109 protein-coding genes and 1 riboswitch (1 of these 110 cut by a window edge) are annotated in these 115,343 nt (G+C 63.4%); of the genes, 41 read left to right on the top strand and 68 right to left on the bottom strand.

Annotated elements, in window-relative coordinates; translation table 11 throughout:
- Together DBV08_RS25500 and DBV08_RS25495 are read left to right on the top strand one after the other, a co-directional pair.
- Positions 1-529, top strand: partial view of a TPM domain-containing protein gene (locus DBV08_RS25500; RefSeq protein ID WP_124569276.1) — the end only. The gene continues 1,538 nt to the left of window position 1, outside the view; only the last 529 of its 2,067 coding nucleotides appear in the window; its start codon lies beyond the left edge, outside the window; its stop codon occupies positions 527-529.
- A 99-nt stretch (positions 530-628) separates the two neighbouring features.
- Entirely contained in the window at positions 629-1,366 is a 738-nt protein-coding gene (locus DBV08_RS25495; RefSeq protein ID WP_003944487.1) for a polyprenol monophosphomannose synthase, read from the top strand.
- Here the strand turns inward: DBV08_RS25495 and DBV08_RS25490 are convergent.
- A complete protein-coding gene (locus DBV08_RS25490) occupies positions 1,341-2,147 on the bottom strand; it encodes a helix-turn-helix domain-containing protein (RefSeq protein WP_124569275.1) in 807 nt (268 codons plus the stop codon). The genes DBV08_RS25495 and DBV08_RS25490 overlap by 26 nt on opposite strands.
- Before the next feature lie 138 nt (positions 2,148-2,285).
- Between DBV08_RS25490 and DBV08_RS25485 the strand changes: the two genes are divergently transcribed.
- Together DBV08_RS25485 and DBV08_RS25480 are read left to right on the top strand one after the other, a co-directional pair.
- Positions 2,286-2,651 (top strand): nuclear transport factor 2 family protein, encoded by a 366-nt coding sequence (locus DBV08_RS25485; RefSeq protein WP_124569274.1) that lies wholly within the window; start codon positions 2,286-2,288, stop codon positions 2,649-2,651.
- Between the two features lie 48 nt (positions 2,652-2,699).
- Entirely contained in the window at positions 2,700-3,194 is a 495-nt protein-coding gene (locus tag DBV08_RS25480; protein ID WP_124569273.1) for a MepB family protein, read from the top strand.
- On the opposite strand, the gene DBV08_RS25475 is transcribed toward DBV08_RS25480, so the two are convergent.
- Both DBV08_RS25475 and DBV08_RS25470 read right to left on the bottom strand, forming a co-directional pair.
- Positions 3,157-3,750, bottom strand: a complete 594-nt coding sequence (locus tag DBV08_RS25475; RefSeq protein ID WP_124569272.1) for a dihydrofolate reductase family protein — start codon at positions 3,748-3,750, stop codon at positions 3,157-3,159. The genes DBV08_RS25480 and DBV08_RS25475 overlap by 38 nt on opposite strands.
- Positions 3,751-3,842: 92 nt before the next feature.
- Positions 3,843-5,234, bottom strand: a complete 1,392-nt coding sequence (locus tag DBV08_RS25470; RefSeq protein ID WP_095969985.1) for a glycine--tRNA ligase — start codon at positions 5,232-5,234, stop codon at positions 3,843-3,845.
- Positions 5,235-5,432: 198 nt separating this feature from the next.
- Between DBV08_RS25470 and DBV08_RS25465 the strand changes: the two genes are divergently transcribed.
- A complete protein-coding gene (locus DBV08_RS25465) occupies positions 5,433-5,816 on the top strand; it encodes a metalloregulator ArsR/SmtB family transcription factor (RefSeq protein WP_003944457.1) in 384 nt (127 codons plus the stop codon).
- A gap of 11 nt (positions 5,817-5,827) precedes the next feature.
- Positions 5,828-6,259 carry a Fur family transcriptional regulator gene (locus DBV08_RS25460; protein WP_095969984.1) on the top strand — a complete coding sequence of 144 codons (432 nt, stop codon included), beginning with the start codon at positions 5,828-5,830 and terminating at the stop codon, positions 6,257-6,259.
- Positions 6,260-6,292: 33 nt separating this feature from the next.
- On the opposite strand, the gene DBV08_RS25455 is transcribed toward DBV08_RS25460, so the two are convergent.
- From DBV08_RS25455 to recO, 3 genes are read right to left on the bottom strand one after another with little or no spacing between them, the layout of a single operon-like run.
- A complete protein-coding gene (locus tag DBV08_RS25455; protein ID WP_019749000.1) occupies positions 6,293-6,715 on the bottom strand; it encodes a YbjN domain-containing protein in 423 nt (140 codons plus the stop codon).
- A complete protein-coding gene (locus tag DBV08_RS25450; protein WP_003944543.1) occupies positions 6,712-7,530 on the bottom strand; it encodes an isoprenyl transferase in 819 nt (272 codons plus the stop codon). The genes DBV08_RS25455 and DBV08_RS25450 overlap by 4 nt, the downstream gene beginning before the upstream one ends.
- Positions 7,487-8,302 (bottom strand): DNA repair protein RecO, encoded by an 816-nt coding sequence (gene recO / locus DBV08_RS25445; RefSeq protein ID WP_029255636.1) that lies wholly within the window; start codon positions 8,300-8,302, stop codon positions 7,487-7,489. Before recO ends, DBV08_RS25450 begins: the two co-directional genes overlap by 44 nt.
- A gap of 86 nt (positions 8,303-8,388) precedes the next feature.
- On the opposite strand from recO, the gene DBV08_RS25440 reads away from it, so the two are divergent.
- Complete coding sequence (locus DBV08_RS25440; protein WP_095969778.1) at positions 8,389-9,135, top strand: TetR/AcrR family transcriptional regulator; 747 nt, start codon at positions 8,389-8,391, stop codon at positions 9,133-9,135.
- Here the strand turns inward: DBV08_RS25440 and DBV08_RS25435 are convergent.
- A complete protein-coding gene (locus DBV08_RS25435; protein ID WP_124569271.1) occupies positions 9,132-10,121 on the bottom strand; it encodes a diiron oxygenase in 990 nt (329 codons plus the stop codon). The genes DBV08_RS25440 and DBV08_RS25435 overlap by 4 nt on opposite strands.
- Before the next feature lie 104 nt (positions 10,122-10,225).
- The gene (locus DBV08_RS25430; protein WP_124569270.1) at positions 10,226-10,663 is read right to left on the bottom strand and encodes a DoxX family protein; all 438 of its coding nucleotides are present in this window, start codon (positions 10,661-10,663) and stop codon (positions 10,226-10,228) included.
- Between the two features lie 138 nt (positions 10,664-10,801).
- Positions 10,802-10,895: riboswitch (TPP riboswitch) on the top strand.
- On the opposite strand from DBV08_RS25430, the gene DBV08_RS25425 reads away from it, so the two are divergent.
- Together DBV08_RS25425 and DBV08_RS25420 are read left to right on the top strand one after the other, a co-directional pair.
- A complete protein-coding gene (locus DBV08_RS25425) occupies positions 10,886-11,677 on the top strand; it encodes a 3-oxoacyl-ACP reductase (RefSeq protein ID WP_124569269.1) in 792 nt (263 codons plus the stop codon). It overlaps the preceding riboswitch by 10 nt.
- Entirely contained in the window at positions 11,677-12,957 is a 1,281-nt protein-coding gene (locus DBV08_RS25420) for an LLM class flavin-dependent oxidoreductase (RefSeq protein WP_124569268.1), read from the top strand. Before DBV08_RS25425 ends, DBV08_RS25420 begins: the two co-directional genes overlap by 1 nt.
- Here DBV08_RS25420 and dinB read toward each other — a convergent pair.
- Positions 12,954-14,237, bottom strand: coding sequence for a DNA polymerase IV (dinB, locus tag DBV08_RS25415; RefSeq protein ID WP_095969775.1), 1,284 nt, complete (start codon positions 14,235-14,237; stop codon positions 12,954-12,956). The genes DBV08_RS25420 and dinB overlap by 4 nt on opposite strands.
- Before the next feature lie 122 nt (positions 14,238-14,359).
- Between dinB and DBV08_RS25410 the strand changes: the two genes are divergently transcribed.
- Both DBV08_RS25410 and DBV08_RS25405 read left to right on the top strand, forming a co-directional pair.
- Complete coding sequence (locus DBV08_RS25410; protein ID WP_124569267.1) at positions 14,360-14,821, top strand: MarR family winged helix-turn-helix transcriptional regulator; 462 nt, start codon at positions 14,360-14,362, stop codon at positions 14,819-14,821.
- A complete protein-coding gene (locus DBV08_RS25405; protein ID WP_124569266.1) occupies positions 14,818-15,798 on the top strand; it encodes a zinc-binding alcohol dehydrogenase family protein in 981 nt (326 codons plus the stop codon). Before DBV08_RS25410 ends, DBV08_RS25405 begins: the two co-directional genes overlap by 4 nt.
- Positions 15,799-15,819: 21 nt before the next feature.
- Here DBV08_RS25405 and DBV08_RS25400 read toward each other — a convergent pair whose 3' ends face one another.
- From DBV08_RS25400 to kdpF, 6 genes are read right to left on the bottom strand one after another with little or no spacing between them, the layout of a single operon-like run.
- Positions 15,820-16,500, bottom strand: coding sequence for a response regulator (locus DBV08_RS25400; protein WP_003944545.1), 681 nt, complete (start codon positions 16,498-16,500; stop codon positions 15,820-15,822).
- Entirely contained in the window at positions 16,497-19,037 is a 2,541-nt protein-coding gene (locus tag DBV08_RS25395) for a sensor histidine kinase KdpD (RefSeq protein ID WP_124569265.1), read from the bottom strand. The genes DBV08_RS25400 and DBV08_RS25395 overlap by 4 nt, the downstream gene beginning before the upstream one ends.
- A 7-nt stretch (positions 19,038-19,044) precedes the next feature.
- A complete protein-coding gene (locus DBV08_RS25390; protein WP_124569264.1) occupies positions 19,045-19,695 on the bottom strand; it encodes a potassium-transporting ATPase subunit C in 651 nt (216 codons plus the stop codon).
- Between the two features lie 6 nt (positions 19,696-19,701).
- A complete protein-coding gene (gene kdpB, locus DBV08_RS25385; protein ID WP_124569263.1) occupies positions 19,702-21,807 on the bottom strand; it encodes a potassium-transporting ATPase subunit KdpB in 2,106 nt (701 codons plus the stop codon).
- A complete protein-coding gene (gene kdpA, locus DBV08_RS25380) occupies positions 21,804-23,489 on the bottom strand; it encodes a potassium-transporting ATPase subunit KdpA (RefSeq protein WP_124569262.1) in 1,686 nt (561 codons plus the stop codon). Before kdpA ends, kdpB begins: the two co-directional genes overlap by 4 nt.
- The gene (gene kdpF / locus DBV08_RS25375; RefSeq protein WP_007731078.1) at positions 23,489-23,587 is read right to left on the bottom strand and encodes a K(+)-transporting ATPase subunit F; all 99 of its coding nucleotides are present in this window, start codon (positions 23,585-23,587) and stop codon (positions 23,489-23,491) included. The genes kdpA and kdpF overlap by 1 nt, the downstream gene beginning before the upstream one ends.
- Positions 23,588-23,916: 329 nt before the next feature.
- Between kdpF and DBV08_RS25370 the strand changes: the two genes are divergently transcribed.
- Both DBV08_RS25370 and DBV08_RS25365 read left to right on the top strand, forming a co-directional pair.
- Complete coding sequence (locus DBV08_RS25370) at positions 23,917-25,335, top strand: amidase (RefSeq protein WP_124569261.1); 1,419 nt, start codon at positions 23,917-23,919, stop codon at positions 25,333-25,335.
- Between the two features lie 4 nt (positions 25,336-25,339).
- Positions 25,340-25,894, top strand: a complete 555-nt coding sequence (locus DBV08_RS25365; RefSeq protein WP_019749017.1) for a TetR/AcrR family transcriptional regulator — start codon at positions 25,340-25,342, stop codon at positions 25,892-25,894.
- Positions 25,895-25,943: 49 nt separating this feature from the next.
- On the opposite strand, the gene era is transcribed toward DBV08_RS25365, so the two are convergent.
- The 5 genes from era to DBV08_RS25340 all read right to left on the bottom strand — a co-directional run bounded on the left by era (position 25,944) and on the right by DBV08_RS25340 (position 30,699).
- Entirely contained in the window at positions 25,944-26,861 is a 918-nt protein-coding gene (era, locus tag DBV08_RS25360) for a GTPase Era (protein ID WP_003944451.1), read from the bottom strand.
- 24 nt (positions 26,862-26,885) lie between these two features.
- The gene (locus tag DBV08_RS25355) at positions 26,886-28,190 is read right to left on the bottom strand and encodes a hemolysin family protein (protein WP_124569260.1); all 1,305 of its coding nucleotides are present in this window, start codon (positions 28,188-28,190) and stop codon (positions 26,886-26,888) included.
- Positions 28,191-28,211: 21 nt separating this feature from the next.
- Positions 28,212-28,754: an rRNA maturation RNase YbeY gene (gene ybeY / locus DBV08_RS25350; protein ID WP_003944525.1), complete on the bottom strand. Its 543-nt coding sequence runs from the start codon at positions 28,752-28,754 to the stop codon at positions 28,212-28,214.
- A gap of 48 nt (positions 28,755-28,802) precedes the next feature.
- Positions 28,803-29,891, bottom strand: a complete 1,089-nt coding sequence (locus DBV08_RS25345) for a PhoH family protein (RefSeq protein ID WP_003944580.1) — start codon at positions 29,889-29,891, stop codon at positions 28,803-28,805.
- A 112-nt stretch (positions 29,892-30,003) separates the two neighbouring features.
- Positions 30,004-30,699: a TetR/AcrR family transcriptional regulator gene (locus DBV08_RS25340; protein WP_124569259.1), complete on the bottom strand. Its 696-nt coding sequence runs from the start codon at positions 30,697-30,699 to the stop codon at positions 30,004-30,006.
- Positions 30,700-30,827: 128 nt separating this feature from the next.
- Here DBV08_RS25340 and DBV08_RS25335 point away from each other — a divergent pair, with 128 nt between their 5' ends.
- A complete protein-coding gene (locus tag DBV08_RS25335) occupies positions 30,828-32,432 on the top strand; it encodes an MFS transporter (protein ID WP_124569258.1) in 1,605 nt (534 codons plus the stop codon).
- Here the strand turns inward: DBV08_RS25335 and DBV08_RS25330 are convergent.
- From DBV08_RS25330 to hrcA, 5 genes are all read right to left on the bottom strand, one after another.
- Positions 32,424-33,200: a S9 family peptidase gene (locus DBV08_RS25330; protein ID WP_124569257.1), complete on the bottom strand. Its 777-nt coding sequence runs from the start codon at positions 33,198-33,200 to the stop codon at positions 32,424-32,426. The genes DBV08_RS25335 and DBV08_RS25330 overlap by 9 nt on opposite strands.
- Positions 33,201-33,214: 14 nt before the next feature.
- Positions 33,215-34,453, bottom strand: coding sequence for an Ig-like domain-containing protein (locus DBV08_RS25325; protein ID WP_124569256.1), 1,239 nt, complete (start codon positions 34,451-34,453; stop codon positions 33,215-33,217).
- Between the two features lie 123 nt (positions 34,454-34,576).
- Positions 34,577-35,338 (bottom strand): 16S rRNA (uracil(1498)-N(3))-methyltransferase, encoded by a 762-nt coding sequence (locus DBV08_RS25320; protein ID WP_124569255.1) that lies wholly within the window; start codon positions 35,336-35,338, stop codon positions 34,577-34,579.
- 2 nt (positions 35,339-35,340) lie between these two features.
- A complete protein-coding gene (dnaJ, locus tag DBV08_RS25315; RefSeq protein WP_003944460.1) occupies positions 35,341-36,492 on the bottom strand; it encodes a molecular chaperone DnaJ in 1,152 nt (383 codons plus the stop codon).
- An 80-nt stretch (positions 36,493-36,572) separates the two neighbouring features.
- Positions 36,573-37,616: a heat-inducible transcriptional repressor HrcA gene (gene hrcA / locus DBV08_RS25310; protein ID WP_003944583.1), complete on the bottom strand. Its 1,044-nt coding sequence runs from the start codon at positions 37,614-37,616 to the stop codon at positions 36,573-36,575.
- A 157-nt stretch (positions 37,617-37,773) separates the two neighbouring features.
- On the opposite strand from hrcA, the gene DBV08_RS25305 reads away from it, so the two are divergent.
- Positions 37,774-38,097 carry a type II toxin-antitoxin system VapB family antitoxin gene (locus tag DBV08_RS25305; protein ID WP_003944521.1) on the top strand — a complete coding sequence of 108 codons (324 nt, stop codon included), beginning with the start codon at positions 37,774-37,776 and terminating at the stop codon, positions 38,095-38,097.
- Between the two features lie 26 nt (positions 38,098-38,123).
- On the opposite strand, the gene DBV08_RS25300 is transcribed toward DBV08_RS25305, so the two are convergent.
- The gene (locus tag DBV08_RS25300) at positions 38,124-38,744 is read right to left on the bottom strand and encodes a CG0192-related protein (protein WP_124569254.1); all 621 of its coding nucleotides are present in this window, start codon (positions 38,742-38,744) and stop codon (positions 38,124-38,126) included.
- Positions 38,745-38,779: 35 nt separating this feature from the next.
- Positions 38,780-40,006, bottom strand: coding sequence for a radical SAM family heme chaperone HemW (gene hemW, locus DBV08_RS25295; RefSeq protein ID WP_124569253.1), 1,227 nt, complete (start codon positions 40,004-40,006; stop codon positions 38,780-38,782).
- Positions 40,007-40,524: 518 nt separating this feature from the next.
- Between hemW and DBV08_RS25285 the strand changes: the two genes are divergently transcribed.
- The 7 genes from DBV08_RS25285 (at position 40,525) to DBV08_RS25255 (ending at position 47,765) form a co-directional block, all read left to right on the top strand.
- Positions 40,525-42,255 (top strand): nitrite/sulfite reductase, encoded by a 1,731-nt coding sequence (locus DBV08_RS25285; protein WP_019749031.1) that lies wholly within the window; start codon positions 40,525-40,527, stop codon positions 42,253-42,255.
- Entirely contained in the window at positions 42,252-42,965 is a 714-nt protein-coding gene (locus DBV08_RS25280; RefSeq protein WP_042924073.1) for a phosphoadenylyl-sulfate reductase, read from the top strand. The genes DBV08_RS25285 and DBV08_RS25280 overlap by 4 nt, the downstream gene beginning before the upstream one ends.
- Positions 42,962-43,897 (top strand): sulfate adenylyltransferase subunit CysD, encoded by a 936-nt coding sequence (cysD, locus tag DBV08_RS25275; protein WP_124569252.1) that lies wholly within the window; start codon positions 42,962-42,964, stop codon positions 43,895-43,897. The genes DBV08_RS25280 and cysD overlap by 4 nt, the downstream gene beginning before the upstream one ends.
- Positions 43,897-45,183, top strand: coding sequence for a sulfate adenylyltransferase subunit 1 (locus DBV08_RS25270; RefSeq protein WP_095969758.1), 1,287 nt, complete (start codon positions 43,897-43,899; stop codon positions 45,181-45,183). Before cysD ends, DBV08_RS25270 begins: the two co-directional genes overlap by 1 nt.
- Before the next feature lie 3 nt (positions 45,184-45,186).
- Positions 45,187-45,942: a sirohydrochlorin chelatase gene (locus tag DBV08_RS25265; RefSeq protein WP_095969757.1), complete on the top strand. Its 756-nt coding sequence runs from the start codon at positions 45,187-45,189 to the stop codon at positions 45,940-45,942.
- A gap of 94 nt (positions 45,943-46,036) precedes the next feature.
- A complete protein-coding gene (locus DBV08_RS25260) occupies positions 46,037-46,813 on the top strand; it encodes a DUF998 domain-containing protein (protein WP_095969756.1) in 777 nt (258 codons plus the stop codon).
- 55 nt (positions 46,814-46,868) lie between these two features.
- Positions 46,869-47,765 (top strand): universal stress protein, encoded by an 897-nt coding sequence (locus tag DBV08_RS25255; protein ID WP_124569251.1) that lies wholly within the window; start codon positions 46,869-46,871, stop codon positions 47,763-47,765.
- A gap of 125 nt (positions 47,766-47,890) precedes the next feature.
- Here the strand turns inward: DBV08_RS25255 and DBV08_RS25250 are convergent, their stop codons facing one another.
- The 6 genes from DBV08_RS25250 to DBV08_RS25230 form a co-directional block, all read right to left on the bottom strand.
- Positions 47,891-48,940: a sulfate/molybdate ABC transporter ATP-binding protein gene (locus tag DBV08_RS25250; protein ID WP_007731046.1), complete on the bottom strand. Its 1,050-nt coding sequence runs from the start codon at positions 48,938-48,940 to the stop codon at positions 47,891-47,893.
- Positions 48,937-49,743 carry a sulfate ABC transporter permease subunit CysW gene (gene cysW, locus DBV08_RS25245; protein WP_003944503.1) on the bottom strand — a complete coding sequence of 269 codons (807 nt, stop codon included), beginning with the start codon at positions 49,741-49,743 and terminating at the stop codon, positions 48,937-48,939. The genes DBV08_RS25250 and cysW overlap by 4 nt, the downstream gene beginning before the upstream one ends.
- The gene (cysT, locus tag DBV08_RS25240; protein WP_124569250.1) at positions 49,740-50,588 is read right to left on the bottom strand and encodes a sulfate ABC transporter permease subunit CysT; all 849 of its coding nucleotides are present in this window, start codon (positions 50,586-50,588) and stop codon (positions 49,740-49,742) included. Before cysT ends, cysW begins: the two co-directional genes overlap by 4 nt.
- Positions 50,589-50,595: 7 nt before the next feature.
- Positions 50,596-51,627 carry a sulfate ABC transporter substrate-binding protein gene (locus tag DBV08_RS25235; RefSeq protein WP_003944569.1) on the bottom strand — a complete coding sequence of 344 codons (1,032 nt, stop codon included), beginning with the start codon at positions 51,625-51,627 and terminating at the stop codon, positions 50,596-50,598.
- 196 nt (positions 51,628-51,823) lie between these two features.
- A complete protein-coding gene (locus DBV08_RS33170) occupies positions 51,824-51,913 on the bottom strand; it encodes an Ms4533A family Cys-rich leader peptide (RefSeq protein WP_309599318.1) in 90 nt (29 codons plus the stop codon).
- A 123-nt stretch (positions 51,914-52,036) separates the two neighbouring features.
- On the bottom strand, positions 52,037-52,243 hold the full coding sequence (locus tag DBV08_RS25230; protein WP_003944489.1) for a hypothetical protein: 207 nt from the start codon (positions 52,241-52,243) through the stop codon (positions 52,037-52,039).
- Positions 52,244-52,325: 82 nt separating this feature from the next.
- Between DBV08_RS25230 and DBV08_RS25225 the strand changes: the two genes are divergently transcribed.
- Entirely contained in the window at positions 52,326-54,284 is a 1,959-nt protein-coding gene (locus tag DBV08_RS25225) for a glycoside hydrolase family 15 protein (protein WP_003944557.1), read from the top strand.
- Between the two features lie 57 nt (positions 54,285-54,341).
- Here the strand turns inward: DBV08_RS25225 and DBV08_RS33005 are convergent, their stop codons facing one another.
- The 4 genes from DBV08_RS33005 to lepA all read right to left on the bottom strand — a co-directional run bounded on the left by DBV08_RS33005 (position 54,342) and on the right by lepA (position 58,230).
- Entirely contained in the window at positions 54,342-54,971 is a 630-nt protein-coding gene (locus DBV08_RS33005; RefSeq protein WP_260395750.1) for an ABC transporter substrate-binding protein, read from the bottom strand.
- Entirely contained in the window at positions 54,956-55,330 is a 375-nt protein-coding gene (locus DBV08_RS33000) for a hypothetical protein (protein WP_260395749.1), read from the bottom strand. Before DBV08_RS33000 ends, DBV08_RS33005 begins: the two co-directional genes overlap by 16 nt.
- Before the next feature lie 71 nt (positions 55,331-55,401).
- Complete coding sequence (locus DBV08_RS25215) at positions 55,402-56,331, bottom strand: nitronate monooxygenase family protein (protein ID WP_124569249.1); 930 nt, start codon at positions 56,329-56,331, stop codon at positions 55,402-55,404.
- Positions 56,332-56,337: 6 nt separating this feature from the next.
- On the bottom strand, positions 56,338-58,230 hold the full coding sequence (gene lepA, locus DBV08_RS25210) for a translation elongation factor 4 (protein WP_124569248.1): 1,893 nt from the start codon (positions 58,228-58,230) through the stop codon (positions 56,338-56,340).
- A 72-nt stretch (positions 58,231-58,302) separates the two neighbouring features.
- On the opposite strand from lepA, the gene DBV08_RS25205 reads away from it, so the two are divergent.
- Entirely contained in the window at positions 58,303-58,836 is a 534-nt protein-coding gene (locus DBV08_RS25205) for a type II toxin-antitoxin system PemK/MazF family toxin (RefSeq protein WP_030536620.1), read from the top strand.
- Between the two features lie 30 nt (positions 58,837-58,866).
- Here the strand turns inward: DBV08_RS25205 and DBV08_RS25200 are convergent, their stop codons facing one another.
- From DBV08_RS25200 to DBV08_RS25185, 4 genes are read right to left on the bottom strand one after another with little or no spacing between them, the layout of a single operon-like run.
- The gene (locus tag DBV08_RS25200) at positions 58,867-59,640 is read right to left on the bottom strand and encodes an aquaporin (RefSeq protein ID WP_042952240.1); all 774 of its coding nucleotides are present in this window, start codon (positions 59,638-59,640) and stop codon (positions 58,867-58,869) included.
- Between the two features lie 59 nt (positions 59,641-59,699).
- The gene (locus tag DBV08_RS25195; RefSeq protein ID WP_095969749.1) at positions 59,700-60,530 is read right to left on the bottom strand and encodes a transglutaminase family protein; all 831 of its coding nucleotides are present in this window, start codon (positions 60,528-60,530) and stop codon (positions 59,700-59,702) included.
- Positions 60,531-60,538: 8 nt separating this feature from the next.
- The gene (locus tag DBV08_RS25190) at positions 60,539-61,510 is read right to left on the bottom strand and encodes an alpha-E domain-containing protein (protein ID WP_095969748.1); all 972 of its coding nucleotides are present in this window, start codon (positions 61,508-61,510) and stop codon (positions 60,539-60,541) included.
- A gap of 56 nt (positions 61,511-61,566) precedes the next feature.
- Positions 61,567-63,192, bottom strand: coding sequence for a circularly permuted type 2 ATP-grasp protein (locus tag DBV08_RS25185; RefSeq protein WP_095969747.1), 1,626 nt, complete (start codon positions 63,190-63,192; stop codon positions 61,567-61,569).
- A gap of 197 nt (positions 63,193-63,389) precedes the next feature.
- Here DBV08_RS25185 and rpsT point away from each other — a divergent pair, with 197 nt between their 5' ends.
- Complete coding sequence (rpsT, locus tag DBV08_RS25180) at positions 63,390-63,650, top strand: 30S ribosomal protein S20 (protein WP_003944567.1); 261 nt, start codon at positions 63,390-63,392, stop codon at positions 63,648-63,650.
- A gap of 179 nt (positions 63,651-63,829) precedes the next feature.
- Here rpsT and holA read toward each other — a convergent pair whose 3' ends face one another.
- From holA to DBV08_RS25125, 11 genes are all read right to left on the bottom strand, one after another.
- Positions 63,830-64,807, bottom strand: a complete 978-nt coding sequence (gene holA / locus DBV08_RS25175) for a DNA polymerase III subunit delta (protein ID WP_095969746.1) — start codon at positions 64,805-64,807, stop codon at positions 63,830-63,832.
- Positions 64,804-67,164: a ComEC/Rec2 family competence protein gene (locus tag DBV08_RS25170; protein ID WP_124569247.1), complete on the bottom strand. Its 2,361-nt coding sequence runs from the start codon at positions 67,162-67,164 to the stop codon at positions 64,804-64,806. Before DBV08_RS25170 ends, holA begins: the two co-directional genes overlap by 4 nt.
- The gene (locus DBV08_RS25165; RefSeq protein ID WP_124569246.1) at positions 67,161-68,075 is read right to left on the bottom strand and encodes a ComEA family DNA-binding protein; all 915 of its coding nucleotides are present in this window, start codon (positions 68,073-68,075) and stop codon (positions 67,161-67,163) included. Before DBV08_RS25165 ends, DBV08_RS25170 begins: the two co-directional genes overlap by 4 nt.
- An 81-nt stretch (positions 68,076-68,156) precedes the next feature.
- Positions 68,157-68,999: a DegV family protein gene (locus DBV08_RS25160; RefSeq protein WP_124569245.1), complete on the bottom strand. Its 843-nt coding sequence runs from the start codon at positions 68,997-68,999 to the stop codon at positions 68,157-68,159.
- 4 nt (positions 69,000-69,003) lie between these two features.
- The gene (gene octT, locus DBV08_RS25155) at positions 69,004-69,801 is read right to left on the bottom strand and encodes a diglucosylglycerate octanoyltransferase (RefSeq protein ID WP_124569244.1); all 798 of its coding nucleotides are present in this window, start codon (positions 69,799-69,801) and stop codon (positions 69,004-69,006) included.
- Positions 69,788-70,462: a histidine phosphatase family protein gene (locus tag DBV08_RS25150; protein ID WP_124569243.1), complete on the bottom strand. Its 675-nt coding sequence runs from the start codon at positions 70,460-70,462 to the stop codon at positions 69,788-69,790. Before DBV08_RS25150 ends, octT begins: the two co-directional genes overlap by 14 nt.
- Positions 70,459-70,905 carry a ribosome silencing factor gene (rsfS, locus tag DBV08_RS25145; RefSeq protein WP_003944502.1) on the bottom strand — a complete coding sequence of 149 codons (447 nt, stop codon included), beginning with the start codon at positions 70,903-70,905 and terminating at the stop codon, positions 70,459-70,461. Before rsfS ends, DBV08_RS25150 begins: the two co-directional genes overlap by 4 nt.
- A gap of 46 nt (positions 70,906-70,951) precedes the next feature.
- Positions 70,952-71,671, bottom strand: a complete 720-nt coding sequence (gene nadD / locus DBV08_RS25140; protein ID WP_095969742.1) for a nicotinate-nucleotide adenylyltransferase — start codon at positions 71,669-71,671, stop codon at positions 70,952-70,954.
- Between the two features lie 18 nt (positions 71,672-71,689).
- Positions 71,690-73,153: a VWA domain-containing protein gene (locus DBV08_RS25135; RefSeq protein WP_124569242.1), complete on the bottom strand. Its 1,464-nt coding sequence runs from the start codon at positions 73,151-73,153 to the stop codon at positions 71,690-71,692.
- Between the two features lie 8 nt (positions 73,154-73,161).
- Entirely contained in the window at positions 73,162-74,073 is a 912-nt protein-coding gene (locus tag DBV08_RS25130; RefSeq protein WP_124569241.1) for a MoxR family ATPase, read from the bottom strand.
- Between the two features lie 41 nt (positions 74,074-74,114).
- On the bottom strand, positions 74,115-75,401 hold the full coding sequence (locus DBV08_RS25125) for a glutamate-5-semialdehyde dehydrogenase (protein ID WP_124569240.1): 1,287 nt from the start codon (positions 75,399-75,401) through the stop codon (positions 74,115-74,117).
- A gap of 195 nt (positions 75,402-75,596) precedes the next feature.
- Between DBV08_RS25125 and DBV08_RS25120 the strand changes: the two genes are divergently transcribed.
- From DBV08_RS25120 to DBV08_RS25085, 9 genes are all read left to right on the top strand, one after another.
- Positions 75,597-76,700, top strand: coding sequence for an NADH:flavin oxidoreductase/NADH oxidase (locus tag DBV08_RS25120; protein ID WP_095969739.1), 1,104 nt, complete (start codon positions 75,597-75,599; stop codon positions 76,698-76,700).
- 243 nt (positions 76,701-76,943) lie between these two features.
- Positions 76,944-78,386 carry an MFS transporter gene (locus tag DBV08_RS25115; protein ID WP_095969738.1) on the top strand — a complete coding sequence of 481 codons (1,443 nt, stop codon included), beginning with the start codon at positions 76,944-76,946 and terminating at the stop codon, positions 78,384-78,386.
- Positions 78,383-79,273 (top strand): ribokinase, encoded by an 891-nt coding sequence (locus DBV08_RS25110; protein ID WP_124569239.1) that lies wholly within the window; start codon positions 78,383-78,385, stop codon positions 79,271-79,273. Before DBV08_RS25115 ends, DBV08_RS25110 begins: the two co-directional genes overlap by 4 nt.
- Positions 79,274-79,342: 69 nt before the next feature.
- Positions 79,343-80,164: a MerR family transcriptional regulator gene (locus tag DBV08_RS25105; protein ID WP_124569238.1), complete on the top strand. Its 822-nt coding sequence runs from the start codon at positions 79,343-79,345 to the stop codon at positions 80,162-80,164.
- 39 nt (positions 80,165-80,203) lie between these two features.
- Positions 80,204-82,303, top strand: coding sequence for a RecQ family ATP-dependent DNA helicase (locus tag DBV08_RS25100; protein WP_124569237.1), 2,100 nt, complete (start codon positions 80,204-80,206; stop codon positions 82,301-82,303).
- Between the two features lie 160 nt (positions 82,304-82,463).
- The gene (ectA, locus tag DBV08_RS32995) at positions 82,464-82,979 is read left to right on the top strand and encodes a diaminobutyrate acetyltransferase (protein ID WP_234036632.1); all 516 of its coding nucleotides are present in this window, start codon (positions 82,464-82,466) and stop codon (positions 82,977-82,979) included.
- A gap of 48 nt (positions 82,980-83,027) precedes the next feature.
- The gene (ectB, locus tag DBV08_RS25095; RefSeq protein WP_234036631.1) at positions 83,028-84,290 is read left to right on the top strand and encodes a diaminobutyrate--2-oxoglutarate transaminase; all 1,263 of its coding nucleotides are present in this window, start codon (positions 83,028-83,030) and stop codon (positions 84,288-84,290) included.
- Positions 84,291-84,305: 15 nt separating this feature from the next.
- Positions 84,306-84,704 carry an ectoine synthase gene (locus tag DBV08_RS25090; protein WP_095969734.1) on the top strand — a complete coding sequence of 133 codons (399 nt, stop codon included), beginning with the start codon at positions 84,306-84,308 and terminating at the stop codon, positions 84,702-84,704.
- Positions 84,705-84,713: 9 nt separating this feature from the next.
- A complete protein-coding gene (locus tag DBV08_RS25085; RefSeq protein WP_003944513.1) occupies positions 84,714-85,646 on the top strand; it encodes a D-isomer specific 2-hydroxyacid dehydrogenase family protein in 933 nt (310 codons plus the stop codon).
- Between the two features lie 44 nt (positions 85,647-85,690).
- On the opposite strand, the gene DBV08_RS25080 is transcribed toward DBV08_RS25085, so the two are convergent.
- Entirely contained in the window at positions 85,691-86,212 is a 522-nt protein-coding gene (locus DBV08_RS25080; RefSeq protein ID WP_124569236.1) for a VOC family protein, read from the bottom strand.
- Positions 86,213-86,262: 50 nt separating this feature from the next.
- Here DBV08_RS25080 and DBV08_RS25075 point away from each other — a divergent pair, with 50 nt between their 5' ends.
- The gene (locus DBV08_RS25075; RefSeq protein WP_124569235.1) at positions 86,263-87,120 is read left to right on the top strand and encodes an NAD-dependent protein deacetylase; all 858 of its coding nucleotides are present in this window, start codon (positions 86,263-86,265) and stop codon (positions 87,118-87,120) included.
- Here the strand turns inward: DBV08_RS25075 and proB are convergent.
- From proB to DBV08_RS25030, 9 genes are all read right to left on the bottom strand, one after another.
- Positions 87,093-88,196 (bottom strand): glutamate 5-kinase, encoded by a 1,104-nt coding sequence (gene proB / locus DBV08_RS25070; protein ID WP_021333415.1) that lies wholly within the window; start codon positions 88,194-88,196, stop codon positions 87,093-87,095. The two genes, DBV08_RS25075 and proB, sit on opposite strands and share 28 nt — an antisense overlap.
- 44 nt (positions 88,197-88,240) lie before the next feature.
- Positions 88,241-89,692, bottom strand: a complete 1,452-nt coding sequence (gene obgE, locus DBV08_RS25065; RefSeq protein WP_019749068.1) for a GTPase ObgE — start codon at positions 89,690-89,692, stop codon at positions 88,241-88,243.
- Positions 89,693-89,901: 209 nt separating this feature from the next.
- Positions 89,902-90,171: a 50S ribosomal protein L27 gene (gene rpmA / locus DBV08_RS25060; RefSeq protein ID WP_003944532.1), complete on the bottom strand. Its 270-nt coding sequence runs from the start codon at positions 90,169-90,171 to the stop codon at positions 89,902-89,904.
- Positions 90,172-90,213: 42 nt separating this feature from the next.
- The gene (gene rplU / locus DBV08_RS25055) at positions 90,214-90,525 is read right to left on the bottom strand and encodes a 50S ribosomal protein L21 (protein WP_003944533.1); all 312 of its coding nucleotides are present in this window, start codon (positions 90,523-90,525) and stop codon (positions 90,214-90,216) included.
- A 318-nt stretch (positions 90,526-90,843) separates the two neighbouring features.
- The gene (locus DBV08_RS25050) at positions 90,844-94,059 is read right to left on the bottom strand and encodes a translation initiation factor IF-2 N-terminal domain-containing protein (protein ID WP_124569234.1); all 3,216 of its coding nucleotides are present in this window, start codon (positions 94,057-94,059) and stop codon (positions 90,844-90,846) included.
- Positions 94,060-94,508: 449 nt separating this feature from the next.
- Entirely contained in the window at positions 94,509-94,928 is a 420-nt protein-coding gene (gene ndk / locus DBV08_RS25045; RefSeq protein WP_003944527.1) for a nucleoside-diphosphate kinase, read from the bottom strand.
- Between the two features lie 18 nt (positions 94,929-94,946).
- Positions 94,947-95,402, bottom strand: coding sequence for a DUF4233 domain-containing protein (locus DBV08_RS25040; RefSeq protein WP_095969728.1), 456 nt, complete (start codon positions 95,400-95,402; stop codon positions 94,947-94,949).
- A complete protein-coding gene (locus DBV08_RS25035; RefSeq protein WP_003944455.1) occupies positions 95,399-96,838 on the bottom strand; it encodes a folylpolyglutamate synthase/dihydrofolate synthase family protein in 1,440 nt (479 codons plus the stop codon). Before DBV08_RS25035 ends, DBV08_RS25040 begins: the two co-directional genes overlap by 4 nt.
- Positions 96,835-99,516 carry a valine--tRNA ligase gene (locus DBV08_RS25030; RefSeq protein ID WP_124569233.1) on the bottom strand — a complete coding sequence of 894 codons (2,682 nt, stop codon included), beginning with the start codon at positions 99,514-99,516 and terminating at the stop codon, positions 96,835-96,837. The genes DBV08_RS25035 and DBV08_RS25030 overlap by 4 nt, the downstream gene beginning before the upstream one ends.
- Positions 99,517-99,689: 173 nt before the next feature.
- On the opposite strand from DBV08_RS25030, the gene DBV08_RS25025 reads away from it, so the two are divergent.
- Positions 99,690-100,391, top strand: a complete 702-nt coding sequence (locus DBV08_RS25025; RefSeq protein ID WP_124569232.1) for a hypothetical protein — start codon at positions 99,690-99,692, stop codon at positions 100,389-100,391.
- A gap of 68 nt (positions 100,392-100,459) precedes the next feature.
- Here the strand turns inward: DBV08_RS25025 and DBV08_RS25020 are convergent, their stop codons facing one another.
- Genes DBV08_RS25020 through DBV08_RS25010 form a run of 3 tightly spaced genes read right to left on the bottom strand, consistent with a single transcriptional unit; the run spans position 100,460 to position 104,175 of the window.
- On the bottom strand, positions 100,460-102,493 hold the full coding sequence (locus DBV08_RS25020) for a S9 family peptidase (RefSeq protein WP_185564898.1): 2,034 nt from the start codon (positions 102,491-102,493) through the stop codon (positions 100,460-100,462).
- A gap of 12 nt (positions 102,494-102,505) precedes the next feature.
- Positions 102,506-103,120: a GNAT family N-acetyltransferase gene (locus tag DBV08_RS25015; protein WP_095969725.1), complete on the bottom strand. Its 615-nt coding sequence runs from the start codon at positions 103,118-103,120 to the stop codon at positions 102,506-102,508.
- A gap of 47 nt (positions 103,121-103,167) precedes the next feature.
- Positions 103,168-104,175 (bottom strand): iron-siderophore ABC transporter substrate-binding protein, encoded by a 1,008-nt coding sequence (locus DBV08_RS25010; protein ID WP_095969724.1) that lies wholly within the window; start codon positions 104,173-104,175, stop codon positions 103,168-103,170.
- A gap of 119 nt (positions 104,176-104,294) precedes the next feature.
- Between DBV08_RS25010 and DBV08_RS25005 the strand changes: the two genes are divergently transcribed.
- Both DBV08_RS25005 and fdhD read left to right on the top strand, forming a co-directional pair.
- Complete coding sequence (locus DBV08_RS25005) at positions 104,295-106,604, top strand: FdhF/YdeP family oxidoreductase (RefSeq protein ID WP_185564895.1); 2,310 nt, start codon at positions 104,295-104,297, stop codon at positions 106,602-106,604.
- 1 nt (position 106,605) lies between these two features.
- Entirely contained in the window at positions 106,606-107,472 is an 867-nt protein-coding gene (gene fdhD / locus DBV08_RS25000) for a formate dehydrogenase accessory sulfurtransferase FdhD (RefSeq protein WP_124569229.1), read from the top strand.
- Here the strand turns inward: fdhD and DBV08_RS24995 are convergent.
- Genes DBV08_RS24995 through aroQ form a run of 3 tightly spaced genes read right to left on the bottom strand, consistent with a single transcriptional unit; the run spans position 107,426 to position 110,660 of the window.
- Complete coding sequence (locus DBV08_RS24995; RefSeq protein ID WP_124569228.1) at positions 107,426-109,336, bottom strand: sugar phosphate isomerase/epimerase and 4-hydroxyphenylpyruvate domain-containing protein; 1,911 nt, start codon at positions 109,334-109,336, stop codon at positions 107,426-107,428. The two genes, fdhD and DBV08_RS24995, sit on opposite strands and share 47 nt — an antisense overlap.
- On the bottom strand, positions 109,333-110,211 hold the full coding sequence (locus tag DBV08_RS24990; protein ID WP_124569227.1) for a shikimate dehydrogenase: 879 nt from the start codon (positions 110,209-110,211) through the stop codon (positions 109,333-109,335). The genes DBV08_RS24995 and DBV08_RS24990 overlap by 4 nt, the downstream gene beginning before the upstream one ends.
- Entirely contained in the window at positions 110,211-110,660 is a 450-nt protein-coding gene (aroQ, locus tag DBV08_RS24985) for a type II 3-dehydroquinate dehydratase (RefSeq protein WP_124569226.1), read from the bottom strand. Before aroQ ends, DBV08_RS24990 begins: the two co-directional genes overlap by 1 nt.
- Positions 110,661-110,787: 127 nt before the next feature.
- On the opposite strand from aroQ, the gene DBV08_RS24980 reads away from it, so the two are divergent.
- The 3 genes from DBV08_RS24980 (at position 110,788) to DBV08_RS24970 (ending at position 115,297) form a co-directional block, all read left to right on the top strand.
- On the top strand, positions 110,788-111,462 hold the full coding sequence (locus DBV08_RS24980; RefSeq protein WP_095969718.1) for a TetR family transcriptional regulator: 675 nt from the start codon (positions 110,788-110,790) through the stop codon (positions 111,460-111,462).
- A gap of 71 nt (positions 111,463-111,533) precedes the next feature.
- A complete protein-coding gene (locus tag DBV08_RS24975; protein WP_124569225.1) occupies positions 111,534-113,756 on the top strand; it encodes a glycoside hydrolase family 3 C-terminal domain-containing protein in 2,223 nt (740 codons plus the stop codon).
- Between the two features lie 203 nt (positions 113,757-113,959).
- Positions 113,960-115,297 (top strand): MFS transporter, encoded by a 1,338-nt coding sequence (locus DBV08_RS24970; RefSeq protein ID WP_124569224.1) that lies wholly within the window; start codon positions 113,960-113,962, stop codon positions 115,295-115,297.
- Positions 115,298-115,343: the final 46 nt, after the last annotated feature.

The raw sequence follows: 115,343 nt of genomic DNA, 5'->3' as shown, positions 1-115,343 counted from the left end.
GGCCGACGCCCAACTCGACGCGCTGCTTGCCGACGCTCAGGAACAGAAGCAGCAGCTCGAACGTGCACAGCAGCGCCTCGCCCAGGACATTCTGGCCGCGCAGGCTCAGGTGACCGCTGCAGGTGACTTCCTCGGAACCCGGCGCGGCGCGATCGGGGCCGAGGCCCGCACTCGCTACGCAGAAGCTCAGCGGCACCTGCAGGCCGCCCAGCAATTGCAGGCTTCGGATCCGTCGAAAGCACTGCAACACGCCCAGGCCGCGACCACCCTGGCGACGCATTCGCTTCGCGCAGCGCAGAACGACGTCAACACGTGGGAAGCAAACCACCGACCCCGCGGTGGCGGAGGCGATGCGACAGGAGCGATCCTCGGCGGCATCCTGATCAACAGCATTCTGCGAGGTGGCGGAGGGCCCCGTTCGTACGGCGGACCGAGCAGCAGCGGACGCTCCGGTCGCGGTGGCGGCGGCGGTGGTTTCGGCGGTAGTGGCGGCGGCCGCACCAGTCGAGGCGGCGGCGGCCGGTTCTGACGGATCCCGTCGAGGTAGTAAAATCCCTACTTTGTTCACGACCGCACTCGTCGTACGCTTCATCCGGCAAGTCGGGATCACAGATCATACGAAGGTGTTATGGAAAGCGTCGCCCCGCAGATAACCGTCGTTGTACCTACATACAACGAGCGTGAGAACCTGCCAAAGCTCGTCGATCGCCTCGCCGCGTTGAAGATCCCGAACCTGCACGTCCTCGTGGTGGATGACAACTCCCCCGACGGCACAGGCGAGGTTGCCGACAAGTTGGGTATCGATGGTCCCATCCCGGTCGGAGTGCTTCACCGCACGGTCAAGGACGGACTCGGCCGTGCGTACGTCGCGGGCATGAGCCGTGCTCTGGCGGAGAACGCCGACATCGTCATTCAGATGGACGCGGATCTCTCGCATCCGTCCGAAGCGATCCCCGCCATGATCGAGATCCTCACCACGACCGATGCCGCAGTCGTTCTCGGCTCCCGTTACGTCGAAGGTGGCGCAGTGGCCGGTGACTGGCCGTGGCATCGCAAGGCTTTGTCCGCCTGGGCGAACTTCTACGTCAACGCAATTCTGCGACTGCACGTCAAGGACGCAACTGCCGGCTTCAAGGCGTGGCATGCAAAGACCTTGCGCGACATCGACGTCGAATCGGTGCAGAGCAACGGCTACGCATTCCAGGTCGAGATGAACTACCGAGTTGTTCAGCGTGGCATGAAGATCGCCGAAACTCCCATCCGCTTCGAGGAGCGCACCGAAGGTGTCTCCAAGATGAGTCTCTCGGTTCAGTTGGAGTCGGCGCTGGTGCCGTGGAAGCTCAAGTTCGGCAAGAAGTCTCTGTGACCTGTGCGGCCGATCGGAAGTAGTCGGCCGTCTGCATGTCCGACGGGTAGAACGATTCGATCGCGATCTCTGCGAGCGTGACGTCGCGCGGCGTACCGAACACGGTGGTGGTGCTGAACATCGCCAGTTCGGTGTCGCCGGCGCGGACCCGCAACGGAACCAGCAGGGAATTCGCGCGGTCGTCGTGCCACTCCCCTCCACTCGGATACGTGCGCAACTCGTCGAGCAGCGACGACAATTGTTCGTCGGCACTGACTTCCACTTCCCGAGCCAGCCGTGCGAGCAGGTGGGCACGCCACTGCGCGAGGTTCACGATCCGCGGCGCCGTGCCCTCGGGATGCAGGCTCAGTCGCAATACGTTGACCGGTGGTTCCAGGAGGAATGCAGCGACGCCCTCGGTCAGGATCCCCACGGCGCGGTTCCCGGCGACCATCTCCCACTGCTGATCGACCACCACGGCCGGATACGGATCATGAGCTTCGATGATGCGATCGATAGCCTCACTCACCGCTGACATCGGCGCTTCCGCCAACGACTTCTGCGAGTACTCCGGCGCATGACCACTTGCCAGCAGAAGCGTGTTCTGTTGTCGTAGAGGAACATCCAGACATTCGGACAGGTGAAGAATCATGTCCCGGCTGGGTTTGGAGCGGCCGGTTTCGATGAAGCTCAGATGCCTTGTCGACACTCCTGCCGCTGCCGAGAGACTTAGCTGAGTGAGCCTTCGCCGCTCCCGCCATCTTTTGAGTTCGGTGCCCACGTCCATCGTCTCGAAGGTCATTCTCTCAAGTTAGCGACCCGAGGTAGCCGAGGCCATGACCTCCGAGGTAATCGACCCGAAACAGTTTCGGAGGAACAGTGGTCTCAGCCGGCGCGACCGCCGGATCTTCACCACTGGACACTGATCAAGGGAGCGACCATGAGCGACTTCGACGCAATCGCCGACGCCTATATCGACATGTGGAACGAAACCGATACCACCGCCCGTAAAGCACGGATCGAGCAACTGTTCGCACCCGACGGTCGCTACACCGATCCGCTCGCGGACGTCACCGGACACGATCAGATCGACGCGATGATCAACGCTGTGCAGCAACAATTTCCGGGCATGCACTTCACCCTCGTCGGACCGGTGGACGCGCATCACCGACAGGCTCGATTCGGCTGGGCTCTCGGCCCGGCGGGGGCCGGGTCACTGATCGACGGGTTCGACGTACTCGAACGCGACGACGACGGCCGGGTGACGCTCGTCCTCGGGTTTCTCGACAAGGTGCCTACGGCCTGAAGCGGGACTACCACCGACAGCGTTCGTCACGAAGGTTGTCGGTGGTCCGTGGCATCATCGGCCCCGATGAACGCCGACGGATTTACCTGGTCCACAACGATTCCCGAGCCCGAGGGTGCGGAATACAGCGCTCACACGCTGACCGTCAACGGCCTCCCCACCGTCTATCGAACCGCCAAGACGACGCCGACCAAGCTCGGTCAGTTCGTCACACTGTGGCGCCGTTCCGAGGCCGGGCCCATCCGCCCCTTCGACACCGGAGACGGCGTGATGCTGTTCGTGGTGAAGGTCTACGACGAAGAGCATGTGGGGCACTTCGTCTTTCCCACCGAAACCCTCGTCGAACACGACATCGTGTCGACGAACTTCTCAGGTGGTAAGCGCGCCATCCGGGTCTATGCGCCCTGGGTTACGCCGACCAGCACGCAAGCAGTCAGAACTCAGCGCTGGCAGAGCCGGCATTTCGGCGAGTTCCCCGATGTGTTCAGCTCAGCTGCTGTTCAGCTCAACTGCTGTTCCAGCTCAACTGATACGTCGCGATGATGACGCCTGTTGTCGTAGGGGCACTTTCGGTGAGGGTGAACTGAGCGAGCGCAGCTCCGTCGGGGAACAATCTGCGCCCGGTTCCGAGAACCAGCGGATGAATCAGCAGAGTGTAGGTGTCGACGAGTCGCCGTTCGGCCAAAGACGTGATCAAGTCGCCGCTGCCCAGAATCACCAGATCCGGGCCCTCGCTTTCCTTGAGCGTGGCGACCGCGTCGGCGGCATCACCTTTCAACAAGGTCGAGTTCTTCCACGGCAGCGGTTCACCCAAAGTTCTTGACGCTACGTACTTCTGCGTGTTGTCGAGCACCTCGGTGAACGGATTGTCGGTCTGAAACGGCCAGTAGGAGGCGAAGTTCTCGTAGGTTCGACGTCCGAAGAGCAACTCCGATTTCTTCGCCATCCCCTCCCCCATTTTCTGTGCCATGACGGAATCGTTGAAGGGCGCCGCCCATCCACCGTGCTCGAATCCGCCACGACGGTCTTCGTCCGGCCCAGCAGGTGCCTGCATGACACCGTCGAGAGTCACGCTGTTGGTCACGCTGAGTTTTCTCATAGCTTCGATCCTGCGCCTGAAGATCCGTCAAGGATAGAGAAAACGGGCGGTCCTTCTCGATTGAGAAGGACCGCCCGTCAGCTTCGAACGAATCAGGAACCGATCAGCCGTGCAGCCAGGTAGCTTTCCACCTGATCGAGGGCGACGCGTTCCTGCGCCATCGAGTCACGCTCACGCACCGTCACAGCCTGATCTTCGAGAGTGTCGAAGTCGACCGTGATGCAGAACGGCGTACCGATCTCGTCCTGGCGACGGTAACGACGACCGATGGCGCCGGCGTCGTCGAACTCGACGTTCCAGTTCTGACGCAGCTGCGCTGCAAGATCTTTTGCCTTCGGCGTCAGGTCCGCGTTACGCGAGAGCGGCAGAACTGCGGCCTTGACGGGTGCGAGTCGACGATCCAGGCGCAGCACCGTGCGCTTGTCGACGCCACCCTTGGAGTTGGGTGCCTCGTCCTCGGTGTACGCGTCGACCAGGAAGGCCATCAGTGAACGCGTGAGACCGGCCGCCGGTTCGATGACGTACGGCGTGTACCGCTCGCCCGTCGTCTGGTCGTAGTAGTTCAGCTCGGTGCCCGAGTGCTTGGAGTGCGTCGAGAGATCGAAGTCGGTACGGTTCGCGATGCCTTCGAGCTCGCCCCATTCGCTGCCCTGGAAGTGGAAGCGGTACTCGATGTCGGTCGTGCCCTTCGAGTAGTGCGAAAGCTTTTCCGGGGCATGCTCGTAGAGACGCAGGTTGTCCTTGTTGATGCCGAGGCCCGTGTACCAGTCGAGGCGGTAGTCGATCCAGTACTGATGCCACTGCTCGTCCTCACCCGGCTTGACGAAGAATTCCATCTCCATCTGCTCGAACTCGCGGGTGCGGAAGATGAAGTTGCCGGGGGTGATCTCGTTGCGGAAGCTCTTGCCGATCTGGCCGATGCCGAACGGCGGCTTCTTACGCGAGGTGGTCAGCACGTTGGCGAAGTTCACGAAGATGCCCTGGGCGGTCTCGGGGCGAAGGTAGTGCATACCCTCTTCGCTCTCGACGGGGCCGAGGTACGTCTTGAGCATCATGTTGAAGTCGCGCGGCTCGGTCCACTGGCCGATGGTGCCGCAATCGGGGCAACCGATGACATCCATCGAGACGTCGTCCGGGTTGTCGAGCTTCTTCTTCTCCGCGTACGCCTCCTGCAGGTGATCCTGACGGTGACGCTTGTGGCAGTTGAGGCACTCGACGAGCGGGTCGTTGAAGACACCGACGTGACCGGATGCGACCCACACCTCGCGGGGCAGGATCACCGAGGAGTCGAGGCCGACGACGTCCTCGCGGCTGGTGACCATGTTGCGCCACCACTGACGCTTGATGTTCTCCTTGAGCTCGACACCCAATGGGCCGTAGTCCCATGCGGACTTGGTACCGCCGTAGATCTCACCGCAGGGGTAGACCAGGCCTCGCCGCTTGGCGAGATTGACAACGGCTTCGATCTTGGACTTGGGTGCCACTCGATTGCTCTCCATCTGGGTAATAGATGCATGATTTTCGTGCGCTTTTCGCACCATCAGCCTATCTGGCGGCTGCCACGCACTTCCGTCCAAGGTTGACATGCATACTTGTGCATATCAAAATGAAAGTGATTTGCAATAATGTGGTGAGATGGCTATGCCCGGACATCATGATCAACCCCTCGAAGGAGCCTCGCTGTGAGCATTGCGGATACCGGCGATCTCCACAAAAGCCATGATCATTCCGACCTCGGACACACGCACGATCCGTTCGAAGCCGCACCTCCCGCGCCCGTGCCGCCCAAGGAAACCCTGGCGGCAGCCGGCGAAATTCTGCGGGCACTGGCTGCACCCGTTCGCATCGCGATCGTGCTCCAGTTGCACGAGTCGGAGCGTTGCGTTCACGAACTCGTCGGCGCCCTCGGTGTCACTCAGCCACTCATCAGCCAGCATCTGCGCGTACTCAAAGCAGCGGGCGTCGTCCGCGGCGAGCGCAACGGACGAGAAGTTCTCTATCGACTCGTCGACGATCACCTCGCACACATCGTCGTCGACGCTGTCGCCCACGCCGAAGAAGGATGAGATTCCACCGCATGAACACTCCGGGCAGTACAACCTCGAAACGTGGACCGGCCACCGTCGGCGTTCGTTCCACGAAACAGCGCAGCGCCATTTCCGCCCTGCTCGACGACATCGACGAATTCAAATCGGCACAGGAACTGCACGACGAACTCCGCAAGCGCGGTGAAGGCATCGGCCTTACCACCGTCTACCGCACGCTGCAGGCACTCTCCGACGCCGGAACCATCGACGTCCTCCGCACCGACACGGGTGAGTCCGTCTACCGACGCTGTTCCTCCGGGCACCACCATCACCTGGTGTGCCGCAACTGCGGATTCACCGTCGAGGTCGAGGGTCCGACGGTCGAGCAGTGGTCACAGACCATCGCCGAGGACAACGGTTTCACCGAAGTGAGTCACACCGTCGAGATCTTCGGCACCTGCCGCGATTGCGCCGGCAACTGAGCGCGTCGAGGAACGGAACCCCACCCGAGCGCGTCAGGGAATCAAACCCTGACGCGCGGTATCGGCGCCGGTGAGCGCGAGTAGCAACATCGTGGTCAGTGCCTCGTCGTCCAGTCCGGCCGCCGGGAACGTGTACCGCAGAATGACGTCCGCCAGACTGCCGTGGCCGAATACCGCGATCGAACCGAATTGGATGGTCCGGTTCCGCTCGGCCACCTTGCGGTGCAATGCCGCGCTGACCGGTCGGTCCCACGCGAGAACACACGTCATGGACAGCACGTCCAGACCCTCGGACAGGTTCATCGCCTGGATCGAGCACAGCGCGCCGGAGTACTGGAAACCCAGCGAGCCGTCCGCAGCCACATCGACCGTCACGAAATGCGCCAGCGAGGCGGCCGCGCGTTCTTGAAGGCGGGCTGCTTCGTCGGTGGTGTCGGTCATGTTCTCCCCTGTCATTTGACGCCACCGAATCTACGGTCGCGTGAGGCGTATTCGACGCAGGCGGCCCATAGGTCGCGGCGGTCGAAATCGGGAAACAGCTTCTCCTGGTACACCATTTCGGCGTAAGCGGATTGCCAGATCAAGAAATTGGACGTCCGCTGTTCCCCCGACGGACGCAGGAAGAGATCGACGTCGGGCATGTCGGGCTCGTCGAGGTACTTCGCCACCGTCGCCTCGGTTATCTTGTCCGGATTGATCTCACCGGCCGCGACACGCTTCGCGATTTCCTTTACCGCATCGGCAATTTCGGCCCGGCCACCGTAATTCACGCACATGGTCAAGTTCATGACTGTGTTGTTCTTGGTCAGTTCTTCGGCGATCTCGAGTTCCTTGATCACGCTGGCCCACAGGCGCGGCTTACGACCGGCCCAGCGAACCCGCACACCCATTTCGTTCATCTCGTCGCGTCGGCGGCGGATGACGTCACGGTTGAAGCCCATCAGGAATCGAACCTCGTCGGGACTGCGCTTCCAGTTCTCGGTGGAGAAAGCGTAGGCGGAGAGCCACTCGACACCCATCTCGATGCACCCGCACACCGTGTCCATCAAGACCGCTTCACCGCGTTCGTGCCCGGCGGTTCGCGGCAGACCGCGCTCCTGCGCCCACCGTCCGTTGCCGTCCATCACCAGCGCGACGTGGCGCGGAATGAGTTCGGTTTGCAGGATCGGCGGGGTCGCTCCGGACGGATGTGGGTCCGGTGGCCGGATCACCCGATCAGCAGCAGAGTCAAGCGGAGTTCGCGGTTCGCGTCGTCGAATCACGTGTTCCATCCTGCCTCACGGGCAAGTCGACCTCGACGGCTGCATGCGGCCTCGAACGCTCGATCAGCGGCAACGTCCGCAATTGACGCTCGAGATGCCACTGCAGATGCGCCGCGACCAGTCCGCTGGCTTGCGTCCGCAGCGTCGCGGGCGCCGAATCGGTGCCCTCCCACTCCCCTCGGAGCAGCGCTTCCATCAAGTCGAGCACTCCGGGCGACGGCGTCGCAGCACCTGCCGGGCGACAGTAGGTACACACAGCTCCGCCGGCGGCGACATGAAATGCACGGTGCGGTCCCGGAGCGCTGCAGCGGGCGCACTCTTCGAGGGCCGGCGCCCAACCCGCATAGCCCATGGCTCGCAACAAGAACGCGTCGAGCACGAACTCGACCGGCCGCGCCTGCTCGGCGATCGCGCGCAGTGCTCCCACCGTCAATCGCTGAAGCTGCGGGGCCGGCGCGCGTTCCTCACCGGCCAACCGCTCGGCAGTTTCGAGTACGGCGCAGGCCGTGGTGTACCGGCTGTAGTCGTCGACTATGTCGGTGGCGAACGCATCGACCGTCTGCACCTGGGTGATGATGTCGAGATTCTTGCCCGGAAGTAGTTGCACGTCGATGTGAGCAAACGGTTCGAGTCTGGCACCGAACTTGGAGGTGGTTCGGCGGACACCCTTGGCCACGGCACGCACCAACCCGAACTGGCGGGTGAGCAACGTGACGATGTGGTCGGCCTCGCCCAGTTTGTGCAGGCGCAGCACCACCGCCGTGTCTCGATACAACCTCACTGGTTCAGTGTCCCACGTTGTACCGACGTGAACGCTCGATGCCGCGCCCGATCCCGAGCTGGATGGTGTCCGGATAGACTGACCCGATGCCGAGCGACGCAATTGCGCAACCTGCCACTGCAGAGTTGACCGGTCGCGAAGCTCGGTGGGAGCGGCACAACTCCGAGCGCCAGAAACGGATACTCACCTCGGCAGTCGAACTGATCGAAGAGCGGGCGGCAGGCGCCGAAGTATCCGTTCAGCAGATCGCCGACCGTGCCGGCCTCGCCAAGTCGGTGGTGTACCGGCAATTCAGCGGACGAGACGACCTCGATCGACGAGTCCGCGCGTTTGTGCTCGGCCAATTCGCGGCTGCCCTGGATGCGTCGATGAGCATTTCGGTCGGCACTCTCGACGAGATTCTGACTCGCACCATCAGTGCCGTAGCGGAGTGGATCACCGAACATCCTCGGATTCACGAGTTCATGGGTACCGGCCCCACCGACTACGACGACGAGAGCATCGACGCGATCAGCAGCCTGAAGGCGACGATCGCCGACTCGGCCCGCGCCACCATCACCGAAGTCGGTCGATCCGTGGGGATCGATTCCTCCCCCTTCGATTCACTGCCCTTTGCCGTGGTGACGATGGTCGAGGGCACCCTCACCCACTGGGTCCGAAGCGCCGATCCGAAACCGAGCCGCGACGAGATCGTCGCCGATCTCGCGAAGTACACCTGGTACATGTTCGACGGCGTGGCCCGCTCGAGCGGACTCACGATAGATCCTCATGTCGAATTGTCCACGCTCATCGCTGAACTGGTGTCCTCCGACGCACAGTCGCGGCCCGACTAGTTCCGGGACTTGTCGGAGCGCTTGGGCTCGCCACGATAGCGTGCATAGTCGCCGTCGATGCGTAGCTTTCGCCACGCGCGCTTCGACACCGGGTTCATCAACCCGAGTTCGTCCGCCAGGGCTCGCATTTCACCGAAGTAGTTACCCAGAATGCGGCGTGAATGCGGGCTTCCCCAGAAGGCGCTTTTCATCACCTCGTCCGGGATGCCGAATTCTTCGGCGAATTCCTTTGGCGGTGACATGATTTCGCCCGCGAGCCAACGCATCGTAGCGGGGAAGGCCACCGACGTAACCGCCCGACTCGTACGACTGAGCCTCGGGACGTGATTGCGCAAGAACTCGTGCGCAAACGAAATATGCCTCGCTTCTTCGGCGATGTGAATCTCCATCGTGCGGAGCATCGCCGGCGGAGTGTCCTTGCCTTCGCGGATCAAGTCCTTCTGGAAATGGTCGATCGGTTCTTCACCAGCCAGAATGCCGATGAAGAAGATGACCGGGAACTTGGCACCCAGCACTCCGATGACGGGCGAGAGTCGCCGGAACATCGGACGCATACCCGGCACGTCGATGTCCATGCGATTGACGAGTTCCTGGAACATCTGGATGTGATTGCACTCTTCGGTCATCTCGTGCAAGCAGTAGCGGAACTCCGGCGACTGGTTGGGCAGCGCCATGATGTACTGCAGCATTCCCCGGATCAAGATGCTCTCGAAGGCCGAACCCACCTTGGTCACGTTCGCCTGACGCCACATTCCCATGGCGATTCGACGCTCCAACGACTGATTCTGGTACCACTGCGTCGCTCCGAGCGGGTCCGAGACGGACGAGAGTACCCACCTCGGATCATGTGGATTGATCGCGAAATCTGCTGAATCCCAGTCGATGTCGAGATAGGGATCGAAACTGCGGGCAACTGAGCCCTCGGACAAAGTCTGCAGTACCTCGTGGTACGGCTTTTCCACTTCGATCGACGCTGACCGAGCCATCGGTGTCTCCTCACGGCCAGTCCGTCGATTGCAGTCGACGGACTTGAATGAGGTCAAACATAATGGGACACCGCGTCCCACGCAACCCCTTCGGAGGTCTGATTTCAGGCCCGCCGCACCGGGATGATCTCGCGAACCTTCTCGTCTCGGAGATACAGTCCCGCCCACATGACGATCCCGGTGTAGACGGCGAACAAGGTTGTGCTCAGCAGAGGCTGTTCAGCTCGAAGGTTGGTCAACACAGCGCCACCCAGATAACCGGTGAGCAGAATCGCGCCGAATATCGACGTTCGCGGAATCACGTACAGCGCAAGGCAGATCAGCTGCACAACTCCGGCCGTCAATGCCAGCGAGTCCGGCAGCCCCAATTCGGCCGAGGCATCCTTGACGATCTGAAGGTTGAGAATGTGGATGATGCCGTCGAAAAGCATGAAAAGGACGAACAGGCCACTGAGCACGTATCCGACCTTGCGAGCCGTGGCCGAAGGTGTCGTCGTGCCGTTACCGGAAAGGGTGTCGTGGTGGGCAGGCTGGGTGGTCATCGGAATCTCCCGGGGCGAAGGCGAGCGGCCGGTTGCCACTTCGCTTGCAATTACGACTCCCGAGCGATCGAAAACTCATCGCGCCCGTCGTTACTACGCACCCGGCGTTCAGGACGATTCACCTCTCGTGGTCTGATGGACGGCGACACGGGGTGCCGAAAAAGTCGGCTGAGATCAGACCCGATGAACCTGACCAGTTAGCACTGGCGGAGGGATGTCGACATGACCGAACAGCAATTTCAGCGCGCATTGAACCTGGACGAGCAGATCGTTCTGATCACCGGCGGCGCCCGCGGGCTCGGCGCCGCACTGAGCCGAGCATTCTCCCGCTCGGGGGCCCGGGTGATCGTGAACTACAACAAGAGCCGTGATGCCGCCCAGGCCCTGGCCACCGAACTGGGCGAGGATCGCGCCTACGCAGTCCAGGCAGACGTGACGGACCGCAGTTCGGTAGACCAGTTGTTCACCGCCGCACGCGAGCGATTCGACGCACCGATCTCGACCGTGGTCGACAATGCACTCGTCGACTTCTCGTTCAACGGCGATGCCCGGCCGAACGCGGACACGATCACCTGGGCCGACTTCGACTCTCAACTACGCGGAGCCGTTGCCGGCGCACTCAACACCACTCAGGCGGCACTCTCCGGCATGCGCGAACTCGGCTTCGGCCGAATCATCACTGTCGGAACCAATCTGGTCCAGAATCCGGTAGTTCCGTACCACGACTACACCGCCGCCAAGGCTGCACTGTTGGCACTGACACGGACACTGTCCGCCGACCTCGGTCCGGACGGGATCACAGTCAACATGGTCTCCGGCGGCTTGCTCCGTACCACCGATGCGAGTGCCGCGACACCGGAAGCCGTCTTCGACATGATCGCGGCGAGCACTCCCCTGCGCCGAGTCACCACACCGGACGAATTTGCCGACGCCGCACTCTTTTTCGCCTCGCCATGGTCGCGGGCCGTGACCGGCCAGAACCTGGTTGTCGACGGCGGACTCGTCAAGAACTGATGGGCGCACAACTACGGATAGGTGCGTTCCTGCTCGGTTGCGGACACCACAGTGCGGCGTGGCGGCACCGCGACTCACCTGTCGAAAGTCTCGGCGACATCACGTATTACGAGACGCTTGCCCAGATCGCCGAACGCGGCAAGCTGGACGCCGTTTTCTTCGCGGACGGTCACAGTGTTCGAGAACCCGAGTCTGGTGCGTCGTGGTTTCTCGAACCGATCACCGCATTGACTGCCATGGCACGAGCGACGGCGAACGTCGGCCTGGTCACCACCATCTCCACGACCTTTTACACGCCGTTTCACGCAGCACGACTGCTGGCATCGCTCGACCACATCAGCGGCGGACGGGCCGGTTGGAACGTCGTGACCTCGATGTTCGACCAGGAAGCGCGCAACCACGGCCTCGAGGCGATGCCCGATCATGCGTCCCGGTACGAACGAGCCGACGAATTCGTCGACGTGGCCCTCGCATTGTGGGATTCATGGTCCGAAGACGCGCTGATTCTCGACCGGTCCGGGCGTTTTGCCGACGCAAGCAGGATTTCTCGAATTGATCACGACGGCAAACATTTTCGGGTGGACGGGCCGTTGACGGTTCCGCGCTCCCCGCAAGGTAGGCCGGTGTTGTTCCAGGCAGGGGCGTCCGAGCAGGGTCGCGATCTGGCGGCGCGACGCGCCGAGGCAGTCTATTCGGTTGCCTACGACCTACCCAGCGCACAGAGCTACTACGCGGACGTGAAATCGAGAATCGAGCGCGCCGGCCGGGATTCGAACTCGGTCGCCGTCATGCCGGGATTGGTCACCTACGTCGGCAGCACCGCCGCCGAGGCACGGGCGAAGAAGGCCGAACTTGATCTCCTGCTGCCCACGGAACAATCGATACGCCAACTCTCGTTGTTCACCGGGCAGGATTGCGAGAACTGGGATCTCGACGGGCCCGTGCCTCCGTTGCCTCCACTCGAAGCATTCACCGGGCCGCAGGGACGCTACGCAACTATTCTGCGGATCGTCGAGAAGGACGCACCGACTGTGAGGGAACTCCTCGGAACGCTGGCTGCAGGTGGTGGTCACGCAACGATGATCGGCACACCGGAGTCGATTGCCGACGAGATGGAATCCTGGTTGCGCGGTCGCGGCGCCGACGGCTTCAACCTGATGCCACCGACCTATCCCCAGGGACTGGAAGATTTTGTCGACCACGTTATTCCGGTATTGCAGGCTCGTGGGTTGTTCCGACGCGAATACGAGGGAGCGACTCTGCGAGAAAACCTCACCTAGTCCGGAAGTAGCGGCACCGACAGATCGGGGTCACGCCCCAGGAGCACTCCCCTCGTGAGGGCCGCGGAGCCGAACTTCTTCCGGACACTGTCCATCGCCGAGTCGAGGGCCGCAGTGTCCGGGCTCGCGAATCCTGGACCGTCGAAGGGCAATTCGAGCTGCTGGGCACCGTCACGATCCAGGTTGGAGACTGCTACCCCGATCAACGTGATGCCTTTGTCCGAGATTGTCGGTATCGCTTCATCCAGCAGCACCATCGAGGCGTTCAGCAGCTCCGCTGTGTCATCCGTGGATCGGCGGAGCGTGTGCGAACGAGTGGCCCGCGTGAAATCGGCGAAGCGGAGCCGGAGCGTGATCGTGCGCCCCGTCCGCTGCGCCGAACGCATCCGCCGACTGACACGGTCGACAAGGGACATCAACGACGCATCGAGTTCTGCGCGGGGATGGGATCCGCGACCCAGCGCATGCTGAGCACCCATCGAACTGCGGCCACGATAGGCGCGGACGGGGCGTGGATCTCGGTTGTGCGAGAGCGCGTAGAGATGCCGACCGGCACCACCCCCGAGAATCGAGACGATCGAGGATTCGTCGTGACGAGCGATGTCACCTACCGTCACGATGTCGAAGTTTCGCAACTTCTGGGCCGTGATCTTGCCGACGCCCCACAGTTTCTCGACAGGTAACGGATGCAGGAATTCGGTCTCACCCTCCGGCGGCACTCGCAGCAATCCGTCGGGTTTCGCGAATGCACTCGCGACCTTGGCCAGGAACTTGGTGCGAGCGATGCCGACCGTGATCGGAAGTCCCACCTGCTCGGCCACGTCGCGTCTGAGGTTGGCTCCGATCTGCAGCGGGTTTCCCACGATCTTGGCAAGGCCACCGACCTCGAGAAAGGCCTCGTCTATGGAGATCCCTTCGACCAGCGGCGACGTGTCGTGAAAGACGTCGAACACGTCTTTGCTCGCCTGCGAGTATGCCGACATCCGCGGAGGAACGACGATCGCCTGGGGACACAGTGATCGAGCCTGACCACCACTCATGGCGGTGCGAACCCCGAATGCCTTGGCCTCGTAGCTTGCCGCCAAGACCACTCCACCACCGACGATGACCGGCCTGCCCGCCAGAGTCGGGTCGTCGCGTTGCTCGACCGATGCGTAAAACGAATCAAGGTCCGCGTGCAGGATCGTTGCGTCACCCGTAGGTCGGAGACCCCCAGAATGCGCACCGCCAGGGTGATTACCTGGCGTTTCTCGATCCAGCGGTTCATTCGGCACGAACATATGTTCCCATGCGCCACCGACACCGCGGAAGGCCTGCGAATAGATTCCGTGGAATTGATCACGGATCGTGCGTACGCTGAAAGAATGATTCCACGGAATGCATATCAGCTCGGTGTCTGCTCGTGACCAGATCAGCCCTGAGCCGTCACTTCGACAACCTTGTCCGCTTCGAAACCGAATTGTGGACGGCCGTCGACCAGAGACTCCGAATCGAGCACGACCTGCCGCTGAGTCGATTCGAGCCGATGCAGATCATCGACAGACTCGGATGTTGTCGGGTCTTCGACATTGCCGAGGCCCTCGCGATCACCGTCGGCGGCACGAGCAAATTGGTGGATCGGATCGAGTCCTCGGGGCACTGCCGTCGACAATCCAATCCGGCAGACAAACGATCCTCACTCATCGAGTTGACCCCCCATGGCAATGAGCTGTTGCGGCGGGCGAAGGCCACGTTCGACGACGAACTGGAACGCCGTCTCGGTTCCGTGCTGACGCCCGACGCTCTCGATCGGTTCGGCGCCACACTGGCCACGCTGCGTGAAGCCAACCGAAGCCTGACACCGACTACGAAGGAAAAAGCATGACCGACACAATGCGCGCAATCGTGCTCGACGCCCCCGGCCCGCCAGAAGCATTGACCATCAGGGAGATTCCGATACCTGTGCCGATTGCGGGCTGGGTACTGGTCCGGGTGAAGGCCTTCGGTCTCAATCGATCCGAACTTCACACCCGCCTCGGCCTCGCCGAAGGCGTCACTTTTCCGCGGGTGCTGGGCATCGAAGCCATCGGCGAAGTGGTGAACTGCCCCGGTGGGGAGCTGACCGAAGGCCAGCAGGTCGCTGCCATGATGGGCGGGATGGGTCGAGTCTTCGACGGCGGATATGCCGAGTACACGTGCGTTCCCGTCAGCCAGGTCGTTCCCTTCACCAGCGACCTGGACTGGTCGACATTGGGAGCTGTTCCCGAGATGCTGCAGACGTCGTACGGCTCGCTGACGGTGGGACTGGATGCGAAATCCGGTCAATCCCTACTGATTCGAGGCGGAACCTCCTCGGTCGGCATGGCAACGGCAGTCCTGGCGAAGCGGTGGGGACTCACAGTTCTCGCAACCACCCGAGACGAGCGCAAGGCGGCGTCACTGACCGCGATCGGAGTTGACCACGTTGTTGTCGACGACGGTGCTGTGGCCGGACAGGTGCGAGACATTCTCCCGGGCGGTGTTGATCTGGCCCTCGAATTGGTCGGAACACCAACACTTCCCGACACGTTGCGCGCCACTCGCGTTCACGGCACCGTGTGTTTCACGGGCATGCTGTCCAACGAGTGGACAGTCAAGGACTTCTATCCGATCGACTACATTCCACGCGGAGTGCGATTGACCTCGTACGGCGGGGATGCGTCCGACCTGCCTGCCGACGTCCTGCAAGATTTCCTCTCCGCTGTGGCGTCCGGCGAGGCGGTGGTACCGATCGACGAGGTGTTCGCGTTCGAGGACATCGCGCGAGCACATGCCAAGATGGAGGCCGGTACGGCTCGTGGCAAATTGGTAGTGATGCTCTGACCTGGCTCCTCACACCTGGTTTCACACCACGAATCGATAGCCCATTCCCGCCTCGGTGATCAGATGCTTGGGGTTGGCCGGGTCGTCCTCGAGTTTGCGACGAAGCTGAGCAAGGTAGACACGCAGATAGTGGGTCTCGGTGTCATACGCCGGCCCCCACACCTCCCGAAGCAATTCCTTCTGCCCGACCAGCTTTCCGCGGTTGCGCACAAGCATTTCGAGCATGCCCCACTCGGTCGGCGTCAAGTGCACCTGTTCACCGCGCCGACTCACCGTTTTGGCAGCCAAGTCGACCGTGAACGACGCGGTCTCGACCGACGGTTCCGAGGTATCGGCCGCGGAGGTTCCCCGCCTCGCCGCAGCTCGCACGCGGGCCAGAAACTCGTCCATCCCGAAAGGCTTGGTGACGTAATCGTCGGCGCCCGCATCGAGCGCCTCGACCTTGTCCGCGGAGTCCGTGCGCGCCGACAGAACGATGACCGGCGCCGTGCACCAGCCACGCAGGCCCGCAAGTACTTCGGTGCCATCCATGTCCGGCAGTCCCAGATCGAGCACCACGACGTCCGGTGGACGCTCGGCAGCAGCCCGCAACGCGCCGGCACCCGTCGACGCCGTCACCACCTCGTACCCGCGCACCGAAAGATTGATACGCAGAGCCCGCAGAATCTGCGGTTCGTCGTCCACTACCAGGATTCGACTCATGATCCATTCCCATTCGTACCGGCCGCAGCCAATTCCACGATCATCGTCAATCCCCCACCGGGTGTGTCTGTGGCGCTGACCGTTCCGCCCATGGCGTCGACAAACCCGCGCACCACGGAAAGCCCGAGGCCCACTCCACCGGTGTTGTCACGATCGCCCATCCGTTGGAACGGTTGGAACATCGTTTCGGCCTCACCTCTCGGAACACCCGGGCCGGTGTCGGCGACACTGATCACCACACGATCACCGAGTTGCGCCGCCCCGACTCGCACCGGGGTTTCTCCCCCGTAGCGCAGAGCGTTGTCGACGATGTTCGCGATCACCCGCTCGAGCAGTCCTTGATCTGCTTGTACTGCAACGGTACCCACGTCGACGACTACGCTGCGAGCTCGCGAATCCGAGCGTCCGCCGATGCCGAGGCCCAGCAACGCGCGGTGAACCACCTCGTCCAGATACACCGGCCGCAGCGCGGGTTTCACCACGCCGGCGGCAAGGCGGGACGAGTCGAGCAAGTTCCCGACCAGTGCCGTCAACTGATCCGCCGACTCCTCGATGGTTGCCAACAATTCAGCGGTGTCTTCGGGCGAGAACTCGATGTCGTCGCTGCGCAGACTCGACACCGCAGCCTTCACTCCGGCGAGAGGCGTTCGCAGGTCATGACTTACCGCTGACAGCAGGGCTCGACGCAGTTGATCAGCCTCGGTGAGCGCAGCAGCCTTGCTCGCCTCGACGGTCAGTTTCTCCTGGCGGATCATTCCGACGGCTTGGTGAGCCACCACCGTCAGCACTCGTCGATCCCGCGCACTCAGGTCGGGTCCAGCCAACAACAGCGCGTATTCCCCGTCGTTGACCTCACAGACCGTATCCGCTTCGTCGTCCGTGGTCGGAGGCTGCGTTCCCACGGCGGCAATGACGCCGTCGTCGTGATGGATGACGGAAACCCCTCGCTGGCGATAGATTTCGAGTGCCTTCGCCAGAAGTGTCGACAGGTCTGCTCCGCGGAGAACTGATCCGGCGAACAAGGTGAGCAGTTCGGCTTCCTCGGAGGCGCGCTTCGCCTCTCGGGCGCGCTTTGCTGCGGCATCGACCAGAACGGCAACTGCCACAGCCACGATCAACAGCACGACAGTGGTGATGAAGTTGTCAGGTTCGGCGATGGTGAAGCTGTACCGCGGATCGGTGAAGAAGTAGTTGAGCAGCAGTCCCGAAATCAGTGCCGACAGTATCGCCGGGCCGACGCCGCCGAGGAGGGCAACCAGAACGACCACGACGAAGAACAATGCGTTCTCCCCGTTGACCCCGGAAATTCGGTCGACCAGACCCATGATCGCCGCCGCGAGCGAAGGTACGACGATCGCCGCAATCCACGACAGGACTCGGCGCTCCGAGCGCCCCAGCACCGAAATGCGTCGCCGCGTAGTTGCTTCCTCATGCGTGACCATGTGAACGTCGATACCACCGGACTGCTGAACCACCGCGGCGCCGATCCCCTCGTCGAGGATTCGGGCCAGGCGAGAACGCCGCGACGTTCCCAACACCAACTGTGTGGCGTTCTCCTCCCGGGCGAACTCGAGAAGCGTCGACGGTACGTCGTCACCGACAACGGTGTGCAGCGTCGCGCCGACCCCGACGGCCAACGCACGCACCTTGCCCATCTCCGGGGCCGAGACCCCGGTGAGTCCGTCACCGCGCACGACGTGGACCACCATCAGCTCGGCGCTCGACTTCGACGCGATTCGAGATGCGCGTCGTACCAGGGTTTCCGACTCCGGTCCCCCGGTCACGGCAACGACGACGCGCTCGCGCGCCTCCCAGGTGTCGGTGATCTTGTTCTCGGCGCGGTATTTCGCCAGTGCGGCGTCCACCTGATCGGCCACCCACAGCAGAGCCAGTTCGCGTAGCGCCGTGAGGTTTCCGCGCCTGAAGTAGTTACCCAATGCCGCATCGACGCGTTCCGGTGAATACACGTTGCCGTGAGAAAGTCTGCGGCGCAGCGCTTCCGGGGTGATGTCGACCAGCTCGACCTGCGCCGCACTACGCACTATCGCGTCCGGAACCGTCTCCTGCTGAACCACGCCGGTGATGTGCGCGACAACGTCGTTGAGGCTTTCGAGGTGTTGCACGTTGACCGTGGACAGGACGTCGATTCCGGCGTCGAGCAGTTCCTGTACGTCCTGCCAGCGCTTGTGATTCTTGCTCCCCGGCGTGTTGGTGTGTGCCAACTCGTCCACCAGGACAAGGGCCGGCCGCCGAGCCAACACGGCCTCGACGTCCAGTTCCGGCATCCGTGTTCCGCGATAGTCCACCAGCTTCGGCGCAATGATCTCGAGGTCACCGATCTGCGCCGCGGTGCGGGCGCGGCCGTGTGTCTCCACGACGGCCGCGACCACGTCACAGCCACGATCTCGACGCCGATGAGCCTCACCGAGCATCGCGAAGGTCTTTCCGACGCCAGGGGCAGCGCCGAGGTAGATACGCAATTCACCGCGTTTGCGTGCCCTACCGAAAGATTGACCGACCTTCTCCGAAGAACTCACGTGACAATCATCCACCAGTCGTCGGCGCAGCACACGTAGGTGCCGTCAATCCGAGTGCCAGGTTCAACTCCAGGACGTTGACTCGCTCGGCTCCGAGAAATCCGAGTTGCCTACCGTCGGTGTGCTCGGCCACCAACTCTCGCACCTGATCTTCCGAGATGCCGTTGTTCGCCGCCACCCTCGCGACCTGCAGTTCGGCGTACGCCGGACTGATGTGGGGATCGATACCTGAGCCCGAGCCGGTGACTGCGTCGACGGGAACCGATGCCGGGTCGACGCCCTCACGTGCCGCGATGGCCGCCCGACGCTCGATGATGAATCCGGCCAGAACTTCGCTGCTCGGCCCCTGGTTGGACGGCAGTGCCGCGGCGGGATCACCGGTGGCGAACGGATCCTCGTCCGAAACCGATCCGACGACACGATTGTGGAAGAACGGGTCCTGCAGCCCTTCGGCAACCTGCGGATCGACACCCACCCAGGCACTGCCGACCACACAACCGGAGGCGTCGGTGACCGGTGAGCCTTCGGCCGATCCCGAACTGATTCGGCTGACACCCCACACGGCGGCAGGATAGATCACACCGAGAACGACGGTGAGCGCGAGCAATACGAGCAGACCCGCCCACACCTGTTTGGCAAAACCGATAGTGAAACGCATGTCAGGTCACCCAATTCCAGGAATCAAACGTACGACGAGATCGATCAACCAGATACCGACGAACGGCGTGATCACACCGCCGAGACCGTAGACGAGCAGGTTACGTCCGAGCAACTGCGATGCCGTCGACGGTCGGTATCGAACACCTTTGAGTGCCAACGGAATCAACCCGATGATCACCAAGGCGTTGAAGATCACGGCCGAGACGATCGCCGATTCGGGGGTGGCGAGACGCATGATGTTCAACGCGTCCAGCTGCGGGTAGATGCCGCTGAACAAGGCCGGCAGGATTGCGAAATACTTCGCCAGGTCGTTCGCCAACGAGAATGTGGTCAACGCGCCGCGGGTGATCAGCAATTGCTTGCCGATTTCCACCACCTCGATCAGCTTGGTGGGATCGGAATCGAGATCGACCATGTTCCCGGCCTCTTTGGCTGCCGAGGTTCCCGTGTTCATCGCGACACCGACATCCGCCTGGGCAAGGGCGGGAGCATCATTGGTCCCGTCACCGGTCATCGCGACGAGACGTCCGCCTTCCTGCTCCTTCCGGATCAGGGCCAGTTTGTCTTCCGGGGTGGCTTCCGCCATGAAGTCGTCGACGCCCGCCTTGTCGGCAATCGCCTTCGCAGTCAACGGATTGTCGCCGGTGATCATGATCGTGCGAATACCCATCGCCCGGAGTTCGGCGAATCTGTCAGCCATTCCCGGCTTGACGACGTCGGACAACGCGATCACGCCGAGTATCGAAGTGCTCTCACCGTTCTTGACGGCAACTACCAGTGGTGTTCCGCCGGCTTGCGCGATGTCGTTCACGGTGTCGGTCACCGCGGTCTCTGCGTGTCCACCGCCACTGACGACCCAGTTCATCACCGCATCTGCTGCACCCTTTCGGATGTGGCGTCCCGAGTGGTCGAGTCCGCTCATCCGCGTTTGTGCCGTGAAGGGAACGAACTCGGCGCGTTCCTCGTCCAGCGTCGGCTCGGCAGCGAGACCGAACTCCGCTGCGCACAACTCGACGATGCTCCGTCCCTCGGGAGTTCCGTCGGCCAGGCTCGACAAGCGTGCTGCCGCAGCGAGGTCGTCGGCGGTTACACCTGGCGCCGGATGGAGCGCGGTCGCCCGACGGTTACCGAAGGTGATGGTTCCGGTCTTGTCCATCAGCAGGGTGTCGATGTCGCCCGCAGCTTCCACGGCACGCCCCGACATCGCGAGAACGTTGCGCTGGACGAGCCGGTCCATCCCCGCGATACCGATCGCCGAGAGCAGCGCTCCGATGGTCGTCGGGATCAGGCAGACGAGAAGTGCGATCAGCTTGATCGGATCCTGTTCGTGCCCTGCGTACAAGCCCATCGGGCCGATGGCAACGACGGCGAGGAGGAAGATGACGGTCAACGACGCGAGCAGGATGTTGAGCGCAATCTCGTTGGGTGTCTTCTGACGCGAAGCACCCTCGACGAGCGCGATCATCCGGTCCACGAACGAACTGCCCGGTGCCGCGGTGATCTCCACGACGATGCGGTCGGAGAGAACCGTCGTACCACCGGTGACGGCGCAGCGGTCGCCACCGGATTCACGGACCACCGGTGCCGATTCACCGGTGATCGCCGATTCGTCCACGGAGGCAATACCTTCGACCACGTCGCCGTCGCCGGGGATGACCTCACCCGCAACCACGATCACCCGGTCCCCGACCACCAGTTCGGTGCCGGACACCGATTCGATCGCACCGCTCATGGTGATCCGATGTGCGGTGGTGTCCTGCTTGACCTTTCGCAGGCTTGCCGCCTGGGCCTTGCCTCGCCCTTCGGCCACGGATTCGGCGAGGTTCGCGAAGATCACCGTGAACCAGAGCCACAGGGTGATCACCCAGGAGAACACCGAGGGATCGGCGATCGCCATGACGGTGGTGATGACGGAACCGACGAACACCACGAACATGACCGGGTTACGCGCCAAGTGGCGTGGGTCGAGTTTGCGTACGGCCCCCGGCAACGCGGTGATCATCTGCCGCGGGTTGAATACGCCTGCGTGTACTTGACGGGACTGCCCTGGATCAACCTTGTCGGCAGCGTCTTGCGCTACCACGGGTTTCTCACTGATACGCACGGTCATTGAAGAGCCTCCGCTAGCGGGCCCAGCGCGAGGGCCGGGAAGAATGTAAGTGCAGCAACAAGAACGACGGTGCCGGTCAACAAGCCGGTGAACATCGGACCGGATGTGGGGAGGGTGCCCGCCGTCGGCGCCACCTTCTTCTGCGAGGCCAGGGCGCCGGCCAGAGCGAGAACGAAGATGATGGGCAGGAATCGGCCCAGAAGCATGCAGATTCCGAGGGACGACTGGAACCAGTCGCTGGTGACAGTCAGACCGCCGAACGCGCTGCCGTTGTTGTTCGAGGCGGAAGCGAAGGCGTAGAGCACCTCACTGAACCCGTGGATCGATCCCGGCGTGCCCGGATCTCCCCCGTTGCCTTGATAACCGGTGGTCGATCCGAGGATCACGGTGATGGCGGTACCGATCAGGACAAGTGCGGGCATGACCAGAATCGACAGTGCTGCAAGGGTGATCTCGCGTCGACCCAACTTCTTGCCGAGGTATTCGGGGGTGCGACCGACCAACAGTCCGCCGACGAACACCGCGATCAGTGCGAGCACAAGAATCCCGTAGAGGCCGGTTCCGACTCCACCCGGCGCGATTTCGCCGAGCAACATGTTGAGCAGGACCGCGCCGCCGCCGAGGGGCGACATGCTGTCGTGGGCAGAGTTCACCGCACCCGTCGACGTTCCCGTGGTCGCCACCGCGAACAATGCCGACCCGGGGATTCCGAAGCGAACTTCCTTGCCTTCCATCATCGAACCAGCTGCTGTGGCGGCAACACCGCGTGCGCCGGATTCGGCAGCGAGCGTCACCGCGAGCAGTCCGCTCCACAGGATTCCCATCACTGCCAGCAGGGTGAGGCCTTGCCTACGATCCCCGACGAGAGTTCCGAATGTCCGAGTGAGGCAGACCGGAATCAACAGGATCGCCAGGATCTCGACGATATTGCTCAGCGGGGTGGGGTTCTCGAACGGGTGCGCCGAGTTGGCAGCCAAGATCCCGCCACCGTTGGTGCCGAGTTCCTTGATCGCTTCCTGGGACGCGACGGGAGCTAGTGCATTGGTCACCGCATTGCCGTCGAGGCCGGTGGAGGCGAAACCGCTGTGGAACGACTGGATCACTCCCTGGCTCAACAGGATCAGGGCGATCACGACGGAGAACGGGAGAAGGATGCGCAGGGAGCCACGCGTGAGATCGACCCAGAAGTTGCCGATCTCACCGCCCCTGGCCACTCGAATGAAACCACGTACCAAGGCGATGGCCACTGCCATGCCGACTGCGGCCGAGACGAAGTTCTGCACCGCCAGACCGACGGGCTGAACGAAGTTGCTCATCGTCGTTTCCGGCGTGTACGACTGCCAGTTGGTGTTCGCCACAAAGGAAATCGCGGTGTTGAAGGCAACGGCGGGGCTGACGCCGGACAGTCCGTCATTCAGCGGCAGTACTCCCTGAATCCGTTGCAGGAAGTACAGGAACAATGCGCTCGCCAACGAGAATCCGAGAACGCTCGCGGCGTAGCCGTACCACGTCTGCTCGGCCCGCGAGTCGATCCGACCGACGCGGTAGATCACACTCTCGACCCGCAGATCTCGCGTCGACGAGTAAACACGTGCCATGTAGTCGCCCACCGGAACGTAGGCGATTGCCAGAACGACGAGGACAAAGGCGATCTGCAGGCCGGCTGCAAGAGCGGGCGACATCAGAACCTCTCAGGATCTACGAGTGCAACGAGCAGATAAATGACCAATGCCGCGGCGACGGCGATCAGAACCACGCTGACCACACCGGCAACCGTCATTTGGGAGCGCTCGCCTGTAGGGCGCGCAGTACCAGCGCGCACACGAGAAAACCGCCGAGAATCAGAGCAACGTAGGCCAGATCGGCCATGAGCTTCCCTCTTCGAAATCTTTTGCCGTGCTGCTGTGCATCGCAGCCATGACGCTCGGTCGCCCTCGACCGGATGCGCTCTCTCAGCTTCGACCTCCAGAGAGGCTGATTCCGCGTCTCTGACGATCCACTTACGCACTGACCTGGCGTCTTGACGCGATCTTGACGCGAAACCGAAGTTCGCTAATACTGAAACAAGTTACTGTTCGTTCGAACGAACAGTTTTGCGAAGGGAACCTGATGACTTCTCGAACCGACCACGATCTCGCCCCCGGTCTCGTCGACCAGGTTGCGAGTCTGGCCTCGGGTGCTACCTCGTCCGTCGCGGCCACCGAGGCAACGCTGAGCCGCATCGAGGCCACCCAGCCTCACCTCAACGCGTTCAAGATCGTGCGGCGCGAGAAGGCGCTGGAGGAAGCTGCCGAGGCCGACAGACGTCTCGCACTCGGCGAGCGCCTACCGCTTCTCGGCGTGCCGATCGCAGTGAAGGACGACGTCGACATCACCGGCGAACCCACCGCCTTCGGTTGCCCGGGCGATTTCCCGGCCAAGACCGAGGACTCGGAGATGATTCGACGCCTCCGCGACGCCGGCGCAGTGATCGTGGGTAAGACCAACAGCCCGGAACTGGGCCAGTGGCCGCTCACGAGCGGTTCGGCCTTCGGCTACACGCGCAATCCGTGGTCGCGTCACCACACTCCCGGCGGATCGTCGGGCGGCACCGCCGCGGCCGTCGCTGCCGGATTGGTCAGCGCCGGAATCGGTTCCGACGGAGCCGGTTCCATCCGGATTCCCGCGGCCTGGACCAACCTCGTCGGAATCAAACCGCAGCGCGGGCGCATCTCCACCTGGCCCGACGCCGAAGCGTTCTACGGCCTGACGGTCAACGGCCCGCTCGCTCGCACCATCGCCGATGCGGCACTGCTGCTCGACGTCGCTGCCGGCAACCACGACGGCGATCTCCACAAACCGGCACCGGTCACCGTCAGCGACGCAGTGGGACGCGACCCCGGAAAGCTGAAAATCGCTCTTTCCCTTCGTAATCCGTTCACCGCCACTCCCGTGAAGCTGGACCCGGAAGTGCGCCTGGCTGTTCATTCGATCGCCGACACGCTGCGCGGACTCGGACACCATGTCGTCGTCGACGATCCCGCCTACGGCCTGATCTTCGGCCTGAACTTTCTGCCCCGCTCACTCGTCGGGGTCCACGACTGGCTCGGACGCGTTCCCGATCCGACACTGGTCGACGCCCGAACGCGCGGAAATGCACACAGCGGCAAGCTACTTCGCGGCGCACCTCTGCGCGCGGCCCGTGCCGCCGAACCGCGGATGCGAAAGCGGATCGGAGCGATCTTCGACACCTACGACGTCGTCCTGGCACCCACGACGGCAACTCCACCGATCATGGCGACCGCGATCGACGGCATCGGTGGTTGGGACACCGACAAGGTCATGACCGGAGCCTGCCCGTACGCGTGGCCGTGGAACGTCCTCGGCTGGCCCTCGGTCAACGTACCCGCCGGATTCAGCAAGGCCGGCCTGCCCATCGGTGCGCAGTTGATGGGCAACGAAAACACCGAACCGCTGTTGGTCTCGCTCGCGTCACAATTGGAATCGGTCCTGCGTTGGGATCAGGTCCGCCCCGAGCCGTGGTGGTGATTCGATGAGTAACCGGGACGTTCGCGAGCGAATACTCGACGCCGTTCTGCACGTCGTCGGTACCGACGGCATCCCTGGTGTGAGCAACCGGCGCATCGCCGCGCAGGCCGGCGTCTCACTCGGATCGATCACGTATCACTTCGCCAGCCAGTCGGACATGCTTCGGGCTGCGCTGTCTCGTTTCGTGACCGACGAGACGACGCGCCTGCGCGCCTTGGCCGAGGAGTACCGCGACAAAGGTCTGAGCGTCGAGGACGCTGCGGCGATCGCCGAGAAGGTGACGCGAGACCTGTCGTTCTCCGCCGAGCGGATCGCACCGTTCGAGATGTACATCGCAGCCGGCCGGGACCACGAACTTCATGAGGTGGCGGTGGAATGCTTTGCCGCCTACGACGATCTGACCGTCACGATCCTGACGGCACTCGGCGTACCGGATCCGGAGTCGATTGCATCGACGCTTGTCGCCGTCATCACCGGACTCCAACTCCGACGCCTCGCTACGGGCGTCGACGAGCAGGACATCGGCGCGGCGATTCTCAGGGTCCTCCGGCCCCTGTGAGTGGTTAGGCAGTCCCTGGACTCCTTAACCGCTCACGGGGCCGGAGGCCCTAGAATCCCAGGCGTCCGAGCTGCTTCGGGTCCCGCTGCCAGTCCTTGGCGACCTTGACGTGCAACTCCAGGAAGATCCGCACCCCGAGCAGCTTCTCGATCTGCAGCCGAGCGCTGGTGCCGACTTCCCGCAGACGCGCTCCGCCCTTACCGATGACGATGCCCTTCTGACTGGGCCGCTCGACGTAGAGCAACGCATGGACGTCGAGCATCTCGCCCTGCTTCTCAGTGCGTCCTTCGCGCGGGATGACCTCCTCGATCACCACGGCCAAGGAGTGCGGCAATTCCTCACCGAGACCCTCGAGCGCAGCCTCACGGATGAGTTCGGCCATGAGCACCTCTTCGGGCTCGTCCGTCAGTTCGCCGTCCGGGTAGAAGGCGGGGCCCTCGTCCATCAGGCCGGCGAGGACGTCGACCAGGATCTCCACCTGTTCACCCGACTTCGCGGAGACCGGGACGACCTCGGATTCGGGGCCGAGCAGGGTGGACAGCGCGAGCAACTGCTTTCCGACGGCGTCGCGGCTGACCTTGTCGATCTTGGTGACGATGCCGACCAGCTTGGTCTTGGGCGCCATCTGACGGACCTGCTGCACGATCCAGCGGTCGCCGGGCCCGATGGCCTCGTCGGCGGGGATGCACAGGCAGATGACGTCGACCTCGGAGTAGGTGTCACGCACCAGGTCGTTGAGGCGCTGCCCGAGCAGCGTGCGCGGCTTGTGCAGTCCGGGGGTGTCCACCAGGATCAGCTGCGCATGCTCGCGATGAACGATGCCGCGAATCGTATGGCGCGTCGTCTGCGGGCGCGAGGACGTGATCGCGATCTTGCTGCCGACCAACGCGTTGGTCAGCGTGGACTTACCCGTGTTGGGTCGACCCACGAAACACACGAAGCCTGACCGGAATTCGTTCTTGCTCATAACTGCTCCTCGCTGAACACTCGCTCAGTCATCGGTGTCTTCTGTCTCTTCGTCTTCGGACCGCGGGATGCGCTGCACGAACACCGTGCTGATGCGTACTCGTCCTCGGCCCGTATTGGTTCCCTCGCCGCGCAGGATCAAACCGTCGTACTCCACTTCGGAACCGGGAAGTGGAACTCGGCCGAGTACGTATCCGATCAGCCCGCCGACGGTTTCGACCTCGTCGAGTTCGAGTTCGATATCGAACAATTCACCGAGGTCTTCGATGGGAAGCCGAGCGGATACGCGGAACATTCCGTCCCCGAGGTCCTCGATGGGCGGAGTCTCGTCCTCGTCGTACTCGTCGGCGATCTCACCGACGATCTCCTCGATGACGTCCTCGATCGTGACCAGCCCGGCGATTCCGCCGTACTCGTCGACGAGGATCGCCATGTGGTTGCGGTCGCGCTGCATCTCGGCCAGCAAGCTGTCGAGCGGCTTCGAGTCGGGAACGAACACCGCGGGCCGCATGACGTCGCAGACGTTGACGTTCCGGCCGCCGTCGGGCAGGTGGTAGGTCTGCTTGACCAGATCCTTGAGGTAGACGACTCCGAGCACGTCGTCGACGTTCTCCCCGATGACCGGCAAGCGAGAGTGACCACTGCGCACTGCCAACGACGTTGCCTGCCCGGCATTCTTGTCGTTCTCGATCCACACCATGTCGGTGCGGGGCACCATCACCTCGCGTGCCGACGTGTCTCCGAGTTCGAAGACCGACTGGATCATTCGGCGTTCTTCGTCGGCGACGACGCCGCGTTCCTGCGCCATGTCCACGAGTTCACGCAACTCGATTTCCGAAGCGAACGGACCGTTACGGAAGCCCTTACCCGGGGTCAATGCGTTACCCACGAGGATCAGGACGCGACTGATCGGCCCGAGCAGAACACCGATCCACAGCAGAGGCAACGACGCGGCCATCGCGATGGAGTACGCATGTTGGCGCCCAAGTGTTCTCGGTCCGACACCGATGACCACGTACGAGACGAGAACCATGATCACCGCGGTGACGGTCAGCGCCCAGCCCAGCGAGAGGATGTCGATCAGGCCGCCCACGAGTACGACGGTGGCCGTGATTTCGCACAGAATGCGAAGCAGGACCATCAGATTCACGTATCGCGGACGATCGGTCAGGATGCGTTGCACTCGCGCGGCACCGGCTCGCTCTTCCTTTGCCATCTCGTCGATGCGCGCCGACGAGATGGTGTTGAGCGCCGAGTCGACGGCCGCGAAGACACCACCGACCGGGACAAGAGCAATCGCCAGAACAAAGAGCGCTATGGCGCTACTCACTACAGAACCCCCGGATGACTGTTATCGGTCCACTCCGTCGACGAAACCGGTTTTGCCGAGCAGCTTCTGATCGCGTTCGGCCAGTGCTGCTTCGCGGTCGATACGGCGAAGGTCTTCGTACCACTCTTCGAGGAGGCTGTTCTGCAAGCCGAACATCTCCTTCTCCTCTTCCGGCTCCGCGTGGTCGTAGCCGAGGAGGTGCAACACACCGTGAACGGTCAGCAGTGCCAGTTCGTGAGCCAGTGAATGCCCGGCCTTGTCGGCCTGATCGGCAGCAAAAGACGGACACAACACGATGTCGCCGAGCATCGACGGTCCAGGCTCGGGGGAATCAGGACGTCCACCAGGCTCGAGTTCGTCCATCGGGAACGACATCACGTCGGTCGGGCCCGGCAGGTCCATCCAGCGAACATGCAGATCCGCCATCGTCGCGGAGTCGACGAGAACCATCGACAGCTCGGCCGCCGGATGGACATCCATCCGAGCGATCACGAAACGGGCAACGCTGATCAACTCCGGTTCGGAGATGTCCATGCCCGATTCGTTCGAGACCTCGATGCTCATGTGCGACGCTCTTTCCTGGGAAAAGTAGGGGTTGATGCGTCGATCAGCCTACCGTCGCGGTGAATGAGCATGTGCAGCGCGGCGCTGCGCCCGGTTTCCGACCGCCAACTCGCCGGACCGATCCGATTCGTGACGCTCGTAAGCGTCGACGATGTGGGAGACCAGCCGATGACGTACGACGTCGCTGCTGTCGAGAGTGGCGAAATGAATATCGTCGATCCCGGTGAGGATTTCGGACGCCGCACGCAGACCCGAACGGGCCCCGCCCGGCAGATCGACCTGGGTCACGTCCCCGGTGACCACGATCTTGGAACCGAACCCGAGGCGGGTCAGGAACATCTTCATCTGCTCGGCCGTGGTGTTCTGCGCTTCGTCCAAGATGATGAAGGCGTCGTTGAGCGTCCGTCCACGCATGTAGGCGAGCGGAGCGACCTCGATGACTCCGGCCTGCATCAACTTCGGGATCGCTTCGGGATCCATCATGTCGTGCAATGCGTCGTGCAGCGGGCGCAGGTACGGATCGATCTTCTCGTGCAGCGTGCCGGGCAGAAAGCCCAGTCGCTCGCCGGCCTCGACGGCCGGTCTGGTCAGGATGATCCGAGAGACCTGCTTGGCCTGCAACGCCTGAACGGCCTTGGCCATGGCGAGGTAGGTCTTGCCGGTACCGGCCGGGCCGACTCCGAACACGATGGTGTTCTCGTCGATGGCGTCGACATAGCGTTTCTGGTTGAGGGTCTTGGGCCGAATCGTCTTGCCCCGACGCGAAAGAATGTCAAGGGAGAGCACCTCGGCCGGAGACTCGCCGACCTCGTTGGTGAGCATGCCGATCGTTCGTCGAACAGCGTCCGGTGCGATGGGCTGCCCCCGACCGGCCAGCGACGCCAATTCACTGAACACACGTTCTGCCAGCGCAACGTCTGCAGCCGTCCCCGACAAGGAGATGGTTCCGCCACGTACATGAATGTCGGCACGAAGCTCACGTTCGATCGCGGTGAGATTCTCGTCCGTCGCCCCCAGGATTTGACGCACGGTCTCCGGCGCCAGATCCATACTCGAACGGACGGTGCGCTCTGCGGGCAGAGCGCGCTCGGTGATGGTGGTTACACGGTTCCCGTCGAGTTCACTGTGTTCACTCACGTGGTGAATATGGCCTGCTTTCTGGTCCGATCAGCCCACTCGACTCGTGAGCCTCGATACTTCGAAGTCTAGCGCCAGAGTCGGACACGGCCCACTTGTTAATCGTCGCGGCTCAATCCTCGCGGCGACCGGACGGCAGCGATTCTCGGATCCATTCCGACGCCTCGGTGACGATCTCGGCACTTCTGTCCGGACTGATACCCGCGATGACCAGGCACACGGCGGCAAAGGATTCGCCGGAGTCCGTGATGAGCCCACTGTTGGCCTGATCGAACAAAGTGATCGTGATCGCCTCGGTCATCGCTACCAGAGTCTCGGCCGGCAGGTATGTCGAGAAGGTTCCGTCACGCTGACCGCGCTCGACGACGCTGATACTCACGGCGCGCGCGGGCTCCATCAAATCGAGAATCCGCTGCTCCCCCAACTCTTTGCGAGCAAAGCTGAGCAGCATCCGGAATCGATCGCCGACCGGCCATGACAGCAATGCCAGTACGGCGGTCGCCAGATCCGGGCGCTCGGGCGGCTCACCGGCTTGGCTCAGCGCAGCAACGAGATCGGTCGACGCCTCGTCCACGATGCCGTTGATCAGCGCCTCACGGCTGTCGAAATGCGCGTACACGGTTCGCCTGACCACACCAGCGGCCTTCGCGACGTCGTCCATGCTCGCATCCGGGTCAGCAGCGAACGCCGTGATCGCCGCCTCGATGATGCGAGTGCGATTCGCCGCGGCCTGACTACGACGCTGCCGTCCGCCCGATTCGGCAGTTCCCGAAACGACTGTGCCCGAGTGCGTCAACGCGCGTTCCACCTCTTTCGACTGCCCAACTGTGATCTAGGTCAATCATACTTGCACATCGGTGTGCAAGTTATTAACTTACACATCAGTGTGCAAATAGATCGAGGAGTCTCTTCGATCATCAGGAACGGAGTCGCGTCATGACGACACTCATCAGCAAACCTGTCTCGGAGATGGACCAGCCGTACTCACGGCGATGGGCCGCGCTCGGGGTGTTGTGCCTGAGTCTGCTGATCGTCGTGATGGCGAATACCGCGCTGATCGTCGCGGCACCGGACATGACCAGAGACCTCGGCCTCACCAGCACACAACTTCAATGGGTCATCGACGGTTACACCGTTCCCTACGCCGCACTGATGCTGCTGTTCGGCGTGATCGGTGACAAGCACAGCCGCCGCGGAGCACTTCTCGCCGGACTCGCAGTGTTCGCCGGCGGCGCCGTCTTCGGCAGTATCGCGGACACCACCAACGCCGTCATCGCGGCACGAATGATCATGGGCGTCGGCGCCGCGATCATCATGCCCGCGACACTTTCGCTTCTGGTCGCCACCTTTCCCAAAGCGGAGCGATCCCGCGCCATCGCGGCGTGGGCGGCGACGTCGGGCTTGGCGATCGCACTCGGCCCGCTGTTGGCCGGATGGATTCTCGACAGCCATTCCTGGAGCATCACTTTCCTGATCAACGTCCCGATCGCCGCAGTCGCTGCCGTCGCCGCCGTAATCCTGGTACCGCCGAGCAAGGCGGAGCACCTGGGCCGGATCGACTGGATCGGCGGCGCACTCTCGGTGGTCACCATCGGCTCGCTCGTGTACTCGATCATCAACGGATTCCACTTCGGGTGGACCGGCGGACCCGTCGGCGGCGCCGCACTCGCTGCGATCGGCCTCGTCTCGTTCGTCGTCTGGGAACTGCGTCACCCGCAACCACTGCTCGACGTCCGTAAGCTCGGCCAGCGCATGGTCGGCGGCGCGACGCTCGCCGTACTTCTGCTGTTCCTGGCCGCGTTCGGTGCCATCTACTTCATCTCACAGCAGTTCCAGTTCATCCTCGGCTACGGCGCACTCGAAACCGGTGTTCGTCTGCTGCCCTTGGCAATTGCCGTTTCGATCGGCGCCGTGGTCAGTGGCCGGATCACTCCGCTGATCGGCGTCCGGGCATCCATCGTCGGCGGCATGGTCGTCGCCGCGGTCGGTGTTCTGATTCTCACGCAGGTAGACGGCGATTCGGGCTACTGGATGTTCGCCGTCCCACTGATCCTGCTCGGCCTGGGCATCGGCTTGAGTGAACCGCCGGCCACCGACGCCATCATGGACAACTTCTCCGAGGACGATCTCGGCGCCGCCGGTGGCCTCAACGACACCGCCATCGAACTGGGCGGCTCGCTGGGAATCGCGATCCTGGGCTCCATCCTCGCTGCGAGCTACAAGGATTCGATCGCAGGCTTCATAGGCGGCATGCAGGTTCCGCAGTTGACGGGTGAGCTGGCGCAACAGGCCGCGTACGCGATGGAGGTGTCGGGAGAATCCGTCGGCGGCGCTTCGTTGGTCGCCGAAGAGATGGCAGCCAATCCCTTGGCGGCAGCTCAGGCAGGGCCGTTGCTCGATGCGGCCGGCAGTGCGTACGCCGACGCGATTTCGGCGGCCAGTTGGGCGGGCGGTCTTGCACTGTTCGTGGGGGCAGTTGTCGTGGCGTTCATCCTGCCGGGCAAGAAGGCCCCGGTGCAGCAAGGCCCTGTGTCAGTCTGACGTGCCCGGCGCGAGCGGGTCTTCGGCGAGAACCAACTCGCGGGAGACCCGCCATGACTCGGTCGAGGGTGAGAGAAATGCGTCGTGTCCTTCGCCCTCGATCACACGCAGTGCCACGGGATCACCAGCCGCTTCCGCGGCTTTCGCGTATCGGGAGCTCACCTTGGCCGGCACCTGCAGATCCAACGCACCCGTGACGCAGACAACGGGGACGCCGATCGGCAGTCGATGCTGTGGCGAAGCACCGCGATACAGATCCGGGTCCGCGTCGAACGGAACGCCGAACAGATCCTCGATGAAACTGATCCGTCGTCCACGCTCGCCTGCCGACGCCAGATCGAGTGCGGCAGCCTGGGCGATGACCCGTTCAGGTCTGGTGAACGTGTCCTTCTCCCCCGCCAGCCACACTGCAAGATGTCCGCCGGCCGAATGCCCGAGCAGGCGAGTCTGATTCAGATCCAATTCGGCCGAGGACTTCGCGGCCACCAGTCCGGGGATCTCGTCGTACGCCGTTTTCACGTCGGCGGACATCTCCGGCCAACCACCGCCCGCTCCGAGGCGGCGGTATTCGATGTTCCACACCGCGACACCGTGCCGCGCGAGTTCGACGGCAAATGCGGTGCCCAGAGTCAATCCGTACTGCCCGCTCCAGAAACCGCCGTGGATCTGCATGACGATCGGGATCGGGCCGTCAGCGACTCCGTCGGGAACGTAGAGATGCCCGAACTGCTGCTCGTGTCGGCCGTACGGAATCTTGAATCGAGGCACCGAGGAAATCTATCTCAGGCGAGGGCGCTGCCTGCGGCCCAGTCTGCCCACGAGAGGGTCCAGTCGCCGTTCTGCCACACCTCCAGCGGAGCGCCGCCGGTGTTCTTGATCTCGACGACATCTCCCGGCTGCGAGAAATCGAAGAACCATTTGGCGTTGGCCGCACTCAGATTGAGGCAACCGTGCGAGGTGTCGGTGTTTCCCTGCGCCCAGACGGTGCTCTCCAACTCGTGAAGATAGATACCGTCCGTGCTGATGCGGGTGGCCCAGTTGATGGATTCCTTGTAGCCCAGGCGCGAATTGATCGGCAGACCGTAGGTCGACGAATCCATGATGACGGGATTGGCCTTGTCCATCACGGTGTACGTCCCGGGCTGGGTCCAGAAGGAGAGCGTCGTGCCGCCGATCGTTTCGGTGCCGCCCATTCCCATCGAGGTCGGCATTTCCTTGATCACCTGACCGTTTTCGTACACGGTCACCATCTTGGTGTTGTCGTCGGCGACAGAGACGTGGGAATCGCCGATCTTGAACGACACAGTGTCGTCCTGCTGGCCGTACAGTCCGTTGCCGAGCTGCTTGCCGTAGATGTTCGCGTTCACCGAGACCGTCGTGCCTGGTGCGTAGTAGTTCTGCGGTCGCCAGTGAACATTCTGACCGTCGACCCAGTACCACGATCCCTGTACGGGCGGATTGGTGGTGACCAGCAGAGACTTCTCGGCCGCGGCCTTGTCACCGATCAACTCGTCGAAATGTACGGCGACGACGGCGCCGACACCGTACGTGCCACCGTCCGAAATCGAGGCGCCACCGGTGGTGTTGATGTACGCGCGGGTCTGATTACTCGGCGCGACGGTGGTCAGCGTCGTGTTCTTGGTCGTGGCAACACCATTCGCGTCGACGGCGTCGACGACCAACTTGTAGGTCTTGCCGTACCCGAGTGGCTCGCTCGGCTTCCAGGACGTCTTGTCCGGCGTCGTGATACCGGCGACTTCCTTACCTTCGGGATTGGTCAGCGCGACGGTCGTCAGTGTTCCTTTCGCGACCTGGACCTCGATGGGGTCGAGTGGACTCACCGGGGTTCCGCCGTCCGCCGGCGTGACGGTGACGAGAGCCTCGCTGGTCGGTGTAGTGGTGACGGCACCGCTGGAGGAACCCGGGTTGTCTCCCGTGGAGACTGTGCACCCCGCGACGAGCATCATCGCCGCCACGGCACACACCGCTCCAACGATTCGCATATGCGCACGTGACAACATCTGGCCTCCTGAAATCCCCGAACCAACTCACGCCGAAGGCGACCCCCGACGTCCTTACGATAGTGCGCAAATCTGACACTTCGCTGAGCGCCGGATCCGATTCAGCCCGGGATCACAGCAAGATCAGTGCAGTGGCCGTGGTCCCCAGCGATCGGTCAGCACTCCGATCGCGCCCAGAGCAACAGCCCCCGCGGTCGACGTGCGCAGGACCGTCGGGCCGAGAAGCACCGGAGTGGCCCCGGCCTCCGACAACGCACTGATCTCCGAATCGTCCAGCCCACCTTCGGGACCGACAACCAGAAATACCTCGTCCGCGCTCGCCAGCGGCAAATCGGCCAACGGCGTCGTCGCCGATTCGTGAAGCACCGCAACCACAGCGCCGCGGGTAACGGCGTCGCGAACCAACGCGATCACCGCCGGCGTCTTGTGCAGTTCCGCAATCTCCGGAACGAACGCGCGTCTGGACTGCTTTGCCGCAGACACCGCCGCACTTCGCCAGCGAGCGACGCCCTTGGCGAGCTTCGGGCCCTCCCATTTGGCGACACAACGCAGGGACTGCCACGGAATCACGGCGTCGATCCCCGCCTCGGTAGCAAGTTCGACAGCCAACTCGGAGCGCTCGGCCTTGGGAAGTGCCTGAACCAGGGTCACCAACGGCTTGGGCTGCTCGAGAACCTGAACGTCACTGACCAACAGCTCCAGGCGATCCTTGCCGACACTCGTCACCTCGGCGTCGGCTACCCGGCCACGACCGTCGGCCAACACCAATCGCTCGCCGACGCCGATCCGGCGGACAGTGGCCGCGTGGCGACCCTCCTGCCCGTCCAGAACTGCGATTTCACCGACGCCGGGAACCGGGTCGAGAAAGAAGACCGTTGCGGCCACCGTCAGCGGCCGCTGAATGCTTCGCGAAGACGCGAGAACAGTCCACCGCTGTTCTGCGAGGCCGTCGAGACAACCTCGGCCTCGTCACGATCGCGGAGCAGCTTGAATTCCTTGAGCAGCTTGGACTGCTTGTGATCGAGACGGCTCGGGATGACCACCTCGAGGTGAGCGTGCACGTCGCCGCGCACTCCCGACCGCAGTTTCGGCATGCCATGACCGCGAAGAACAGCAACGTGTCCGGGCTGGGTGCCTGGCTCGATGGTGATTTCCTTGGGGCCGTCGATGATGGTGTCGACGGTGACAGTGGTACCGAGTGCAGCGTCGACCATGGGAACGCGGATGGTGCAGTGCAGGTCTTCACCGTCTCGAACGAAGACGTCGTGCTGCTGCTCGACGATCTCGACGTAGAGGTCGCCGGGGTGTCCGCCGCCGGGGCCGACTTCACCCTGCGCGGTCAAACGGATGCGCATGCCACCGGCGACGCCCGCCGGGACCTTCACCGTGATGTCGCGCTTGGCCCGAACTCGGCCGTCGCCGCCACACTTGTGGCAGGGATCCGGGATGGTCTCACCGGCACCGCGGCACGTCGGGCAGGGACGCGAAGTCATGACCTGGCCGAGGAACGAGCGCTGGATGGACTGAACTTCGCCGGCACCGTTGCAGGTCTCACAGCGGACAGGCTTGGAGTCGCCGTTGGTTCCCGCGCCGGTGCAGCTGTCGCACAGAATGGCCGTCTCGACGGTCACGTGCTTGCTGACTCCCGTCGCACATTCTGCGAGGGTCAGCTTGGTGCGAAGCAACGAGTCGGCTCCGGGCTGAACACGACCGCGCGGGCCACGACCTGCACCGCCACCGCCGCCGAAGAATGCTTCGAAGACGTCGCCGAGGCCACCGCCACCGAATCCGCCGCCGAAGCCACCACCGCCGCCGCCACCGGACTCGAGTGGGTCTCCGCCGAGATCGACGATGCGACGCTTCTCCGGGTCGGTCAGGACCTCGTAGGCCGTCGAGATCTCCTTGAACTTGGCCTGCGCCGCCTCGTCGGGGTTGACGTCCGGGTGCAGTTCGCGTGCCAGCTTGCGGTAAGCGCGCTTGAGCTCCTGGTCTGTCGCGTTCTTGTCGACGCCGAGCAATCCGTAGTAATCCCGTGCCACGTTGAGTCTCTCGTCCTTCTCTTACTTCTAGGTTTTCCTCAGTCCTCGCGAGGAGGCGTGCCGACGAATGTCGACGTCCGTCATCGCTCGGAGAGAACTTCGCCGATGTATCTGGCAACGGCGGCAACCGATGCAATTGTTCCCGGATAGTCCATCCGAGTGGGTCCGAGCACACCGACACCACCGAAAACGGTACCGGCCGCGCCGTAGCCAGTCGAAATCACGGAGGTTCCGCGCATCTGTTCGACCTGCGTCTCTTCACCGATCTGAACGGTGACCGTGCCGGAATTCTGCGTCGCAGCGAGCAGTTTGAGGACCACTACCTGCTCTTCCAGTGCTTCGAGCACTGCGCGCAGTGAACCGGGGAAGCCGGCCAGACCGGAGAAATCGGCGGCGTTGCGCGTGAGGTTGGAGGTCCCGCCCAGGACGAGGCGATCTTCCGGATGTTCGACCAGGGTCTCGACGAGAACCGTTGCCGACCGGATCACGGCGTCGCGTAGGTCGGCCGGTGACTCGTCGGCCAGTTCCGCGACGGCAATCGACGCGGCGGCCAGGCGCTTGCCTTCCAGGGCACCGCCGAGAAGCGTGCGCAACCGGGAAAGGTCTTCGTCTTCGAGGACGTCACCGAGCTCGACGATTCGCTGATCGACGCGGCCGGAATCGGTGATGAGAACGAGGAGCAGACGCGCGGGCGTCAGCGCGACCACCTCGAGGTGCCGAACCGACGACGCGGACAACGACGGGTACTGGACGACGGCGACCTGACGGGTCAGTTGCGCCAGCAGTCTCACACCGCGACGCAGAACGTCGTCGAGGTCGACCCCCGACTCCAAGAACTCCAGGATCGCTCGACGCTCCGGCCCGGACATGGGCTTGACGTCGGCGATGCGATCGACGAATTCGCGGTATCCCTTGTCGGTGGGGACGCGCCCGGAACTGGTGTGAGGTTGGGCGATGTAGCCCTCGGCCTCGAGGAATGCCATGTCGTTGCGCACCGTGGCGCTCGACACTCCGAGGTTGTGACGCTCGACCAGGGCCTTGGATCCCACCGGGTCCTGGGTGGAGACGTAATCGGCCACGATTGCACGTAAGACCTCGAAACGCCTGTCGTCGGTACTCGACATCGTTGCCACCTCCGTTTCCTGAACAGAACGAACACCGACATTTACACATCGGTTCCCACTGGCAGTCTAATCGCCCGAGCGCCAGAGACGGCTGTTGCCCTTACTGTGGAGTGAGATCGGCGAAAGGTCGATCGCACAACCATGGACAAGGCGGCACATGATCTTCAAAGGCGTGATGGACGGCAAACCGTATCCCGATCACGGACTGTCTCTACGCGACTGGTCGAAGTTCCCTCCACGTCAGGTTCGACTCGACGAGATCGTGACCACCACGAAGGTCCTCGAACTCGATCGCCTGCTGTCGGAGGACTCGACCTTCTACGGCGATCTGTTCCCTCACGCAGTGCAGTGGCGCGGCACTCTCTACCTCGAAGACGGCCTGCACCGAGCGGTTCGTTCGGCCCTGCGAAACCGCGTCGTGCTGCACGCGCGTGTCTTCGACTTCGACGCGATGCCCGGTGTCATCGAGGGCGTCCGCTGACGCTCACGCGGCTCAGGCGCCGAGACTCAACCGACGAACGCGAGCAATGCGGGATTCGTCTGCCCCGGCCAGGTTCCGGTGAGCGTCGCCGAGCCTGACACTCGGTCTGCGTCGATCACTCTCACCACGGTCAATTCCAGATCTCCCGCGCTGACGATCGTGTCGGTGCCGACTGTCGAGCAGGTCACGGATTCGACTGTCGGTACCGATGCGCCGGCCGTACCGCTGCCTACTACGTGAGCCGTCACCGGGATGTGATCGGCGGTGTCCGCGAAAACCAGATCGACTCCGGCCCCACCGGTCAGAATCGCGGTTGCCACCGCGCTCACGTAGACCGGATCGCAGCACGCGTCGTACACCCACCGCTCGCCGAGTACCGAATGATCCATGGTCGCGATCAGCGCATTCTCCGCCCCGTCCAGCGGAGCGCCACGATACGTGAGCGGGACCTGAAGAAATCGTCCGTCGGCCGAGCGCATCAGGTGCGTCTCGATTCCGACCTCACCGTCCGGGTCGTCGAAACGATAGGCGTCGACGCGTTCGAGCGACGAACAGTCGACCGACCCGATCCATGGCTGCTTGGGCACCCACGCTCGGAGCAGGTCGTTCTTGGACGGATTCAACTGCGCACGATGAATGATGGCCACCGCGGTAACGCTACGCGGCGAAGGATGGAGGCGCGTCAGGTCAGGATCGTGCGGATCACCGCATCGGCAAGTAGACGACCACGATCGGTGAGAACCACGTGATCGTTCTCGATCACGGCCAACCCGTCGACTACCACCTGTTCGGCCGAAAGTCGTTCGGATGCAGACAGTTCCGACAACGGAAGTCCCGTACGCAACCGTGCGGTCAACATGACGCGCTCCATGTGTTCGTCCTCGGGGGTCAGTTCTTCACTGCCGCCGACGGGAAGTTCACCGAGGGCCAACTGTTCCGCGTACCGCGCCGGGTGCTTGACGTTCCACCACCGCACTCCGCCGACGTGACTGTGCGCGCCCGGACCTGCGCCCCACCAGTCACCGCCGTCCCAGTAGCCGAGGTTGTGACGGCAGCGGGTGTCACCGGAGTCCGCGGTTTCCGCCTTTGCCCAGTTGGAGACCTCGTACCACTGCAAGCCTGCCTCGGACAGGCGTGAATCGATTCGTTCGTATCGCGAGGCCAGCACGTCGTCGTCCGGGGCGGGCAATTCGCCGCGCCGAACTTTTCGAGCCATGGCGGTGCCGTCCTCGACGATCAGCGCATAGGCCGAGACGTGGTCGACGTCGGCCGAGAGAACCGCATCGAGCGAGGCGTCCAGATCTTGGTCGCGCTCCCCCGGCGTTCCGTAGATCAAATCCAAGTTCACGTGCGAAAAACCAGCTGCACGAGCCTCTTTCGCGGCCGCAACGGCGCGGCCGGGAGTGTGCGTGCGGTCGAGGATCTTCAGAACGTGCTGGGCGGCAGACTGCATACCGAGGGAAATCCGAGTGAATCCGGCACTGCGGAGAGCACCGAAGAATTCCGGCGACGTCGATTCGGGGTTCGATTCCGTCGTCACTTCGGCGCCGGACGCCAGGCCGAAGCTGCTCCGCACCGCCGACAGCACGTCCGACAACCCGTCGCCGCCGAGCAGCGACGGCGTTCCACCGCCCACGAACACTGTCTCCGCTGCCGGGGCGCCCGTCATCTCGGCCGCGAGATCGAGTTCGCGTCGCAGGCCCTCCAACCACGACTGCGGCGAGGCCGAGGTTCCGAGCTCACCGGCTGTGTAGGTGTTGAAATCGCAGTACCCACACCTGGTGGCACAGAACGGGACGTGGATGTAGATCCCGAACGGCCGTTTCCCGACACCCTCGAGCGATCGCGCGGGCAAGGCGAAGGGCGTCGCCTCGCTCTGTCGAGTGGGAGTCGTGCTGGTGGCATTCACGCCTCCAGTGTCCCAGCATCCGGAACGCACACCTATTCAGCCTGCGATGCAGGTCGGCGCGTGGCCTGAACTCGATATTTCCCCCGTTTTTCGTGGAAATATGCGCCCGAGTCGGAATTATCGAGTTGACGTGGCACAATGGTCCGCATGACCGGACTCGGAGTGCGACTTGTGGCGCGTCGCCATGTCGACTTCAAGCGTGTGTGCAGCTCGTCGTGTCTGCACCTGTGTAGCTGTTGATCTTTCACTGATCTTCCAGCCTTTCCCGCTCATCTCCATCTGCTTCGCCAAAACACTCTCTGCAGAGACATGCCTTTTCAGGGACATGCCTTTTCAGGGACGCAGCTTCTCCAGCTGTTCGTTTTCGTGAGCACACCTGCCGGCCGCGAGCTTTCCGAGACCGAGGACAGCCCCCTCGATTTCCGACACGGACCGGTGCGTCCCGATCAGACACCGCCACAGTTCGTCGAAAGTGCGTGCCGCGTGCCGATCAACCGCCCAGATCCAGGAGTTCATCGATGACGTCGACCACCGACGCCGCCACACCCGCCGATTCGGCAGCACCCGCCGAAGCCCGGCCTGCACGCGCTGCGCGTCCCGCCAAGCGTCGCGCCGAAGGTCAGTGGGCCCTCGGTTATCGCGAGCCGCTCAACGCCAACGAGCAGGCCAAGAAGGACGACAACCCGCTCAACGTTCGGGCCCGCATCGAGAACATCTACTCCAAGCAGGGCTTCGACAGCATCGACAAGGGCGACCTTCGCGGCCGCTTCCGCTGGTGGGGTCTCTACACCCAGCGCGAAGAAGGCTACGACGGCACCTTCACCGGCGACGAGAACATCGACCTGCTCGAAGCCAAATACTTCATGATGCGCGTGCGTTGCGACGCCGGCGCTCTCAACGTCGAGCAGCTGCGCACCATCGCCGGCATCTCGAAGGAATTCGGCCGGAACACCGCCGACCTGTCCGACCGCGAAAACGTCCAGTTCCACTGGATCGAGGTCGAGAACGTCCCGGAGATCTGGAAGCGCCTCGAAGCCGTCGGACTCAAGACCACCGAAGCATGCGGTGACTGCCCCCGCGTCGTCCTCGGTTCTCCCCTGGCCGGCGAATCGCTCGACGAGGTCCTCGATCCCACCCCGGCGATCGACGAGATCGTGCGCCGCTACATCGGCGACCCCAAGTACTCCAACCTGCCGCGCAAGTTCAAGACCGCCATCTCCGGTCAGCAGGACGTCGTTCACGAGATCAACGACATTGCCTTCATCGGCGTGAACCACCCCGAGCACGGCCCGGGCCTCGACCTCTGGGTCGGCGGCGGACTGTCCACCAACCCGATGCTGGCGCAGCGCGTCGGCGCCTGGATTCCGCTCGACGAGGTCCCCGATGTCTGGGAAGGTGTCGTCTCGATCTTCCGTGACTACGGCTACCGTCGTCTGCGCGCGAAGGCAAGGCTCAAGTTTCTCATCAAGGACTGGGGCATCGAGAAGTTCCGCGAGGTTCTCGAGACCGAGTACCTGAAGCGCCCGCTCATCGACGGCCCGGCGCCGGAGAAGCCCAAGCGCCCGATCGATCACGTCGGCATCCAGAAGACCCGCAACGGCCACAACGCAGTCGGTTTCGCTCCGATCGCCGGCCGCGTCTCGGGAGACATCCTGGCTCAGGTCGCCGACGCCGCCGAGAAGGCCGGCAGCGACCGGATCCGCTTCACGCCGTACCAGAAGCTGATCATCCTCGACGTCGCCGACGAGACGCTCGAGCCGCTCATCGCCGATCTCGACGCGCTGGGCCTTCCCGCCCGTCCGTCGCACTGGCGCAAGAACCTGATGGCCTGCTCCGGCATCGAGTTCTGCAAGCTCTCGTTCGCCGAGACCCGCAAGCGTTCGCAGGTGCTCGTTCCCGAACTCGAGCAGCGTCTCGCCGACATCAACAGCCAGCTCGACGTGCCGATCACCATCAACATCAACGGTTGCCCCAACTCCTGCGCTCGCTCGCAGATCGCCGACATCGGCTTCAAGGGCCAGCTCGTCGACGACGGTGAGGGGAATCAAGTCGAGGGTTTCCAGGTTCATCTGGGAGGCAGCCTCGGATTCGACAGCGCCTTCGGACGCAAGCTGCGCCAGCACAAGGTCACCAGCGTCGAGATGGGTGACTACATCGACCGCGTCGTACGTCAGTTCGTGAAGAACCGCAACGAAGGTGAACGGTTCGCCGAATGGGCAGTGCGCGCAGACGAAGGAGATTTGCGATGACAGTGGACATTTCGCGAGCAACTGCCGACGAGCTTCGGTCCATCGCCGAGCGCGGTGCCGTGGAACTCGACGGCGCCAGCGCACAGGAACTGTTGCAGTGGACCGAGGACACGTTCGGTGACTCTTACATTGTTGCGTCGAACATGCAGGATGGGGTGCTGGTTCACCTTGCCGCACAAGTTCATCCGGGCGTCGACGTACTCTTCCTCGACACCGGCTACCACTTCCCCGAGACCATCGGCACGCGTGACGCGGTCGAGCAGGTCTACGGCGTCAACGTCATCAATGCACGCGCGCTGGCAAGCGTCGCCGAGCAGGACGTCGCCGAGGGCAAGGATCTGTTCGCCCGTGATCCCAACCGCTGCTGCGCATTGCGCAAGGTCGCACCCCTCAAGCAGACACTGTCCGGCTACAGCGCGTGGGTGACCGGCATCCGCCGCGTCGAAGCGCCCACCCGCGCCAACGCTCCCCTGATCTCCTTCGACGAGGCCTTCGGACTCGTGAAGATCAACCCGATCGCTCCGTGGTCGGACGAGGAGATGCAGAACTACATCGACACCAATTCCATCCTCGTCAATCCTCTTGTCGACGAGGGCTATCCGTCCATCGGCTGCGCACCCTGCACCAGCAAGCCAGCCCCCGGCAGCGATCCGCGTAGCGGTCGTTGGGCCGGTGCCTCCAAGACAGAATGCGGGTTGCACGCATCATGACAGTTGACTTGACACTTTCACGTCCTCAGCTCGACGGCACACAGTTCGATACTCTCGACGCCCTCGAGTCCGAAGCGATCCACATCTTCCGAGAGGTGGCCGGCGAGTTCGAACGCCCGGTCATTCTCTTCTCGGGCGGTAAGGACTCCACCGTGCTGCTGCATCTGGCGATCAAGGCCTTCTGGCCTGCGCCGCTGCCGTTCACCCTGCTGCACGTCGATACCGGCCACAACCTGCAGGAAGTTCTCGACTTCCGCGACCACGTCGTGGCGAAGTACAACCTGCGCCTGCACGTGGCGAGCGTCGAGGAGTACATCGCGGACGGTCGCCTCACCGAGCGCCCCGACGGTATTCGCAACCCGCTGCAGACCGTTCCGTTGCTGGACGCGATTTCCGAGAACCGCTTCGACGCCGTCTTCGGTGGCGCTCGCCGCGACGAGGAGCGCGCCCGCGCCAAGGAGCGAATCTTCTCGCTGCGCAACGCTTTCGGCCAGTGGGATCCCAAGAAGCAGCGCCCGGAACTGTGGAACCTCTACAACGGTCGCCACTCCCCCGGCGAGCAGGTGCGCGTCTTCCCGCTCAGCAACTTCACGGAGCTGGACATCTGGCGTTACATCGCTCGCGACAACGTCGAACTCGCCAGCATCTACTACGCCCACCAGCGTCCGGTGTACCAGCGCGACGGCATGTGGATGACCCCCGGAGTCTGGGGTGGTCCGGCTGACAGCGAAGAGCTGCAGACCCTTTCGGTGCGTTACCGCACCGTCGGCGACGGTTCGACCACCGGCGCTGTTCTCTCCGATGCGGCTGACAACGAAGCGATTCTCGCCGAGGTTGCAGCATCACGTTTGACCGAGCGCGGCGCGACCCGTGGCGACGACCGAGTTTCCGAAGCGGCCATGGAAGACCGCAAGCGAGAGGGCTACTTCTGATGAGCGATCTGCTCAGACTGGCAACTGCCGGCAGTGTCGACGACGGAAAGTCCACCCTCGTGGGCCGCCTGTTGTACGACACGAAATCCGTTCTCGCCGACCAGATCGACGCCGTGACCCGGGCGTCGGTGGACCGCGGTCTCGACACCCCTGACCTCTCACTGCTGGTGGACGGTCTGCGCGCCGAGCGTGAGCAGGGCATCACCATCGACGTGGCGTACCGCTACTTCGCGACCCCCAAGCGCACCTTCGTGCTGGCCGATACACCGGGCCACGTGCAGTACACCCGCAACACGGTGTCCGGTGCCTCGACGGCTCAGCTCGTGATCCTGCTGGTCGATGCCCGCAAGGGTGTCATCGCGCAGACTCGTAGGCACGCAGCGGTTCTGGCGTTGCTCGGTGTCCCGAAGCTCGTGCTCGCCGTGAACAAGATCGACCTCGTCGAGAACCCGGAAGAGGTCTTCACCTCGATCTCCGCCGAGTTCAACGAACTCACCAGCTCACTGGGCTGGGCAAGCGAAGACGTCGTCGAGATCCCGGTGTCGGCACTGCACGGTGACAACGTCGCCATCCGCTCCGACAAGACCCCGTACTACACCGGCCCCACGCTGATCGAGCACCTCGAGTCGATTCCGGTCGACGCCGAGCCGCATCGCGTCGGCCTGCGCTTCCCGGTGCAGTACGTGATCCGCCCCCGCACCGCCGAGTTCCTCGACTACCGGGGATACGCCGGTCAGGTCGCTGCCGGTTCCGTCGTACCCGGCGACGAAGTGGTGATCCTGCCTTCGGGTACGCGCACCACCGTTACTCGTATCGACACGGCCGACGGTGAACTGGATGTCGCCCACGCGGGACGCAGTGTCACACTGATCCTGGCCGACGACGTCGACGTATCCCGCGGCGACACCATCGCCTCGCCGTCTGACGCACCCGAGCCGATCGGCGAATTCGACGCCACCGTCTGCTGGCTGGCCGAGAAGCCGCTGCGCCCCGGTGCACGCTTGCTGCTCAAGCACGGCACGCGCACGACGCAGGCCATCGTCGGCAGCTTGGTGGAGCGATTCAACGAGCAGGATCTCACCACGGATCAGGGCCCGGAAACGCTCGAGCTCAACGAGATCGGCAAGATCTCGATCCGGGTGGCCGAGCCGATCGTGGCCGACGACTACGCCGTCAATCGCCACACCGGCAGCTTCCTGCTGATCGATCCCGCCGGTGGAAACACTCTCGCCGCAGGCCTCGTCGGCGACGTCATTTCCGCTGTCGAATTGGGCGAGCGCGTCTAGACGATGGTTCCGCTCATTGCTGTTGCTCACGGCAGCCGTGATCCCCGTTCTGCTCGGGTGATCACGGCTGCCGTAGCGGCTCTTCGTGAAGCCCGGCCAGACCTCGATGTCCGGCTGGCGTTTCTCGATCTCAATGCACCGTCCATCGATCAGGTCCTGGACGGAGTTGCACACGACGGCCATACTCACGCCGTTGTTGTTCCGATGCTGCTGGGCAACGCCTTCCATGCTCGGGTAGATCTGCCGGGACTCTTGGCCGCTGCCGCGGTACGCCACCCCCAACTGACCGTGTTCCAAGCAGACGTACTGGGTCGCGATGCTCGGCTGATCGAAGCGGTGCGCGAGCGAATTCTCGAAGCAGGTGCACGGCCGGATGATCCGTCGGTCGGTGTCGCTCTCGCGGCAGTCGGCTCGTCCGACGCGCGCGCCAATGCCGCGACCTCAGAATTGGCCTCCACGCTTCTGACCGGAACCAACTGGTCGGGTGTTCGAATCTGTTTCGCCACGTCTGCGGAACCGACAGTTGCCCAGGCGATCTCCGCTCTCGAGCAGGACGGCGCAGAACGCGTTGTCGTCGCACCGTGGTTCTTGGCTCCCGGCCTGCTGACCGATCGACTCAGCGCTGCCGCAGCAACGGCGTGTCCGCGCGCGCGTTTCGCCGACACGATCGGTGGGCACTCTCTACTGATCGAAACGATGATCGACCGTTACCGACAAGTCGCTGATGCACTACCCGACCGTCTGGTCCGCTCCGCCTGATCCGGTTTCACAGGCCGTTATCAGATTGTTACCGTAGTGTTGGATCTGTCCAGCCCGCGAAGGTACCTCCTTCGCCTGCGAAACAGATCTTTGGGTGCAATCCCCTCAGAGCGCCGCGAGAGGGAACACCATCACTCACAATCTTCGCCTCGGCACAGCCGGCATCGCATGGGTCCTGTCGGTGCTTTACCTGCTTGTCGAAATCTTCACGGCCGGAGCCTGGAAGACGCCGTACAGCTTCGCGCGTGACTCCATCAGTTCACTGGGTGTGACGACATGCAGCGTGGATTCGTGTTCGCCGATGCACGACGTCATGAACGCGGCTTTCATGATCCTCGGTGCGCTCACCATCCTCGGTGCGGCCTTGCTACACAAGTACATTCCGGACGGTCGTGCGAAGAAGTGGATTCTCGGTCTTGCCGTCGTCGTTGCATTGAGCACCGCGGCTACCGGACTCTTCCCGGCCAACGACGGGACCTTCGTTCACTGGACCGCAGTACTTCCAGGCTTCGTCGCCCGTCATGCCGTACTCGTACTCATGGCAATTCAGTTCTGGAAGCACAGCAAGTGGATCGCAGTGTGGTCAGGACTGTGCGCAGCAACCGGAATCGTCGGCGCCGTACTGCTTCTCGGACGAACCCTCACCTTCGGCTTGGGTGAACGCCTGACGCTGTACCCACTACCGATGTGGATGGCTGTCACCGGCGTCGCAGCTCTGCTCGCGTTGATGCGCCGAACCGTGTTGAAGAACGTGGAACTGACACTGCCTGGTAACGGATTCATCACCGCTCTGTTGTCGTTGCGCCCGCGTCGATCTCGCGCAGCGGTACCTACCGACGTTCTCGCCCCACGGGAGCTGACCAGTTTGTAGCGAACCTGGGGTGAGCAGGGACACACTGGTAGGGAGGCGACGCGAGGAGACTTCCATGACCAGTGCATCTGTTCGACACGGAATCGTGGCCGGTATCGACGGCTCGGCAAGCGCGGTCAACGCCGCGAGGTGGGCAGCCTCGGCTGCAAAGAGATTCGACGAACCACTGCGGCTGACCCACGTGCTGCCAGGACAACCCGAGTCCGGTGGCGGTACCAACGTCACCGACGAAGAGATGTTCGACCACCACCTTCGCGTCGAGGGTGCAAAGTTACTCGACGAGGCCGAGGACGCCATTCGCGACGATCACACCGACGTCACCGTCGAACGCGGCCTCGTGACCGGCACTCCCGCAACCACACTCGTCGAACTTTCGAAGTCCGCTCGCATCGTTGCACTTGGTCAGGCCGGTACCAGCGAAATGCAATCGGTGTTTCTCGGTTCCGACACCATTCGAGTGGTCAACCGGGCGCACTGCCCCGTGGCGGTGTTCCGCGGTACCGGCGAGCGCGCGGTAGCCGACACCAGGCCCATCGTCGTCGGCGTCGACGGAAGCAAGCTCAGCGAACTCGCCGTCGCGCATGCTTTCGAGTTTGCCGCGTTCCTCGGCGCGCCCTTGGTTGCGGTCCACACCTGGAACGAGCACGCCTCGCTCGGCGGGTACTCCGAAGCCAGGCGCTTCGTCGACTGGGGACCGTACGAACAGCATGAGCACGCTCTGCTGTCCGAGTGCCTCGCCGGCTGGACGGAGAAGTACCCCGATGTCGACGTCACCCGGAGTGTCCAGCGCAGCGGACCGATGAAGGCACTGCTCGAGCATTCAGCGGAAGCGCAACTCGTAGTCGTCGGTAGCCACGGCCGCAGCCCGTTCATGGCGTCGATAGTCGGATCGACCAGTCAGAGCCTCATCCACCACGCCCAATGCCCGGTCCTCGTCTGCCGCGAGGGCTGAACTCGTTTCGCTGTTTCCCGACCCCCGGTTCTGAGCGAACGGCACGTTCGGCGCCATCAGGAGACCGAAAGTGCCGTTCGCTCAGCTATGGGTGGGGGTAGAACTGGGCAATCAGGGCGAGCAGGTCATACCTGGCCGACGACACTCACCGTGACCGGCTCCTGCACCGGCGTCGACACCGGTGTCTCCGGCAGATCCGGCACCCGGGTTGCCCGGGCGTACACCGTCTCCCCCGCCTCGAGATGCAGCGCTGCACTGTCACCGCGCGTGACCTGAGCCGAGAAGAGCTCACCGGTTGCCTCGTTGCGCAGGTCCACGCGAACCTCGAAGCCGAGGTACACGACGCGCTCGACGGTGGCGCGTGTGACGCCGAGGGACTCGGCCGTACCCGATTCCTGAGCGAGAGCCATGCTCGGATCGCGGCCGAGGCGGATGTCGTGCGGACGAACCAGCTGCCCGTTGAGCTTCGCGACGGATCCGAGGAAGGACATCACGAAGTCGTTCGACGGGCGGTCGTACAGGTCGGCTGGTTCGCCGATCTGCTCGATCCGACCCTTGTTCAGCACCGCGATACGGTCTGCCACGTCGAGAGCCTCCTCCTGGTCATGGGTGACCAGAACGGTGGTGACGTGCACCTCGTCGTGCAGACGACGCAACCAGGTGCGCAGGTCGGCACGAACCTTCGCGTCGAGCGCGCCGAAGGGCTCGTCGAGCAGAAGCACCTGCGGGTCGACAGCCAGAGCGCGCGCCAACGCCATGCGCTGACGCTGACCACCGGACAGCTGCGCCGGGTACCGATGCTGAAAGCCGTCGAGGCCGACGATCCCCAGTAGTTCGTTGACCTTCTTCTCGATCTCCGGCTTCGGGCGCTTGCGGATCTTGAGCCCGAACGCCACGTTGTCCCGCACCGTCATGTGCTTGAACGCCGCGTAGTGTTGGAACACGAAACCGATGTCTCGCTTCTGCGGCGAGACGCCGGTGACGTCCTTGCCTGCGATGGTGATGGTTCCCGAATCGAGTTCTTCGAGCCCTGCGATCGAACGCAGCAACGTCGACTTTCCCGAGCCACTGGGCCCGAGCAATGCCGTCAACGAACCCGAGGGAATGTTGACCGTCACGTCGTCGAGCGCCGCGAAATCACCGTAGTTCTTGCGGGCCCCGGTCACTGTGATCATGTGGTGCTCCTCTTACGGTCCAGCAGCGTCATCAGCAACAGGACAATGATGGCGATGCCCATCAGCAGCGTTGCCGCCGAATACGCACCAAAGGTGTTGTGGTCGTCGATGTATCGCGAATGCACCAGCAATGTCAGTGTCTGGGATACCCCGGGGAAGCCGGAAGAGACCATGATGACTGCGCCGAATTCACCGAGCGAACGCGCCACCGTCAACACGATTCCGTATGTCAGGCCCCAGCGGATCGCGGGCAAGGTGATCCGCCAGAACGTCTGCCAGCCCGAGGCACCGAGCGTCGCGGCAGCTTGTTCCTGCTCGTCGCCGATCTCGTGAAGTACAGGTTCGACTTCCCGGACGACGAAGGGCAGCGTCACGAAAATCGTCGCGATCACCATGCCGGGCAAACCGAAGATGACCTTGAACCCCAACGATTCGATGCCGCCGAACCAACCGTTGGCACCCCACAGAAGGATCAACGACACACCGACGACGACGGGCGAGACTGCGAAGGGCAGGTCGACCACCGACTGCAGTACGCCCCGCCCCGGGAAACGCCCACGCACGAGCGCCAGAGCCGTGACCACACCGAACACGACATTGATCGGGACCACGATCGCCACGATGATCAGCGAAAGATTCAGCGCCGAGATCGCTGCCGGCGTCGTGATCGATTCGAGGAACGGGCCGATTCCGTTCTCGAACGTTCGCGTCAGGATCACGCCGATCGGCACGACCAACAACACGAACAAGTAGACGAGAGCGATGGTCCGCAGACCGATTTTCGATCCTCTGGACACGTTCATCGGGAACTCTCCTCACGTCGCTGTCCCCGCGAAGCGAAGATTCGCAGGACGAACAACGTCACGAATGCGATGGCGAGCAACGCCACCGAGACGGCAGCGGCGTTGGTAGGCCGATCGATCTCGATCTGCTGCTGAATGAACTGCGACGTCATCTGGGTCACGCGTGGGATATTGCCGCCGATCAGGACGACCGAACCGTATTCACCGATCGCGCGGGCAAACGCGAGCCCCGCGCCGGAGATGACAGCAGGCGCCAGCGTCGGAAGAACGACCGAGCGGAAGATCGTCCAGTTGGAAGCGCCCAAGGACGCAGCGGCCTCCTCGACTTCGCGGTCAACCTCCATCAGCACCGGCTGCACCGAACGGACGACGAATGGCAAGGTCACGAAAGCCAGAGCCACGATCAGTCCGGGCTGGGTTGCGTTGAGGTGGATGTCGATCGGCGACTGCGGTCCGTAGAGGGACAGCAACACGATCGACGCCACGATCGTCGGCAGAGCGAACGGCAGATCGATCATCGAGTTGACGATGCGCTTGCCCGGGAACTCGTCCCGGACCAGGACCCACGCGATGATCGTGCCCATCACGACGTTGATCAGTGCCACGATGATCGAGACGAACAACGTCACGCGTAGCGACGCCAAAGCAACGGGTGCGGTGACGGCGTCCCAGAATCCGGAGATCCCCTCGTCGAACGCCGTGGCGGTCAACGCGGCGAGCGGCAGCAGAACGATCACGGAGAGCCACAGGGTGGCGACACCGATTCCGAGCGGCCCCACACTCCCCGTGACCCGCGCGAGTTTTCGCCGACGAGCCACGGGGGTGGGGTCGATAGTGTCAGTCACGTCAGTCTTACTTGGTCGCGTTGTCGTAGATCACTGCGATCGAACCGGTGTCCTTGGTGAACAGGGCACTGTCCACGGCCTTCCAGCCACCGAGGTCTGCGATCGTCCACAGCTTGGTCGGCTCGGGGAACTTGTCGGTGAACTTGGCAGCGACTGCGGGATCGACGGGACGGAATCCTGCCTCGGCCCAGAGCGTCTGGCCCTCGGTCGTGTACAGGTAGTCCTTGAACGCGGTCGCCTTGTCGAGGACCTTGCTGTTCGAGATCACGGCAACGGGGTTCTCGATCTTGAAGGTCGTGGGCGGGGTGACGTGCTCGACCGGGTCGCCGTTGCCTTCGATGAACAGTGCCTCGTTCTCGTAGCTGATCAGAACGTCACCGCTGCCCTGCAGGAAGGCTTCCGAAGCCTCGCGTCCCGACTTGGGCTGGATCTTGACATGATCGTTGACCAGGGCGGTGACGTAGTCGAGGCCCGCTTGCGGGTTCTTGCCACCGTCACTCTTTGCGGCGTAGGGCGCCAAGAGGTTCCACTTGGCCGAGCCGGAACTGAAGGGGTTCGGCGTGACTACCTCGAGGCCGGGCTGGAGCAGGTCGTCCCAGTCCTTGATGCCCTTCGGGTTGCCCGGACGGGTCACGATGGTGACTACCGATCCGAACGGAATTCCGTTGTAGGCGTCCTGGTTCCAGTTCTGATCGACCAGACCGGCATCGACCAGACGGGTGATGTCGGGCTCGACGGAGAAGTTGACGAAGTCTGCCTCGGCGCCGTCCTTCACCTTGCGCGACTGGTCGCCCGAGGCGCCGTACGAAGGATTGAAGTTGACGTTCTTGCCCTCGTCGGTCGCCTGGAAGGCTGCGGTGAGCTTGTCGAAGCCAGGCTTCGGCACGGCGTAGGCGAACAGGTTGATCGTGCCGGCGCTACCGTCGCTGGCGGCGCTGTCACCACCCACGGTGTCGCTCGAGCCACCACTGCACGCTGTGAGTACCACGGCCCCCATGGTCGCGATAGCAGTGAGAAGTGTGCGGGAACGGCGTTTCATTGCAGATACCTTCCTGAAAGGACTGACAAACGAGGGTTGGTCAAACGACAAGTCCGAGACCTCTGGGGCTGATTCCATCGGGATGTTCAGACATGGAGAGCCGACGGGCAATGAGCCCTGAATCGGGGGCGCGAGTTACGCGCAGAGAAGTTCGAGTGGGGTGCGCAGCACCACCGGAGAGGTCGAACTCAGGAAATCAACAACAGGCGACGTCAGCGACGTCGAGCATGCCGACAGCAATCAACGCCAACTGGTGGCGGATTACGGGAGCTGTTGCTTCGGACACGCGGTGGACTTTAGCAGAGCACCGGCGCCCGCTCTAATCGGGAGAACTAACGGGTGAGAAGCCACGCGACGATCACGAGGAGAATCAGGGCGATCAGGGCGAGAGTGACCCGTGAGCGGGGCATCAGCTTTCCTCTACTTCTCGAGAATTCCTACGCAACCAGCCGAAGAGCGGCAGAGCGAGCACGGCGGCCAACGCGCGATCCAGACCGATGGCCACCAGGCGGCACAGCGGAACGACGACGATCAGGACCAACGCGACCTGCGGGATGAACGGGAGTCCCGCCATCCACAGCTCGAAGCTGTCCCACCAATCCGCTATCCGGTCCACGCCAACACCCTATCCTTCGGGCGACGAGGTCCCGACAGCGTGTGGATTGGACGTGTGTCGATTCTGGCCGGATGATGGCCGAATGAGTGCTGACGACGAAGTGGTGCAGACGATTCCTCCCGCCTCCACGGGTCACCATCGAAGCAACTTTCCCCCGATCGACGACTACGCGTTTCTTTCCGATTGCGAAACCTCGTGCCTGATTGCCCGTAACGGATCTGTCGAGTGGATGTGCGTTCCCCGCCCGGACTCCCCCAGCGTGTTCGGAGCCATCCTCGACCGCAGCGCAGGCCATTTCCGTATCGGCCCTTACGGCCAGAACGTGCCCGCGGCAAGACGCTATCTCCCGGGTGGACTGATCCTCGAGACCACCTGGCAGACCGAGACCGGCTGGCTCGTCGTCCGTGACGCCCTGGTTCTCGGCCCGTGGCACAACGTCGACAAGCGATCGAACACCCACAAGCGCACACCGACCGACTGGGATGCCGAACACACCCTTCTCCGTACGGTCAAATGTGTCAGCGGCACCGTCGAACTCGAGATGAGCTGCGAGCCCGCGTTCGACTATCACCGCGGCACGGCGAATTGGGAGTACACCGGAAAGGTCTACGAAGAGGCGACGGCAACGTGTCGCTCCGCAAAGCCTGGAGACCATCCCACTCTGCGCTTGACCACCGACCTACGACTGGGTCTGGAAGGTCGTGAGGCACGGGCCCGAACACGGCTGGTCGAAGGCGACAACGTCTACGTCGCGCTCTCGTGGTCGGATCTTCCCGCGCCGCAGACGTTCGACGAGGCCGCCGACAAGATGTGGCAGACATCCAAGTCGTGGCGCGAGTGGGTCACGATCGGCAAGTTCCCCGATCACCCGTGGCGCGGATACCTGCAGCGCAGTGCGCTCACACTCAAGGGCCTCACCTACGCACCGACCGGAGCCCTCCTCGCAGCTTCGACGACCTCGCTACCGGAAACACCAGGCGGAGAACGTAACTGGGACTACCGCTACGCGTGGGTTCGCGACTCCACTTTTGCACTGTGGGGCCTCTACACGCTCGGGTTGGACCGTGAGGCCAACGACTTCTTCAACTTCATCTACGACGTGTCGAGTTCGGACAACGGTCAGCCGCACCCCTTGCAGGTGATGTACGGGATCGGCGGCGAGCGCACGCTCGAGGAATCCGAACTCAACCATCTGTCCGGCTACGACGGCGCCCGTCCGGTGCGTATCGGCAACGGGGCGTTCGATCAACAGCAGCACGACATCTGGGGCACCATGCTCGACTCGGTGTACCTCCACATCCGTACCCGCGAGCGTGTCCCCGAAGCACTGTGGCCTCTGCTCAAGAAGCAGGTCGAGGAAGCGATCAAGCACTGGCGCCAACCCGACCGCGGGATCTGGGAGGTGCGCGGTGAACCGCAGCACTTCACGTCGTCGAAGATCATGTGTTGGGTTGCACTCGATCGCGGTGCCAAGCTCGCAGAGATGCAGGGCGAGAAGAGCTTTGCGCAGCAATGGACGGCCATCGCGGACGAGATCAAGGCCGATATCCTTGCGCACGGAGTCGACTCGCGTGGAGTTCTGACGCAGCGCTACGGGCATGATTCACTCGACGCGTCGCTCCTGTTGGCACCGCTGCTGCGCTTCCTGCCGGCCGACGACCCGCGTATCCGGGCGACAGTGCTGGCGATCGCCGACGAGCTCACCGAGGAGGGGCTGGTCCTGCGCTACCGCGTCGACACCACCGACGACGGATTGAGCGGCGAGGAGGGCACGTTCACCATCTGTTCCTTCTGGCTCGTCTCCGCCCTCGTCGAGATCGGCGAGCTGGATCGGGCAAAGCATCTCTGCGAGCGCCTGCTCGGGTTCGCGAGCCCGCTCAAGCTGTACGCGGAGGAGATCGACGCCCACACCGGTCGTCATCTGGGTAACTTCCCGCAGGCGTTCACACACCTGGCGCTGATCAACGCCGTGGTCCACGTGATCCGTGCCGAGGAAGCTGCCGAGGCCGGAGCTTTCCAGCCCGCGCACAACGCAACCTAGACCCCCTGCTGTGCGCCTTTATTAACCGCCCGCGGTTAATAAAGGCGCACAGCAGGTCTAGCCGGCCACCGCTTCGAGCTGCGGCGTGATCGATTCGAGTGAGTACTTCACCGACAGCGACGACGGAGTGTTCAGCCCGGCAACAGTCGGATAGTCCACGATGGCCAGACCGCCGTTCTTGACTGCGGGGAGGTCAGCGAATCCCGGCAACTTCATCATGTCGCCCAGCGTTCCTCCGTTCGGCAGCAGCACCACTACATCGGCACTCAGACTGTCGACTCGTTCCGGGCTGAGCATCAGCCGTCCACCGGTGACGCCGGCCTCTTCGACCAGCTTGGGCGGCAACGACATTCCCAGACGCGTGAACAGTCCCGATGCACCGTCCTTGGGATCGGCGACGATCACCAACTGCGACGTCGGGAAGACGTACTGCGACAAAAGAGCGGTCTTACCCTTCAGCCCGGGAAGTCGCTGTGCGAGCGCGTCGATCTGCCCGTTTGTCGCCTCGACGATCTCGTCGGCTCGCGACTCCTTGTCGAGAACTCGACCGAGAATCTCCACCTGGTCCTGCCACGGATCGACCTGGACCTCGGACAGACCCGCAATTGTCGGAGCGATCTTGCTCAACTGATCAAAATCGTCCTGATCGGCGACGGAGAACCCGCCGAGAATCAGATCGGGATCCAAGGCTGCAATTCTTCGGCTTTGAGCGGGACACCGAACTGCTGGATCGCCGAGCGATCGAGTTCCTTCGCCGACGCGTCCACGCCGCTTTCCCACGGGAACAGGCCACGCTCGTCGCCCATCGGTCCGGCGGACAGGTAACCCACCGGCTGGATTCCCAGCTCGAGCAGAGCGTCGAGCCACTGGGTGTCGGCCGCGACGATGCGCGTCGGCGTCCCGGTGATCGTGGTGGCGCCGAACTTGTGATCGATCGTGGTGACCCGACCGTCCGCGATCTCGTCGGCGTCCGAAGACGAACAACCGCTGATACCCACGACCAGTGCTCCCAAGAGCGCCACTGCCGAGAACTTCATCGCACGCACGAAAATACTCCTCCACTAGTTAGTAGAGGCTTACCTTCTCATATGGGACCCGGCCGTGTCCGACCTTGCTTTCAGGCAAAACGAGCGAGCAGACGCTCCGCATCGGCGCCGATGCGTCGAACCACGTCTCCGGCAGGATGGGCTCCGTGCACGAGTCCGACTGCTTCTCCGGCATAGACGACTCCACTGTGCGGGTCCGACGGGTCGTACGCCTGTGCCAGCGTTTCGTCGTCGGCGTCGACTCCGTCCCAGGCTGCGGTGAACTCGTTGGCCACAGCACGGCCACCCCACCGCGAGGGCCACGGCTGACTGCGAGCACGGTCGAAAACGGAGGTGTAGACGGTGTCCGCACTTCCGGCTTCGACGACGCGGTCGCGGGCATATCCCGGGCCGACCGTCTCCGGACTGGCGAGCAGCGCCGTTCCGATCATCACGCCGTCGCCGCCGGCAGCCAGAACCGCGGCCAAACCGCGGCCGGTCCCGATTCCACCGGCTGCCAGAACCGGAAGTGACGTCGCTTCGAGGATCTCCTGCAGCAGCGGCAAGGTTCCGATCCGGCCGGTGTGGCCGCCTGCCTCACCGCCCTGTGCGATCACCGCGTCGACACCTGCGGCCTCGACGATGCGAAGGTCCTCGAGCGTATTAATCTGGGACACAACGGGAATGCCCGCCTCGTGGATACGTCCGACATACGCGGCGGGATCACCGAACGACAAGGTGATCATGGTCGGCTCGACGGCAATTGCCGCATCGAGCATCAACTCGTTCTCGGGCAGCGACCACGTCATCAGGCCGACGCCGAATTTTCCGGCGGCGGTCCGAGCGACTTCGGCTTCCGCTTCGATCCACTCCGGCGTGTTGTACCGGGCCGCGCCCAGCAGACCCAAACCGCCGGCCGCCGACACGGCTCCGGCGAGCGCGCCACCCGCGCGGCCACCCATGGGTGCCCCGAGAACGGGGATATCGATTCCGAACTCTCGGGACAACCAGGTGGTGACCATGCGCTCCTACTTCTTGGGCTTCTCGCCGACCGATTCCGACGTCAGGGCTGCGACGAATGCTTCCTGAGGCACCTCGACGCGTCCGATGGTCTTCATGCGCTTCTTGCCTTCCTTCTGCTTCTCGAGCAGCTTGCGCTTACGGCTGATGTCGCCGCCGTAGCACTTGGCAAGAACGTCCTTGCGAATCGCGCGAATGTTCTCGCGCGAGATGATCTTGGCGCCGATCGCGGCCTGGATGGGAACCTCGAACTGCTGGCGCGGGATCAGCTCACGCAGCTTCGACGTCATGCGTCCGCCGTAAGCACCGGCGTTGGAGCGGTGCACGATCGACGAGAACGCGTCGACGGCCTCGCCCTGCAGAAGGATGTCGACCTTCACGAGGTCAGCCTGCTGCTCACCGGCCTCCTCGTAATCGAGGCTGGCGTATCCCTTGGTGCGGGACTTGAGGGCGTCGAAGAAGTCGAACATGATCTCGCCCATGGGCAGTTCGTAGCGCAGCTCGACGCGAGTCTCGGAGAGGTAGTCCATACCGCCGAGCTCACCGCGACGGGACTGGCACAGCTCCATGATGGCGCCGACGTACTCGCTCGGCGCGATGACGGTGCACTTGGCGACGGGCTCGTAGACCTCGCGAACCTTGCCTTCCGGCCAGTACGACGGGTTGGTGACGATGACCTCGGCCCCGTCCTCCATCACGACGCGGTAGACGACGTTGGGCGCAGTGGAAATCAGTTCGAGGCCGAACTCGCGCTCGAGGCGGTCGCGGGTGATCTCCATGTGCAGCAGGCCGAGGAAGCCGCAGCGGAAGCCGAAGCCGAGGGCCACCGACGTCTCCGGCTCGTACGCCAGGGCCGCGTCGTTGAGACGGAGCTTGTCGAGAGCGTCACGCAGAACCGGGTAGTCCGAGCCGTCCATCGGGTAGAGGCCGGAGTAGACCATCGGCTTGGGGTCGCGGTAGCCGACCAGCGGTTCGGTCGCGCCGTTGCGGGTTGTGGTGACGGTGTCACCGACGCGCGACTGGCGGACGTCCTTCACACCCGTGATGAGGTAGCCCACCTCGCCGACGCCCAGACCGATACTGGCCTTCGGCTCGGGCGAGATGATGCCGACCTCGAGCAGTTCGTGTGTGGTGCCCGTGGACATCATCGTGATCTTCTCGCGGGGACGGATCCGACCGTCGACCACACGCACGTAGGTGACCACGCCGCGGTACGCGTCGTAGACGGAGTCGAAGATCATCGCGCGAGCGGGACCGTCAGAGTCGCCGACGGGCGCGGGCACCTGCTTGATCACCTCGTCGAGCAGTTCCTTGACGCCCATGCCGGTCTTGCCCGAGACGCGCAGGACATCGCCGGGCTCGCAGCCCGTGATGTGCGCGATCTCTTCGGCATAGCGGTCGGGATCCGCGGCCGGGAGGTCGATCTTGTTGAGGACGGGAATGATCTTGAGATCCTTCTCCATCGCCAGGTAGAGGTTGGCCAGCGTCTGAGCCTCGATGCCCTGAGCAGCGTCGACCAGCAGAATTGCGCCCTCACACGCTTCGAGCGCACGGGAGACCTCGTACGTGAAGTCGACGTGGCCGGGAGTGTCGATGAGGTGGAGGACGAACTCTTCGCCGTCGACGGTCCAGGGCAGACGAACGTTCTGGGCCTTGATGGTGATGCCGCGTTCACGCTCGATGTCCATGCGGTCCAGGTACTGCGCACGCATCGCCCGCTCTTCGACCACACCGGTGAGCTGAAGCATGCGATCTGCCAGCGTCGACTTACCGTGATCGATGTGCGCGATGATGCAGAAGTTCCGGATCTGCGCAGGATCCGTGAACGTCTTGTCGGCGAAGCTGCTGATGGGAGACCCCTTAGTCGGACCGGCACCGGCCCGGATCCGGGCCACTGTCAACCCTCAGGATATCCAAGTCTCGGCGCCGCCGTACCAGGGGTTCCCACGGGCGGGTGATTATGCTCGAACGCTATGGCAAGCATGTGGAAGCAGATCGGCAGAACCCTCGGCGCCCTCGCGGTGGAGAAGGGGCCTGCACTGCTGCGCCAGTTGCAGTCGTCCACATCTCAGTCGTCTGCCTCGAAGCCGGGTCCGTCGGGCCGCCCGATCGCCGCGCGGACGTCTCCGACCGCGCATCGCGCCCGCAAGGTGGAGTACTCCCCCGACCTCGACGGCAAGGCCGATCCCGGCGAGATCGTCTGGACCTGGGTTGCCTACGAGGAGGATCCGACCCAGGGCAAAGACCGTCCGGTGCTGGTCGTCGGCCGCGACGGCGACACGCTGCTCGGTTTGATGTTGTCTTCACAGAGCAAGCGCGAGGGTGAACGTGACTGGCTCGCAATCGGTTCGGGCCCGTGGGACGGCGAAGGCCGGCCAAGCTGGGTTCGGCTCGACCGGGTACTCGATGTTCCCGAGAGCGGAATACGCCGGGAGGGCGCAGTCATGGATCACAAGAAGTTCGACGCGGTCGCGGCAAAACTTCGGGCCGACTTCAGCTGGAGCTGAAGCCGACCCGAAGGATGGAAGCAGTCTCGATCAGCTGTCCATACGGTTGAACCGTCCGAAGAGTGCTCGATAGATGAGTGCACCGAGTGCGCCGCCGATCAGCGGGAACACGATGAACAACCACACCTGACCCAGTGCGCCGTCCTGGAACGGCGCGACAGCGAGGCTTCGAGCGGGGTTGACGGAGGTGTTGTCGATCGGGATCGAGATCAGGTGGATCACGGCCAGGGTGAAGCCGATGGACACTCCGGCAAGCGGTACGTCCGAGATCTGATCGGTCGACGCGAGAACGACGAAGACGAGCAGAGCGGTCAGGAGAATCTCGATGATCATGGCGGCACCGATGCCGTAACCGTCGGAAACCACCTGTCCGAGAAGATTCTTCTCGGCCGAAGGACTGTGCGCGCCCCAACCGTTTGCGCCCAGTCCGTCTGCGGCACGGTTGTACGCCGGGAGACTGTTCGCAACCGTGTAGATCACGACGCCGGCGACCAAGCCGCCGATCACCTGCGCGACAACGTAAATCGCCGCATTGACGGCCGAGATGCGCCCGATCACGAATTGGCCGAGAGTCACTGCCGGGTTGACGTGGCAACCGGAAATCGGTCCGATCGCATATACGAGGAACAGCAGGGTCAAGCCGAATGCGAAGGCAACTCCGAGATTGCCGACTTTCGCTCCTGCGAAGACGGCAGTTCCGACTGCGGAGAACACGAGCACAAATGTTCCCACCGCTTCGGCCGCATACTTCTTCACATCCGAGATCGGTTCGATCTCAGTCAATTCCTGTGCAGTTGGAGACATATTCCCACCTTCTTCTCATCGAACGGTAGTAATGCTCACGCGCCTAGATTTGCCGGACTTTACGCAAGCCTGGTGATCTCCACAACAACTTCGAGATCTGTGGAGCGACCGCCGGAAAAGATTCCCTTCAAAGGCGGCACATCCGAATAGTCCCTTCCTATTCCCACCGAGACGTGCTGTTCATTCACAGCTATCGCATTGGTCGGGTCGTATCCCCACCACGCGCCGGTCCACGCCTCGATCCACGCGTGCGATTCCCCGACCACCGTGTCCCCGACTGCCGCATCACGTTTGGGGTGGAGATAGCCGGAAACATAACGACACGGTATGCCCATCGTTCGAAGCAATACCAAGGTCAGATGCGCATAATCCTGGCAGACACCTTTCCTGGCCGACCAGGCCTCGACCGCCGACGTGTGCACTCCGGTCGTACCCGGAACATATGACATTTCGCCGTAAACCCATTGCGACGCAGCGACTACTGCATCTTCAGGTGATTTATCTTTGCGCAATTCTTTGGCAATTGTCGCCAGCTTCCGATCACGCGGAACATATCTCGTGAAACTCAGTTGCTCGTTGAATCGATCTTTAATCGCTTCACCCGACAATTCATCCCAGTCGACGGTTTCCTCGGGTTGAACGAACGGTTCGGTCTCCACTACCGACAGACCGGTCACTTCCAGCTCCGTGTGCGGCGCGTGCAAGTCGAATGCGGTCACCGCGGTACCCCAGTAATCGGTGTACCGGTAGGACCGCGTTGCCGGTTGCGTTTCGACGCGCGTGAGAATCACCGTCTGCCTGGTGTCACCGCGAGGCGTCAATCGCGCTTCGTTGTACGACGACGTCACCGGGGCGTCGTACGCATATCCCGTGGTGTGCACGACCCTCATTCGCCAGCTCACAGCTCTCCCTCCACCGTCGAATCCGCATACGCGGCGCCGGCATCCGTCCATGCGACCCACGGCGCAGCGTGGAAGTACTGCAAAGCAATTGCCTCACCCAGTTCGCGGCAGGTTTCCTGCCAACCGAGCAATCGCCCCTGCAGATCCTCGAGCAACACGCCCTGCGGCAGAAACTCCAGCTCGCTGCGCGCGCGGCCGAGAAGCCGCGGCGCCTCAGCCCGGATTCCGACGCGACTGCCCGGCTGCGGGTCGAGTTCCTGCAGGCACTTCTCGGCCTGCCTGATCGAGTGGAACACCGAGCGCGGAAAGAGCCTGTCCAACAAGATGAACTCGACCACCCGATTGGCGTCGAGCGCTCCGCGATACGTACGCAGATATGTGTCGTGCGCACCCGCCGAGCGCAGCACACTGACCCACGCCGGCGAGGACGGGCGGTCACCGGCGCGCGCCAGGAGCATCCGCACGATCATGTCGACACGTTCGATCGACCTGCCAAGCAGAAGGAACCGATAACCGTCGTCGCGGCTGAGCGTGGAATCCGCCAGGCCCGCGAACATCGCTGCGCGTTCTTCCACGTAGCGGAAGAACTCGTGCGGCCCCAGCCTGCGTGACGCGCGTTCACGCTCGGCCAGTCCGTTGTACGTGGTGTTCAGGCACTCCCACATCTCACTCGACGTCACCTCACGCGCTCCGCGCGCGTTCTCCCGCGCACTTGCCAGCGAGTCCACGATCGAACCAACCTGATTGCGGCTGAACGCAACCAGATCGGTGAGCGAGCGTACGTCGAGCTTCTCCTCCGGCGCTTCGATGCCGAGGACACGCAGGAGCAGACGCGACGTGCGGTCCGGGTCGACGGTGGCGTCGTCGAGCAGTTGGTGGACGGCGACGTCGAGGATTCGAGCGGTGTCGTCGGCGCGCTCGACGTAGCGGCCGATCCAGTAGAGGGACTCTGCGTTGCGAGCAAGCATCGGTCACCACGCTCCGTTCGCTGATAGTTCTTGGTAGCTGGGCACTTCTGAGGTGTTCACTGCTGTTGCTGTTGTTGTTGTTGTGACGTGCTCAGTTCGGGGCCCTGCACCGGTTCCGCGGATTCCGGGGGCTCGGACACCAGTTCCTCACCGGAGAGCTCAGGATCCTCGTCGGAGGTGCGGCTTGCGAGCACCCACGTGTCCTTGCTTCCTCCGCCCTGGCTCGAGTTGACCACCAGCGAACCTTCCGGAAGCGCCACCCGGGTCAGGCCGCCGGGCAACACCCACACGTCCTCACCGTCGTTGACCGCAAAGGGTCGCAAGTCCACGTGTCGCGGCGAGAGAACGTCGTCGATCTTGGTCGGCACCGTGGACAACTGCACGAGAGGCTGCGCGATCCACCCGCGCGGGTCTGCCTTGATCTTGCGGGTGATCGCAGCCAGTTCCTTGGGGCTCGCGTCGGGCCCGAAGACGATTCCGTAGCCGCCGGACCCTTCCACCGGCTTGATGACGAGTTCGGCGACGCGGTCGAGGACCTGCTCGCACTCCTCGTCCAACCAACAGCGGAATGTGTCGACGTTCTGCAAGAGCGGCTTCTCGCCGAGGTAGTAGTCGATGATCTGCGGAACGTAGGTGTAGACGAGTTTGTCGTCACCGACTCCGTTGCCGACGGCACTCGAGATCACCACGTTGCCCGCTCGGGCCGCATTCAGCAGGCCGGCAACGCCGAGAATCGAATCCGGACGGAAGTGCATCGGGTCGAGATACTCGTCGTCGATGCGGCGATAGATGACGTCGACCTGGCGCTCGCCCTCCGTCGTTCGCATGTACACCATGTTGTCGCGGCAGAACAGGTCGCGACCTTCGACGAGTTCCACGCCCATCTGACGAGCGAGCAACGAGTGCTCGAAGTAGGCGGAATTGGCGATACCCGGTGTGAGAACAACCACTGTCGGGTCCGCTTCGTTGAGTGCAGCACCCGCGCGCAGCGCCCTGAGCAAGTGTGTTGCGTAATCACCGACCGCCCGCACCTTGTGGGACATGAACAGATCCGGGAACACCCGAGTCATCGTGCGACGGTTCTCCATCACGTAGGAGACGCCGGACGGAGATCGCAGGTTGTCCTCGAGAACTCGGAACTCTCCGGCCTCGTCTCGGACCAGGTCGATACCCGCGACATGGATACGCACACCGTTGGGCGGAACGATGCCGGCCGCTTCACGATGGAAGTGCTCACACGAGGTGACCAGGCGGCGAGGCAGGACGTGATCGCGCAGGATTCGCTGCTCGCCGTAGATGTCCGCAAGGAACAGCTCGAGTGCCTTCACACGCTGCTTGATGCCCTTTTCCAGGCGCGACCACTCCTGCGCGGCAATGACGCGTGGCACCAGATCCAACGGAAAGGGTCGTTCCTGCCCGGACAGCGAGAACGTCACGCCCTGATCGATGAATGCGCGTCCGAGCGCGTCTGCGCGCGCGGCGAGGTCGGCGCTGCTCGTCGGCGCCAGGGCTTTGTACACACCCTTGTACGGAGCACGCACCGAGCCGTCGGGCTCGAACATCTCGTCGAAAGCCAACTCGTAGCGACCGATGTCTGAATATCCGTCGAACACTGCAGCAGGACGCGCTCGGGTGGTGGTCGAACCTGTTTTACTCGAACTTTTCGAAGGCGGCGGCGTCATAGGGCAACATGCTGCTACAAGTGGGGCTATTCGGCAGCGCGGCGAGAAATCGGGCGCTCGGTGTACTCTTCTCGACAGACGCAACGTGCGACGGTTTGGGTTCTTGGGCCCTCGGCTGGTAATCTTGCCAGTCGGTGCATCAGTGCGCCCACAGCTTTCTCGACCGTAACCAGCTAAAGACGACAAGGATTTTACGCGTGGCCAACATCAAGTCCCAGGTGAAGCGAATCCGTACCAACGAGGCGGCCCGACTCCGTAACCAGTCGGTGAAGTCCTCGCTGCGTACCGCGATCCGTTCATTCCGCGAGGCTGCGGCAGCCGGTGACAAGGACAAGGCCAACGAGCTCCTCGTCTCCACCAGCCGCAAGCTCGACAAGGCAGCCAGCAAGGGCGTCATTCACGCCAACCAGGCTGCCAACAAGAAGTCTGCACTCTCGCAGGCTGCCAACAAGCTCTGACGTTTCCACTGTGACGGTTCGCCGTCATATTGGTTCGTCTCGATAGCCGCCAGGTCGAAAGACCAGGCGGCTATTTTGCGTGTCCGATCGGGCCGACGCGGAACGCCCCGGCTACCGGACGGCCGACGCCACGGTCGCAGAACTAGTGCCGGCCGCCGGCACACCGGGACATCGAGCCCTCAGTTCTTCCGCAGTGCACACACTTTGCGCACTGCCATCTCCAGCGCGAAGGACGAGTCGACTGCGGCGCCCTTCACGTCGGCATTGAGAGCGGCGACGATCTGCATCGCAGCGCCGATCGACGTGGGATCCCAACCGCCGACTTCCTTGATAGCCTTCTTGACCTTCCACGGCGGCATACCGAGATCCGACGCCAACCGGAACGGGTCACCGCCCCGCGCGAACGGGCCGACCTTCGCGATGGTGTGAACTGCATCAGCGAGGGCATCCGCGAGGAGAACGTGCGCCGTTCCGATCTGATCAGCCCACCGCAGGGCCTCGAGCGCACCCCGGGTATCGCCGACGATGACCTTGTCGGCCACATCGAATCCGGAAACCTCGGCCTTGCCCGAGTAGTACTTGTGGACAGCATCGACGTCGATCTTGCCGCCGGTATCTGCCGCCAATTGTGAGCAGGCCGACGCAAGTTCGCGAAGGTTGGAGCCGACGCTTTCGATCATCGCGGCGATCGCATCGGGCGCAACCCTGACGTCTGCGGTCCGAAACTCACCGCGGACGAAGTCGACAAGCTGACTCTTGTTCAGTTTTCCGCAGGCATGAACCGTCGCGCCGAGCTTCTCCAGCGCCGGCGCCAACGCCTTCGCACGGCCACCACCCGAGTGCACGACGATCAGAACGACGCCTTCCGCAGGCTCGCGTGCCGCTTCGAGGACAAGAGCTACGGCATCTTTGCCTGCCTCCGCCGCCGATTCCAGGACGATCACACGGTCTTCGGCAAAAAGAGAAGGGCTGAGCAGCTCAGCCAACTCCGGCGCATTGGTGTCTCCGGCACGCATCTTGGTGACCGGGAGATCGGAAATACCCTGGCCGCGGTCACCGCGGACAGCTCTGATGAGCTGCGATACCGTGCGGTCGATCAGGAACTCGTCGTCCCCGAGAACAAGATGCAGCGGATCGACTCCAGACGGATTACTCACCCGAAGATGGTCCCACGAGGAACCGACACGATCGACACAGACCCGCCGCCCCCGCCGTACACGGCGACGGTGCCGTCGACGTCGGTCCGAACCACCGCCCCGCCCAACGAATCCAGTTCGTCGAGAACCTCGGCGTTCGGGTGCCCGAAACCGTTGCCGGCGCCGACGCTGATCATCGTCAACCTCGGACGCACCGCTTCCAGAAATGCCGACGACGTGGTCCGGGAACCATGATGGGGCAGCTTCAACACATCTGCCTTCACGTCCGTTCCCGATCGGAGAACGGCCTCCTCCCCCGCAACTTCGGCGTCTCCCGTCAACAGAATTCGACCCGCGTCCGTGTGTGCCATCACCACCAGCGACTGATCGTTGGCGGCGTCCGCGCCGTCCCTCGCATCGCGGGGAGCCGGAACCAACGGACCGAGAACCTCCACGTTCACCGATCCCAACGTCAACTCGGTACCTGCACGCAACGAGACAACCGGAACGGCCTGCGATTCGACGGCATCCTTCACTGCCCGAAAACCTGACTCCGGCAACAACATCGACCCGACTCCGACCGCAGCGACCGAACGCCCAGCCAGGACCGCTTCCAATCCTCCGATGTGATCGGCATGAAAATGACTGATCATCAGCAAAGCGATGTCGTTGACGTCCACCATGTTCAGGCAACGATCCATCGACGTGGGATCAGGACCGACATCGATCACGATCACCCTGCCGTCTCCGGTCGAGAGCACAAGACCGTCCCCTTGGCCTACGTCGCACATCACCAGTACCCACCCCGGCGCAATGCGGCTGTCGCCGAACACGTGTTGAAAGATCAGGGCTAGAACGACTCCCAACGCGAGGACGCCGACCACCCACCTCGAAATCCGATTCCACAGCGTCATGGCCGCGGCCAGTAAGACGCCCACGACGACCAGAGCGCCGATGAGCCCCGACGGCACCACCACCGACGCTCCGGGAAGAGCCGCCGCCCGCTCGGACACGTACAACAGCCACCCCATCGGCGGCCGGACCAGTGGCGCGACGAACACCGCGATCGGTGGACAGATCAGCGCGCACAGTGCAATCACCGCACCGAATACCGTGATAAGTCCGATCACGGGCGCCACCGCCATGTTCGCTGCAATCGTGACCACGCTGAAGGTTCCCGCCATGGCGCCCACCAGTGGAGCAGTCACGACAAACGCAGCACTCGAGACAGCTGTCATCTCCGAAAACCAACGGGGCCAACCCCGTCGGCGAAGCACGTCCACCCACACCGGAGCGATGATCACCAGCGCGCCCGTGGCAGTAGTCGACAACGCAAACCCCCAGTCGACGGCAAGCTCGGGCATGACGACAACCAGAACGATGACGGCTGCGGCAAGAGCAGGCAGCGCCTGTTTACGTCGACCGGTGACCAGACTGAGCAGGCCGATCAGGCCCATCACCGAGGCACGCAGCACACTCGGCGACGGCCTCGCGACGACAACAAACGCAACGAGGGCCACCAGCGCGAAAGCGGCGCCGACCCGCGGGCTCAGTGCCGCCGCTCTGACCAACAGCAGAACGGCCCCCAGCAGAATGCTGATGTTGGCGCCGGAGACCGCAGTGAGGTGGGAAAGCCCGGCAACGGTGAAGTTGTCCTTCACCACCGGCGACAGCGACGACGTGTCTCCGACGACCAGGCCAGGCAGCAGACCTGCCTGATCCGGCGGGAGCGCAGCCGAGCACGCAGCGGCGAAACGAATGCGCACCACACTCGCCCATCGCTGGTACCAGGGCGCTTCTCCCACCGCGACGGGAGGCCCTTCGGACGTGATCACGGCGAGCGTGGAATCGCTACGCCATGGCTGACTCGCCCGGCCGCGAACCGTGAGGCTCTGCCCTGGAACAACTTCGAGCCACGACGAACTGGGCGCCCGGATCGTGACCAATCCACCTCCGGAGTACCTGTGATTCCGGGCAGTCACCGAATTGACGGTTGCCCTGAAGAAGACCTGACCTTGCCCCACTGCGCCGGAGACCACCTGCGGATCCTCAGTTGGTTCCAGGTCGACACTCACCCAGGCTCCTTCGAGGGCAGCCCGGGTCAGTGGGTGCCCCTCGACCTCGGTCGCCCGCCACCCGCTGACGGCACTACACCCGGCACCGAACAGCAATGCAACCAACATGATTCGTGCCCACACCGCAGATGTCCGGCGTACAACCACGACAACCAGGATTGCCGCTGGAATAGCGCACGCCACCGCCAGTACCCACGCGGCGACCGCGCCGAACAGGATCCCCACCGCGCTACTTCCCCACGCGGCGACGGCCGACAGAAGCAGTCGAGCGTCGAGAACGGGCCGGACCTCCGATTCGTTCACACCGACACCAGCACTCGCAGCTTCGCCAACCTTGCCGGGCCGATACCGTCGACTTCCCCCAATTGTTCTACGTCCGTGAATTTCCCGTTGGACGTACGCCAGGAAATGATCGACGCCGCTGTTACCGGCCCTACCCCGGGAAGCCCGTCCAGTTCGGCTTCGGTGGCGGTGTTGAGGTTCACCAGCCCAGCCCCGCCGGATTCCCCCGCAGCGGCGGGGCTGGTCCCTCCCGCAGTGGTACTCGAACTCGCTGAGACACCACCGGACTGATCGGCCGCACCCACCACGATCTGATCACCATCGGCAAGCTTCTGAGCCAGGTTCAGGCCTACCGTCTCCGCTCCGTCGAGCACTCCACCTGCCGCAGCGAGCGCGTCGGCGATGCGCGAGCCCGAATGCAGGTTGACAAGCCCAGGCGTGCGCACGAGTCCGACGACACTGACCACCAGAGCCTCGGGCGGCTGCTCCGCTACGACGGCGGTCGGTACGGGACCCGCTGATTCACCATCGTCGACAGTGACACTCTGCTCCGTGACACTCTGGGCCGTCACATTCTGGGCCGTCACATTGTGGGGCGAGGGCAACGGTGGGACCGCCTGCAAACTCGGAGAGTCCCACCACACGGTGAACAAGCCGATAGCCGTGGCCAGTGCTGCGACGATCGCCAACACCCAAGTCGCCGATCGGCTCGGGCGCCAACGCGTTCCGCGCCAGCGCTCGGGCAGGCGATCGAACCTGGACGAGTCAGGCGGAACTTCGTATTCGTCCTCGTCGAAGTCCTGGAGCCACTCGGGGGACCTCCCGAAAGACACTGAATCCTCGAAGTCGTCGACGGCTTGTCGCTGCCTGTAGTTTCCGTCCATCGCCGCGAGGCGATCACGCGCCCGCTCACGCTCCTCGCTGATCCTCATGACTGGACGCTAACGAGGGACCAGGCCACCGAAGACGATGAATTTCGACCTGTGGAGAACTCGGGGATTGTGGAGAAACGATCAGGTGTTCGCGTCGATCTCCGGCAACGGGCACACCACAACACCGATCGCGCCGACACCGACGTGCGCTCCGATAACCGCACTGAAGTCGGTAACCACGGATTCCGCTACATCGGGAATGCGCTCGGCCAACTGTTCCGCTATCCCGTCGGCACGCTCTCGTGCTCGCATGTGATGCACGGCTATCGCCACGCGGCCGAGACCGGCGCGCTCGACTGCCGAATCAACCAAGCGCGCAAGCGCTTTGGTGGTGGTACGTGTTTTCTCGCCGAGCACGAGTTTGCCGTCCACCAGATGCAGGATCGGCTTCATCGCCAATGCAGTACCCAGCAACGCAGCGGCGGTTCCGATTCGTCCGCCCCGACGCAATTGATCAAGTTTGTCGACGACGATGTAGCAGCGCCCACGGCTCGCGACGTCGACCGCCCGGCCGTATGCCTCTTCGAGTGATGCGCCCTTCTCGGCCAAGCGCGCAGCTTCGAGAGCGGGATAGCCCAAACCCATTCCGGCGGACTGCGAGTCGACGATCCGGACGGCGCCACCGAACTCCTGGGCTGCCACTCGTCCGGCTTCCCACGTTCCCGAGAGTTGACGTGAAATGTGAACAGCGAGGACGCCGTCGCCGTCGCTCAGCTTCAGGGCGCGTGCATATGCCTCGGACAACTCGGCGGGTGACGCTCCGGCCGTTGTCACTCCCGACAGGTCGTTCGGCATTGCATCGACACCCTCACGCAAGTCGCAGCCGTCACGGAGTACATGGAGCGGAACCACCTGAATGCCACATGCGTCGGCCGACTCCTGCGGGATGCAGGCGGAGGAATCCGTGACGACGACGACCGGCATTCTGCTACCCGACTTCGCTCGGCGGTGATACCAGTTCCGGCGAAACCAGTTCCGGCGAAACCGTTTTCTGCGACTCGACCCCGCGAATCGCAGCGATCATCGCGCGGGCTACACCGACGTGACCGTCCCAACCCCAGTGAATTCCGTCGGGATTACCGTTCTCGGAAAAGACGTTGTCTCGCACTGCATCCGCGAGATCGACTACGGGAACGTCTTTCTCCGTAGCCCACTCGGTGATCGCGGACACCGCGGCCGGCCGGCCGGCATGCACGCTCGCGTAGGCATCGCTTCGGTGAACCGACGGCAAGGTCGCGATCATCGGCAGTTCGGGCCGCATGTACTCCAACGCATTTCGCGAGCTTTCCAGATACTCGACGCTCAGCTTGGGCGGAAGCGCGACCGGGCGGCCCAGTGGTGCAAGCCGTGGCTGCAGCCACTGATAACCCTCGCGCACCACGCGTCGAAGCGCGGGTGGCCGAACGTAGCGAATGGTCTCGCGGAGCGCGGTAGGCAATGGGGACGGCAGCGAGTCCATCCCGCCGACCGCGAACACGACGGCGCCTGCCCGCGGCACCGCCGCCCACACACGAGGATCCTGGGTCAGTGCCCACCACGCGTCGCGGCACGTCCAGCCGATACGGGCGACCAGCTCGACGTCCCAGCCGAGTTCGTCGGCCACGATGTTGGGCCAGATCCGTGGGTGGTCTGCCGCAAGGCCGCCTTTGGGGCCGAAATACGACAGCGAATCCGCGAGTACGAGGAGGACGGGGCGCTGCCCGTCGGCACTTTCAGAGGACGTCATTTGCGACACTCGCAGAAGCATTCCATACGTCGAGTCGCCACTCGATCGACTTGACGTCACCGTGTCCGCTGAGTTGCACCCAACTGGTGTTTCCCAATCCGCCGAGGACGGCCCAGCGATCGATGGGCAGGTCGAGCAATGCCGCTGTCAGTGCCGCGATCAAGCCTCCGTGCGCCACCAGAACCACGGGCCGCTCGGCCCAGTCCGGGTGCGTCTCGACCAATTCGTGAACGACAGGAAGACTGCGATGTGCAACGTCGATTCGGCTTTCGCCACCGGGCGGCGCCAACGTGGCATCCGCCCGCCAGGCAGATCGCACACCGGGAGTGCGCTCGTCGACGTCGTGATGAGTCAGGCCTTGCCATTCGCCCAGGTGTGTCTCACGCAGACGCGTGTCGGTGAGGACCGGAAGTCCGGCGGCGTCACCGACAGCGACGGCTGTGAAATACGCGCGACGCAGATCCGAGGACACGATCGTCAACGGTCTGCGATCGGCGATCACCGGACCTGCACTCTTGGCCTGCGTGCGTCCCAACTCCGACAGATCGGTGTCGAGTTGCCCCTGCATCCGAGAGTCGGCGTTGTATTCGGTCTGTCCGTGACGCAGCAGGATGAGCCGGCGGACAGGGTTCGACGCCGCACTGGGCGCCGACGAAGTCACAGCGAGGGATCCTGCGCGTCCGGCTCGGAAACCGTGTCGGTCTCGAACACCGTGTTGGCATCGGCGGGGCCGGGACGGTTCTGTCCGAGGCCTTCGACCTCGACCGTCGGGCAGTCCTTCCACAGTCGATCGAGAGCGTAGAAGTTCCGCTCCTCGTCGTGCTGGACGTGGACGACGATGTCGGCGTAGTCGAGCAGTGCCCAGCGTCCCTCGCGGGTGCCTTCGCGGCGGACAGGCTTGTGTCCCGCTTCGCGGAGTCGGTCTTCGATGTTCTCGACAATCGAGTTGACCTGACGCTCGTTGGTCGCAGATGCGATCACGAAGCAGTCCGTGATGACCAACTGTTCGGACACATCGAGCACCACCACTTCGGTGGCCAGCTTCTCGTCGGCTGCCAAGGCCGCGATGCGTGCCATGTCGATGGCTTCGGTGTTTGCGCTCACTCGATGTTCTCCAGTTTCGTCTTCAGAAAGTACTTGTTGTTCTCGGCTAGCTCGAGTCGGTTGCGCCCGGGACGGCTTCCGACTTCCCCGGTGCAGGCTCCGACATCGTTGTAGCTCCGTCGCGGCGCTCCGCGTCGACAGGTCGATACAGGTTCCGCTTCGAGATGTACTGCACCACTCCGTCCGGCACCAGGTACCAGACGGGGCGGTCTTCACTTGCCCGACGACGACATTCGGTCGACGAAATGGCAAGTGCCGGAATCTCTATCAACGTGACCGCGTCGGCGGGCATGGTGTCGAGGTGACCGGCCAGGTGTTCTGCATTGAGATCGAAACCCGGTCGCGATACCCCGACGAACTTCGCCAATGCGAACAACTCTTCCCAATCTTGCCAGGAAAGGATGCTGGCCAGCGCATCGGCACCGGTGATGAAGAAGAGTTCGGCGTCAGGATGGTAGGCCCGGAGGTCTCGCAGGGTGTCCACGGTGTACGTGACTTTTTCACGGTCGACGTCGACCCGAGAGACGGAAAACCGCGGGTTGGAGGCGGTGGCGATGACCGTCATGAGGTATCGGTCCTCGGCGGGACTGACGCCTCTCCCCTGCTTCTGCCAGGGCCGTCCGGTGGGGACGAAGATCACTTCGTCGAGTCCGAACCGGTCGGCGACCTCACTGGCCGCAACGAGGTGGCCATGGTGAATGGGGTCGAAGGTGCCACCCATCACTCCGAGGCGTCGAGCACGTTCCACCGATAGTCCCTTCTGCACGAGTGTCGAGCTTACGGGTCAGACCGGCAGCAGTCTGGACACGACGTCGGCGAGCTGCTGGGCCGAGCGGCACTCGTGCATGCTGATGACCTCGTTGTAGACCTTCGCCGCGGAGTCACCCGTTCCCCATTGCCCCTTCGGCTCGGGGTTGAGCCAGTGCGCGTGCTTGGCTACCGCAACCATCTGCGACAGCGACTGAAGGTTGGGATCGCGGTAGTTGTTGCGACCGTCGCCGAGTACCAGCAGCGACGTACGGCTGGTGATGGACTGCGCGAACTTCTCCTGGAACACCCCGAATGCGTGTCCGTAGTCGGAGTGGCCGTCGTAGGTGATCAGTTCGGCCTCACGCACCATGCGTGACATCGCGGATCCGAGGTCGGCGTTCGAGTCGAAGAACCGCGTGACCTCGTCGGTCGTGTCGATGAACGCGAATACCCTCACTCGCGAGAACTGCTCACGCAACGCATTGACGAGCAGGAGCGTGAAGTGGCTGAACCCCGCTACCGAACCCGACACGTCACACATCACCACAAGTTCCGGCCGCGCTCGCTTCGGCTTGCGCTGCACCAGATCGATCGGCACTCCGCCCGTCGACATGGACTTGCGCAGCGTGCGACGCAGGTCGATCGAACCCGCGCGGGAGCGGCTACGACGCACGGCGAGTCGACTGGCCAGCAGACGAGCCAGGGGTGCGACGTTCTTCTTCAGCGTGGTGAGTTCTGCGTCGGAGGCCCGCAGGAAGTCGACTTCCTCGGCGAGTTTCGGAACGCCGTACGTGGCGACGCGTTCCTTACCCAGATTCTCGGCTGTGCGTCGACGCGTTTCCTTCTCGACCATCTTGCGGAAGTCCGCGATGCGCTGCGCTGCCGTGCGCTTGGCGACCTCGGACTGATAGTCGGAGTTGTCCTTGCCCTCGGACCCGGAGCCCTCCTGGTTGCCGAGCAGGCCCTGCAGAATCTTGTTGAGCAACGTCTCCGGGGCGACGTCGCGAAGTGCCTGGTAGGCGGAGAACGACGGGCCGTTACTCGACTGGTACTGCCCGAGTTCCTCGACCATGGCGGCGGTCAGGAGTTCGGTCATCTCCATCGCCTCGTCGCTGCCGTCCGTCAACAGTTCCGCGATCAACTCACGCAATGCCTGCAGGTCGATCGAGCCATCGGGCTTGCGCGGCAGTGTGACGTCGACGTCGCCGACCGCACGGTCACCGATCGCCTTGGGAAACCACAGGTCGAAGACGGCGTCGAACGTCGCCCGGTGGGTAGGTCGACGCAGGAGCGAGCACGCCAGCCCTTCACGAAGAGCCCCACGATCGAGCAGGTCGAGAACGGACATGACCTGACCGGCGTCGACGGTCTCGGACGGGCCGACCATGATTCCGCGTCGTCGCAGAGCCTCGACAAAATCGACGAGGTGACCGGGAATCCCGTGCGGCGCTGCCAGGCCGCCGGGTGAGAGCGGCGACGTCGATCCTGCGGGAGCCATGACAGACCTCAGTTCAGCCGAAGTTCAGCGGCGGCACGCACCTGGTCCGACTGGTGCTTGAGGATCACGCCGAGCGTGGCGCGAACGGCATCGTCGTCGAGAGTGTCCATGCCCAGAGCAAGAAGGGTGCGTCCCCAGTCGATGGTCTCGGACACCGAAGGGACCTTCTTGAGCTGCATTCCGCGAAGAACACGAATGGTGTTCACCAGCTGCTCTGCAATCGCTTCAGGAAGCTCCGGCACCCGGCTTGCGAGAATGCGACGCTCGAGCTCGGCGTCCGGGAAATCGAGATGCAGGAAGAGGCAACGACGCTTCAGAGCCTCCGAGAGTTCGCGCGTGGCGTTGGACGTCAGCACCGTGAACGGCTTGCGGGTGGCGGTGATCGTTCCGAGCTCGGGGATCGTGACCGCGAAGTCGCTGAGCACTTCGAGGAGCAGACCTTCGATCTCGACGTCGGCCTTGTCCGTCTCGTCGATCAACAACACCGTCGGGTCCTCGCGGCGAATGGCCTTGAGCAGTGGACGTGCGAGCAGGAACTCCTCCGAGAACACATCCGCCTTCGTCGAGTCCCAGCTGTGGTCGACTGCGACATCACCCCTCGCTCCGCTCGCCCCTCCGGACTGAATCCGAAGAATCTGCTTCGCGTGATTCCACTCGTACAGCGCACGAGCCTCGTCGACGCCCTCGTAGCACTGCAGGCGCACCAACTCGGCGCCTGTCGTCTGGGCTACCGCGCGCGCCAACTCGGTCTTACCGACACCGGCCGGTCCCTCGATGAGCAGGGGCTTGCCCAGTCGGTCGGCAAGGAACACTGCCGTTGCAGTGCCCTTGTCGGACAGGTAACCCGTCTCGGCCAAACGCTCGATCACGTCGTCGACGCTCGAGAAGAACGGTGTTGTATCGGGAAGAGCTCGGTCCACGGTTAACTCCTAAAAAGGGTGGGGCAAGTCTGGTGAACTTTTCAGGCGGGTCGGGTGTGCCCGTCGCCCCAGACGATCCACTTGGTGGACGTCAGTTCCGGCAACCCCATCGGGCCACGCGCATGCAGTTTCTGGGTGGAGATGCCGATCTCGGCGCCGAACCCGAATTGCTCACCGTCGGTGAAGGCAGTCGACGCGTTGACCATGACGGCGGCGGCATCGACGCGAGCGGTGAACTCGCGGGCAGCCGAAAGATCGGACGTCACGATGGCTTCGGTGTGACCGGTTCCGTACTGGTCGATGTGCTCGACGGCAGCGTCCAAGTCCTTGACGACCTTGAGGGCGACGTCGAGTGTGAGGTACTCCTTCGACCAGTCGTCCTCGGTCGCGGGAACCAGTCCCGGCAGATCGCCGTGCACGACGACGTCGTGCATTTGAAGTGCTTGCAGCAACTTCGGCACGGCCGTCTCGGCAATAGCGGCGTCGACCAGCACCGTCTCCGCGGTGTTGCACACGCTGGGCCGACGAGTCTTGGAGTTGAGAAGAATCTTCTCGGCCATGAGCAGATCGGCGGCCGAGTGAACATAGACGTGACAGTTACCGACACCGGTCTCGATGGTGGGAACGGTGGCATCGCGAACGACGGCGCTGATCAAGCCGGCGCCGCCTCGTGGGATGACGACGTCGACGAGGCCACGGGCCTGAATCAAATGAGTGACCGTGGAGCGATCCGCACTTGGCAGAAGTTGAACGGAGTCCTCGGGCAGTCCCTGAGCGACCAGCGACGCACGCAGGGCCGCCACCAATGCTTCGTTGGACTTGACCGCCGAAGACGAACCACGAAGCAGCGCAGCATTTCCCGACTTGAGTGTCAGACCGAACGCGTCCACGGTCACGTTGGGACGAGCCTCGTACACCATGCCGACGACGCCGAGCGGAACACGCTGCTGGCGCAGCTCCAGACCGTTCGGCAGAGTGGAGCCGCGAAGAACTTCGCCGATCGGATCGGGTAGTCCGGCAACCTGGCGCAAACCTGACGCGATGCCCTCGATGCGGTCAGCGGTCAGCCGAAGACGGTCGAGCAGTGATTCCTCGGTACCGCCCGCCTTCGCGGTGTCGATATCGAGAGCGTTGGCCGCGAGAATCCGATCACTCGCCGCGAGTACTGCGTCGGCTGCGGCATGGAGCGCGGCATCCTTCTGCGCCGTGGTCAGCAGAGCCAGGACGCGCGAAGCCTTGCGAGCTCGGCGTGCGGCGTCGTGCACGACGGTCTTGGTGTCGGACGCGTTCGAGTCGACGGTTTCTGCGTCGGAAGTCACAGCGGTCATGAATACACATTAACCACCCACCGTGGCGGCCTGCTCGGCGGAACGAGGCTGTGACCACCCGAGAGCATTGCGGCGGACCGCCGAGGAACATTGCGGCGGACCGCCGAGGAACATTTCGCCGCACCGCCGGGGAACAATTCCGGCGCGCGACACTGTTGCACCCACCGACCTTCTTCTTCGAGTCAGGAGCCATCCGTGAGTGTGTTGTTCGAGCCTTTGACCCTGCGCGGCGTCACCATCCCGAACCGCGTCTGGATGGCACCGATGTGCCAGTACTCGGCTGACGTCATCGGCGACCAGGTCGGAGTGCCCAACGAATGGCATCGCACGCACCTGGTGAGCCGCGCGATCGGCGGCACCGGCCTGATTCTCACCGAGGCGACCGCCGTCAGCCCCGAAGGCCGCATTTCGGCCGCCGATCTGGGGATCTGGAACGACACGCAGGCACAAGCCTTCGCCGAGATCAACGCGCAACTCGCGTACTTCGGCGCAGTGCCCGGGATCCAGTTGGCTCACGCCGGACGCAAAGCGTCGACGCAGGTTCCGTGGCGCGGCGGCAAGAGCCTGCCCGCCGACGACCGACTCGCCTGGCAGACCGTCGCCCCGAGCGCGGTTCCGTTCGGTCACCTTGCCGATCCGGTCGAGTTGACCACGGAAGGCATCGAGAAGGTCGTCGCGGACTTTGCAGCGGCGGCTACCCGCGCACTGAAGGCCGAATTCAAGGTCGTGGAAATTCACGCGGCCCACGGATACCTGATCCATCAGTTCCTCTCGCCCGAGAGCAACAAGCGGACCGACCGCTACGGCGGCAGCTTCGAGAACCGCATCCGGTTGCTCCTCGAAATCCTGACAGCGGTCCGCGAGGTGTGGCCGGCCGAGCTACCCCTCTTCGTCCGGGTCTCGGCGACCGATTGGCTCACGGAAGAACGTGGGCTCGAGGTCGACAGCTGGACTGCGGATCAGACCGTTGCCCTCGCCAACATCCTCTCCGACTACGGCGTCGATCTGGTCGACGTGTCCACCGGCGGTAATTCACCGGCGGCCCAGATTCCGGTGGAGCCGGGATACCAGGTTCCGTTCGCCCGTCGCCTGCAGAACGAAAGCCTGTTGCCTGCCGCCGCCGTCGGCCTCATCACCGAACCCGAACAGGCCGAGAAGATCGTCGAGGACGGCAGCGCCGTGGCGGTGCTCCTCGGCCGCGAACTCTTGCGTGATCCGTACTGGGCGCGCCGGGCGGCCCGGGAACTGAACGCCGAGGTGGGACCGCATATCCCGTCGCAGTACGCTCGCGCCTTCTAGCCCGAAAATCGGCTCCTGCGTCCAACTTTGATAGCGTAAGCGTCTTACTTGCCGGTAGTCCGGAGCCCTGTGGGCTCCGGACACTGCCGCGGGCCAGAGCCGTGCGACGGGGGTCGCAACGAGCCACAGGGCACGCGGACGCTCGATTTCCCGACCGGCTCATCGGCGAGTGGGCAACGAAAAGATGCGTGCATCAGGTACGTGCCCCGCTCGGTTCGATGATTGCGCTGGGGAGCGCATGTCATGACTACACCAGAGAACTCGATCAGCGCTCTCGAAGTGGCCGAATCACCCGATGTCTGCGTCACCGACAATGCGTCCGTCAAACGCGCTGTCAAGGCGACGATGCTCGGAAATGCCATGGAGTGGTTCGATTTCGGCGTTTACGCATATCTAGCTACCACTATCGGAAAAGTGTTCTTCCCGGAGGCGAGCGGCAGCGCTCAACTCCTCTCGACCTTTGCAATCTTTGCAGCAGCCTTCATCGTCCGCCCTCTCGGCGGACTGTTCTTCGGCCCACTCGGTGACCGCATCGGGCGCAAGAAAGTCCTGGCCACCACGATCATTCTGATGGCGGGCAGCACCTTCGCCATCGGCCTCATCCCGAGCTACGAGTCCATCGGTATCGCTGCCCCGATCCTGCTGGTACTCCTACGCCTGTTGCAGGGCTTTTCGACGGGCGGCGAATACGGCGGGGCCAGTACGTTCGTCGCCGAATACGCACCGGACAAGCGGCGCGGTTTCTTCGCCAGCTTCCTCGAATTCGGGACTCTGGCAGGATATGTGGCGGCAGCAGGCATCGTGACGATCATCCAGACCGTCGTCAGCGCCGAGGATCTCCTCCAGTGGGGCTGGCGAATCCCCTTCCTCATTGCCGGCCCGCTGGGTCTCATCGGCCTGTACCTTCGTCTGCGCCTGGAAGAAACTCCCGCATTCCAGATGATGGAGCAGGCCGAAGAGCGCTCCCTCGCAGACGAATCCACCGGCAAGAAACTGCGCGAAACTCTCGTCGACAACTGGCGTCCCCTTGTTCTGTGCATCGTCCTGGTGGCCACGTACAACATCGCTCACTACGGCCTGCTCAGCTACATGCCCACGTATCTGACCAACACCTTGGGTTACGACGAGTCCCACGGGCTCGTTCTGATGATCATCGTCATGATCGTGATGATGATGGGAATCAGCTACGTCGGAAAGTTCTCGGACCGCGTCGGGCGTAAACCCTTGCTGCTCAGCGGTTTCATCGGATTCTTCGTCCTGTCCCTACCCGCTTACCTGTTGATCGGCGTCGGCAACTACGTGACGGTCTTCCTGGGACTCGCAATTCTCGGCGGCCTGCTCCTGCTGTTCGTCGGAGTGTTCCCGTCCGTGCTTCCCGCACTCTTTCCGACCGGAATCAGGTACGGCGGCTTGGCAATCGGATACAACCTCGCGGTCTCCATCTTCGGCGGAACCACTCCCCTGGTGCTGACAGCTCTCGAAAGTGCAACGGGCAGCAACTTGGTCGCGCCGATGTACATGATGATCGCCGCAGTGATCGGCGGTATCGCGGTACTGCTCATCCCCGAGACGGCACGCAAGCCACTCGACGGTTCGCCACCCGCCGTCGCCACCGACGAGGAAGCACGCCGGATCATTCGGAAGGTTCGCCGAAAGAGAATGAAGGCCGATAACCTCGAGGTATGAGCACGCCTCGAATCGTCGTCGTCGGCAGTATCAACATGGACCTGACCACGTCAGTGGCCAGATTTCCCGCTCCGGGAGAAACACTGCTCGGCACTGCCTTTGCCACCGCGGCAGGAGGCAAAGGCAGTAACCAGGCCATCGCAGCCGCGAAGGCCGGTGGGGACGTGTCCTTCATCGGCGCGGTCGGCGACGACGGTTTCGGCGCCCAGTTGCGCGAGACCCTGCAAGACGCCGGGGTCGACACCGCACTGCTACGTGGCGTCGACGGCCCGAGTGGCGTCGCGGCCATCACCGTGAGCGAAGACGCGGAGAACAACATCATCGTCGTCCCGGGCGCCAATTCCACGATCACCGCGTTGTCCGAAGCAGACCTCGACGCGATCGCACACGCCGACGTTCTCCTGTGCCAACTCGAAATACCACTCGACACGGTCACCGCAGCGGCCCAGCACGCGCACGCCAACGGCACGACCGTCATCCTGAATCCATCTCCCGTGCAAGAACTTCCGGATCCACTGATCGATGCAGTCGACATCTTGATCGTGAACCAGACCGAGTCGGAGCAGTTGGCCGCGGTCACAAGTCGCGTCGCGCACCTCGTCACGACGCTCGGAGCGGGCGGCGCGGATCTTCGGTCCGGCGATGTGACCGTCCACGCCGACTCCCCTGCCGTGACACCCGTCGACACCACCGGCGCAGGCGATGCCTTCACCGGGGCCTTCGCCGTGGAGTGGGTGCAGGACCAGGACCGCGCCCTGCAGTTCGCGGCCACGGCGGGAAGCCTGGCGACGACGGTACGCGGCGCCTCGGTGTCGTCGCCTACTCGCGCTGCGATCGAAAAAGTCCTGAACCGACAGCTTGACTCTGACACAGCAAGCTCGGCTTGACTCTGACACCGTGTGAGGTTCTAAACCTGTAGGTGTCAGGTTGGTGAGGGAGAAACGGGGCGAGCAACCATGTTGAGCATCGGAGACTTCGCGAGAGCAGGTCGTGTGTCGGTGCGCATGCTTCGCCACTACGACGCCATCGGCCTGCTCGCACCGGCGAGGGTCGACGCCTCCACCGGGTACCGCTCGTACACTGCCGGCCAGTTGGCGTTGCTCAACCGCATCGTCGCGCTCAAGGAGTTGGGCCTGACCCTGGCCCAGGTCCAGCAGGTGGTGGAGTCGGCGGTCACGGTCGACGAGATCCGCGGGATGCTCATGCTTCGCCGAGCAGAACTCGAGGCCCGAATCCAGGAAGACACCGCGCGACTGGCGCACGTGCAGGCGCGCCTCCGCATCATCGAAAGTGAGGGACAGATGTCCGCATACGAGGTTGTGATCAAGTCCGTTCCGGCGCTGCGGGTCGCGGAGTTGACCGGTACCGCCAAGACGATGGACCCGTCGTCGATCGGCCCCGTGGTTCGCGGGCTGTACGAGCGGCTGTGTACCGGTTTGGATCGTGCCGGTGTCGTCCCGATCGGACCTGCGCTCGCGTACTACGAGGATGCTGGCGACGACGAGAACGTCGTCGTGCATGCCGCACTGCCGGTCGACGCGGACCCCGAGGGCGACTACGAGTTCGCGGTCGTCGACCTGCAGGCCGAAGCTCAGGTGGCTTCGCTGCTGCACAAGGGCTCGATGGACAACTGCCTGCCCGCCTATCAGGCCTTGGCTCAGTGGATCGACGCAGCGGGATACCGCAATGCCGGCCCCAGCCGTGAGGTGACGCTGGCGTGCCCGGAGGACGTCGACGGCTGGGTCACCGAGCTGCAGGAACCTGTTGCCAAGCCCTGAAGCCCGCACGTGTCGGCAGGGTCGTGCACCATGGGGTCCATGACCACCGCCACTGCCCCAGCCATGCGCGACGAAGCCGAGCGGCTGCTCCGCGAACTCGCGGGGCCGGATGCCCGCCTACGCGAGGACCAGTGGACTGCCATCGAGGCCTTGGTGGTGCAACGCAAACGCGCCCTCGTCGTCCAGCGGACGGGCTGGGGCAAGTCGGCGGTCTACTTCATCTCGGCGAAGCTGCTCCGGGCAACAGGTCACGGCCCGACGGTCATCGTCTCGCCCTTGTTGGCCCTGATGCGAAACCAGGTCAGTTCTGCCGAGCGTGCCGGAGTGCGAGCCGCAACCATCAACTCGGGCAACGTCACCGAATGGGACGACATCCACGCCCGCGTCGCAGCCAATGATCTCGACGTACTTCTGGTCAGCCCAGAGCGGCTGAACAACCCCGACTTCCGCGATCAGGTGCTCCCGGCCCTGGCAGCCGACGCCGGCCTGGTCGTGGTCGACGAGGCTCACTGTGTTTCCGACTGGGGACACGACTTCCGTCCCGACTACCGGCGCATCAGGACGTTGATCGCCGAACTCGGCGAGGGCATTCCCGTCCTCGCGACCACGGCAACGGCCAACAACCGCGTTGTCGAGGACGTGTCCGCCCAGCTGGGCGTCGGCGGCGAGGAAACCCTCGTCCTTCGCGGCGGGCTCGAACGCGAGTCACTTCACCTCTCTGTAGTCCACATTCCGGAGGCGACGGCGCGCGCTGCCTGGCTTGCCGACATGCTCGAGACGCTGCCGGGATCGGGCATCATCTACACGCTGACGGTTTCGGCCGCTCGCGACCTCGCAAGCCTGCTCTCCGAGCGCGGCTATACCGTCGCCGCCTACACGGGCCAGACCGATCCCACTGAACGCGAATCCCTCGAGCAGGACTTGTTGGGCAATCGCGTCAAGGCTCTGGTGGCCACCTCGGCCCTCGGGATGGGCTTCGACAAGCCCGATCTCGGGTTCGTCGTCCACCTGGGCGCACCGTCGTCGCCGATCTCGTACTACCAGCAGGTGGGCCGCGCCGGTCGGTCCACCGACAGGGCAGACGTGATCCTTCTGCCGGGCGCCGAGGACAAGCAGATCTGGAGCTACTTCGCCTCGGTCGCCTTCCCCCGCGAGCACCTGGTCCGCAGCGTCATCGAACACCTCGACACCGAAAAGGCCACGTCGACACCGGCACTCGAACCGCTGGTGGAACTCAATCGCACCCGTCTCGAAATGGTCCTCAAAGTCCTCGACGTCGACGGCGCAGTCAAACGAGTCAAGGGCGGTTGGATCAGCACCGGAGAACCTTGGGTGTACGACGCCGAGCGCTACGGCCGACTCGACGACGCTCGCCAGGCCGAGCAGGCCGCAATGGTGGAGTACCAGAGCATCACGACGTGTCGAATGACCTTCCTGCGTGAACAACTCGACGATCCGGGCCTCACGTCGGAGAACTCACAGTGCGGTCGCTGTGACAACTGCACCGGCAATCGCTACGACACCACTGTCGACACCACCGCCCTCGACGAGACTCGGGCGCGCCTGCAGCGGCCCGGATTCGACCTGGAGCCGCGCAAGATGTGGCCGACCGGCCTGAGCAAGCTGGGTGTCAAGCTGTCCGGGAAGATCACCGAGGGTCCGGAAACCGGGCGCATTCTCGGACGGATGTCGGATCTGGGCTGGGGCCAACGTCTCCGCGCGCTTTTCGACGGCCCCGACGCCGAGGTACCCGATGCGGTGGTCAGCGCGTGTATCAGTGTTCTGGCGGCCTGGAATTGGGCCGAGCGCCCCACCGGTGTCATGGCCCTCGAATCCACGACGCATCCGTTGCTGGTGTCGAGCCTGGCCGCCAAGTTGGCCGAGGTCGGGCGATTGACCGACCTCGGCACCCTTCGCTTGCGACCCGACCACACTCCGGTGTCAGCAGCGAACTCCGCCTATCGCGTGTCCGGACTTGTCGATGTTTGGGAAGTCCCGGACATGAGTATTCATCAGGGACCAATACTTCTTGTCGACGCAATCGCCGATACCGGTTGGACTTTCACGATGGCCGCACGCGCACTTCGGCAGGCCGGAGCCCAATCGGTACTTCCCTTGGCGCTCGCGAGCCCGAAATAGCGAGTTTTTGCCCGAAATAGTCGCTCGGACAACGGCAAAAGTTACATAATGTGAGCACCATCACATTCATGTCCTCACCTGGGGCGCAACGGGTTCCGCACGGCCCGAAACGGACATCTGCATGACTTCGACAGCAATGATTGTTACGTTCAGATGACCGATGAAGCCTGTTGATACGAGAGCTATCCCGACCACCGCGCCGGACGCGGTGTTGTTCAGAAGCCCACAGATCGATGACGGAGTCCGGCTCTGGGAGATCGCACGTGATTCGAAGGTGCTCGACCTCAATTCGAGTTATGCATACCTGTTGTGGTGCAGGGATTTCAGCGCGACGTCCATCGTCGCAGAGGTGGACGGCCGTGTAGTCGGATTCGTTTCCGGTTACACCCGCCCCAGCGCACAGGAAACCCTGTTCGTGTGGCAAGTTGCGGTCGACGAAGACCAGCGCGGCAAGGCAATTGCTGCCCGCATGCTGTCCGACTTGATGGATCGCACTGCCCCACTGGGTGTTACACATCTGGAGACGACGATCAGCCCCGACAACGAGGCTTCGATCGCACTCTTCACCGCGCTCGCACGTCGGCGCGAAGTACCGATAACCAGGCAGAACTTGTTCTCGCCCAATGATTTTCCCGATGGACACGAAGCCGAAGATCTTTACACGATCGGCGCCTAGCGCACTTCGCGCTCGGCATACAGCATGCCCCGGAGGAACAAAGAAGATATGAATATCAACGAAGCAAGCATTTTCGAAACCCTCGAGTCCGAGGTTCGCAGCTACTGCCGTGACTGGCCTGCAGTGTTCACCAGCGCATCCGGATCCTGGATTCGTGACGAAAACGGGCGCGACTACCTCGATTTCTTCGCCGGTGCCGGCGCCCTCAATTACGGTCACAACAACCCGGTGCTCAAATCTGCACTGGTCGACTACATCATGAGCGATGGCATCACACACGGCCTCGACATGTCGACAGTCGCCAAGCGTGAGTTCCTCGAGACCTTTCAACGCAACATCCTCGAGCCGCGCGGCCTGGACTACAAGGTCCAGTTCCCCGGCCCGACCGGATCGAACACCGTTGAGGCTGCACTGAAGCTGGCCCGCAAGGTCACCGGACGTTCGGCAGTCATCAACTTCACCAACGCATTTCACGGAATGACACTCGGTGCACTCTCCGTGACCGGCAACTCGATGAAGCGCGCGGGCGCCGGTGTCCCCCTTGTGCACACGACACCGATGCCCTTCGACAACTACTTCGACGGCGTCACCGAGGACTTCCAGTGGTTCTCTCGCGTTCTCGACGATTCCGGCAGTGGAATCAACCGTCCCGCGGCAGTCATCGTCGAAACCGTGCAGGGTGAAGGCGGCGTCAATGTCGCTCGTCCCGAATGGCTTCGGGCACTGGCAACGCTGTGCTCGGACCGCGGCATCCTGCTGATCGTCGACGACGTCCAGATGGGTTGCGGTCGCACCGGCCCGTTCTTCTCCTTCGAAGAGGCCGGAATCGTTCCCGACATCGTCACACTGTCCAAGTCGATCGGTGGCTACGGAATGCCCATGGCGCTCACGCTGTTCAAGCGTGAACTCGACGTCTGGGGCCCGGGTGAGCACAACGGCACCTTCCGTGGCAACAACCCCGCGTTCGTCACCTCCAAGGTGGCACTCGATCACTACTGGTCCGACGACGCACTCACCAAGACGACGTTGAAGAAGGGCGCACGCATCAGCGAATGCTTCGCCAATCTCTCCGATCAGTTCCCCGGCGAGGTCTCGCACCGTGGACGCGGCCTGGTTCAGGGCCTCGTCTTCGAACAGCCCGAGCGCGCCGGCAAGGTCTGCCAGCTGGCATTCGACGAGGGATTGCTCGCCGAGACCTCCGGACCCTCTGACCAGGTTGTGAAACTGCTTCCGGCACTGACGATTACCGACGACGAGCTCGAGCACGGCCTCTCCATCCTGGCCGAGGCGACACTCAAGGTCTGCAGCTAGAGGAAGGACTCTCCCATGATCGTTCGCACCACCACCGAGATCACCGACACCGACCGCGACATCACGAGTGAGGACGGAAACTGGCGCAGCAAGCGCATCGTCCTCGGCGGCGACCGCGTCGGGTTCTCGTTCCACGAAACCACCATCAAGGCAGGCTCGGTCAACGAGTTCCACTACGCCAACCATGTCGAGGCGGTCTGGCTCGTCGAGGGCACCGGCAAGCTGATTGACCTGGACAACAACGAGGAATACGATCTCGCGCCGGGGTCGATGTACCTGCTCAACGGCCACGAGCGTCATCGCGTCGAGCCCGATACGCAGATGCGCATGCTCTGTGTGTTCAATCCGCCGGTCACCGGGCGTGAGGTACACGACGAGAATGGTGTCTACCCACTGGTGGAGGTCCCCGCGTAGCGTCTAGTCATGGCGACTGACACCTCTCCACGCGTAGCGATCGGCCCCGTCCCCGATGCACTGCTCGACAGCGCGGTGCTTCGGGGCGGTGGTCTGATCAGTCCGATCGACACTGCCGACGCCCTGATCTGGGCGGGCTCACCCGAAACCTTTCCGTCGGAGTTACCGGCGTCGGTCAGGTGGGTGCAGCTGCCGTCGGCCGGAATCGAGGATTGGTTCGACTCCGGTGTGATTCCGAAGGACACCGATATCACGTGGACCTCGGCGGCCGGCGCGTTTTCGGCATCGGTGGCCGAGCACGCGCTCATGCTGCTGTTGGCCGGAGTTCGTCACCTGCCTGCGCACATCGAGGCTCGAACGTGGCGTCAGTTCGAGTTCTTTCCCAAGATCGGCACACTCCGTGGTTCGACGGTTGCGATCATCGGCGCAGGCGGTATCGGCCGCGCGCTGATTCCGATGCTGGCCGCGCAGGGGGCGGACAGCATCGCAGTCAATCGTTCCGGTAGCCCTGTCCCCGGGGCGATCTCGACGTACCCCGCATCCAGGATGGATGAAATATATTCTCGCGCAGATCACTTCGTGATCGCAGCGCCCGCCACCCCGGCTACCCGTCACCTCGTGGGCCGTGCGCAGTTGGCGGCGATGCAACCCCATTCCTGGGTGATCAATGTCGCGCGCGGATCACTGGTGGACACCGACGCGCTGGTCGAGGCAATCGAGTCGGAACAGATCGGCGGCGCTGGTCTCGACGTCACCGATCCCGAACCCCTCCCGGACGGTCACCCTCTGTGGGATCTGACGAATGCGATCATCACACCCCATGATTCAAATCCGCCGGGCGTTCGCCCCGCCGCGTTCGCGGATCACGTCTCCAAGAACGTGACCCGCTTCGCGAAGGGCGAGGCGCTGGCTGCCCTCGTGGACCCGGTCGCCGGATACTGAGCACGCCGTCGAAGCTCGAATGCTCAGACGACGGTTACCACGAATTACTGTGGCGACTCCGTATCAGGGAAGAAGAGCGCCCTCGCCCGGCGAGCGACTTCCTCGGCTGGTACGTCCTCGACCTTCGTGCAGACTGCCCATCGGTGACCGAACGGATCGAGAAAAACGCCATGCCGGTCACCCGAGAACGTATCGGAGACAGCCGTGACCAGCGTGCCTCCCTCAGCAACGGCCCGAGCGACAAACTCGTCCGTGTCCTCGGTGTAGACGACGATCGACGAATGCACCCAGCCGTCCTGTGGTGATTTGAGTCCGAAGTCCGGCATCTCCTGCGAGAGCTGCAGCATCGAATCGCCGATCCGGATCTCCGCATGCATGAGGGAGCCGTCAGGAGCGTTCATCGCATCGACAATCTCAGCTCCGAGTGCTCGCTTGTAGTAGTCGAGTGCGGCATGACCGTCCGGCACCGCGAGGTAGGGAGTGATCGTGCGGTAACCAGCGGGGATTGGGTTCACTGTGTTCATGAGTACGAGCATTGGCGATCGCACACGTGTTCTATTGAACATTTCGGACTTCCTCCGCGCCTCCGTCTCGCACACGCGCCTATCCTGGAACGGTGCCTACCGACAACAGCCGCCTCGACGCCCTTCCCGAGCTCCTGGCCGGGCGTCGCCTGGCAATTCTGACCGGCGCAGGAATCTCCACCGACTCCGGAATCCCGGACTACCGCGGCCCTGATTCGCCACCGCGCAATCCGATGACGTTCCAGCAGTTCATCGGCGATGCGGCGTTTCGACGGCACTACTGGGCGCGCAACCACATCGGCTGGCGATACATGGACAGCTCGCGGCCCAACCAGGGCCACCGGGCCGTCGCGACACTCGAGCGAACAGGGCGTGCTGTCGGCGTGATCACCCAGAACGTCGATCTCCTGCACACCAAGGCCGGCGCGCGAAACGTCATCGACCTCCACGGCACCTACGCGCAGGTTCGATGCCTGAGCTGCCAGCGGTTGATCTCCCGCACCACTCTCGCGGAGAGATTGGAAGAAGCCAACCCTGGATTCGCCGAAACAGTCTCTGCTGCAACAGGAGTCGAGATCGCACCCGACGCAGATGCCGTGATCGAATCCACCGCACACTTTCGCGTCGTGGATTGCGACGTATGCGGTGGGCTACTCAAACCCGACATCGTCTACTTCGGTGAATCCGTCCCCAAGGAACGTGTTGCCAGGGCGTACGGACTCGTCGACCAAGCCGACGCGCTGTTGGTAGCCGGGTCGTCGTTGACGGTGATGTCCGGCCTACGTTTCGTCCGGCATGCCGCCAAGGCTGGGAAGCCGATCGCCATCGTGAATCGTGGCACGACTCGCGGCGACGAATTCGCCGACCTCAAGCTCGAAGTCGGTTGTGCTGAAGCACTTTCCGCCCTGGTCGAGCACGACAGTTACAGCGCCACCAAGTCGTCCGCGTGAACCACGGGACGCTGCATGTCTGCCGGTAGATCGGCGGTGGAGCGCCCCAGGATCTCCTCGATCTCCGCAGCGTCGAATGCGACGACACCCCGAGCGACGGGCTTCTCCCCCGGTCCCATCAGCGACACGACGTCGCCCGCATGGAAATCGCCGGACACACCGACGATGCCCGCCGACAGCAGGCTTCGACGCTTGGACACCACCGCGCGAACGGCGCCTTCGTCCAGGTGAAGGTCACCCGATGTGTCAGCGGCGTGGCGGACCCAGAATCGGCGAGCCGACAATCGCGTGGGCCGGGGCGCAAATGCCGTCCCGACGTCGGCACCACTGAGTGCCTGCGCAGCGTCCGAGGCTGCCGCGAGCAGCACCGGCACTCCGGAATCAGCGGCCAGGCGTGCTGCAGAGAGTTTCGACGCCATGCCTCCGGTACCGAGAGCGCCACCCGAACCGGCAACGACTCCGTCGAGATCCTCGGGACTGTTGACCTCGGGAATCAGTGTGGCATCGCCCTTTCGGGGATCGCCGTCGTACAGGCCGTCCACATCCGACAACAGGATCAACGCGTCGGCGCCGACGAGATGAGCAACCAGAGCGGCCAGCCGATCGTTGTCACCGAATCGAAGTTCGGTGGTGGCAACTGTGTCGTTCTCGTTCACGATCGCGACTGCGTGCAACGCCCGCAGACGATCTAGCGTCCGCTGAGCGTTCCGGTGCTGCGTCCGTCGAGCGATGTCGTCCGCCGTGAGAAGTACCTGCCCGACGGTGCGCCCGTACCGGGCGAACGACGTACCCCAGGCGTGAGCCAGCGCCAACTGACCGACGCTGGCCGCAGCCTGCTTGGTCGCGAGATCGCGCGGTCGCTTGGTCAGTCCCAGCGGCGCCAGTCCGGCGCCGACGGCACCGGACGAGACGACGACGACATCGGAACCCGCACGCATGCGTGCCTCGATGGCATCGGCCAACAGATCGAGTCGGTGAGTATCGAGTCCCGCCACCAGACTGGTGAGTGCAGACGACCCGATCTTCACGACGATACTGTGAGCCGACGCTATCGACTCCCTGGTGGACCCGAGCACAGTCCCGTTCCCTCTCTTCGGTTTTCGTCCTGAAATCGCGTGAGTCAGGCGTCTTCGTCGAGCAGGCCGCGGCGGACGCGACGAGCATGCTTGCGCTCGTCTGCGCCGATTCGCTCCACCTGATCGAGACGCGGGTCGGTTCCGCGACCCGTACGGGTCAGATCGATACCGGCCGGCGTCATCGGCTCCCACTCGAAGCTGACGTCACCGATGGTGACGGAAGCTCCTGGCTGAGCACCCTTCTTGACCAATGCGTCCTCGACACCCAAGCGTGCAAGACGGTCGGCGAGGTAACCAACGGCTTCGTCGTTGTCGAAGGCTGTCTGACGAATCCACCGCTCCGGGCGGGTGCCGCGGACGACGAACCCACCGGGAATATCGGGATCCTTCTCGATGGTGAAGCTGGAATCCTTGACCTTGACCGGGCGAATGACCTGACGCTTCGGCTCGGGCTTCGGATGAGCCTCGCGGTAGTCACGGACCATCTTCGCCAGCGCGAAAGTCAACGGTCGCAAACCTTCTCGGCTCACCGCCGAGATGGTGAAGACAGGCCACCCGCGCGCTTCGATCTCAGGCGTGACCATTTCGGCCAACTCTGCTGCCTCGGGAACGTCAGTCTTGTTGAGGATGACGACCCGCGGACGCTTGTCGAGGTCGCCGAGTCCCGAGTCGCCGGAGAGCGCGGGCGTATATGCAGCCAGCTCCGCTTCCAAGGCGTCGATGTCGGAAATCGGGTCACGTCCCGGATCGAGAGTGGCGCAGTCGATCACGTGTGCCAACACGGCGCAGCGTTCGATGTGGCGCAGGAAGTCCAGGCCCAGACCGCGGCCTTCGCTGGCACCGGGGATCAGCCCGGGCACGTCGGCGACGGTGAACGTGGTGTCACCGCTCGAGACGACGCCGAGGTTGGGGACCAGAGTGGTGAAGGGGTAGTCGGCGATCTTCGGCTTGGCCGCAGAGAGAACCGACACAAGCGAAGACTTACCGGCAGAGGGGAATCCGAGCAGACCGACGTCGGCTACCGACTTGAGTTCGAGAACCAGGTCACGTTCGACACCGTCTTCACCGAGGAGGGCGAAACCGGGAGCCTTGCGGGCCTTCGAGGCGAGCGCCGCGTTGCCGAGTCCGCCGCGGCCGCCCTGAGCAGCGTCGTAGCGCGAGCCGACACCGACGAGGTCGGCCAGCACGTTGCCGTCGGTATCGAGAACCACAGTTCCATCCGGAACCTTGAGGATGAGATCTTCACCGTTTGCACCCTCGCGGTTACTGCCGGCGCCCTGCTTGCCGTTGGTCGCCTTCGCGTTGGGATGGAAGTGAAAGTCGAGGAGGGTGTGGATGTTCTCGTCGACCACGAGGATGACGTCGCCACCGCGACCTCCGTTGGCACCGTCCGGACCGCCGAGCGGTTTGAACTTCTCGCGGTGTACGGAGGCGCAACCATTGCCGCCTTTTCCAGCGCTGACGTGCAGCACAACACGGTCAATGAATCGGGACATGACTGCCGGATCCTTCCTCAGTCAATTGCGGGTCTCACGCGATGAGCTGAACTCTGGTGAGCAGGGTTGCTCGGGAAAACAGGTACTGCTTAAACAAACGATAGGGGCGGACCGGGTTATTTCAACCCTGGTCCGCCCCTATCGGGAGCTTGGAACGCGTCACTCTCTTACCGAAAGTAGAACCGGTGACGCACAACTAGCGAGAAAGACTAGACCTCAGCCGCAACGACGGCCGGAACGATGTTCACGGTCTTGCGTCCACGCTTCTGGCCGAACTCGACTGCACCGGCAGCGAGAGCGAACAGGGTGTCGTCGCCGCCACGGCCGACGTTGACGCCGGGGTGGAAGTGCGTGCCGCGCTGGCGAACCAGGATTTCGCCTGCGCTGACCGACTGGCCGCCGAAGCGCTTCACGCCGAGGCGCTGGGCGTTTGAATCGCGACCGTTACGGGAGCTGGATGCACCCTTCTTATGTGCCATGCTATTGACCCTCCTCGGGTGAAATTAGCTAGAAAGAACTGGTTACTTGATGCCCGTGACCTTGAGCACCGTGATCGGCTGCCTGTGGCCCTGACGCTTGTGGTAACCGGTCTTGTTCTTGAACTTGTGGATGCGGATCTTCGGGCCCTTGGTGTGCTCGACGATCTCACTGGTGACTGCGACCTTGGCCAGCTTGGCCGCGTCGGTGGTCAGGTCAGATCCGTCGACCACGAGAACGGGAGCAAGCGAGACAGCAGTGCCGGGCTCACCCTCGATCTTCTCGACCTTGACGAGGTCACCAACAGCGACCTTGTACTGCTTTCCGCCGGTCTTGACGATCGCGTACGTTGCCATCGGAGGGCTACCCCTTGCTTCTTCGAACTTGCTCGCGCTGCTGCCTGAGGCTTCAAATGCATCGCGACTGGTCTGGTTTATGTCACCTCGGCTCGGTACTGACGTACCGGGACATTCACGCGCACTCTAGGCACACGGAATCTCTACCGCCGGGTGGCGACCCTCCAAGGTTACGGGAAAGCAACCGTCAGGGTCAAACCGCCCCGCCGAGGGGTGGTGCTCACTACTCTGTACTGCTTCTACCAGCTGAAACTTCGGATAACGGTTGGATGCCCTCGCTCATCGCCAGGACATCCAACCGACCGAAACCGATAGTTCTTACTCTCCGTCGACCGGCGGACCCGCGGGACGTGCTGCTGCACGCCTGCGACGAGGCCGCTTGACGACGACAACTTCTTCCTCGGCCGGAACCTCGATGGCCGGAGCCTGGACGTTCTCCACGACCGCTTCCGCTGCGGGTTCCGGAGTCGGAATCACGAAGACCGTGCCCACCTCGGGAGCCGCCTCGGCAACCGGTGCCGACGCTGCCCGCGACGCCCGGCGACTACGCCGACGACCTCGCGGAGCTGCTTCGGCCGAAGCTGCAGCCGACTCGTTGTCCACTGCGGGAGCTTCTTCCGCAGCAGAGTCCACAACAGAAACGTCAGGGCGCTCAGTAGCAGCAGGAGTATCGATCGGCCGATCCTGTTGCCGATCGGCACTTTTGGATGCATCGTCCCCCGAAGACGTACCAGCGGAATCGGACTCGATCGAGTCGGCCGCGACGGTCTCGTCGTCCTCGTGGTGATGCGAGGCCATCGCCAATGCCACCGGATGAGCCCGCTTGACCGTCGCGTCGACGGCCGGAACCTCCGGCGCCGGAGCTTCCTGTCCGTTGGATTCGGTCGAAGCCGACTTGTCCCCGCGGCCACGCTTGTTCTTGCGCGAGGTACCGGAATCACTGCGCTGCGAGCCCGAACGCGATCCGCCGTCGTCCGAGGACTTCACCTCGACGGGCTCGGAGTGGACGATGATGCCGCGGCCGTGGCAGTGCTCACAGGTAGTCGAGAAGGCCTCGACCAATCCGGTACCCAACTTCTTGCGAGTCATCTGCACGAGTCCGAGTGACGTGACCTCCGACACCTGATGGCGCGTGCGATCGCGACCCAGGCATTCGGTGAGCCGACGCAGAACCAGGTCCCGGTTCGATTCGAGGACCATGTCGATGAAGTCGACGACGATCATTCCGCCGATGTCCCGCAGGCGCATCTGGCGAACGATCTCCTCGGCTGCTTCGAGGTTGTTACGAGTGACGGTCTCTTCGAGGTTTCCGCCGGCTCCGGTGAACTTGCCGGTGTTGACGTCGACGACAGTCATGGCCTCGGTGCGGTCGATCACCAGGGTGCCACCGGACGGCAGCCACACCTTGCGATCGAGCGCCTTGGCCAACTGCTCGTCGATACGGCGAGCCGCGAAGACGTCGATACCGTTGTTCGGCGTGTACTTCTCGAGCCGCGGAAGCAGGTCGGGCGCAACGGAGTTGATGTAGTTCTCGACCGTCGTATGCGCCTTCTCGCCCTCGATGACCAGCTTGGAGAAGTCCTCGTTGAACAGATCACGAATGACCTTGACCAGCATGTCAGGCTCTTCGTACAGCGCCTGCGGGTTGCCGGACTTGCCGGTGTCCGCAGCCGCGGCCTGCTCCTCGATGCCGGCCCACTGAGCCTGCAGACGAGTCACGTCCCGCGCCAACTCTTCTTCGCTGACGCCCTCGGACGCCGTGCGGATGATCACGCCGGCGTCGGCGGGAACGATGTCGCGCAGGATTTCCTTGAGACGCTTGCGCTCGGTGTCCGGAAGCTTGCGGCTGATACCCGTGGACGTACCACCGGGCACGTAGACGAGGAAACGACCGGCAAGCGAAATCTGTGTGGTCAGTCGAGCACCCTTGTGACCGACCGGATCCTTGCTGACCTGAACGAGCACCTGATCGCCAGGCTTGAGAGCCTGCTCGATCTTGCGCGAGTTGCCACCGAGACCGGCGGCCTCCCAGTTGACCTCACCGGCGTAGAGAACACCGTTGCGGCCACGTCCGATGTCGATGAACGCAGCTTCCATGCTGGGGAGCACGTTCTGAACACGTCCGAGGTACACGTTGCCGACCATCGACGCTGATGCCGAGTTGGTGACGAAGTGCTCGACCAGCACTCCGTCTTCGAGGACTGCCACCTGTGTAGTCGCATGCGGTTGACCGCTGTCTGCTCGATCGCGCACAACCATGACGCGATCGACGGCCTCACGACGGGCGAGGAACTCCGACTCGGTCAGGATCGGCGGGCGACGACGGCCCGCGTCACGACCGTCGCGGCGACGCTGACGCTTCGCTTCCAGACGCGTCGAACCACTGATGCCCTGGACCTCGTCCTTGACGCGGATCTTGTTGCGAGGTTCGCGCTCGTGAACGACGGTGTTCGGCGGATCGTCCTCGGACGTCGCAGTCGCGTCGGTGGCTCCATCGGTTCCGGTCTTGCGACGGCGACGGCGACGGCGACGGCGGCTCGATCCGTCGGCGTCGAGATCGGAATCGTCGGCGTTCTCGGAATCCGCATCCGCGGTGGACTCGGACTTCTCACCGGATTCTTCGCCGGCAACGTCTTCGGTTTGCTTCTCGACTGCCACAGGGGCAGATTCCTGCTCCGAGTCGGTAGCGGTATCCGACTCTTCGTCCGAACCCTGCTCGCTGCCCTGTTCTCCACCCTGTTCTCCGCGGCCACGGCCACGTCCACGGCGTCCACGACGACGGCGACGCGGCTGATCGTCGTCCTCGTCATCGGACTCGGCGCTCTCACCCTCGGTTTGCGGAGCGGTCACAGCCGGCTCTTCGACGGTAGGAACTGTAACCGGCGAGGCCTCGGGTGCGACTGTTTCGGTTTCCGCAGTCTGCTTCTCTTCGACGACTGCCGGTGCTGCGGGCTCGCGGCGAGCGCGACGGCGACGCGGAGCTGCCTCGGCTGCTTCGAGATCCGGCTGCAAGAACAGCGGGACCTGCGGCGCGGCGGGGGCCGCCTCGGGCTGATGGGTCTGCGGTGCCTCGAAGGAAGTGAACAGATCGGACTGCTCGGCTTCCTTGCTCTGCAGCGCAGCAGCGGCGTCGAGTCCAGCGCTGATCTCGGCGACAGCCGGATCCACCGCTTCTTCGGCTGCCGGCTCTTCGACAACTACTGCCTTTTTGCGGGTTCGACGAGCCCTCACGGGCTTCTCGGCCGGAGCCTCTGCAGCAGGCTCCTCGGCAACCGGCTCGATGAGGGTGTCGAGCTCGGCGACGACCGGCTCGATGGCCTCGGCCGCGGAAGTCAGCGACGCGTGAATCCGCTGGGCAACGTCACGTTGGAGACTCGACTGCGCACTACGCAACTCGGTACCGAGCGCTGCGGCTTCGGCAAGGACCTGCTTGCTGGTGACACCGAGCAGCTTCGCCAGCGCGTGTACGCGCATCTTGTCGGGAAATTCCGGTGTGGTGCTGGAATCTGATTCGGTTGGGGATTGATCGGCCACGTAAGTCTCCTCAGCCCCCGGGCGCGTCCAACCCAGAAGTCGAGTTGTCACGCGGCCACGCGGGAGCGTGCTGTGTGTACTCGCACCCAGAAGTGAGTGCGAGATTGTAAGGTCTCGCTCCGCATGGATCGCAGTGCCCGTTATTCACTGCGAGCACATGAAGTGCCTGGCTGGATGGCCGTTGTCCTGTGCGCGAGCGCCTGATCATCCAGCGTGCAGAGGTCCAGGGATTTCCTGTTGACCTGGAGCAGCGATGAAAGGGCATCGAACCTAGGTGTCATCCGGTTGAACGTGCGTAAAACAAATTGCGGTTCAACTGAAAGCAGTATCCCACACCAATGCGCCTGCAACTGCAAAGGGCGCACCGATGTGGGATACGTGCCGAGAATTCGCTGTGGAGATGTGGGCCCAAGGCCCGTTCATGTGGGCCGGAGGCCCGAATCGGAGATTCAGATGGACGACAGCGCGGGGAACCACAGAGCGATTTCGCGCTCTGCCGACTCCACGGAATCACTGCCGTGAACGAGGTTCTGCTGCGCTTCGAGTCCGAAGTCGCCGCGGATCGTGCCCGGAAGAGCCTTGTCTACCGGGTCGGTTCCGCCGGCCAACTGACGGAAAGCAGCGATGGCGCGGGGGCCTTCGAGCACTGCGGCCACCAGCGGACCGGAGGTGATGAACTCCAACAAGCTCGGGTAGAACGGGCGCTCGGCGTGTTCTGCGTAGTGGCTACCAGCCACCTCTTCGGAAGCTACGCGGAGGTCGAGTGCTGCAATTGTCAGGCCTTTGCGCTCGATACGGCTGAGGATTTCTCCTACGTATCCACGGGCAACGGCGTCGGGCTTGATCAGTACGAGGGTGCGCTCAGTCACAGCGGACAGCCTAAATGGTCAGTCCCGCTGACCGGGAAGCAGGCCCTTGTCCATTCGGCGCTTGATGTCTCTCTGCAGGTAGACGAGGTATCCCCAGACGATCCCGAAGGTGATCGCGACACCGGCGATCGACGGGTGGACGAAGAAACCGAACAGAAGAATCACCTGCAGTGCGACGTTGAACCCCATCGCCCACGGCTTGCCCTGGATGCCCGCACCCAGAATCATCAGCACCGCCAACCCGATGATGAATCCCGCGGAGGCCGCGGTGAGACCACCACCGACGACCGCGACGACCGGCAAAGCCAGCAGCACGACGATCGCCTCGAGGATCAGGGTTCCGGCCATTACTCCGCGGAAACTTTTCCACGGGTCCTTGGTCGGAGGCCCGAACTCGCCGGCAGTGTCTCCGGACTCGTGGTCTCCGGACTCGTGGTCGCCGGACTCGGGATTGGCATCTGACGGGGTACTCACGCGGGGTCCTTTCCGAACAGCGTGCGGGCAGCGCCTGCGGTCACGACGGATCCCGTCACCACGACACCTGCCCCTGATACGGCTTCGCCGGGTTCGGCCACCTGCTCGGCGATTTCGATCGCGACTTCCAAGGCGTCGGCAAGCACCGGCGCCACGACGACGCGCTCGTCGCCGAACTTCGCGACGGCAATGTTCGCCAACTCCTCGACGTCCATCGCCCGGGGTGACCCGTTGTGGGTGACGACGATCTCGTCGAAGACGGATTCGAATGCGGTCAAGATGGCGTCGACGTCTTTGTCCGCCATGACGCTGACCACTCCCACGAGCTTGCGGAAATCGAACTCCGCGGCCAGTGCGGCCGCGAGTGCGCGTGCACCGTCAGGGTTGTGGGCGGCGTCGAGAAATACGGTCGGCGCACTCCGAACACGTTCGAGGCGACCAGGATTGACGATCGAGGCGAACCCGTTGCGGATTGCGTCCTGATCGAGTTGTCGATCCGGACCGGCACCGAAGAACGCCTCGACAGCAGCGAGCGCAAGCGCCGCGTTGCGCGCCTGATGCTCGCCGTGAAGCGGCAGGAAGATGTCGGTGTACACACCGCTCAGGCCCTGAAGTTCGAGCTGCTGTCCGCCTACCGCGATCTGGCGAGCGAGCACCTTGAACTCGGAGCCTTCGCGAGCGACTGCGGCCTCGACCTCGACGGCTCGCCGCAGCAATACCTCCATGACCTCGGGAGTCTGCTCGGCGATGATCGCGACGGTGTCCACCGGAACCAGGTCCTCGCGGCCCTTCTTGATGATCCCGGCCTTCTCCTCCGCGATCCCGGCAAGATCGGTTCCCAGGTACTCGGCGTGATCGAGACTGATCGGCGTGATCACCGCGACCTGTCCGTCGATCACGTTGGTGGCATCCCATCGTCCGCCGAGTCCGACCTCCACCACGGCGACGTCGACCGGTGCCTCCGCGAACGCCGCATAGGCCATGGCGGTGAGCACTTCGAACTTGCTCATCGCCGGTCCCCCGGCTTCCTCGGACTGTGCGTCGATCATCTGCACGTACGGCTCGATCTCGCGGAACGTGTCCACGTAGAGCCGCGGTGAGATCGGATGACCGTCGATGCTGATCCGTTCGGTCGCGATCTGCAGGTGTGGGCTGGTGGTTCGGCCGGTACGACGATGCAGAGCCGTCATCAACGAGTCAATCATGCGCGTCACCGACGTCTTGCCGTTGGTTCCCGTGACGTGCACCGACGGATAGTTGTGCTGGGGCGAGCCCAGGACATCCATGAGCGCCTCGATACGAGTCAGTGACGGCTCGATCTTGGTCTCGGGCCAACGCTTGTCGAGTTCTGCTTCCACCAGCGCCAGTTCGGCGATGTCGACCGGAGTCGGAACCGAACTCTGAGCGTCGAATTGGGACGGCTCGTACGAACTCACTTGTCGGCCAACTCCTTCAGACGTCCTGTGATGCGCTCGATCTCTTCGACGGCGATCTGGCGACGTGTCTTGATCTTGTCGACGACGGCGTCGGGCGCCTTCGCCAGGAAGGCCTCGTTCGCCAGCTTGTTGTCAGCGGTGACGAGTTCCTTCTGCGCTGCCGCGAGGTCCTTTTCGAGCCGCTTCTTCTCGGCGCCGAGGTCGATGGTGCCCGAGGTGTCGATGTCGACAGTGACGGTTCCCTGGCTCAGACGCACCTCGACGGAGATCGACGCGGTGAATCCTTCTTCGGGTTCGGTCAGCTTGGCAAGCGCCGCCACGTAGGCGAACTGGCCGTCCATGCCTGCCTCCGAGAGCCCGGACGCACGCGCCGGGACCTTCTGGGAAGGCTTGAGTCCCTGATCGTTTCGGAAACGTCGCACCTCGGTGATCAGCTTCTGCGTGTCTTCGATCCTGGTGGCGGCCTGGGCGTCGACTGCGACGCCGGACAACGTGGGCCAGTCGGCGACGACGACGGACTCGCCGCCGGTGAGCACCTTCCACAGGGTTTCGGTCACGAACGGAATGACCGGGTGCAGGAGGCGGAGCAATGCATCGAGAACGTTGCCGAGCACGGCGCGGGTGTTCGCGGCGACGGCCTCGTCGCCGGCGAACTGCACCTTGGCGAGTTCGAGGTACCAGTCACAGACCTCGTCCCACGCGAAGTGGAACAGGCCTTCGCACGCCTTGCTGAACTCGTAGCGATCGAATGCGGCGTCCGCCTCGGCCTGGACCGTGTCGAGACGGTCGAGGATCCAACGATCGGCGTCGGTCAGTTCGCTTCGAGCGGGCAGCGGCGCGGGAGCAGCGCCGTTCATCAGAGCGAACTTGGTCGCGTTGAACAACTTGGTCGCGAAGTTGCGCGAGGACTGCGCCGAATCCTCACCGACGGACAGGTCACTGCCCGGGTTGGCGCCGCGTGCGAGTGTGAATCGCAGGGCGTCGGCGCCGAAACGATCGACCCAGTCGAGTGGGTCGATACCGTTGCCACGCGACTTCGACATCTTCTTGCCGTACTGATCGCGAACCAGTCCGTGCAGGAACACGTCCTTGAACGGCATCTGCGCGCCCGACTTGCCCGGACCGGCGGTGATCGACTCGTCCTCGGACACGTACGTGCCGAACATCATCATGCGGGCGACCCAGAAGAACAGGATGTCGTAGCCGGTGACGAGAACGCTGGTGGGATAGAACTTTTCGAGTTCGGGCGTCTTGTCGGGCCAACCCATCGTCGAGAAGGGCCACAGTCCCGAGGAGAACCAGGTGTCGAGGACGTCGGGATCCTGGACCCAGCCTTCCGGTGCCGTTTCGTCGGGACCGAAGCACGCAACTTCACCCTCGGGGCCGTACCAGACCGGAATGCGGTGACCCCACCAGAGCTGACGGGAAATGCACCAGTCGTGCATGTTGTCGACCCAGTCGAACCAGCGTGGCTCCTGGCTCGCCGGGTGAATGACGGTGTCCCCGTTGCGAACCGCGTCACCCGCAGCCTTGGCGAGCGTCTCGACCTTGACCCACCACTGCAACGAGAGACGAGGCTCGATGGCCTCGCCACTGCGCTCGGAGTGCCCGACGCTGTGCAGGTACGGGCGCTTCTCGGCTACGACGCGTCCCTGCTCGGCGAGAGCTTCGCGAACCTTGACGCGAGCCTCGAAGCGGTCCATACCGTCGAATTCGGTTCCGGTGTCGGCGATCTTGCCGGTCTTGTCCATGATGGTGGGCATCGGCAAGTTGTGCCGCAGGCCCATCTCGAAGTCGTTGGGGTCATGAGCCGGCGTGATCTTCACAGCGCCGGTTCCGAACTCGGGGTCGACGTAGTCGTCCGCGATGATCGGGATCTGACGCCCGGTGAACGGATGATCGAGGGTGGTGCCGACGAGGTGCTTGTAGCGCTCGTCTTCGGGGTGGACCGCCACTGCGGTATCACCGAGCATCGTCTCGACGCGAGTGGTCGCGACGATGACGTGCGGCTCGTTGTCGTCGAGCGAGCCGTAGCGCAGGGAGACCAGCTCACCTTCGACATCCTCGAACTTCACCTCGATGTCGGAGATCGCGGTCTGCAGCACCGGCGACCAGTTCACGAGACGCTCGGCGCGGTAGATCAAGCCCTCGTCGAACATGCGCTTGAAGACGGTCTGGACGGCGCGCGAGAGGCCCTCGTCCATCGTGAAACGATCACGACTCCAGTCGACGCCGTCACCGATGCGCCGCATCTGGCCACCGATGGTTCCGCCGGATTCGCGCTTCCAGTCCCAGACCTTGTCGATGAACAGCTCGCGGCCGAAATCTTCCTTGGTCTTGCCGTCGGCAGCGAGTTGCTTCTCGACGACGGACTGCGTGGCGATACCGGCGTGGTCCATGCCAGGCAGCCACAGCACCTCGTAGCCCTGCATCCGCTTGCGGCGACTGAGGACGTCCATGAGGGTGTGATCGAGGGCGTGGCCCATGTGCAGGCTGCCGGTGACGTTCGGGGGCGGCAGCACGATGGAGTAGCCGGGCTTGTCGCTGGTCGCGTCGGCCTGGAAGTACCCGGCGTCTACCCAGCCCTGATACAGATCGGCCTCTACCGCGCTGGGGTCCCAGCTCTTGGGTAGGGCGTCGGCGGGGGTCTGGGGGTTCTCTGGAGCTGCACTGGTCACCACTTGATCCTAATGACTCCCCCGCTGCGAACGAATTCGCCCGTCGAGGGCTGCGGTGGGCACGAACGACAGTCCCCTTGGTCCGGGGTCAGCCGAACAAACGATATTCACCGATCCGCTCCGCTGACAGGATCGCTCTGAAGGACGACCGACCAACGACCTGTGGAGCAAATATGTTGAACAACTGGAGTTCTCGCCGTCCCGGCGTTCGAACCTTGGCGGCGGCCGCGACGATCGGAGCGGCGGTTGCCCTCGTGCTTCCGGCGACTGCGTCCGCTGCACCCGGCATCGAAGAAAGTGTGCAAGGAAGCATCGACAGTGGCAGCGCCACGATCAACGGGAGTGTCGGGGACATCGGGAACGACATCGCAAACGGCATCGCCAGCGGCAGCGTGGGCGACATCGTCGGCGGAATTGCCACCGGGAATTTCAACGACGTCATCGGCGGCCTGGCCGCAGGCTCGACCAGCGCGACGGACATCGTCAACGGCCTGGCCAGTGGCAATGTCAGGGACATTCTCAGTGGGCTGGCCAGCGGCAGCGGCGGCGGCGGATCGTTTGCTCCGACGCAGCGGTGTGACGCCTCGACGGTCTCCGGCGGCGCAGGAATCACCAGCACCAAGCACGAGCTCGGCCGCGGCGGACCGACGTCGTTCGTACTCGGCTACGAAACCGAGGACATCCCGGACCTGATCGAGGTGTACTACGAAGGACGGTTGATCCACAGCACCGGATACATCGGCGACGACATCAACGAGGGAACCGGTTCGGCGGTCGTCAACGTGCCCCCCGGCGGTGCATCGTCCGTGCTGGTTCGCGTCACGGGCCCCGACCACACCGAGTGGGCGTACACCGTTCGCTGCCCCGGCGCCTGATTCCAGTCCGGATCCGCGAGGAAGATCGTGCCTCGTTCGGTTGTTTCAGCCGAACGAGGCACGCGCGGTCAACCCAGAATCTCCGGCAACGCGACATCTTCGCCGAGAACGTGCTCGGAGAGGAACGCGGTGACCACCTCGTACCAGATCTTGGTGTGCTGCGGCTTGAGCACCCAATGATTCTCGTCGGGGAAGTACAGGAAGCGATGGTCCGTTTTCCCGTCGTCGTCGGCGGGCAGACCTGACTCTGCAAGCAGTTCGTACCAGAGCCGCAAACCCTCGCCGATCGGAACCCGGTAGTCCTTGTCGCCATGGATGACCAGCATCGGCGTCGTGATGTCTGCGACGTACAGATGCGGCGAATTCTCGACGGCCATCTCCGGCGACATCTCGCGTTGCCAGTACCAGGCCGCGTCCGTCGTCGGGCCGAATTGATCGAGCGCCCAGAGGCTTGCGTGGGTGACGATCGCGTCGAAACGGTTGGTATGGCCGGCAATCCAGTTGGCCATGTAACCGCCGAACGAACCACCCATCGCGCCTGTTCGCTTGGGGTCGATCTCGGGCTGCGCGACGGCAGCATCGGTGATCGCCATCAGATCGGTGAAGGGCGCCTTGCCCCACTGACCCCACCCGCGCTGAACGAAATCCTGCCCGTAGCCGGTCGAGAGTGCGGGATCGGGCAGCAGTACTGCATAGCCCTTGGCGACGAGCAGCCACGGATTCCACCGCCAGGACCAGGTGTTCCACGAACCGAGTGGGCCACCGTGGACCCAGAGGAGCAATGGCACCGGTGCGTGCGGTGCGGCGCCGGTCGGCAGCGCCAACCAGCTACGGACCGTCGAACCGTCCTCGGCGCGAGCGGTGATCTCGGTCAGTGTTCCCGGCAGCTCCGGCAATGCGTCGGGTCCACGAAGTGCGGTGATCTCACCGGATCGCAGATCCACCCGCACCACGTGAGGGGGCGCTTCGTACGAAGCCCGCAACGCGTAGATCGACTCACCGTCCGGCGCCACTCGAACGTCGGTGTACGCCGCGTCGTCGGCTGTCAGGCGCACTGGTTGACCCCACAGGTCGATGGTGAAGATCGGACCGCGGCCGCCGTCGTCAGCGGTGACCACCAGCCCGGATCCGTCGGGTAGCCAGGCAAGTGAGGTAGGCCATCGATCCCAGCCGTCGGCGACGCCGGTCACAGCACCGGATCCGAAGTCGTAGAGCTGCAGAGTCATTCGCGGCGCAGACTCCGGCGTGGTGAGGGTCTCCCGGATGAACGCGAGCTTGGTTCCGTCCGGCGAGAGCACCGGGTTGTAGACGTCCGCGTCGGCCTCGTCGACAAGGGTGGTTCGGTCACCGGTCACCGTGTCGATCCGAACCAACGTCGATCGGCGGGCGGCACTAGCCGCGCCGACAGCCCACGTGGTCACGACGAAGAGACCGTCGTCGGAAATCGTGGTCGACGTCTCCCGCAGCGCCGCGCCTGCAGTCGGTGTGATGTCCCGCAATTCGACGGAGTCCTTCGAATCCGTCTCGGCGACAACCAGATGCGGATGATCGGGGCCCAGGTCGTGGTCCCAGTGCCGCACCGGATACCCCGTGTGCAGCATCGCCGTGACCTTCTTGTCCTTGCGCGCGGATCGCACCTGATCGTCCTGGTCGAGGCTGATCGCCGAGGCCATGACCGACGTCTGTGCCACGAACGTCGGCGCCGCCTTGGCCGCTGATACCGACGAGACACCACCGGGACGCGAGATCAACAGCTGAGCTTCTCCGCCCGCCGCGGGTAGGCGCCAGAGTGCTGGTTGCGGATCATTCTCGCCCGGCACGGCTCGCGTGGCAGTGAAGAGTACGTCGCCGTCGAACGCGAAGGCGGCACCGGACTCGCTGGTCGAACCCCATGTCAACCGACGCGCAGGACGCCGACCTTCCGGGTCGATCTCCCACAACGAGGACACGTATTCGGCGCGCTTGTCGTCGAGAACGGCGCGCGCGCAGATCAGCAGCGAGCCGTCAGGTGACAACACCAGGCCGGACAACCTGGCCAGAGCGATGTAGTCGTCGAGTTCGTCGAACGGCGTGCCTGCGTGGAGCTCGGGAATCTGGGTCACCACTAGTTGGTATCACGCGCCCCGCGGTTGACGCATCATTGCGTAGATCGTCGGCCCGCCGCCTGGCATCACGATGTCGCGGGTCACTTCGAAACCGAAGCGGTTGTAGTACGGGATGTTCGATTCCTTGCTGCTCTCGAGGTAAGCGTCGACATGTTCACGGTCACAACGCTCCAACCGGGAGTTCAGTAGTGCTTTGCCGTATCCCCCACCGCGCGCCGCGCTGCCGGTCCCGACCGTCGCGAGATACCAGTGCGGCGAATTCGGGTGTGCTCCTTCGAGAACGGAGCTGACCTCGGCCGCATGTCGAAGCCCCCTGCCGAAGACACGCACCATGGCCGGCAGGCTCACGAGCCCGGAAATCCACGACTGCTTCCATCGCCCCGGCGGATCCCACAGAGTTGCCCCGCCGATCACGCCGTTGTCATCGGTGGCCACCTCGACACCGCCACCGGCAAAGTGGTGGTAACGAGCTTCTGCGGCAAACAGTTTCGACAGGCGCTCAGCCCTGGAGTCCTCGTCCGGCAACATCCAGGCCATCAAGGGATCATCCTCGAACGCCTCGGCCAACACTGCCGACAGTGCCGGAATATCGGATCGGACAGCCGGCCGCACGTGTACACCCATGAGGTGAGGGTACCGCCGACCGTCCGAATTCCCGGTCGGTGAACCGATCAGACGAGCAAGCTCGCAATCCGCGGCGGAATCTGTTCGAGTGCATACGGCAAGCTCAGTACGGTGCTCCACGTCATGGCCTCGGCAGCAGCGTCTTCCAGAATGATCGCGCGGCCGTCCTTCACGACGTCGAGTTCCTGGTAGATCGGGGTCTTGTCCAATTCCGCGCGGAGCTTGTCGCCGTAGCCACCACCGGCATACCAGACGAGTACGTCGACGTCCGCGAGCGAGAGTTGCTCGGTGCTGATCTCGGCGAAGTTACCCGTGATCTGATCGGTGACAGGCGGATTCACGAATCCAAGTTCGGTGAAGAACCGCACCTTGGGGTCTTCCGGTCCGTAGACCCCGAACTGCCCCGGCCCCTTCAACGCGCCGACCAGAACAGTCTTGCCGGCAAACGCCGGGTTGGCGGTCTTCACGTCGGCGAACTTCTGATCGACACCGGCGATCAACTCGGTGGCCTTGCCCTGTTGGCCCAAGGCCTCGCCCAGGATGGTCGTCTGGTCCTGCCAGGGGATTCCGTAATCCGCGAACTCCTTCGGCTGCGCCACCGTCGGCGCTATGGCACTGAGTTTGTCGTACTGCGCCTGGGTCAGTCCGGAGTAGGTGCCGACGATGAGGTCAGGTGTCGTGGCAGCGACCTTCTCCATCTGAATGGTGGTGCCCGCGGTTCCGATGATCTCGGGAGTCGCCCCGTTCAGCAGCGGCTGCGCCCAGGGCCACACACCGTAGGGGTAATCGCCGTACCAGTCGAAGGTTCCGACCAAAGTCCCACCGAGCGCCAGGATCGCATCCTGATCGTTGTATCCGACACTGACGATCCGCTGCGGATCCTCGGGCAGTTCGGTAGACCCGAACTTGTGGGTGACCGATCCCGCAGAGTCACCGCTGGGGGGTGTGTCCTCGTCGTTCGAACTGGAGCAGGCCGCGGCGAATGCCAACAACGCTCCCGACGTGCCGATCAGAAATCCGCGCCGGGTCAGCCGACCTGCGTCCGTTCGATCCATGCTCTTACCCCTTAAGTCCGCTGGTTCGGTAGGTAAGGCTACCGATGAATGTCGCATTCCGGTGAGTTCGACCGGCCCATTCGATGGCAGTACCGGCTCGTTCGGGCCACTATGGAGACATGACGCGCCAGGGCCCCTCGAAAGACATCGACGAATCCGATCTCGAAGTCACGCACCCCAAGGACTACGCCGCCGGAGTACCGGCCGTTCTGGTGTCACTGCAACGAGGAATCGAGCAGATGGGAGCCTTGCGGACCGCCCGAACGCTCACCAGGCTCAACCAGCGTCACGGCTTCGACTGCCCGGGGTGTGCGTGGCCGGAGACTCCCGGGCATCGCAAGCCCGCCGAGTTCTGCGAGAACGGAGCGAAAGCCGTTGCCGAGGAAGCAACGCTTCGCACTGTCACACCCGAATTCTTCGCGGAGCACTCGATCGCCGACCTCGAAGGCAAGACCGATTACTGGCTCGGCCAACAGGGTCGACTGACGCACCCGATGGTCCTGACCCCGGGAGCAACCCATTACCAGCCGCTCGACTGGGACGGCGCGTACGCACTCATCGCCGAACATCTGAACGGCCTCGCCTCACCGGACGAAGCCGTGTTCTACACCTCCGGTCGTACGTCCAACGAAGCAGCATTTCTCTACCAGTTGATGATTCGCAGCTACGGCACCAACAACATGCCCGACTGTTCCAACATGTGTCACGAGTCGTCCGGAAGTGCACTGACCGAATCCATCGGCATCGGCAAAGGCTCGGTGACGGTTCCCGACCTCGAGAACGCCGATCTCATCCTCATCGCCGGACAGAATCCCGGTACCAACCATCCTCGAATGCTCTCGACGCTCGAGAAGGCAAAGGGCAACGGCGCCAAGATCATCGCCATCAATCCTCTGCCCGAGGCGGGATTGCGCAGGTTCAAGGATCCACAAAAGGTGTCCGGCGTGATCGGGCACGGAGTCGACATCGCGGACGAGTTCCTCCAGATTCGGCTGGGCGGCGACATGGCGCTGTTCCAAGGCCTGGGAAAGCTGCTGCTCGCGCTGGAGGATCGCGCTCCCGGCACCGTCGTCGATCGCGCCTTCGTCGACCGGTACTGCGCCGGTTGGGACGAATACGAGAAGCACATCCGTGCGGTCGATCTGGACACGGTACTCGAGGCGACGGGTCTGTCGATGGCGCAGCTCGAGGAAACGGCTGCCGCGCTTGCCCGGTCCGAGCGAACCGTCACCTGCTGGGCCATGGGGATCACTCAGCACACCCACGGCGTCGCCACCATCGAAGAAGCGGTCAACCTGTTGCTCATGCGCGGGATGATGGGCAAACCCGGTGCCGGGGTTTGCCCGGTGCGAGGGCACTCCAATGTCCAGGGTGACCGCACGATGGGTATCTGGGAGAAGATGCCGGAAGAGTTCCTGGCCGCGCTCGACACCGAGTTCTCGATCTCGAGCCCCCGTAAGCACGGTTGGGACACCGTCGATGCGATCCGCGCCATGAACGCAGGCAAGGCGAGCTTCTTCATGGCGATGGGCGGCAACTTCATCCAGGCAAGCCCGGACACCGCAGCCACCGAAACAGCGTTGCGTCAATGCGAACTCACCGTGCAGGTTTCCACCAAGCTGAATCGTAGTCACGTGGTCCACGGGCAGACCGCGATCATCCTCCCCACCCTCGGACGCACCGACCTCGACGTCCAGGCAGGCGGAAAGCAGCTTGTCTCCGTGGAGGATTCGATGTCCATGGTGCATCTGTCCCGCGGACGTCTCACTCCGGTCAGCCCCTACCTGCGTAGCGAAGTCGCCATCATCTGCCAACTCGCCCGCGAACTACTCGGCAACGATCATTCCGTCCGCTGGTCGGCCTTCGAGGGCAATTACGACCTGATCCGTGACTCCATCTCACGGGTGGTGCCCGGATGCGAAAACTACAACACCCGGGTCCGTCAGCCGGATGGATTCCAACTCCCCCACCCGCCACGTGACTCCCGCGAATTCCGCACGCACACCGGCAAAGCCAACTTCGGTGTGAACGACCTGCACTGGATACCCACTCCGAGCGGGCGCCTGATTCTGCAGACCATGCGAAGCCACGACCAGTACAACACCACGATCTACGGCCTCGACGACAGATACCGCGGCATCAAGGGCGGCCGCAAAGTCATCCTCGTCAACGGCGAAGACATCACCGCACTCGGATTCCGCGACGGTGATCTCGTCGACATCGTGTCCGAGTGGACAACACCCGACGGCACACTCGAAGAGCGTCGGGTCACCGAATTCCGCATCGTCGCCTACGACACCCCGCGCGGCAACGCGGCAGCGTACTACCCCGAGACAAATCCCCTCGTTCCCCTCGAACACGTTGCAGCCAAGTCGAACACGCCGGTCTCGAAGGCCGTCACCGTTCGACTCGAGGCATCGGGCGCCTGAGATGGGACGAGTCACCGCCCGCACACCGGTCGTTCGAATCTCGGGCGATCGGGTCGTCACGCGCCCCGACACGCTGGCCGTCGAGGAACCACTCGAGATGAGAGTGAACGGTCAGGTGCTGGCAGTGACGATGCGAACACCCGGCAACGACGTCGACCTCGTCCACGGATTCCTTCTCAGTGAAGGAGTCATCGGCACCCGCGACGACGTGAGCGTCGTCCGGTATTGCGACGGCGTCGACGAAACCGGCGCGAACACGTACAACGTCCTCGACATCGCGCTCGCTCCCGGAGTGCCCTTGCCCGATCACACCACCGACCGCAACACCGTCGTCAGTTCCGCGTGCGGAGTGTGCGGGAAGACGTCACTCGATGCCGTCCGCACCACGACGCGGCATCCACTGGTCGGTGACACGACTTCCGTCACCTCCACCGTCCTGTCGGCCATGCCGGTCACGCTGCGGGAGAGCCAGCGGATCTTCGAGCGCACCGGCGGCCTGCACGCGGCCGGATTGTTCACCGCCACCGGAGAACTCCTGGCACTGCGCGAGGATGTCGGCCGTCACAACGCCGTCGACAAGGTGATCGGTTGGGCCATCACCGACGGCAGAGTGCCCCTCTACGACACGATCCTGATCGTCAGTGGGCGGGCGTCGTTCGAACTCGTCCAGAAGGCCGTCATGGCCGGCATTCCGGTACTCGGTGCCGTCTCCGCGCCGTCGTCGCTGGCCGTGGAACTGGCACAGGAATCGGGGTTGACGCTCGTCGGTTTCATCCGCGGCGATTCGATGAACGTCTACTCGCACCCGCACCGAGTCGAGGTCACGAACTCGCGCGCAGTTGAGCCGACAGTCGCACAGCGGAGTTGACCTCCCCGTAGCCCTCGTACCCACCCACTCGCTGCACGACCTCGAAGAACAGGTCTCCCCCGACCGTCGGGGTGAACAGGTGGAAGAACTCGCCGTGAGCGTCCGCGTCGTAAAGGATTCCGGCGCTGCGCATCCGGTCGAGCAGTTCCGAGTTCAACCCGAAACGTGCGTCCAGATCGTCGTAGTAGTTCGGGGAAATGGGTAGCGGAGCAAACCCCCACTCCTGCATGGACGCAGCGGCACCGAAGATGTTCTCACACGCGAAGGCGACGTGGCTGACGCCGCCGCGGCGGACGGTCGGCAGCCCGCTACGACTGCCCTCCACCATGTTCAGCGAGATACGCAGGGCATGTCCGTCACCGTCTTGAACAAGCGTGAGCGCTTGACTCCGCATGAGTCCGACCGAATCGGTGACGTCCTGCCCCTCGTGCGGTTGCATCTCGAACACGGACCGCAGGAGCAGCATGATGCCGTCCCAGCTCTCGGCCGGAACTGCCAGTGCCACATGGTCGATCCCGGTGAACACTGCGCCCTGTTCACGATTGCGCTCGGCGGGCAGCAGGTAGATCTCGAAGGCCGATTCCCACGCCCCAGCGCTGCCGGGGCCACGAAGGTCGATCGATGTCGCATCGGTGACCTTCAGGCGTACGACGTCCGGTACGGCGAAGTTCTCGTCACTCGAACCGGGCAACTGCACTCGCGTCGCCGGTACTTCGAGAGCCAGAGCGCGCTCTCCCCACACTTCGGGTTCGGTTGCCCTGATGCCGATCTGAGTGAGAACCGGCAGATCCGCGGGCAGCCCGGGCGCCGTCCACACCGTGCCCGCTGTCGCGTCGACGGCAACGGTCAGCGGTCCGTGCCGCCACAGCTGCAGGTCGTGATCGTGGTGCCGTCCGACCAGATGAAAACCGACACGGGAGAGCATCGAGTGGACCTGGTCCTGTTTAGCCGGACCCGCAGCGATTCGCAAAGACACGATTCCTTCGAGCGGGGTGCGCTCCGGGGCGGTGAACAGCGTGGGTCCACCGGCGGCAGGGTTCGCGGCAGCGACCTGTTCTTCCAGATGGAGTAGCGACCGATGAGCGTCGATTGCCGTCCGCTGGGTGTCAGCGCGGCGGAATACGTCGTTGAAGATCTCGAGCGACCACGGTCCGTCGTAACCGGTGGCGTACACATGCTGAGCGAACGCGCTCAGATCGAAACTGCCCTGCCCCGGGAAATTTCGGTGATGCCGGCTCCACTGGAGGATGTCCATCGCCAAAAACGGTGCGTCCGCCAACTGGAGGAAGAAGATCTTCTCTCCGGGAATCTCGCGAATTCCGGCAGGATCGTCACCGCGCGAGAGGATGTGGAAACTGTCCAAACAGGTTCCGAGCGCTACGTGATCGACTCCCTCGACGATCTTCCATGCATGACCGTACGTGTTGACGTGGGCACCCCACGCGAGCGCCTCGTATGCAACCTTCTTGCCGTGCTGGGACGCCAGTTCGGCGAGAGCTCCGAATTGCTCTGTCAACTGACCGTCGTCGTGACTTGCTGTCGGCAGGGGCGAGGAGCACACCAGGAGCGTCTCGCACCCCAGTTGATCCATCAGCTCGAATTTGCGTTGCACTCGAACAAGATTACGAGCAAATTGGGCCTCGTCCACCGTGTCGAAGTCACGAAACGGCTGATACAGGTCCAGGCTCAGCCCCAGATCCGCAGCCCTCGTTCGCAATTCCACGGGCGACCAGGGAGAAGCGACAAAATCCGGCTCGAACACTTCGAAGCCGTCGAAGCCGGCAGCAGCAATGGCGTCGAGCTTTTCCTCGAGGGTGCCGCTGAGCGATACAGTCGCGATCGACGTCCGGACCGGGCCACTCACAGCGCTGCCGCAGTCTGTTCGCCGTGCACCAGTTCGGTCATGTGAGCGAGCATCCTCTTACTGTCGGGTTCGATGCCCGTGAAGATCCGGAACGCGTCGACGGCCTGGAAGACGGTCATTCCGCCACCGCTGAGCGTCGGCGCCCCGATCAGCCTGGCCTGACGCAACAGCTCCGTTTCGAGCGGACGGTAGACGATTTCCGCCACCCACAGATCAGGACGGAGCAGATCCGGCGAGAATGCCATCCCAGGATGGGCCGCCATCCCCATCGGCGTCGCGTGGACCAAACCGTTTGCATTGCCGAGCACTTCGGCGAGGTCACTCGTGTGGCGCGCCTCGACGATCTGCGCCGGGAACTGCCGCGAGAAAGTTCGCGCGAGTTCTTCCGCACGAGCCAGGCTCGAATCGACCAACGTCAGCGTCCCCACGCCGCGGGTGAGTGCCGCATAGGCAACAGCCGCACCGGCTCCACCCGCACCGAGCTGTACGACACGATCGAGCTGTGCTCCGGGAAGCCCGTCGTCGAAATTCCGGCCGAAGCCCGACCAATCGGTGTTGTGTCCGATCGCCTTGCCGCAGTCGAAGAGAACCGTGTTCACCGCCCCGAGCCTGTCGGCATCCGGCGAGAGTTCGTCGAGATGCTCGATCACCAACTGCTTGCACGGGTGAGTGATATTGAGACCGCGGAAACCGAAACGTCGTGCATAGGTGAGAAGTTCACCGATGTCCGACGGCACCATTCCCATCACGTCGAGATCGAGGATGCGGTAGACGTACGGCAGGCCCTGTCTGCGTCCTTCCTCCTCGTGCATGACGGGGGTCAAGGAGGCCTCGATACCGGTGCCGATCAGACCGCAGAGGATCGAATCACTCATCAGTTCTTCCCTTCTCGGATGCAGACGAATTCGACTGCGGCGCTGTAGCCGTCGATTCCCAACCCACAGATGACAGCGTCGGCGATGCCGGAGACGTACGAGTGGTGACGGAAATCCTCGCGGCTGTGGATGTTGCTGATGTGCACCTCCACGACGGGGGCATCGAGTGTGACCAGAGCGTCACGCAACGCAACCGAGGTGTGGGAGTACCCACCGGGATTGATCACGATGCCCGCGACATTTCCCCTGGCCTCGTGGATCCAATCGATCAGTTGACCCTCGTGGTTCGACTGCTTTGCCTCGACCACCGCTCCGAACTTCTCAGCCGCCGCTTCACAACGGGAAATGACGTCGTCCAGGGTGCCTCTCCCGTAGAACTCCGGTTGGCGCTGTCCCAACAAATTCAAGTTGGGTCCGTTGAGGACCAGAACCGGTAGAGATGAAGTCATCAGGGGCACCTCGGGGTTGACGCTCGAAACTAATGTACGAACTAGTGAGTTAGTTCACTGGACGTTACTCCCCCGACGCGAACTCGACAAGCAAAGTCGACAAACTGCTGACAGATAGAGTGAGCACATGGTTTCCGAGCAGTCAGTGAACTCCGTGGTGTCGAAGCCGGAGAAGCGACGCCGAAACAGCGATCTGACCAGGGTGAACATCATCGCCGTCGCCACCGAGGAGTTTGCCGACAAGGGATTCGCCGGCGCCCGGGTAGACGAGATCGCAACCAAGACTCACACCACCAAGCGCATGATCTACTACTACTTCACCGACAAGGAAGGGCTGTACAAGTCCGTCCTCGAGCATGCGTACAGCGTCATTCGTGCGCAGGAACGTGAACTCGACCTCGAGGGATTGAACCCCACCGCAGCAGTCCGCGCCTTGGCAGAACTCACCTTCGACCACCACGAACAGCACCCGAACTTCATTCGGCTGGTGGCCAACGAGAACATGCTCCGCGGTGAGCACATCGAGAAGTCCGAGCTGCTCAGTGGCCTCGGCGCCCCTGCCGCCGATCTCGTCTCGCAGATTCTCCACGACGGGCAGCAGGCGGGAGTATTTCGCTCCGACGTCGATGCTCTCGACATTCACATGTTGATCAGCAGTTACTGCGTCTTTCGGATCGCCAACCGATACACCTTCAAAGCGCTCTTCGACCGCGATCTGACCGACTCGACGCATCGCGAGCATCTACGAACCATGCTCGGCGACATGGTTGTTGCATTTCTGACCTCACCGACGCCGTCCTGACCCACCCCGAAGTCCGAAAAATCCCCCTACGGTGGTGAGTGGAACTCACAGCTGCCACCGGGAGGATTGACGTGACCGAGAATTACGTAAACGGGCTTTCACTCGAAGAGAAGGCGTCGTTGACGTCCGGCTCGGATTTCTGGCACAGCCAGTCCGTCCCCGGAATCGAGTCGATACTGCTGACCGACGGCCCGCACGGGGTTCGGAAACAACCCGAGGGCGGCGACGCACTCGGACTCGGCCACAGCATTCCCGCGACGTGTTTTCCACCGGCAGTCGGGTTGGGCTCGTCGTGGAACCTCGACCTCATCCGCCGCGTGGGTGAGGCTCTGGGCGACGAAGCCAAAGCCGAACAGGTCTCGGTTCTCCTCGGTCCCGGCATCAACATCAAACGATCACCGTTGTGCGGCAGGAACTTCGAATACGTTTCCGAGGATCCGTTCCTCTCCGGCCGCGTCGCGGCAGCGCTGATCACCGGCATCCAGTCACGCGGCGTCGGAACCTCGCTCAAGCACTTCGCTGCCAACAACCAAGAGCACGACCGGATGAGAGTCAGTGCCGACGTCGACGAACGGACGCTACGCGAGATCTATCTGGCCGGCTTCGAATACGCCGTCAAGACTGCGGCCCCGACTACGGTCATGTGCTCGTACAACAAGATCAACGGGGTCTACTCGAGCCAGAACCATTGGCTGCTCACCGAGGTACTGCGCGAACAGTGGGGCTTCGACGGCCTCGTCGTTTCGGACTGGGGGGCGGTCAACGATCGCGTGGCGGCACTCGCCGCGGGGCTCGACCTGGAAATGCCGCCGACCGGAACCGATACGCAGATCGTCGACGCCGTTCGCGGCGGCGACCTCGATGAATCAGTGCTCACGACTGCAGCCGAACGACTCTCGACGCTGGTGCAACGCACCGCTGCGGCGCGAACCGAAGGCCACACGTACGATGCCGAGCGCCATCACGAGTTGGCGCGGACAGCTGCAGCGGAGTCGGCTGTCTTGCTGGCGAACGACGGAGAACTGCTGCCTCTGACCCCCGGCGGGCAAACTGTCGCGGTGATCGGAGAATTCGCCTGCAGCCCGCGATACCAGGGGGCGGGTAGTTCACAGGTGGTGCCCACCAAGCTCGACAATGCTCTGGACGCGATCCTCGACCTCGAAGGCGCCGACCGGGTCACCTTCGCACCGGGCTTCACCTTCGACGGCACTCCGGACGACGACATGGTCACCGAGGCCTTCGACGCTGCGCGCCGCGCCGACGTCGCGGTGCTCTTCCTCGGACTACCGTCCGCCACCGAATCCGAAGGATTCGATCGAACCGACATCGAACTGCCGGCTGACCAGATCGCCCTGCTGGAAGCGGTCCACGGTGCGAACCCGAACACCGTCGTCGTGCTCGCGAACGGCGGCGTGGTTTCGATCGCGTCGTGGAAGGACCACGCCGCCGCAATCCTCGAAGGGTGGCTACTCGGCCAGGCGGGTGGATCGGCGATCGCCGATCTGCTGTTCGGCATCACGAATCCGTCCGGCCGGCTGACGGAGACCATTCCACTTCGCCTCCAAGACAATCCGTCGTATCTACACTTCCCCGGATCGCAGCAGCACGTCCGATACGGCGAAGGACTGTATGTGGGATACCGCTACTACGACTCCGCTCTGCGCGAAGTGGCGTACCCGTTCGGGTTCGGGCTGAGCTACACCACCTTCGACATCACCGATACGTCCGTGGATGCCGGTGAGAACTCCGCCGAAGTGACGGTCACCGTGCGCAACAGCGGCGACCGATCGGGCAGCACCGTCGTGCAGGTCTACGTCCACGACGCCTCGGAAAGCATCGACCGTCCTGAGCAGGAACTGAAGGGCTTTGCCAAGGTCCACCTCGACCCCGACGAATCTGCGACTGTGAACATCACTCTCGACACCAGAGCATTTGCCTATTGGTCCGTCGCGGCGCAGGACTGGGCGATCGAACCTGGCGACTACGAGATCCGCGTCGGCTTCTCGTCTCGGGACATCGCGAGAACCGACACCATCACTCTGGCCGGAAACGTCGGCGTCGGCACGCTCGACGCCATGTCGACCATCGGCGAATGGCTCGCCCATCCCGTCGGCAGTGCCGTTCTCGGCGCCGCCATGTCTGCCGCAGCGGGCGAAGGTGTGCAATCGGTCAGCCCCGAAATGATGGCACTCGCCGGTTCGATGCCGCTCGGAAAGCTCGCCACCTTCGGCCTCGGGATCACCGAGGAACAGGTGGAGCAGTTGGTGGCGGCGGCAGCACAGCCGGCCTCCTAACTCCCTGAACTGCGGTTTCGACGCGCGGCATGACCGCCAGTAGATTTTTATGAACTATTTGGTTAATAATCTTGTGTAGTTGCTGTGGCGTCGGTTACATTCCTTGTATCGCTCTCCGCACAGACGTTCTCGATACGAACAACATCGACAAACATAATCGGCGGATGTAGAGCCTCCACGACGCTTCCACCCAGGAGTTGAGCATGTCAGCTAGCACGGTTACACCATCCGGGCCCGAGGCAGGGTCCTTGGCCAGGCCGGATACGACCAAGGTCAAGCGCGCCGCAACATCGTCGTTTCTCGGCAGCATGCTCGAGTACTACGACTTCTACATCTACGCATCCGCCGCTGCGCTCATCTTCCCCACCGTGTTCTTCCCGGACAGCGGACATGCGGCACTGCTTTCGCTGGCCACATTCGGTGTCGCGTACGTCGCGCGTCCCCTCGGCGCTGTAGTCCTCGGCCATTTCGGTGACCGCGTCGGCCGCAAGAAGATCATGCTGCTCACCCTCATCATGATGGGCGCGGCAACGTTCCTCATCGGATGTATTCCCAGCGCCGATTCGATCGGAGTTCTTGCACCGATACTTCTCGTCCTGATGAGAATTTGCCAGGGCATCTCCGCCGCTGGTGAACAGAGTGGTGCCAGCTCACTGACACTCGAACATGCTCCCGAAGGTCGACGCGCATTCTTCTGCAGTTGGACCCTCAACGGCACCCAGGCCGGCTTCATCCTCGCCAGCCTCGTCTTCCTGCCCATCGCCGCACTCCCTGACGACATCCTCTACACGTGGGGCTGGCGAATCCCGTTCTGGGGCAGCCTGATCGTTCTCGTGGCGGCATACATCATGCGTCTCAAGCTCGAAGAGCCCGAAGAGTTCACCGAGCAGCAGGAGTCGAAGGCCGTCGCCAAATTGCCTGTCGCCGATCTTCTTCGCACCCACAGCGCAAATCTGATTCGCGTGATCTGCTGCGCCTTCATCGCCGTCGTCTCCACTATCTTCTCCGTCTTCGGACTCGCCTTCGCCACCACCGAGGAAGTGGGGATTCCGAAGTCGACCATGCTCTGGGTGGCCATCGCAGCCAACGCCGTGGCCTTGCTCAGTCAGCCCGCCTGGGCGATGCTCTCCGACAGGATCGGTCGCAGGCCGCTGTTCATCGGTGGCGCCCTCGGTAGTGCGGTGTTCATCTACGTGTACTTCGGCGCAATCGCCAGCGGCAACGTTCCCCTGATCTTTCTCGCCGCAATCGGATTGATGTCCGTCTTCTACGCTGCACCGAACGCCATCTGGCCGTCGTTCTACTCCGAGATGTTCAACACCAAGGTCCGCTACTCCGGCATCGCGATCGGCACCCAGGTCGGCTTCGCCCTCGCAGGCTTTGCGCCCGCCATAGGCAACGCCCTCATGGGCGGCGACAAGACGCACTGGATGCCCGTTGCCATTCTGACGTCGGTGGCCTGCGTCATCTGCGCGATCTCGGCGTTCACCGCCAAGGAGACGTTCCGCACTCCCCTCAAGGAACTCGGCAACCCGATCTAGTCGAACACCCCGCAGACGCCCTGCACGAACGACTGTGGCCCGGCAT

Origin of the sequence: Rhodococcus sp. KBW08, assembly GCF_003852455.1 — a bacterium.
In the GTDB taxonomy this organism is placed as follows: Bacteria; Actinomycetota; Actinomycetes; order Mycobacteriales; family Mycobacteriaceae; genus Rhodococcus_F; species Rhodococcus_F baikonurensis.
Note: the sequence above shows the minus strand (reverse complement) of the source record. Positions and strands in the feature narration are given on the sequence as shown.

Excerpts from the sequence above, each read along its gene's own strand:
- DBV08_RS25190 (WP_095969748.1), bottom strand. The coding sequence starts at position 61,510 with ATGCTTGCTCGCAACGCAGAGTCCCTCTACTGGATCGGCCGCTACGTC.
- DBV08_RS25440 (WP_095969778.1), top strand. The coding sequence starts at position 8,389 with ATGCCGAGCGACGCAATTGCGCAACCTGCCACTGCAGAGTTGACCGGT.
- DBV08_RS25280 (WP_042924073.1), top strand. The coding sequence starts at position 42,252 with ATGACAGTGGACATTTCGCGAGCAACTGCCGACGAGCTTCGGTCCATC.
- DBV08_RS25100 (WP_124569237.1), top strand. The coding sequence starts at position 80,204 with ATGACCACCGCCACTGCCCCAGCCATGCGCGACGAAGCCGAGCGGCTG.
- kdpF (WP_007731078.1), bottom strand. The coding sequence starts at position 23,587 with ATGACGGTTGCCGGTGTGGTCAGCGTGGTTCTGATCGCCGTCGCCGCG.
- DBV08_RS25015 (WP_095969725.1), bottom strand. The coding sequence starts at position 103,120 with ATGGGTGTACACGTGCGGCCGGCTGTCCGATCCGATATTCCGGCACTG.
- DBV08_RS25235 (WP_003944569.1), bottom strand. The coding sequence starts at position 51,627 with ATGAAACGCCGTTCCCGCACACTTCTCACTGCTATCGCGACCATGGGG.
- DBV08_RS25265 (WP_095969757.1), top strand. The coding sequence starts at position 45,187 with ATGGTTCCGCTCATTGCTGTTGCTCACGGCAGCCGTGATCCCCGTTCT.
- fdhD (WP_124569229.1), top strand. The coding sequence starts at position 106,606 with ATGGGACGAGTCACCGCCCGCACACCGGTCGTTCGAATCTCGGGCGAT.
- cysW (WP_003944503.1), bottom strand. The coding sequence starts at position 49,743 with ATGAACGTGTCCAGAGGATCGAAAATCGGTCTGCGGACCATCGCTCTC.
- DBV08_RS25390 (WP_124569264.1), bottom strand. The coding sequence starts at position 19,695 with ATGCGTTTCACTATCGGTTTTGCCAAACAGGTGTGGGCGGGTCTGCTC.
- DBV08_RS25165 (WP_124569246.1), bottom strand. The coding sequence starts at position 68,075 with ATGAGGATCAGCGAGGAGCGTGAGCGGGCGCGTGATCGCCTCGCGGCG.
- DBV08_RS25255 (WP_124569251.1), top strand. The coding sequence starts at position 46,869 with ATGACCAGTGCATCTGTTCGACACGGAATCGTGGCCGGTATCGACGGC.
- hrcA (WP_003944583.1), bottom strand. The coding sequence starts at position 37,616 with ATGTCGAGTACCGACGACAGGCGTTTCGAGGTCTTACGTGCAATCGTG.
- DBV08_RS25195 (WP_095969749.1), bottom strand. The coding sequence starts at position 60,530 with ATGAGGGTCGTGCACACCACGGGATATGCGTACGACGCCCCGGTGACG.
- DBV08_RS25325 (WP_124569256.1), bottom strand. The coding sequence starts at position 34,453 with ATGTTGTCACGTGCGCATATGCGAATCGTTGGAGCGGTGTGTGCCGTG.
- DBV08_RS25160 (WP_124569245.1), bottom strand. The coding sequence starts at position 68,999 with ATGCCGGTCGTCGTCGTCACGGATTCCTCCGCCTGCATCCCGCAGGAG.
- DBV08_RS25080 (WP_124569236.1), bottom strand. The coding sequence starts at position 86,212 with ATGTTCAATAGAACACGTGTGCGATCGCCAATGCTCGTACTCATGAAC.
- DBV08_RS25250 (WP_007731046.1), bottom strand. The coding sequence starts at position 48,940 with ATGATCACAGTGACCGGGGCCCGCAAGAACTACGGTGATTTCGCGGCG.
- DBV08_RS25090 (WP_095969734.1), top strand. The coding sequence starts at position 84,306 with ATGATCGTTCGCACCACCACCGAGATCACCGACACCGACCGCGACATC.
- DBV08_RS25200 (WP_042952240.1), bottom strand. The coding sequence starts at position 59,640 with ATGTCTCCAACTGCACAGGAATTGACTGAGATCGAACCGATCTCGGAT.
- DBV08_RS25475 (WP_124569272.1), bottom strand. The coding sequence starts at position 3,750 with ATGAGAAAACTCAGCGTGACCAACAGCGTGACTCTCGACGGTGTCATG.
- era (WP_003944451.1), bottom strand. The coding sequence starts at position 26,861 with ATGAGCAAGAACGAATTCCGGTCAGGCTTCGTGTGTTTCGTGGGTCGA.
- DBV08_RS25365 (WP_019749017.1), top strand. The coding sequence starts at position 25,340 with ATGAGTAACCGGGACGTTCGCGAGCGAATACTCGACGCCGTTCTGCAC.
- rpmA (WP_003944532.1), bottom strand. The coding sequence starts at position 90,171 with ATGGCACATAAGAAGGGTGCATCCAGCTCCCGTAACGGTCGCGATTCA.
- DBV08_RS24980 (WP_095969718.1), top strand. The coding sequence starts at position 110,788 with ATGGTTTCCGAGCAGTCAGTGAACTCCGTGGTGTCGAAGCCGGAGAAG.
- DBV08_RS25400 (WP_003944545.1), bottom strand. The coding sequence starts at position 16,500 with ATGAGTCGAATCCTGGTAGTGGACGACGAACCGCAGATTCTGCGGGCT.
- ectA (WP_234036632.1), top strand. The coding sequence starts at position 82,464 with ATGAAGCCTGTTGATACGAGAGCTATCCCGACCACCGCGCCGGACGCG.
- DBV08_RS25435 (WP_124569271.1), bottom strand. The coding sequence starts at position 10,121 with ATGGCTCGGTCAGCGTCGATCGAAGTGGAAAAGCCGTACCACGAGGTA.
- DBV08_RS25490 (WP_124569275.1), bottom strand. The coding sequence starts at position 2,147 with ATGACCTTCGAGACGATGGACGTGGGCACCGAACTCAAAAGATGGCGG.
- DBV08_RS25135 (WP_124569242.1), bottom strand. The coding sequence starts at position 73,153 with ATGGCTCCCGCAGGATCGACGTCGCCGCTCTCACCCGGCGGCCTGGCA.
- DBV08_RS24990 (WP_124569227.1), bottom strand. The coding sequence starts at position 110,211 with ATGAGTGATTCGATCCTCTGCGGTCTGATCGGCACCGGTATCGAGGCC.
- DBV08_RS25305 (WP_003944521.1), top strand. The coding sequence starts at position 37,774 with ATGATCTTCAAAGGCGTGATGGACGGCAAACCGTATCCCGATCACGGA.
- DBV08_RS25105 (WP_124569238.1), top strand. The coding sequence starts at position 79,343 with ATGTTGAGCATCGGAGACTTCGCGAGAGCAGGTCGTGTGTCGGTGCGC.
- DBV08_RS25370 (WP_124569261.1), top strand. The coding sequence starts at position 23,917 with ATGACTTCTCGAACCGACCACGATCTCGCCCCCGGTCTCGTCGACCAG.
- DBV08_RS25420 (WP_124569268.1), top strand. The coding sequence starts at position 11,677 with ATGGGCGCACAACTACGGATAGGTGCGTTCCTGCTCGGTTGCGGACAC.
- DBV08_RS25085 (WP_003944513.1), top strand. The coding sequence starts at position 84,714 with ATGGCGACTGACACCTCTCCACGCGTAGCGATCGGCCCCGTCCCCGAT.
- dinB (WP_095969775.1), bottom strand. The coding sequence starts at position 14,237 with ATGTTCGTGCCGAATGAACCGCTGGATCGAGAAACGCCAGGTAATCAC.
- DBV08_RS25485 (WP_124569274.1), top strand. The coding sequence starts at position 2,286 with ATGAGCGACTTCGACGCAATCGCCGACGCCTATATCGACATGTGGAAC.
- DBV08_RS25285 (WP_019749031.1), top strand. The coding sequence starts at position 40,525 with ATGACGTCGACCACCGACGCCGCCACACCCGCCGATTCGGCAGCACCC.
- kdpA (WP_124569262.1), bottom strand. The coding sequence starts at position 23,489 with ATGTCGCCCGCTCTTGCAGCCGGCCTGCAGATCGCCTTTGTCCTCGTC.
- ybeY (WP_003944525.1), bottom strand. The coding sequence starts at position 28,754 with ATGAGCATCGAGGTCTCGAACGAATCGGGCATGGACATCTCCGAACCG.
- DBV08_RS24970 (WP_124569224.1), top strand. The coding sequence starts at position 113,960 with ATGTCAGCTAGCACGGTTACACCATCCGGGCCCGAGGCAGGGTCCTTG.
- DBV08_RS25110 (WP_124569239.1), top strand. The coding sequence starts at position 78,383 with ATGAGCACGCCTCGAATCGTCGTCGTCGGCAGTATCAACATGGACCTG.
- octT (WP_124569244.1), bottom strand. The coding sequence starts at position 69,801 with ATGACGTCCTCTGAAAGTGCCGACGGGCAGCGCCCCGTCCTCCTCGTA.
- DBV08_RS25270 (WP_095969758.1), top strand. The coding sequence starts at position 43,897 with ATGAGCGATCTGCTCAGACTGGCAACTGCCGGCAGTGTCGACGACGGA.
- rplU (WP_003944533.1), bottom strand. The coding sequence starts at position 90,525 with ATGGCAACGTACGCGATCGTCAAGACCGGCGGAAAGCAGTACAAGGTC.
- DBV08_RS25405 (WP_124569266.1), top strand. The coding sequence starts at position 14,818 with ATGACCGACACAATGCGCGCAATCGTGCTCGACGCCCCCGGCCCGCCA.
- kdpB (WP_124569263.1), bottom strand. The coding sequence starts at position 21,807 with ATGACCGTGCGTATCAGTGAGAAACCCGTGGTAGCGCAAGACGCTGCC.
- DBV08_RS25215 (WP_124569249.1), bottom strand. The coding sequence starts at position 56,331 with ATGGTCACCACCTGGTTGTCCCGAGAGTTCGGAATCGATATCCCCGTT.
- DBV08_RS25460 (WP_095969984.1), top strand. The coding sequence starts at position 5,828 with ATGAACACTCCGGGCAGTACAACCTCGAAACGTGGACCGGCCACCGTC.
- DBV08_RS25425 (WP_124569269.1), top strand. The coding sequence starts at position 10,886 with ATGACCGAACAGCAATTTCAGCGCGCATTGAACCTGGACGAGCAGATC.
- obgE (WP_019749068.1), bottom strand. The coding sequence starts at position 89,692 with ATGTCCCGATTCATTGACCGTGTTGTGCTGCACGTCAGCGCTGGAAAA.
- aroQ (WP_124569226.1), bottom strand. The coding sequence starts at position 110,660 with ATGACTTCATCTCTACCGGTTCTGGTCCTCAACGGACCCAACTTGAAT.
- DBV08_RS25225 (WP_003944557.1), top strand. The coding sequence starts at position 52,326 with ATGAGTGCTGACGACGAAGTGGTGCAGACGATTCCTCCCGCCTCCACG.
- DBV08_RS25495 (WP_003944487.1), top strand. The coding sequence starts at position 629 with ATGGAAAGCGTCGCCCCGCAGATAACCGTCGTTGTACCTACATACAAC.
- DBV08_RS25430 (WP_124569270.1), bottom strand. The coding sequence starts at position 10,663 with ATGACCACCCAGCCTGCCCACCACGACACCCTTTCCGGTAACGGCACG.
- DBV08_RS25005 (WP_185564895.1), top strand. The coding sequence starts at position 104,295 with ATGACGCGCCAGGGCCCCTCGAAAGACATCGACGAATCCGATCTCGAA.
- DBV08_RS25335 (WP_124569258.1), top strand. The coding sequence starts at position 30,828 with ATGACGACACTCATCAGCAAACCTGTCTCGGAGATGGACCAGCCGTAC.
- ectB (WP_234036631.1), top strand. The coding sequence starts at position 83,028 with ATGAATATCAACGAAGCAAGCATTTTCGAAACCCTCGAGTCCGAGGTT.
- cysD (WP_124569252.1), top strand. The coding sequence starts at position 42,962 with ATGACAGTTGACTTGACACTTTCACGTCCTCAGCTCGACGGCACACAG.
- DBV08_RS25205 (WP_030536620.1), top strand. The coding sequence starts at position 58,303 with ATGGCAAGCATGTGGAAGCAGATCGGCAGAACCCTCGGCGCCCTCGCG.
- DBV08_RS25025 (WP_124569232.1), top strand. The coding sequence starts at position 99,690 with ATGTTGAACAACTGGAGTTCTCGCCGTCCCGGCGTTCGAACCTTGGCG.
- DBV08_RS25115 (WP_095969738.1), top strand. The coding sequence starts at position 76,944 with ATGACTACACCAGAGAACTCGATCAGCGCTCTCGAAGTGGCCGAATCA.
- DBV08_RS25010 (WP_095969724.1), bottom strand. The coding sequence starts at position 104,175 with ATGGATCGAACGGACGCAGGTCGGCTGACCCGGCGCGGATTTCTGATC.
- DBV08_RS25455 (WP_019749000.1), bottom strand. The coding sequence starts at position 6,715 with ATGACAGGGGAGAACATGACCGACACCACCGACGAAGCAGCCCGCCTT.
- DBV08_RS25450 (WP_003944543.1), bottom strand. The coding sequence starts at position 7,530 with ATGGAACACGTGATTCGACGACGCGAACCGCGAACTCCGCTTGACTCT.
- DBV08_RS25125 (WP_124569240.1), bottom strand. The coding sequence starts at position 75,401 with ATGACCGCTGTGACTTCCGACGCAGAAACCGTCGACTCGAACGCGTCC.
- DBV08_RS25185 (WP_095969747.1), bottom strand. The coding sequence starts at position 63,192 with ATGACGCCGCCGCCTTCGAAAAGTTCGAGTAAAACAGGTTCGACCACC.